The sequence below is a fragment of the Actinomadura sp. 9N407 genome, from assembly GCF_044326315.1.
GTDB lineage: Bacteria > Actinomycetota > Actinomycetes > Streptosporangiales > Streptosporangiaceae > Spirillospora.
Genome location: NZ_JBIRAW010000035.1, coordinates 1 through 108,096, shown reverse-complemented (window position 1 = coordinate 108,096; position 108,096 = coordinate 1). Strand labels below are relative to the sequence as shown.

Here is a 108,096-nt window from a genome sequence, read left to right as displayed (position 1 = left end):
TTCCTGTTCCCCGCGACACTCACCCTGGTCTCCACGAAGTTCGCCGAGGGACGCGAGCGCAACCGGGCGTTCGCGGTGTGGGGCACGGCGGGCGCGGCGCGCGGCTCAGACGTCGGGGGGTGGTGGCAGGGCGCGGCACAGCGCGTCGAGCGCCGGCCGGAAGCGGTGCTCGGGCGGTGTGGCGTACCCCACGACCAGCCCGTCCCGGTGGGGTTGGGGGCTGTCGGGGTGGCGGAACGTCGCCAGTCCGTCGAGGGCCACGCCCATCCAGGTGGCCGCCTTGACGGTGGACGCCTCGGTGCCCGGGGGCAGGCGCAGGACGGCGTGCAGCCCGGCCGCGATTCCGGTCACCGCGACGTGCGGGGCGCGTTCGGCCAGCGTCGCGACGAGCCGGTTGCGGCGGGCGCGATAGCGCTGCCGCATGCGGCGGATGTGCTTGTCGTAGTGCCCAGAGGCGATGAACTCCGCGAGCGCGAGCTGGTCGATGACGCCCGTCCACGCTTCGCGCAACCCCTTGGCCGCGAGCGCAAGGTCGACCAGGTGCGGCGGCAGGACCATCCAGCCGAGCCGGATCGCCGGGGACAGGCTCTTACTGACCGAGCCGATGTAGACCACGTGGTCGGGATCAAGCCCCTGAACGGCGCCCACCGGTTCCCGGTCGTAGCGGAACTCGCCGTCGTAGTCGTCCTCCAGCACCACACCGCCACGACCGCGCGCCCAGTCGACGGCCGCGGCACGGCGCGTCGGATGCAGCGGGCCGCCGGTCGGGAATTGATGAGCGGGAGTGAGCAGAGCAGCACGTGCCCCGCGCCGCGACGAGGTGCCAGGGCGCGACGCCAGTTCCTCGGTCCGCGCGCCCCGTTCATCCAGGCCCAGGGGGATCGTGCGCACTCCGGCGTCGGCCAGAACGCTGCGGTGGAAGGGCAGGCTGTACGGCTCGACAGCCAGCGGCCCAGACAGCACCCCGCCGCCGAACAACAGACGCAGCCCGTGCGCGAACCCGGCGCAGACAACGATCTGGTCTGGTGAAGCAGACACACCACGCGTCCGTGCGAGGTACTCGGCCAGCGCGCGCCGCAGTTCGGGACGCCCCTGAGGGTTGCCGGGGGCGAAGGCGTCATGTGGTGCGGCGGTCACCGCGCGGCGAACGGCCGCGGCCCACGCGGCGCGCGGAAAGGACGTCGCATCCGGCTGCCCCTGCCCCAGGTCGTGGGCGGCGCCGTCCCCACGGCCAGGGGCTTTCCTGGGAACACGTCGCGGCTTGGCAACGACGCGCTCAGCGACCCGGGTGCCGGAACCCTGCCGGGCTGTCAGCCAACCTTCGGCGACCAACTCGGCATACGCGTCCGCGACCGTGTTGCGTGCGACCCCCAGATCCACGGCGAGCGAGCGGTACGGCGGCAGCCGGGTCCCCGGCGCGAGCCGCCCACTGCGCACCGCCTCCCGCAGCGCCGCCGCCACCGCCGCCCGGCGAGGCCCTGTGGGCGATAGCTCAAGATGCAGGTCAGAGCCCGCCTCATGGGCAAAATTGACCCGGGAATCCGGCACCCGAATGCCCCCTTTGATCGGTCTCTCGGGTCCCTAGGCTAACCGCATGACCAACGCCCCCGAGATCTTCCACCCCTCCCGCGTCGACTTCGCCGTTTCCGCGCCGCGCGCGTTCAAAGCCCTCATCGGCTTCGACGCCGCCGCCCGCGACGGGCTGGACCCAGCCCTGGTCGAACTGGTCCAGATCCGCGCGTCCCAGCTCAACGGCTGTGCGTACTGCCTCCACCTGCACACCGCTGACGCACGGAAGGCGGGCGAGAACCAGGAACGCCTGCACATGATCCAGGTGTGGCAGGACGCGACGCACTTCTTCACCCCCGACGAGCAGGCGGCGCTGGCCCTGACCGAAGCCATCACACAGATCACCGACGGCGTCCCCGACGATGTCTACCGGCGTGCCACCGACCACTTCGACGACACCGAACTGGCCCAGCTCATCGCGGTGATCCTGACGATCAACACCTGGAACCGCATCGCCGTCACGACCACCAAGACCCCAGGCACCGACGAACGCCGCTGAGCCGTCGCAGCCCCGGCAACCCCCACCACCAGGCGACACCGGAAACGCCATGCAGCACAGAACGGACGTGCCCAGGCGGGGAGAGGCGTGACACGGAATAGAAACAAGCCAAATTCCGCCACCAGCACCTCGCCAGGGTCACCGCAGACGCTGGCCCAGGCGCCCGACGCCGCACCCGCTGACCTGCGGCTACCTCAGGCGTGGCCCCTTTCTGAGGAAACTCAGACCAGCATGCCTGCGGCAACAAAAGGTGCTGGTCATGGGCTATGACGCTGCGGGGTCGGCGATGTGTCCACTCCGGATGAATGTGGTCAGGGGAGAGGTCCATGAGCATGCCCACATCGCGTTCCTCGAAGGCTCGGAGGCATACGTTCCCGAATGACGGAGCGGCGGTCGGCATCACAAGCTGGGCAAGACTCACACAAACAATTTCCCCGCACCTGGATCGCCGCTCCTTAACGGCGCCCCATGGGGTGCCCTTGCCGACGACTCCTGGTCTGCGCTCGGGGAACCAAGGGTCCCTGCGCTCCCCAGCCATATGAGGCCCAAGAGAGCAGTGCACTTTGAACTGTACCGAGCGATGCACGTTCAGATGTACGTCGACATGAGCAGCCGGAAGAGGCGGCTGGCGGGTTGCCCGTCGCCGTGTCTGCTCCAGAACTCTGGACGGGTCCGACCGAGCGCGGCAGTGGTCACCGAGGCCTGAACCGGGCCCTGGTGGAGACCCGGACGTTCCCCGGCGGCGTACTCCTGACCAGGTACGAGGCTAGGCGCTGAGTACCGGTCCTCGACGCAGCGCCCGTTCCACGGCACGGGAACGGTCGGCGCGGATCTCGTCGTGGTGGTCGGCCGCCCAACCGATCAGCTGCATGACGATCTCGTTCAGGCCGCCGTCCAGCGGGGCGAGCGCGTACTCGACGCGCGGTGGCACCTCGGCGTAGGCGGTACGGCTGCACGAAACCGCGACCACCCCGAGGCCGTCTTCAACGCCTGACCGGCCGACTCACCCCGTACTTGTGCTCCAGAGCGCCCGCCCCGACATCCCAGGATCTCCGGACTGGTTCCGAGTTCCGGTACCCAGCCGCGTTCACCGATGAGCGGCCAGTACTGCCGCGAGGCCTTCTTGTAGATCCTTGACGAAATACTCGGGTACCTCCAGCGACGGGAAATGTCCCCCGGCTTCGGGCGTCCTCCATCGGACGATCTGCCGGTACCGCTCCTGTGCCCACGGGCGCGGACACTTCTCGACGTCGCGGGGATACATGGTGAGTGCTGACGGGACGTCGACCCGAAGTTCGGGGTCCAGCGAGTTGTGGCTTTCGTAGTAGATGCGGGCCGCCGATGCGCCGGTCCGCGTCAGCCAATACAGGGTGACGTCGTCAAGGAGGCGGTCTCTGGAGATCGTCTCGAACGGGCTGTCGTCGGTATCTGTCCACTCGGCGAACTTGTCCAGGATCCAGGCGAGAAGCCCGACCGGTGAGTCGACGAGTGAGTAGCCGATGGTCTGCGGTCGGGTCGCCTGCAGCTTCGCGTACGCCGCGCGGTGGTGCCAGAAATCGCGGGTTTCCTCGGTCCACGTGCGCTCGACCGCCGTCAGCCCGTCCGTTGTCAACCCGGGTGGCGCCTCCGCGAACGTCGTGTGGATGCCGAGAACGTGCGCCGGGAACCTGCCGCCGAGAACCGTGGTGATATTACCTCCCCAGTCGCCGCCGTGGGCCGCGAATTTGCTGTAGCCGAGTCTTCCCATCAGTTCCACCCATGCGGCCGCGATCTTTTCGGTTCCCCATCCGGTGGTGGCCGGCCTGTCGCTGTAACCAAAGCCTGGTAGCGATGGAACCACGACATGGAACGCCGGCGCGTCCGCATCTTTCGGATCCGCCAACTCGTCCACTACATCGATGAACCGGGCAATGCTGTCCGGCCAGCCGTGCGTCAAGATCAGGGGAGTGGCATCCGCCCGCGCGGAACGGCGGTGCAGGAAGTGGATTCCCAGACCGTCAATGGTCGTGCGGAACTGGCCGATACCGTTAAGGCGCTCCTCGAACGACCGCCAGTTGTAACCGGTGCGCCAGTAGTTCACGACATCGACGAGGTCGGCGAGAGGAACGCCCTGTTCCCATCGGCGAGGGTCAGGTGCGGCGCGATGGACCGTCTCGGCTTCCGGGAGCCGCGCCGCGGTCAGCCGCGCGCGCAGATCGTCGAGGTCGGCGTCGGTCGCGTGGGCTTCGAATGCTTGCACGTCGCTGCTTGGACGCTGTGCGGGCATGAGACCTCCTGGTCATCGTGGAACCGGTCTGGAACCGGCTAAGACGGTTCTAGCATGTCCGATTTCAGTGTGCAACCTGCTAAGCTGGTTCCATGCGGACCCGGTTGCCTGACTTTCGTCTCGGTAACGTGCTGGCGACCAGCTTCACGGCGACTCTGACGGAGCGTTGTGGCGACGCTGTGGAGCGCATTCCCACGCCGCAGCGACTCGTCGACTGGCTGGCAGTGAACGGCCTGGCCGTGGAGTCCTGCACCGCCGCCCAGCTCGAACTCGCTCGGGAACTGAGAGAATCGATTCACGCCGCCGCGACAGCGGCCGCGATCCGAGACGCTCTCCCTGCGCCTGCTATCCAAATCATCAATGACTGCAGCATCCAGGGGCGGGCCGCGGCTATCCTGACGCCCGAGGGCGATCGTCAATGGCGTCTTAGTCCGGCTTCCTGCGTAGAAGATGCCCTTAGCGTGATCGCCGCCGACGCGATCAGCGTCATCGCAGGTGAACGAGACGGAAAATTGGCCTTGTGTGCATCGCCGACCTGCCGAGCCGCCTTCTTCGATACCAGTCAAAGTCGCACCCGCAAATGGTGTGACATGAACACGTGCGGTAACCGTCAGAAGAAGGCGCGCTTCAACGCCAATCAGCGCAAGAACGAGACTGCCGCACGGACGGGTGTCATCTGATCTGGCTTGCCGCTGGGCGCGTCCGAGGTGGGTTCGAGCGGACTTCTCCGCCACGACCGGGGAGCGCTTGTCGTTCGGGTCGGTCGGTCGGCGGGAACGCCGCCGACGTCTCGCGGACGGCGGCCTGGAGGTCGAACAACCCGCCTGACCCGCTGCAGGACCAGGATGGCCCGGACGGTCAGTGGGCCGCGCCGAGTTCGATGACCAGGACTCCCGCGGCGATCAGGACGATGCCCAGGCCCATGACCTTGGTGAGCGCTTCCTTGAACAGCACGCGTGAGGCCAGCGCAGTCAGGGCGACGCCGAGGGCGGCCCAGATTCCGTAGGCGACGCCGAGCGCCATGCCGCCGCTCAGGGTGAGGGTGAGGAAGGCGAAAGCGACCAGGTAGCCCACACCCACGGCCGCGAACCAGGCCTTGTGCCCGCCGGGGCGGGCGGCCATGCGCAGGGACAGGGTGGCGGCGACTTCGGAGATGATCGCCCCGATCAGGCTGAGCCAGGTCATGACGGGTTTCCTTCCTGGGCGGGGCGGGCCTTGTGGCCGAGTTCCACGCACAGGACTCCGGCGATGACCAGGACGATGCCGATGCCCATGACGAGAGTGAGCGCGTCACCGAAGAAGACGGTGGCCAGGACGGCGGTCAGGGCGACGCCCACGGCGCCCCAGATGCCGTAGGCGACGCCGAGCGGCAGGCCGGCACGCAGGGCCAGGCCGAGGGAGGTGAACGAGCCGATGTAGCCGGCGGCCACCAGCACGTACCAGGCCGGGTGGTCCAGCGCGGCGCGCAGCGACAGCGTGCCGGTCACTTCGAGCAGGATCGCCACCAGCAGCGGCAGCCACTTCTTCATCAGGACGTCTCGTCTTTCATGAGGTGATCGGCGATCGCGAGTACACGAGCGCGGTCGGCTTCGGGGACGGGGAAGACACCCGTGGCGGCGGCCGTCCAGTAGCCGTCGGCGAGCAGCCGTGCGGCCGTCAGCCGGGCCCTGTCGGGCTCGGGCAGGCCGCCGGGCACGGTCAGCCACGGCTCGAACCGGCGCACCCAGGTATCGGTCAGGGCGTCGCGGTAGACGGCGTCGGAGAAGATCGCGAAGTCCGCTCGGTCGAACCGCTCCGTCAGGGCGACCTCGACGTAGGCGCGGATCCGCTGGTACGGCGAGGCGGACTCCAGGGGCCCGTCCAGGCGGGCGAGCAAAAGGAGTTCCCACCGCTCCGCGACGTACTCCACGACGCCGAGCATCAACGCCTCCTTGGTCGCGAAGTGGTACATCAGCCCGGGCTTGGTCAACCCGGCCTGCCGTGCGGCGGCGTCCAGGGTGATCGTGCCGCCGCCTTCGACGCGCAGCAGTTCCAGAGCGCCCTGCAGGATGCGTTCTCGCTTGTTGGTTCCCACGCCCCTAGCTTTACCATCCGGAAGGTAAAGTACCCAAAGGCTGGGCAAATCTCACCAAGGCGCCTCTCCGTCTCCCGGCGCCTGCGGCGGTGATGACGCCGGCATCGGCGATGAAGACCTGGATCTGACCCACTGCCCACAGAGCGAGAGTGGGCGTTCAGGAGGTACCGGCGCGTACGGCGGTCGTGGCCAGGGTGGTGTAGTTCATCGTGAAGCGGCCGCCCAGGGAGTCGATGGCGGCCCCGACCGCGTCCAGTATCTCGGCCACTTGGCCTGGACGGAGCCGGGTGAGGCCGCCGGTGGTGGGGAGCAGGTCCAGCCATTGGTCGCGCGTGTAGGACTGCTCCCAGTCGAATCGCCACTGCTCGGGATCGTTGAACCGCTCGGTCTCGCGGATCTGGTCGGCGACCTTGGCGTATGCCGCCCGGTAGAGGTCGTGCGGACGCTGGGCCGGTTGGCCGTTGAACGGGGAGTCGGGCGCCGCCCGCCGGAGGGCGGCGGCGAACGGCTCGGCCACCTCGGCGGGCGGCTCGTACACGTGCCCGAATATCGCCAGCCGTCCCCCCGGACGCAGCACATGTGCCGCCTTCACGGCGCCGGCGACCGGATCCACCCAGTGCCATGACTGGGCGGCGATGACCGCGTCGTACATCCGGCCGGCGGGCTGCCAGGCTTCGAAGGTCGCCACCTCGACCCGCAGGTCGCGGGCTCGCGCGACGTCGGCCATCCGCGCATCGGGCTCGATGCCGAGCACGGCGCAGCCGGCGGCCTGGAACCGGCGCGCTGCGATGCCGGTACCGCAGCCGACGTCGAGCACGTCGGGCCCGGGGCTCCCGGCGACGATCCGCGCCACCAGCGCCTCGGGGTAGCCGGGCCGGGCCTGGTCGTAGCGTTGCGCGTCCGCGCCGAACGACTCGGCCATCCGGCGGGCCCTGTGCGGCTCCGCCGGGGACGGTTCCGGTTGCTCTCGCGCTATTATGGGCATGTGCCCACCTTAATGGGCGCTCGCCCACTGGGCAACGGATGCCGGCGGGTCGACGCGAGAGGATCTGTGGATGCCGACTGGGGTGCACCTTCGCGATGCGCGGCAGCGGCTGTTCGACGCTGCCGAACGCGTGCTCCTGCGCGACGGGCCGAACGGGCTGACCAGCCGTGCCGTCACCGACGAGGCGGGCTGCGCCAAAGGCGTCCTGCACCGGCACTTCCCCGACTTCGACGCCTTCCTCACCGACCTGGTGCTCGACCGGGCCGCGCGGCTCGAGACGCAGGCGAGGGCACTGCGCGAGTCCGCCGGCACCGGCACGGTGGCCGGCAACCTCACCTGCGCGCTGACCACCGTGTTCGGACCGATTCCGGTGGCGATCATCCCGCTCATCACCTTCCGGGACGAGCTGCGCGCGCGGCTGCGGCGAGCCAGGCCCGGCGGCGGCATCGCGATCCTCGCCCAGGCCACGACCGCGATCTCCGCCTATCTGGCCGACGAGCGTGACCTGGGCCGCATCGCGGCCGATGCCGACATCGACTCGCTCACCCTGTCCCTGGTCGGCGGCGGGCATCTCCTGTTCGCGGACCGCGACCCCGGCCCGCCGGCCCCGGCGGTCGTCGGCAAGTTCGTGACCGCCGCCATCGCCGACGCCGTGCAACGACGACCGACCCAGGGCCCCTGAGCGTCGGCGAACGGTCTGATCCCTACATGCCCGGCCAAGGTGCATGCGGGGTCTGCCGCATGGCCGCGCCGGCGCCGGCGGGGTCGCGGGTGCGGCCCGCCGTCGAACCTCCGGGCCGCCCGCCGGCCGGAGAGTCAACGGCGGGCGGCCCGGTCGGGTGCGGTCAGGGAGCGAGCATGACCGTCTTGCCGGGCAGCCGCCCGGCGCCGGCGTCCTCGTGCACGGCGGCCAGTTCGGTCACCGGGCGATGGGCGGTGACGTGCAGCCGGATCTTGCCGGCGTCCACCTTGGCGACCAGCTCGGTCAGCTGGGCTCCGTCGCTGCGGACCCACAGGCCGGCGCAGCGCACCCCCCGGGCGGGGTCCTCGGGAATCGGGCCGGCCGTGCTGGCGCCGGCCCCGCCGTCGGCGACGTAGTCCGTCAGCTGCGCGAGCTCCTCCGGGGAGACGCGCACATGGTTCACCACGACCTGGAACCGGCCGCCCACGGCGGCCGGACCCGCGGCGAGGTCGAGGGGACCGATGACCCGGTCCGCACCGTAGCCGCGAAGGCGGTCGGCGTGCTGCGGCGCGTCCACCGCGGTCACGTGCGCTCCCGCGTCGACGGCGAGCTGCACCACGAGACTGCCCACCGCGCCCCCCGCCCCGTTCACCAGGACGGTCTGTCCCGGCTTCAGCTCGGCGAGCTCGAACACCGTCTGCCAGGCCGCCAGGCCGGTCAGCGGCAGCGCCGCGGCGTCGGCCAGTTCGGTGGACCGGGGCGCCGGGGCCAGGGACTCGGCCGGGACGAGCACGTACTCGGCGGCGCCGCCGGCGGAGTCGAGGGGCAGCATCGCCACGACCCGGTCGCCGGCCTTCAGGCCTGTCACGTCCGCGCCGAGTTCGGCGACGGTGCCCGCCAGGTCGATCCCCGGCACGTACGGGAGAGTGATCGGGAGCATCTCGGCCATGACACCGGCGCGGATGTGGTCGTCGACCGGGTTGAACGACGTGGCCGCCACCCGTACCAGCACCTGCCCGGCGCCGGGGACCGGACGGTCGACGTCCTCGTAGCGCAGGACCTCGCTGCCGCCGAACTCGTGAAAACGCATTGCCTTCATGGCATTCCTTCAGGGTGTAGTGATGTCGTCGCAAAGGGATGAGGCGATCAGGCGGGAAGGTGGAGCGCGTCCAGGCGCTCAGGTCAGTTGGACCGACCGGGTGGAGTTGCCCATCACCATGCGGTCGATGGCGCTCACGGCGCTGCCGGGGTCGTCGGCGGCGCCGACGGTGAGCAGCAGCGGGACGAAGTGCTCGGCCGTCGGATGGGCGACCGCGGCGCCGGGTGCCTTGGTGCGGTAGTCGGTGAGGGCGTCGGCGTCGCCCCGGGCGAGGGCGTCGACGGCCCATGCGTCGAAGGCCGTGGTGTCGGCGGCGAGCTCCGGCCGGTGGAAGACGGCGAAGCTGTGCGTCATGAAGCCCGAGCCGAGAACGAGGATGCCTTCTTCGCGCAGGGGCCGCAGGCGTGCCCCGAGCTCGAGCAGAGCACCCGGGTCGAGGCTGGGCATTGACAGCTGCACGACCGGGACGTCGGCCGCCGGATACATGGCCATGAGCGGGATGAAGGCGCCGTGGTCGAGGCCGCGGCCGGCGAACTCGTGCACCGGCGTTCTGCCCAGCAGGCCCGTGAGTCGCCGAGCCAGGTCGGTGGCGTCCGGGGTCGCGTAGGGCAGGGTCTTGTAGCGAGGGTCGAAGCCGCTGAAATCGTAGTAGAGCGGGGTGTCGGCCCCGGCTGCGGATATCGCGACCGGTGCCCGTTCCCAGTGGGCCGAGATGACGACGATGGCCCGGGGCTTGGGCATCGACCGGGCCCAGTCGAACAGGTCGCCGAGCCACTGCGGGTCGTCGAGGGTGAACGGCGCCCCGTGGCTGACGAACAGGCTGGGCAGCGGCCCGTCGGAGGGGGTCCACACCCGCTGCTCCCGCGCCTGTGGCAGGACCCGGGCAAGGAGGTCGTCATAGGCGGCGGCCGGTGTGCGCGACCGGAAGGGGGAAGCCGGGCCGTTCAGGGAGGCCAGGCCGCTCGTGGTGGTCATCCAGATCAACTCCTTAACTTGCCTAGGCAAGTATTTTTACTTGCCTAGGCAACTGAAAAGGTAGCCCATGAGACTTGCCTAGGCAAGTGACGCGAGTTGCCTGGGCAAGTATGATGAGGCTCATGGACACCCAGTCACCGTGGCTCGACGACGACCAGCAGGACCTGTGGCAGGCACTACTCACCGTCGTCATCGCCCTCCCCGCGGCCCTCGACCGCCAGCTGCAGCGAGACGCCGGCATCTCCAACTTCGAGTACGGGGTCCTGGCCCGGCTGTCCATGGCCGACGAGGCCACGATGCGGCTCAGCGACCTGGCCCGGGGCTGCGACAGCACCCAGCCGCGCATGACGAAGGTGATGGACCGCTTCGAGGCCCGCGACTGGGTCGCCCGCCGGCCCGACCCCGGCGACGGCCGGTACACCCTCGCCACCCTGACCGACGCCGGCCGGCGCAAGCTCGTCGAGAGCGCACCCGAACACGTCGCGCAGGTGAAGCGGCTCGTGTTCGATCCGCTCAGCGCCGCTCAGCGCCGCCACCTCGGGGCCGCACTCACTCGCATCGCCGCTACCGCACGCCGGGAACTCGAAGGAGGCTGAGCACCGAGCTCGAGCAGGGTCTTCCGCCAGCGGTGATCGGACCGGTCTCCTCGACGGCCTCGCGCAAGACCGCGCGCGTTCCGGTACCTCACCTGACCGGCGGGAGGCGCCGTCCGGGTTCATCGGCTGGCGTCGGGGCCGAGCGCCACGAGATGATCGCCCCATGGCCGATGTGGTCTTCTTCGATCTGGACGGCACCCTGGTCGATCATCGAAGCGCGGTCTGGGAAGCGATCGGACAGATCGTCCAGGCCTCGCCGAACGCGACGGCTCCACCGGAGGAACTGCTGACGTTGTGGTGGACGCTTGAGGGGCGCCACATGCGGGAGTACCTGGCCGGTCAGTGCTCCTTCGCCGAGCACCACCGGCGCAGGCTCCGTTCCTTCCTGCCGATGCTCGGCGAGCCGGTTCCGGAGAGTCCCCTCCTTCTGGACGCCTGGATCACCGAGCGCTACCTCACGGTGTTCGGGGAGTCCTGGCGGTGCTATCCCGATGTCCAGCCCTGCCTGGAAAACCTGAAACGGCTTCCTCGAGGACCGCGCCTGGCCGTTCTCACCAACGGGGACCCCGGGCAGCAGCGTGCCAAGCTCGCCCGTTTCGGCCTCCTGGACTACTTCGAAGCCGTCCTGACCCCGACCGAGCTCGGTGTGACCAAGCCCCTCGCCTACGCCACCGCCTGCCAGTGGATGCGGACGGATCCAGCGCAGGCGGTCAACGTGGGCGACATGCTGGAAAGCGACGTGAACGCGGCCGCCCTCGCCGGGCTCACCGGCATCTGGCTGGACCGCGGCGTCGACTTCGTCACCGGTGGACCGTCTCCGGCGGCGGACGGGACGGTGCTCCGCATCGAACGGCTCACCGACCTCCCCGGCCACCTGTCATGTACGAGCGCCTGACCGGCTCTCACGAACCCGCGTGCTTCGAGGCGGAGTATCCGTGCTCGGCGCCCGACGACGATCAGGTGGAGGCCGCTTACCGGCCGGTGACCCGGCCCGCCGGGCCCGGCGTTCACCGTCCCCTGCGCTTGTAGGTACGGATCGACAGCGGAACGAACACCACCAGCAGCGCGGCCGACCAGAGCAGGACGGCGGCCACCGGGTGCGCGAGCGGCCAGGCGACGTCACCGGACGGCACACCCGGATTGCCGAACAGCCCCCGGGTGGCGGCGGTGATCGCGCTCACCGGGTTCCAATCGGCCAGGAACCGCAACCACCCCGGCATACCGTCGGTCGGGACGAACGAGTTGGACAGCATCGTGAACGGCAGGAACAGCGGCACCATCTGGTCGGCGGCCTGCTCGTTCTTCACCACCAGGCCCACATAGACGCCCACCCAGCTCAGCGCGTACCGCAGCACGATCAGAAGCAGGAACGCCTCGGCGGCGGGGATCAGGCCGCGGTGCGGCTGCCATCCCACCAGCAGGCCCGCCCCCGCCATGACGGCCATCGACAGCACGCCGGCCAGCAGGTCGGCTCCGGTCTGCCCGAACGGCACCGCCGACCGCGCCATCGGCATGGAGCGGAACCGGTCCATCACGCCGCGGGAGGCGTCGGAGGCCACCCGCATCATGACCGACATGACCGCCGTGAAGGTCACCATCGAGAACAGGCCCGGCATGAGGTACTCGCGGTAGTCGCCGCCGCCCGGCACCTGGATCGCGCTGCCGAACACGTACCCGAACAGCACCACCATGATGGCCGGGAAGACCAGCATGCCGACGAGCTCGCCGGGCTCCTGCCGCACCCGTCCCAGCTCGCGGCCGACCAGGGTCAGCCCGTCGGTGAACGTCCAGCGCAGGCGGCCGCCCGTCGGCGGGTTCAGGGTGGTCATCAGAGGAGTTCCTTCCGGTCGGTGAGGCGCAGGAACACCTCGTCGAGAGTGGGGCGGCGCAGGCTGACGTCGGCCGCGGTGACCCCGGCGCGGTCGAGCTCGCGCACGATGTCGGCGAGCCGGTGACGGCCGGCGGGCAGGGCGACGCTGAGCCGGTCGGGGCCCGTCATCGTGGGATCGGCCCCGGCCATGGCGTTCAGCGCCGTCGCCGCCGGACGTATCGCGGCGGGGTCTTCGAGGACGACGTCGAGGCGGTCTCCGATCGTGGCCTTCAGCTCGTCGGGCGTGCCCGTGGCGATGACCCGCCCGTGGTCGATGACGGCGATGTCGTCGGCCAGCCGGTCGGCCTCGTCCAGGTACTGCGTGGTGAGCAGCACCGTGGTGCCGTCCGCCACCAGCCCGCGGACGCTGTCCCAGATCTCGCCGCGGCTGCGCGGGTCCAGGCCGGTGGTCGGCTCGTCCAGGAAGAGCACCTCCGGGCGCAGGATGAGGCTGGCGATCAGGTCGAGGCGGCGCCGCATGCCGCCGGAGTAGCCGGTGACCTGGCGGTCGGCGGCGTCCATCAGGCCGAAGCGTTCGAGCAGCTCGTCGGCCCGCCGGTGCGCCTCGCGCCGGGACAGGTGGTAGAGGCGCCCGAACATGCGCAGGTTGTCGCGGCCGGTGAGCTTCTCGTCCACGGCGGCGTACTGGCCCGCGAGCCCGATCCTGGCCCGCACATGGTCGGGCTCGCGGACGACGTCGTACCCGGCGATGCGGGCGTGCCCGGCATCGGGATCGGACAGGGTCGCCAGGACGCGCACCGCGGTCGTCTTGCCCGCGCCGTTCGGGCCGAGCACGCCGCAGACCGTTCCTCTCGGGACGCTCAGGTCCAGGCCCCGCAGCGCCTGGGTGTCGCCGAAGGACTTGTGCAGCCCCTCGGCGACCACGATCGGATCGGCCATCATGCCTCCACTGGGTATGTTGTACGCAGTTATAACGGTCAGGCTAAGTTACTGGGTACTATGTACGCAAGTGGGAGGTGGAACGGTGACCGACGCCGAGTACGTGAGCATCTGGATGCGGCCCGAGCGCCCGGCCCGCGGGCCGAAGCCGGCCTACAGCCGCGCGCAGATCACCGAGGCGGCGGTCCGGATCGCCGACGCCGAGGGGCTGGAGGCCGCCACCATGCGGCGGATCGCCGCCGAGATCGGCGCGGGCGCGATGTCGCTCTACCGGTACGTCCCGAGCCGCGACGACCTCATCGAACTCGTGGCCGACCGGCTGATGGGCGAGATCGACCTGGAGGGAGTGCCCTCCGGCGACTGGCGCGCGGATCTGGCGCACTACGCCGACGAGTGGCGGGCGATGTGGCTGCGGCATCCGTGGGCCACCACCGTGCACCGGTCGCTCCCCAGCTTCGGCCCCAACCAGCTGCGCGTGATCGAACGGGTGATGGGAGCCCTCGACGCCCACGTCCCCATCGACGACAACCTCAGCCTCATGGGCCTGCTGAACGGCTACGTCGAAAGCTCCGTCCGCGAGGAGGTCGGCTGGGCCGAGGAGGTCCGCCGCAGCGGGCTCACCGAGGCGGACTGGATGGCGCGCAGTTCCCCGTACGTGCACCGGCTGCTGGAGAGCGGGGAGTACCCGGTCTTCACCAAGATCGTGATGGAGGCGCGCGGGCCGCACCTGAGCCGCGACGACCAGTTCCGGTACGGGCTGGAGCGCGTCCTCGACTGCATCGCCGCGGCCATCCGGTCAGCGGTCGAGCCCCCGGTGGGGGCGCCCTGACGGCCTCCCCGGAGATGTCCTGGCAGGCCGACGGGCACCGGTGAGGGTAACGCGTACTTTTTCGTACGAGTTAGACTGGCGGCATGCCCACCGCAGCCGGTCCTCGCCGTCGCGCCGACGCCGAACGCAGCATCGCCCGCATCCTTTCCGCCGCCAGGGACAGCCTGAGCAGGGATCCCAACGCGAACATCGACGAGATCGCCAAGGCCGCCGGAGTGGGCCGGATGACCCTGTACGGCCACTTCCGCACCCGCGCGGAGCTGATCGAGGCGGCACTGGCGGACGCACTGGACGCCGGCGAGAAGGTGCTGTCAGCCGTCGATCTCACCGGGGACGCCCGAGAAGCCCTGACCAGGCTCCTCACGTCCAGTTGGTCCCTGGTGGCCGAATCCACGGCGCTGCTGACGGCGGCCCAGGGCGTCCTTCCCGCCGAGGACATCCGCCGGCTGCACGCCGAGCCCGCCGAACGGGTCGAGCAGCTCATCCGCCGCGGTCAGGACGAAGGCGTGTTCCGCACCGATCTGCCGATCACCTGGCTGGTCAACGTCGTCCACTACGTCCTGCAAGGCGCCGCGCAGGACAGCCGTGCCCACGGGGTGGAGGAAGAGGAAGCCGCCCGGATCGTCACCGCAACGGTCCAGTCGATCCTGACCCCGCCTTGCGGGGGTTGAGGCGTTCGGCGATCCGCAGGGCCGTCGGCGCCGTGGCCGATGAGGCGGCGTGGCCGCTGGTCCCGAGCCCCTACCGCGGCCCTGGAGGTCAGGAGCCGCGCGGGATGACCAGGCCGGATTCGTAGGCGAAGACGACGAGTTGGGCACGGTCGCGGGCGTGCAGCTTGGTCATGGCCCGGTTGACATGGGTCTTCGCGGTCAGCGGGCTGATCACCATGCGGCCGGCGATCTGGTCGTTGGACAGGCCCTGCGCGACCAGGGTCACGGCCTCGCGCTCGCGGTTGGTCAGGTCCTCGAGCCCCGTGCCGATGCCGGTGTCGAGCGGCTGGGTGACGTACCGGTCGATCAGCCGGCGGGTGATCGACGGGGCCAGCAGCGCGTCGCCGCGCGCGGCGACGCGTACGGAGTGGAGGAAGTCCTCCGGCTGGATGTCCTTGACGAGGAATCCGGCCGCGCCGGCGCGCAGCGCGTTGAAGACGTACTCGTCCAGGCCGTAGTTGGTCAGGATGACGACGTGCACCCCGGCCAGGGCCGGGTCCGCGGCGATGCGCCGGGTCGCCTCGATGCCGTCGACGACCGGCATCTGGACGTCGATGAGCGCGATGTCGGGCAGGTGTTCCCTGGCCAGGGCCAGGCCCTCGCTCCCGTCGGCGGCCTCGGCCACCACCTCGATGTCGTCCTCGATCTCCAGCAGCGCCCGGAACCCGCTGCGGATGAGCGGCTGGTCGTCGACCAGCAGGACACGGATCACGACGTCCGGTCCACGGGAAGTTCGGCCTGGACGGAGAAGCCGCCCTCGCCGCGCGGCGCCGCCTGCAGGCGGCCGCCGAGAGCGGTGACGCGTTCGCGCATCCCGAGCAGCCCGACGCCGGGCACCTGCGCGGTGTCCGGCGTGGCCTCGCCGTCGTCATCGACCTGGATGACCAGGGTGTCGGGACGGTAGTCGATCCGGACCGACGCCGTCGCGGCGCCGGCATGGCGGGCGATGTTGGTGAGCGACTCCTGAACGATCCGGTAGGCGGTCCGGTCCACCGCGGCCGGCACGTCATGCCGCCGTCCCTCGATCGTCAGCTTCGCGTCCAGGCCGGTCGTACGCGCCCGTTCCATCAGTTCCTGGACGTCGTCGAGCCCGTGCGGCGGGCTCTTGCCGTCGTCGCGGAGCGCCTCCAGGGTCGCGCGCAGTTCCCGGGCCGCCTCCCGCCCGGCCTCCCGGATCGCCAGCAGCGCCTCCGGTACCTGTTCACCCCGCCTGTTGGCCAGATGGACGGCGACCTCGGCCTGCACCTTGATGACGGAGATCTGATGGGTGAGCGAATCGTGCAGCTCCCGCGCGATGTGCAGCCGCTCCTCGTCGGCGCGGCGCCGCGCGGTCTCCTCGCGGGTGCGCTCGGCCTCGTCCGCCCGGCGCTCGGCCTGGCGCAGCGCCTCACCCGCCGCCCCGGCGGCGATCAGCCAGGCCAGCTGGAGGGCCTCCCGGGACTGCGTGAACGCCTCGTCCACGGACCACCCGTGGGGAGCGGCCAGGATCGCGAACGGAAGTGCGGCCAGCATGATCACCGTACCCGCGACCGTGATGACGCGGTGTCCGGCCCGTACCGCGGCGAACACGGCGAACAGAAACGCGAGGGCAGGCACCTCGAAACCCAGGGCCTGGTAGCCCAGCACGCACGACCCCGTCACGGCCAGCACGGTGACAGGAGCCCTGCGGTGCGCGGCCAGCGCCAGACCGCCGGCCATCAGCAACGCGTAGCCCAGCGGGTCGAGATGCGTGGGGGAGGGCTGCCCGGATAACCCGGTGACCAGCAGGATGGCCGCCACACCGGCGGCGATCGCCCAGTCTCTGACACCGATCCGTTCCCGGCTCATAGCGCGCACCCTAGCCCGGATGCCCGCGCGGGCGACTCCCGCGCACGAAGGACGACCCGCCTACCGCACACGCCGTACCTTCACGGTTCCTACTGCGCCCGCGGTAGGCGGCTACGGCATCGAGGGCAGCGCGAAGAGTCTGCGCCTGCACGACGACCGGCGGTGGGCCTGGCGGACATGCTCGGGTCACGTCGAATCGCTCGATGAGAAGGAGCACCCCATGCCAGTCCGTCACCTGTTCACCGCGGCCGCAGCAGTACCGCTCGGAGTCCTCGCGCTCGCCACACCGGCGGCCGCACACGTCTCGGCCCAGCCGGCCGCCGCCGGTGCCTACGCCATGAGTTCCGGACGACTCGGGTCCAGCGTGGCCGCGCTCGTGGCGCTGGCCGGCGTGGTCGCCGGTGGGCTGGCTCTGGTCCGCTCCAGCAGGAACGGAGCCATCGCCGCCCTGGTGGCGGGGCTGATCGGCATGGCCATCGGCGCGCTGGTCGTGGCCACCTCCGACGGAGGTCTCGGCACCGGCAACGGTCTGGGCGGAGCTTTCGTGGCCCTGCTGGTGGGTCTGGCGAGCGCGGTCATCGGCGGGCTGGCTCTGGCCCGCGCCCGCCGTACCGGCTGACCGCAGCGAATGCGAGGACGGTGCTGCCGTACGCGGCCGGAGCCTCACCGGCGCCGGGGAGGTGGCCCAGGTGTTCGCCTGGGCCGTCCTCCGTGGGGCGTCCCAAGCTCGCCGGCCCACATGACCGCAAGAGCGACCGCCTCCAACGAGCAGATGCCGAGGGTCCGGGGGTGAGGAATCCAGGAACAGCGGTTGGCGCTGAGAATGATCATTGTCTTGGCGCGGGGTGATCGTTTGGGCTGTTCCATTTGAGGATCCCCCACCGGAACACCAGCCGGCCGGGACGACGCCCCAGGTCGAGGTGTTCCGTAAGAGTGTTCGGCGAACCGTCCCGATGACGGGGCCCTATCCGGAACACTGGACGGCGTGAACGCCGCGGACTCCACGACCCCCGGGCACCGTCCGGGTCGGCTACGCCCGCTGCTCCACCGACGAGCAGGACATCGTCATCCAGATCGAGCAGCTGCTCGCGCTCGGCGTCCCGCAGGATCGGATCTACATCGACCGGGGCTTTTCCGGCACCACCCGCCGCAACCGCGGCGGCCTGGACCAGGCCCTGGCCGCGGTGTGGCCGGGCAGCGTGTTCACCGTGACCAAGTTCGACCGGTTCGCCCGCAACATGGCCGAAGCCAACCAGATCCTCACCGACCTGTCCGGTCGGGGCGTGCTGTTCGGGCTGGGCGGTTCAGTCCACGACTGGAACGACCCGTTCGGCCGGCTGTTCCTGCAGACCCTGGCGATGGTCGCCGAGTTCGAGGCGAACCTGAGGAACCTGCGCACCCGTGAGGGCATGGCGCTGGCCAAAAGGAACGGCAAGCTCAAGGGCAAGCAGCCCAAACTGCCCGAACCGGCCCGGCGGTCCATCCGGCGCCGGTATGCCGAGGGCGAGGTGTCCCTGGCGGACCTGGCCACCGAGTACAGCGTCGGTCGTTCCACCATTCATCGCATCGTCCACCGCGCCACCCCCGACAACGAAACCCCCGCACCCTGACGACGGGCCAGCGGTCCCAGCCGCATCGGAGCGCTGGATTGCGGTAACTCCGGCCGCGTCGGGCCGCTACGCCACTGGCCGTTCCGGCAATCAAGCCTCGCTAACTAGCGATGGGGCTCCGTGGTGCCGTTCGATGGCCGCCTCCAGGCCGCCGATGACGATCTGCATACCGGCGTGGAATTCGGCCTCGGCGTCGCTCGTCTCCACGGCCCGCGCTACCTCGATCAGATGGGAAAACCGCTCGGGCGGAAGGCCGGCGACCCGTCCGGTGACCACCTCCGCGTCCTCGCCGCGAGCCCGTGCGAGCGGTCCAGCGAGCTCCGCCTGCGCGAGGCCGATGATGAGGCCCTGCACCACGCGGAAGGCCACCAGGAGGTCGGTTCCTGACCGGCCGCTGCCGGCGAGTGCCTTCAGCAGGGCCTCGGCCGGCCTGAGCGTGCCGGTGTCGAGACTGCGCCTGGTGAGGATCAAGGGGATGGTGCCGGGGTGGGCGCGCACGGCCCGCCACATCGCTTCGGCGATCACGCGGACTCGCAGCCGCCAGTCGTCCGAGGGTTCCTCGGTCCAGCTCACCTGGGACATCACGGCCTCGGTGACGAGTTCTTCGAGCCCCTCACGGCCATCGATGTAGTTGTAGATCGTCATCGGGCCGGTGCCCAGCAGGCCGGCGAGGCTGCGCATGGTGAGCGCGTCCAGTCCCTCCCGGTCCACGAGGTCGAGCGCGGCGGTCTGCAACTGCTCACGCGTGAACTTCCGGGGTGCGGGCATGGCTCTCCTTCTTGATTACGTACGAGGTACGTGTTTAACTTCCCGCTGTACACGTACAACGTACTTGAACGGAGCGTCATGACGACACGTATCTCCTTCACCTCCGGAGGCGATGAGGTCGCGGCCTGGCTGACCGTCCCGGAACGGCCTGGCCCGCATCCCGTCGTCGTTCTAGTGCACGGCGGCGGAGCGACCCACGAGATGATGCTCGACCAGTACGAGAAGTGGTTCAGCGCGGCGGGCCTGGCGGTGCTGGCGTTCGATTTCCGCCATCTGGGCGAGTCCGGCGGCCTGCCACGCCAGATCGTCAGCCCGCGCCGGTACGCCCAGGACATCGACGCGGCGCTGGCGTTCGCCCGTACCCACGCGGAACTCGACCCCGGCCGGATCGCGCTGTGGGGGACCTCGTTCGGCGCCAGCCACGTGGTCGCCGCAGCCGCCCGTCACCCAGAACTCGCGGCAGCGGTCGTCCAGTGCCCCGTCCTCAACGGCCGGGCCATCGCCACCAGGGCCGGGCTGCGCCATCTGGCCCGCTTCACCGTCCCGATCACCTCCGACCTGCTCCGGGCCGTGCTCCGCCGGCCGCGACGGTACGTCCAGTTCGTCGGCCGACCCGGAGAACTGGCCTTCGTCAACCAGCCGGGCGCCGTGGAGGGCTGGGAGTCGGTCTGCCCGCCCGGCTACCGGTTCGACAACCGCGTGGCAGCCGCCGCCGGGCTGGAGATGCTGTTCTACAACGCCTCGGCCCGCGCGACCCGGATCCGGTGCCCGCTGCTGGTGTGCCAGAGCGACCGCGAGAACCTCATCGATCCCGCGATCGCGGTCAAGGTCGCCGCCGCCGCACCCCGCGGCGTCCTCAAGCACTACGACGCTGACCACTTCACCGTGTACCACCCGCCGCTGGTCGAACGGATCGTCGGCGACCAGATCGCGTTCCTCACCATGCACCTCAAGGTGGGGTCGTGACCGGGGAACGCGTGGGCGACCTCCTGCGCGCGGCGGCCACCGAGGAACGAACGGGCTGGTCGGCAGGGGAACGGCGGATCTCGTACGCGGAGATGGACCAGCGGTCCGACCGCATCGCGACCGGCCTGCTGCGGCTGGGCGTACGGCACGGCGACCGCATCGCCCTCAATGACTTCACCACGCCCGGCTGGCTGGCGGTCTATTTCGGCGCCGCCAAGATCGGGGCGGTCGTGGTGGGCCTGAGCGTGCGCTATCGCGACAGCGAGATCGCGCACATCCTGGGCGACTCGGGCGCCCGCTCGGTCTTCACCGTTCCCTCGGCCGGTGACGTCGATTTCCTCGGCATCCTGGCCAGGGCCCGCGGGGCCCTTCCGCAGCTCCGGGAGGTCGTGTCCATCGGTACGGGCGGTGACCGTACCCTCGCCGACCTCGAAGCCGTCCCACCGGACGCGGCGCGCCTGGCCGCAGCCGGGGCGCTGGTCGCACCGGACGACCCCGTCATGATCATCTATACGTCCGGGACGACCGGACGGCCCAAGGGCGCGACACTGACGCACCGCGGCCAGCTCGCGGCGGCCACCGCCCAGGCACGGCACATGCGGCTGGGACCCGGCGATGTGCTGCCCATCACCGTTCCGCTCAACCATGTCAGCGGCATCACCTGCTGCGTACTGGCCGCCCTGACCGCCCGAGCCCGGACGGTACTGCTCCCGGCCTTCTCCCCCAGCGCCGCCCTCGAACTCCTCAAGACGAGCGGCCTCACCGTCTGGGTCGGCGTGCCGACGATGCACACCCTGCTGCTGGAGACACCCGGCATCGACACGGCCGATACGTCCGGAGTCCGCCTGGTCGTCACCGGCGGGGCCAATGCCGAGCCGGCGCTACTCCGGCGGCTGACCCGGGCCTTTCCGAACGCGACCGTGATGAACCTCTACGGCCTGAGCGAGACGTCCGGAGCCGTGGTGATGACGCCATGGGACAGCGACCCGGAGAGCACCGTACGGTCGATCGGACGGCCACTGCCCGGAGTCCAAGCCAAGATCGTCAACACCGACGGCTCGGACGCGGACCCCGGTACGACCGGTGAGCTGCTGGTACGGACGCCATCGGTCATGGCCGGCTACCACGGCCTAACCGCCGAGACGGCCCGTACGGTCAGCGGGGACGGCTGGCTGCACACCGGCGACATGGCCCGCATCGACGACGGTCTCCTCACCCTGCGCGGCCGCCGGCAGGAGATGTTCGTCCAGGGCGGGTTCAACGTCTACCCCATCGAGGTCGAGAACGTCCTGGCCGCGCACCCCGAGGTCGTCATGGCGGCCGGCATCGGCGTACCCGACCCCGTCCTCGGCGAGATCGGCCGCTACTACGCGGTACTCGTCCCCGGCGCGCGGACCACTCCGCAGGACCTCAAGGACCACTGCGCCGCGTCCATCGCCGACTACAAGGTGCCCAAGCAGATCGTCATCCGCACCGACCTTCCGCTGACCCCCGCCGGCAAGGTCCAGAAGGACCGCCTCCGCACTGAAGGAGCACGATGACCCACGCAGCGCTCGACATGTTCGCCCGCGCGATCCACTTCCACCAGGACGGGCTCGCACGCGACGAGGAACTCAGGATGACCGAGGACCTCGGCGGCTGGCAGCTGGCCACGTTCCACGTGGAGACCGACGCAGACGTGCACGCCGATCACTGGGAGATGCACCCCGCCGCCGAGGAAGCGGTCTGCTGCCTGACCGGCGCCATGCGCATCTACCTGCGCCCGGAACGACCGGACGCCGACGAGGACATGGTCAGGCTGACGTCCGGCACCTGCTTCATCGTTCCGCGCGGCCGCTGGCACCGCATCGAACTGGACGAGCCGACCGACCTGATGTCGGTGACGTTGCGCCAGGGCTCCCTCCTGGAACACCGCGTCCCCTGATCCAGGCCACCTCCGCAGCGCGGCCCTTCAGGAAGGCCTTCCGACCAGCGCGGCCAGCGGGACGAGCCCCACCGCCTCCGGGACCTGGATGACAACGCCGGTCGTCCGGAAAGTCCGGTGGCCTGTTTCTCTCCCGACTACTGTCCATGTCCTCGTGCGACCGCTTCGGCACGGTCTCACCTGGCAAGCTGCGGCGGCACCGCTGAAGCCACGCACCAAGAGCCGTGAACACAGAAAGGGTCCCCTCCGGCTTGAGGCTCCAACTCTTCCCAGGGGTGGGGCCCTTGGTCCCGCTGGTGGGGACCGAACGGACCGCCGGACCGCAGCCACTCGCCCACGATCACGACACCGTCCTGACCTGCTCGGCCCTCCCTGCAACCTGACCGGGCCAGACAGACTCTGGAGCCTGAAGCGGAGCGGCAGCGCGGATTGCAGCGGGTGAAGACGCTGCCGCCCCGCTTCCATCGCCGGGGGCTGCGGTCAGGCCGCTCCCTCCTCGTCGTCTGGGCCGTCGGCGGGCGAGCGCAGCGGCCGGAGCCCCTGGCGGGGGCAGACGAGGTGATGGCGTAGCGGCCCAGGCAGTTGAGGTGGGCGTGGCCGAGGGGCGACAGGCGGGCCACATCCTCGTCGGTCACCCCGGCGCCCTCACTGGAGGTCCAGCTCGCCGCGCGCAGGTAGTCGACGATCGCCGACAGGTACGTGGAGTTCCACAACACTACGGCGTTGACGACCAGGCCGAGCGCGGCGAGCTGATCCTCCTGGCCCTCCCGGTAGGGCTGGCGGATCCTCCCTCCGCCGCCGTGGCAGATCTTGCGGGCGAGTCGCTGCCGCGACTCCCTGAACGCTGAGCTGACGGCCCAAGGTGCGCCGGTAGGTGTTGTCGATCGGATCCAGCACCGACAGCAGGTGCAGGGTCTTGTCGATCCGGCCATACTCACCGAATGCCCGCCCCAGCGGCGTCGGATGGCCATTGCGGGCGAACATGCGCAGCAGGTTGTAGGCGCGGACCTGGTTGGTGACCAGCGACCCGGCGACCCGGCGACCCGGCGCATATCCGGCCACTGCTCGGCGATCTTTCTCAGATTGATCTTCTGCCGGGCGATCGCCTCCAGCAGCCCGTAGTCACTCGCCCTGTCGCTGCTGGGGTGGGGCAGGTCGGCGCGCCAGAACCGCTGGTCGCCGAGATCAGCGAAGCGGGGCGCGAACCGGTACCCGAGCAGGGAGAAGATCCCGAACACCATGTCGCTGTCGCTGGTCTGGTCGGTGGTGACCATCTCGGGTTTGGGGCCCGGCATCCAAGTTGATCAGACAATCCAGGATGTACAGGGAGTCACGCGGGGTGCCCGGCACCACCATCTGCCCGATCCCGGCGATCTGGTCGTTGACCGCGTTCAGCCAGGTGATCCCCCGCTTGTAGCCGAAGTACTTGGGTGAGGGACCCGCGTTGATGGTGCGGACCGGGACCACGAACCGCAGCCCGTCCACCGACGCCAGCATCCCACCACCCCACGCCGACACGACCGGCACGCCGGCCTGCGCCTCGATCAGCACCGCGTTCGCCGCAGCGTGGGTCTCCGCACGCACGTAATTCTGGTCGACGTGCGACAGCCGGCCCCGCGTCAGCGCCGGCTCATTCGGCTTGATCACCGGAGGGAGGCCGACGTTGCACGCCTCGCTCACCAGCAGCGCCACCAGTGAGATGGGCAGGTCGTCCATCCGGGTGGAGATGTCGGCCAGGTGGGTGTAGGCGTCCAGGAACCCGGTCCACTCATGGACTTCCAGCAGCAGCTCGGGCAGGTCGACGCGGGGCAGCATCGCCTGACACACCGCCCGCAGCTCCTTGAGCGTGTCCGACTCGCCCAGCGCTCCCAGCGGCTCCACAACCAGCCGCGCCCGCCCCGGCTGGGCCGAAGCGCCAGGCGAGACGACCACCTTCACCAGGGACTCATCGCCCGCCTCCTCCAGGCGGGCGGCCATCTGCTTCCGCGCCACGTCCAGCGCCACGGCCTTGCTGCTCAAGTGCTGCTCGACCGGGTCGGTCAGCGACAGCGACGCCAGCACATCCTCGGCCACGGCCTCCCACGCGGGACCAGCAAGCAGATGGGTTCGCGGGTCGCCCCATCGCAACGACGGCGCGGCGAACACGTCCCGCACCTGCAGGGCACGGAACAGGTGCTCCAGCACGCACACCACGTACGCGTCACGATCCACGGCCCCCTCCAGTAGATCCCGGTTGTCATAGACCGCGCGCTTCCACGCCCGGCCCACAAGAAAGTAGGAGCGACCCACCGGTAACCAGCCCACAGCGATCGACACGTTACAAAGCGAACGTTCCGACCGCCCACAACCCTCCAAGATCATTCTCAGCGCCAACCGCTGTTCCTGGATTCCTCCCCCCCAGGGTCAGCCAGTAGATGTGCCCGTGGCCGTTTCGGTACATCAGCAGGAAGACGGCACCGCCGCAGAAGGCGCCCAGGGCTTCGCCGGGAGATCACCCGGCACCGTCCGGCCATGATCGCCCCTGGCCCCGCCGTCCGCAATGGCCGGAGGCCCGCGGCGGCGAGGGAACGTTTCAGGAGCTCTGCAGGTCCGCGATCGTCTTCCGCAGGCGGGCCTCGCGCCCGGCCGGGGTCCTGGTCTTCAGCAGCGGCAGGATCAGCCGGTAGCGGCCGGTCTTGTCGAGCGCCTCGAAGCGGGCGGCGGCCTCGGGGGCGGCCGCCAGCGCTTCGGCCAGGTCGGGCGGGACGGTCGCGTTGCGCTGGGCGGCGTAGGCCGCCTCCCAGCGGCCGTCGGCCTGGGCCGCGGCGACCTCCGCCAGCCCGGGCGGGCGCATGCGCCCGGCGGCGGTCAGCGCCTCCACGCGTTCGACGTTCTCCCGCGACCAGGGGCTGGTCTTGCGGCGGCGCGAGTACCGCTGCAGGAAGAAGTCCTTGTCATGGGATTTGCGCTGGCTGTCGATCCAGCCGTAGCAGAGCGCGACCTCCAGCGCCTGCTCGATCCTGAGGGCGGCGACGGCCGATCCCTTCTTGCCGATCTTCAGCCAGACGCCGTCCTCGTCCTCGTGGTGCTCGGCCAGCCACGACTCCCACTGCGCGGCGTCCGCGAAATGCATCATTGGGCCAGTATCTCCAGGTCGTACGAGTCGCGCACGCCGGAGGGGCGAGGGGCGGGCCGGGACGGCGGGCCGCCGGCTGGCATGATCAAGATATGGCGCGCACGTTCGATGACCTGGTGGCGGAGGCCGGATCGGTTTCGGTCGAGGGCTGGGACTTCTCCTGGCTCGATGGGCGGGCCACCGAGGAGCGTCCCTCCTGGGGCTACCAGCGGCTGATGAGCGAACGGCTCGCTCGCGCGTCGGCGGCGTTGGACGTCCAGACCGGCGGGGGAGAGGTCCTGGCCGAGGCCACCAGGTTCCCGCCGGCGATGGCGGCCACCGAGTCCTGGCCGCCTAACGCCGCCAAGGCGACCCGGCTCCTGCATCCGCGGGGCGCGGTGGTCGTGGCGAGCCCGGACGAGCCGCCGCTGCCGTTCGCCGACGCGGCGTTCGACCTGGTGACCAGCCGGCACCCCGCGAGCGTGTGGTGGGACGAGATCGCCCGCGTGCTCGCGCCCGGCGGGACCTACTTCGCCCAGCATGTCGGCCCGGCGACCGCGTTCGAGCTCGTCGAGTTCTTCCTCGGTCCCCAGCCGGAGGAGATCCGGCGCAGGCGCCACCCCGATGACGAGACCCGCGAAGCCGAGGCCGCCGGCCTGCAGGTCGTCGATGTACGGTCCGAACGGCTGCGGATGGAGTTCTTCGACATCGGCGCGGTCGTCTACTTCCTGAGCAAGGTGGTCTGGACGGTTCCCGGCTTCACCGTCGAGGCCTACCGCGACCGGCTGCGCGATCTGCACGAGCGGATCCGCGAGGACGGGACGTTCGTCGCCCACTCGTCCCGCTTCTTGATCGAGGCGCGCAAGAGCGGCTGAACCTGGTGTCCACCGATCGGTGGACACCAGGTTCAGCCGGTCGAGGCTGTCTGCGGCCACGGCTCGGCGACCAGCCTTAACGGCATGACGAACCTTCCTGTACGCATGGCCCGGTGGAGTGCCGGGCATCCCTGGCGGGCGATCGCCGCATGGTTCCTGTTCGTGGCGCTGTGCCTGGGTATCGGGATCGGGGTCGGCGGTAACCCCGCCGTCTCGGCGGACTACCGGCTCGGTGAGGCCGGGTGGGCGGAGGCGATGGCGGCCGAGGGCGGGCTGCAGCAGAAGCCCATGGAACGGGTGCTCATCTCCGCCGCGCACGGTACGGGACGCCTGGACCAGGCGGCGGTCGGCGAGGCGGCCCGCGACATCACCGAACGGATGCGGGGACTGGCCGAGGTCGAGTCAGTCGCGGCACCGGTACGTTCGGCCGGCGGCACGGCGGTACGGGTCGATGTGACCATGCGGGGTCCCGAACTCGACGGCAAGGAGCACGTCGAACCGCTGCTCGCGCAGACCGCCCAGGTGCAGGCGGCCCATCCCGGGCTGAGGGTGGCGGAGACCGGCGGTCCCTCGATCGGCAAGGGGGTCGGGGAACTGCGCGACAGCGATCTGGCGCGGACCGAGATGATCGCGCTGCCGGTCACGCTGATCACGCTGCTGCTGATCTTCGGTTCGATCGCGCTGGCCGTCGTGCCGCTGCTGCTGGCGCTCTCCTCGATCGTCGCCGCCGTCGGCCTGTCGATGCTGGCCTCGCACGCCTTCCCTGACGCGGGTGTGGGAACGAACGTGATCCTTTTGATCGGGCTGGCCGTCGGTGTCGACTACACGCTGTTCTACCTCAAGCGCGAGCGGGAGGAACGGGCCCGTTCCGCGGGCCGCCTCTCCTCGCGGGCCCTGGTGGAGCTGGCCGCCGCCACCTCGGGACGGGCCGTCGTCCTGTCCGGGCTCGCGGTCGCCGTTTCGAGCGCGACGCTGTACCTGGCCGGCGACGTCATCTTCTCCTCGATCGCCACCGGCGCGATCCTGGTCTCCCTGGTCGCGGTGCTCAGCTCGCTGACCGTCCTGCCGGCCCTGCTGGTCAAGCTCGGGGAACGGGCCGAACACCGCGCCGCCCGAAAGGCCGCTCGCGGCGTGGCCGCACGGACGCGGCGCCAGAGCACCGGCGGCGGCCGGATCACCACGACCCTGCTGCGCACGACCAGCAGGCGCCCCGCCATCACGCTGGGCGTCGCGACGCTCGTCATGCTCGCCCTCGCCGCCCCGCTCCTCGGGCTCGACCTGACCGACATGGGGCGCGAGACGCACCCGCGCGACATCCCCGCCATGCGGACCTACGACCGGCTGAACGAGGCGTTCCCCGAGCTCAAGGCCATGCACCAGGTCGTCGTACGGGCCGCGCCCGACCGCGCGGGCGAGGTGACCGGCGCGCTGCGCGACCTGGCCGAACGAGCCAAGGCCGACCCGCGGCTCGCCGGCACGGCGGAGTTGCGCACCTCGCCGGACGGCCGGATCAGCATCCTGGAGCTGGCCGTACCGCACCATGTGAGCACCGACGCGGCGCGGTCGTCCCTGCGGGATCTGCGCGGCGACCATGTGGCCGCCACCGTGGGCGGCCTGGATGGCGTCGAGACGGCGGTGACGGGCGATGTCGCCCGCTACGCCGACTATCCCGAGCACCAGAAGGGCAAGCTGCCGCTCATCATCGGGGCGCTGCTTCTGGTGACCTTCGCCATGACGGTGTGGGCGTTCCGTTCGGTGGTCCTAGGGCTCGTCGGCGTGGTGCTGAACCTGCTGTCGGCGGGCGCCTCGCTGGGCCTGCTGGTCCTGGTCTTCCAGAACGGCTGGGCCGAGGGCCTGCTCGACTTCACCTCCACGGGCTCGATCGGGTCCCGGGTACCGCTCTTCCTGTTCGTGATCCTGTTCGGGCTGTCGATGGACTACCAGGTGTTCGTGATCAGCCGGATCAGGGAGGCGGCGCTGAACGGCGTGCCCACCCGCCAGGCAGTCCTGGACGGCATCGGCGGCTCGGCCGGCGTGGTGACCGGCGCCGCGTTCGTGATGGTGACGGTGTTCGCCAGCTTCGTCTCGCTCCACATCATGGAGATGAAGCAGATGGGCTTCGCACTGGCGGTGGCCGTGCTGCTGGACGCCGTCATCATCCGGATCATGATCCTTCCCTCGCTCATGCTGCTGCTCGGCGACCGCAGCTGGTGGCCGTCACGGGGCGTGCGCCGTGCGGCGGCCGCCGCCGGCGAGAGCCGTCGGCCCGCGCAAGTAGGCTGACCGGTATGGATCTTCGGCCGCAGTCCGGCGACCGGCTCCAGGCCGGGAGACTGCACCGGTCGTACGACGTCGTATGGGTCCTCCTCGGCCTCGGCCCCCCGGTCATCGCCGTGAGCGACCAGCCGGACGCGACCAAGTACGGGTCGCTGGCGCTGCTGGCCGTGCTCGCCCTCTGCTACGCGACCGTGCGGAAGGCGAGTCCGTACACGTTCCTGTGCGTGCTCGTCCTGGTGCTGGGGGCGATGTCGTACGAGCTCGGCGGCGGCGCGGCGATGTTCATCGTGTCGCTCCCGCACTTCTGGATCCTGGCCCGCAGCCCCCGGCACGCGATCGCCTTCAGCGGCGCCGCCGCCGCGTTCACCCTGGTGGGCGGTACGGTCCGGCGCGGCTGGGACGCGGAGTTCCTCACCGGCAATGTCGTCTCCACGCTCATCGGGTACGCGGCCGGCGTGCTGCTCGGGCTGTGGATGCACCGGGTGCTGGGGCAGCGCGACGAGCGCGCCCGCCGCCTCAGCGCCGAGCTGGAGACCACACGGCTCCGGCTGGCCGAGGCGTACCAGCGCCAGGGCGCCGCGGAGGAGCGCGAACGGCTCGCGCGGGAGATCCACGACACCCTCGCCCAGGGTTTCGCGTCCATCATCGTGCTGGCCGAGGCGTCCCGCGCCGGGATCGGCGACGATCCCGGCCGGAGCGCCCGGCAGCTGCTGTCGATCGAACGCACCGCGCGCGAGAACCTCGCCGAGGCGCGGGTGCTCGTCGGCGCCGCGCCCCAGAGCGGTGTCGCGGCCGGGTCGGTCGCCCGCACGCTGCGCCGCACGCTCGACCGCTTCACCGAGGACACCGGGCTGGCCGTCAACGCGGACCTGCCCGACATCGAGTGCGACCAGCAGACCCGGATCGCGCTGCTGCGCTGTACCCAGGAGTCGCTGGCCAACGTGCGCAAGCACGCCGCCGCCACGACGGTGGGCGTCGTCCTGGCGCGGCATCCGGACGGCGTCGAGCTGGAGATCACCGACGACGGCCGCGGCTTCGTGCCCGGGCCGTCCCAGGGCTTCGGGCTCGACGGCATGCGCAAGCGGCTGGCCGAGCTCGGCGGCGAGCTCACCGTCACCAGCTCCCTCGGCGACGGCACCCGCCTGCTCGCCGTGATCCCCACGAACGATCAGGTGTGACAGTGACCGAAGACAGACTCCGCGTCGTCGTGGTGGACGACCACACGGTGATGCGCGCCGGTGTCGTCGCCCTGCTGGCCTCCGAGCCGTCCATCGCGATCGTCGGCGAGGCGGGCGACGGCCGGGAGGCCGTCGAGCTCGTCGAACGCCTCGGTCCCGATGTGGCGCTGATCGACCTGCGGATGCCCGTGCTGGACGGCGTCGCGGCCACCACCGCGATCGTCGCGGGCCCGGCCAGGACCCGGGTGCTGATCCTGACGACCTACGACACCGATGCCGAGATCGAGCGCGCGGTCGAGGCCGGTGCCATCGGCTACCTGCTCAAGGACACCACGCGCGAGCAGCTCGTCGCCGCGATCCACGCGGCGGCCAGGGGCGAGACCGTGCTGGCGCCGCGCGTCGCCGAGCGGCTGGTGGCGCGGATGCGGCGCCCCGTCCAGGTCGCGCTGACCGCCCGCGAGATCGACGTGCTGAACGCGGTCGCCGACGGGCTGTCCAACGCCGACATCGGCAAGCGGCTGATCATCGCGGAGGCCACGGTGAAGACCCACCTGCTGCGGGTGTTCGCCAAGCTGGACGTCAGCGACCGCACGCACGCGGTCGTCGTCGCCTTCGAACGCGGCCTGCTGACCCGGCCGGACCGGTCAGCCTGACGGCGGGGACACCAGGCCCATCTCGTAGGTGATGATCACCAGATGGACGCGGTCGCGGGCGTCCAACTTGGCCAGCAGCCGGCTCACGTACGCCTTGACGGTCCCGACGCTGATCATGAGCCGGGCCGCGATCTCGTGGTTGGTCAGGCCGGTGCCGACCAGGACCAGCACCTCGCGCTCCCGGTCGGTGATCGCGTCCGGCGGCCGGCGCCAGGGGACCGGGGCCGGCTCGGGTCGCCGGGCGAACTGCTCGATCAGGCGGCGCGTGACGCCCGGCGCGATCAGGCCGTCACCGGCGGCGACCACCCGGATCGCCGCGAGGATGTCGGTCAGCGCCATGTCCTTGACCAGGAATCCGGAGGCGCCGGAACGCAGCGCCCCGTACACGTAGTCGTCATCGTCGAACGTGGTCAGCACGACCACGCGCGGGGGCTCGGGGTCGGCCGTGATGATCCGGGTGGCCTCGATGCCGTCCATGCCGGGCATCCGGATGTCCATCACCACGACGTCGGGACGCAGGTCCCGGGCCAGCCGGACGGCCTCGCTCCCGGTCCCGGCCTCACCGGCGACCTCGAGCTCGGGGTCGTCGGTGATGACCATGCGCAGGCCCGCCCGTACCAGCGGCTGGTCGTCGGCGAGCACGACCCGTACCGTCAACGCGACCCCACCGGCAGCCGGGCGGCGACGCGGAACCCGCCTTCGGGACGCGGCCCGGCGGTGAACTCGCCGTGCAGCAGGCCCACCCGCTCGCGCATCCCGACGATGCCGTAGCCCCCGCCGATGCCGGGCCCGCCGCGTCCGGAGTCCACGACCTCGATGGCCAGCTCGTCGTCGCGGTGCTCGATCGAGACCCGGCAGCGGCGCGTACCGGAGTGGCGGACCACGTTGGTCACCGCCTCCTGGACGATCCGGAACGCCGACAGGTCGATCTCGGCGGGAAGCGGGCACCGCCGCCCCTGCCATCGCACGTCGACCTGGACGCCGGCGGCCGTCGTCGTCGCGGCGAGCCGTTCGATGTCGGCCAGGCCCGGGGCCGGCGCGGTCGTGATCGGGTCGGCCTGGCGGAGCGCGCCGAGCATCCGGCGCAGGCCGGCCAGGGTCTCGCGGCCGGCGGTCTCGATGCTGCCCAGCGCCTCGCGCGCCGCCGCGGGCTGGGTGTCGATGACCATCTTGGCCGCACCGGCCTGGATCGCGATGATGCCGATGCTGTGCGCGACCGAGTCGTGCAGCTCGCGGGCGATACGGAGCCGTTCACCCATGACCGCCTGCGCGTGCATCACCTGGGCGTGGTCGCGGCTCTGCCGGGTCCAGCCGCCGGCCAGCCAGGCGATGACGGCGGTCAAGGCGACCGTCAGCTGCGTCGAGGTGCCGATGGGGAAACCGAGCAGCAGCCGCGTGGCCGCGTGCCCGGTCAGGACCGCCACGGCCATCGCCACGGCGATGACCGACATCCGGCGGGACCGGGTCGCCGCGATGTAGCCGAGCGCGACATCGGCCGCCAGGAACTGGGGGAACGTGATCTCGGTCGAGTTCAGCGCCATAGACGCGAACACCGACCCGGCCAGGAACAGGGCCAGCGCAGGCAGCGGCCGGCGGCCCAGCAGGACGCTGCCGGCCAGCGTCATGACGGTGGCCGCCGCCACGAGGGTCAGGGACGTGCCCGACAGCGCGACGAATCCCTCGGGACGGAACCGCGGCACCTCGCCCGGCAGCCGGAAGCTCACCACCAGCGCGTACGCAAGGGCCGCCACCCAGGCCAGGGCCGTCCATGTTCCGGGCGGCAGGCGTCTGAGCAGCGGAGCTTTCATACGGTGACCGTACCGGCCGGACCCGGCCGGCGCATTGGCCCACGGGCGTACGCCCATGGTACCCCCAGGACTGGACGGCGGTCCGATGTGGCGCCGGGGCGGCCTCCGGCACCGTTGGCCACGTGATCGAAGCCAGAGAACTGACCAAACGCTACGGCCGGACGACCGCCGTGAACGCGCTGAGTTTCACGGTGCGGCCCGGAGTCGTCACCGGGTTCCTCGGCCCGAACGGCGCCGGGAAGACCACCACGCTGCGGATGGCCCTCGGCCTGAACACGCCCACCGAGGGGAGCGTGACCATCGGCGGGCGCCCGTTCCGGGAGAGGCCGCGCGGGCTGCATGACGTCGGCGCGCTGCTCGACGCGGGCGACGTCCACAGCGGGCGCAGCGGGCTGGCGCACCTGTCCGCGCTGGCCAGAAGCAACGCCATCGCGCGCCGGCGGGTCACCGAACTGCTGGAGGAGGTGGGGCTGGCGAGCGCGGCGCGGCGCCGCATCGGCGGGTACTCGCTGGGGATGAAGCAGCGGCTCGGGATCGCCACCGCGCTGCTGGGCGACCCGCCCGTGCTGCTGTTCGACGAGCCGCTGAACGGGCTGGACCCCGAGGGCGTGCTGTGGGTCCGCGGGCTGTTCCACCGGCTGGCCGCCGAGGGCCGGACCGTCTTCGTCTCCAGCCACCTGATGACCGAGATGGAGCACACCGCCGACCAGCTGATCGTGATCGGCCGGGGCGAGCTGATCGCCGCCGAGTCCCTGACGGCGTTCGCCGCTCGCGGTACGCGGCAGAGCGTGACCGTCCGGACGTCCGATTCCGCCGCATTGGAGGCCATCGTGGTCGCCGCGGGCGGCGCGTTGGAGCCCGCGGCGGACGGGTCGTACACGGTCACCGGACTCACCGCGGACCGCGTCAGCGAGCTCGCCTTCGAGAGACACCTCCTGCTGCAGGAGGTCACCGCCCGGAGCTCGTCCCTGGAGCAGGCGTTCATGGAACTCACCGCCGGCAGCACCGAACACCGGTCAGGGGAATCCCGATGAGCACATCGACCCTGCCGGTGACCGAGACCCGCGTCCGGTTCGGCGACCTGCTCGCCGCCGAGTGGATCAAGCTGCGGTCGCTCCGCTCGACCTCCGCGGCGTTCGTGATCGGCGCGCTGGTCTCCATCGGGATCTGCGCGAACTCCGCCCGATCCAACGTCCACCTCATCAAGGGCAGCTCGAACCCCGATCAGCGCACCGCGATCGACCCGATGAACGCGGCGTTCGTCCCCGAGGCGTTCCAGATCCTCATGGTCGTCGCCGCCGCCGTGGGCGCCGCCACGCTGTTCGGTGAGTACGGCAGCGGAATGATCCGCACGACGTTCGCGGCCGTCCCGGCCCGCCGCTCGGTGGTCGCGGCCAAGGTGGCCGTGGTGGTGGCGGTGACGCTGGCGTACGGAACGATCGTCGGCGCGATGTCGTTCGGCGTGACCCAGGCGATCTACGACCAGGTGAGCATCGGCCTGCCGTTCGGTGCCCCCGGCACGCTGCGGGCCATCGCGGGATCGGCCCTGCTCGCTCCGCTGTCCGCCGTGGTCGGGATGACCCTGGCCGCCCTGATCCGGCACTCCGCCGGCACCATCGTCGCGATCGTCGGCGTGCTCGTCCTGCTGCCGCGCCTGTTCACGGGCGATACGTACCGCTGGGTGAAGGAGATCGGCAACGCGATGCCGTTCAGCGCCTGGACCGCCCTGGTGGAGAATCCGGCGCGGAGCCTGTCGCCCGAGGGGGCCGATGGGCCGATGCGCTGGGTGAGCAAGTACCCCGTGACGATCACCGAGGCCTGGATCGTCTTCACGGCCTGGGCGATCGTCGCGGTGGCCGTCGCCGTGACCGCCGTCCACCGCCGCGACGTCTGAGCGCGCCGGGAAAGATCCGCCGAGAAAAGTCGCGGCGGGATGTCGAGAACCGGCGCGCCGCTCCGTCCCTGGGGTGAACGCGGCCACAATGGCCGTACCGCACCGAGGAGAACATGATGGCCAAGTACCTGCTGCTCAAGCACTACCGGGGCGCGCCGGCATCGGTCAACGACGTGCCGATGGACCAGTGGACGCCGGAGGAGGTCACCGCCCACGTGCAGTACATGCGGGACTTCGCGGCTCGGCTCGAGGGCACCGGCGAGTTCGTCGACAGCCAGGCGCTGTCCCCGGAGGGCACGTTCGTCCGCTACGACGGCGAGGGGCGGCCGCCGGTCACCGACGGCCCGTTCGCGGAGACCAAGGACCTGATCGCCGGCTGGATGGTGATCGACGTCGAGACCTACGAGCGGGCGGTCGAGCTGGCCGGCGAGCTGTCGGCGGCTCCGGGCGCGGGCGGGAGGCCGATCCACGAGTGGCTCGAGGTGCGCCCGTTCTACGGCGCGCCCGCGACCATCACGGAGTGACGCACGGTGAACGAGGCCCTGCTGCGCACCCTCACCCCCACCGTGATCGGGATCCTCGTCCGCCGCGGAGCCGACTTCGCGGCGGCCGAGGACGCCGTCCAGGACGCCCTGGTCGAGGCCGTGCGCGCGTGGCGGGACGACCCGCCGCGCGATCCCAAGGGCTGGCTGCTCACCGTGGCCTGGCGCAAGTTCCTCGACGCCGCCCGCGCCGACACCTCCCGGCGGAACCGCGAGGTACGCGTCGAGGTCGAGCCCTCGCCCGGTCCGGGGGAGGCGGTGGACGACACGCTCCGGCTGTACTTCCTGTGCGCGCACCCGTCCCTGACACCGGCCTCGGCCGTCGCGCTCACGCTGCGCGCGGTCGGCGGCCTGACCACGTGGCAGATCGCGCAGGCCTACCTCGTCCCGGAGGCGACCATGGCTCAGCGGATCAGCAGGGCCAAGCGGACCGTCTCGGGCGTCCGGTTCAGCGAGCCCGGTGACGTCGCCACGGTGCTGCGCGTGCTCTACCTGGTCTTCAACGAGGGGTACTCCGGCGACGTCGACCTCGCCGCCGAGGCGATCCGGCTCACTCGCCGGCTGGCGGCCGAGATCGACAATGAGGAGGTCGCGGGCCTGCTCGCGCTCATGCTGCTGCACCACGCCCGGCGCCCGGCACGGACCGGTCCCGGCGGCAGGCTGGTGCCCCTCGCCGAGCAGGACCGCGGCCTGTGGAACACCCGCCTGATCGCCGAGGGCGTCGAGGTGCTCCAGGCGGCCCTCGGCCGCGACCGCCTGGGCGAGTTCCAGGCCCAGGCCGCCATCGCCGCGCTCCACGCCGACGCCCAGGCGGCCGAGGAGACCGACTGGGTGCAGATCGTCGAGTGGTACGACGAACTGGTGCGCCTCACCGGCAACCCGGTGGCCCGCCTCAACCGGGCCGTCGCGGTCGGCGAGGCCGACGGCCCCCGGGCCGGCCTGGCCGCCCTGGCCGGACTCGACCCCGCCCTGCCCCGCCACACCGCCGTCAAGGCGTACCTGCACGAGCGTGACGGCGACCCGGTGACCGCGGCACGGCTCTACGCCGAAGCCGCCGAATCGGCGCCCAGCCTCCCCGAACGCGAACACCTCACACGACAGGCCGCACGGCTCAACGAACGGCTGCACGGTTGAGCGGAAGGCGGCGGACCCATCGGCCGGCGCGAGAAACGATGATCGGCACGCCCTTCCCGGACACCATCGGCAGGGAGGTCAGCCGGCCGGGAACCGGGATACCCAGCGGCGCTGCCAGGGCGTCTCGACCGCGCGGTGATGGTGGTGCTCGCGCGTCCAGGCGACGGCTCCGGCCGGGTCGTGCCCGGCGAGGACGGCCAGGCAGGCGATGACCGTGCCGGTACGGCCGACGCCGCCCCCGCAGGCGACCTCGGCGGACTCGCCGGCCCGCGCCCGCTCGTACAGCGCGCGGATGTGCCGGACGGCCTGGTCCCGGTCGCGGGGGAGCAGGAAGTCGGGCCAGTCGATCCACTCATGCGGCCAGGAAAGGGCGCCGGCGTGGCGGCTTCGCAGGCGGCTCGACCCCAGGTAGAGGCCGAAGTCGGGCGCCGGGCCCTCGGGCGGCGGGCGGCGCAGTCCGCGGCCGCGGATCCAGGTGCCGTCGGGAAGGCGGAGGGCGTCCCGCAGCGGCGGGCGGCTCGCAGGGCCGTGCTCCGCACCGGTCTCGGGGGCGCTCACCGGGTCACGCTCCGCCGGCGGGCGCGGTGGTTGGCGACGTTGACGCGGTTGCCGCACAGGTCGGGCATGCAGTAGCGGCGGCGTCCGGCCTTGCTCGTGTCGACGAACACGCCGCGGCAGTCAGGGGCGGCGCAGGGGCGGAAGCGCTCGTGGCCCAGCGCCCGTACGGCGCCGAGAAGGCCCGTACCGATGAACGCGGCCAGCTCCTCGGCGAGCGGCGCGCCTGCGGCGGTCGGGACGTACCACTGCCACCGGCCACCGGAATCACGGTGCAGGACCGGGCCGAGGGCGGCGCGGCCGAGCAGCACGGTCGCGCCCGCTACGGCCTGGTCCTCGGTCTCGGTCTCCACGACGCCGCGCACCTCCCGGCGAAGCAGCTGCACGTCGAACAGGTCCTCACCCGTCAGGGGCCGCCCATGGGCCATGGCGTCGAGCCGGATGCCGTGCCCGGCCAGAAAGAGCGCCAGCGCGTCCGGATCCGGAAGGGCCTCGCCCGTGGCGGCGCGCACGGTCGGCGAGGTGTTGACCAGCTCGGTCGCCACGGCCGCTCCCGCGGCGTAATCGTTGATAGGTATCCGCATCCATTACTTCTATCACAGTAACTGTTGATAGAAATTTATGGGCCTTACCCTGGTGTCCGCTCGGCAGGCACGTCCGGAGGCCGGCTCGTAACGCTCAGCGCCGCCCGTTCCCGGTCGATCTCGGTGAACCCGCCACCGGCGAACCCGTAATTGGAGTACGTGCCGCCGCGTTGCACGCGTGCGAACACGGCCTGGCCCAGGTCACCCCCGACGCCGTCGAAGACCACGTTCACGCCGGCGATCTGATCGATCCAGCCGGGCATGGTGTAGTCGACCACCAGGTCGGCGCCGAGTTCCTTGACGACTTTGAGCTTGTGGGCGCCGCGGGCGGCGCCGATGACGCGGGCTCCGGCGGCGGCGGCGAGCTGTACCAGCCCGCTACCGAGGCCACCGGCGGCCGGCTGCACCAGCACGGTCATGCCGGGCTGCACGTCGACCCGGTCGAAGACGGACAGCGCCCCGGCACCGTCGTGCAGCAACGCCATCGCCTCCCACGTCCCCACGCCGTCCGGAATCGGGATCACGTTCTCCAGTGCGGTGGTGACCCGCTCGGCGTAGCCGCCGTCCTCGACGTCGGCGAGGACCCGCCGACCGACCCACTCCCGATCGGCGCCCTCGCCGACCGCGCTGACCTGCCCGGCCGCGCCGACCCCAGGCACGTACGGGGGCTGTGCCGGGAAGATCTCAGCGGCCTGCCCGCTGCGGACCACCGTGTCGATCGACAGCACCCCGGCGACCTCGACGTCGACCACGACCTGGCCCGGCCCGGGGCCTCCTCCGGAACGGTCACGCTCCGCAGGACCTCCGGACCGCCGAACTCCGCGCGGCTCTCGATGCCGACTGCGGCCGGCGTGGCGGGCCCCGACGGCACGAACGCGAGGCGGTCTTCCTCCTTCGTCGGCGTCCTCCGCACTCGTCTGCCATCGCAGAATCCGCGAACGAACTCCAAGCCGAACGCGGATCAGGATGCCAGCACTGACTTATATAAGTGGGGACTGGTATGATTCTGAATCGTGCACGCGTTCGACATCCTCGGCGACCCGGTGCGCCGGCGCATTCTGGAGCTGCTCGCCGACGGCGAGCAGACCTCTGGCGCGATCACGGACGTGATCCGGGCCGAGTTCGGACTCTCCCAGCCGGGTGTCTCACAGCATCTGCGCGTGCTGCGTGACAGCGGGTTCGCGTCGGTGCGGGCTGAGGGCGCTCGCCGGTTCTACGCCGTCGAGTCCGCGCCGCTGAGCGAGGTTGACGCGTGGTTGGACCGGTTTCGCCGGTTGTGGGAACAACGCCTCGACGCTCTGGGAACCGAGCTGGCCCGGGGCAGGCGTGCAGCTCGGACTCCGGCTGGTGGGGAGCCCGCACGACCGGCCGAGTCCGGCACCGATGCGGATAAGACCGATCCGTCAGCGAAGGGAACATGACATGAAAGACATATTGGACGAACTGGCCGCCGCGCACCGGGCAATGGGCAAGGGCAGCGTGCCCGCCGGCGAGGCGTACACCATCGAGGTGCGGCGTCGATACGAAGCGCAGATCGAGGACGTCTGGGACGCCGTTACCAGCCCCGAGCGGCTGCGCCGCTGGTTGAAACCGGTCACCGGGGATCTGCGGCTTGGCGGGAAGTTCGAGTTGGACGGTGGTGAGCACGGCGAGATCCTCCGGTGCGAGCCGCCACGTCTGCTGAAGGTGTCCTGGCTCTACGGGCCGGAGGCCGACGCTTGGCCCGGCACGAGCGAGGTGGAAGTGCGCTTGGTCCCGGGCCCGGCCGGCGACACCGAACTGCAGCTGATCCACGCAGCGGTCGTCGAGGAACCTCTCTTCCCGACCTACGGCCCCGGTGCCGGCGGCGTCGGCTGGGACCTGGCCCTCCTCGCCCTGGCCTGGCTGTTGGCCGGTGGCGACACCACCGGCCATGAGGGGGTCCAGAAGTCGCCCGAAGGGCGCGAGTTCATCCGGCGCAGTGCCGCGGCATGGGGCGAGGCTCACCTGGCCGCCGGTGGTGAACCCGAGCACGTCGCGGCCGCGGTCGAGGCCACCACCAGGTTCTACGCACCCGACCCGACCTGACTTCCCCGCTGCGGTGGGCTGACCGGCATCCCTGGCGCGCAACCCCCGACGAGCATGGTCAATCGCGAGCCGGATGCTCGGACCTCTCCGTTGAGGAGCAGGACGAGCAGCGCAGCAACATGTTGTCCCACACCTGGAAAGAATGCGCGATGAAGTACACCAACTCGATCGAGATCGCCCTGCCGCGGGAGCGGGTGGCCCAACTGCTCGCCGACCCGGCACACCTACCGAAGTGGCTGCGGGGCTTGGTGCTGCACGAGCCGGTGGACGGGATGCACGGGCAGTTCGGTACCAAGTCGCGGGTCGTGATGCAGTCGGGGCGGCGCAGGTTCGAGTGCACCGAGACGATCACACGCCGTGATCCGGCAGACCTGCGCGGCATCCCGAAGGGCAGCGTCGTCCACTTCGACCGCGAGATCGCCGGCGCGGGCATGTGGAGCCTCGTGCGCGATCGGCTGACCGAGGCCGCTCCGGAGACGACGCTGTGGGAGCAAGAGAGCGAATACCGGTTCAGCGGCCTGCTGATGCGGCTGGTGGGGCTGGTGATGCCCGGCTCCTTCCACAAGCAGTCGCAGCAGCACATGCAGGATTTCAAGGCGTTCGCCGAACAGGGGAAGGACGTCCGTGAAGCGAGGAACTGATCTGCCGCGAGTAGTACGTGGACGTGCGGCCGATCGCCGGTTCCGCCGCCGAACCGGACCTCTGAGCCACGCCGCCATGCCCGGCGGGGGCATCGAGGACCTGCTGCGCCGGCCGGCGCAGCAGATCCTCGGCGCGGTCGTGCGGCGGACTAGCGGAGCCGCCGGAGCTTGAGCGTGTTGTCGGTGCGGTGGCCCGGCTGCCCGTCCGGGCCGGTCTGGACGCGCTCGTGCTCCTCGCTGCGCAGGACCTCCCACTGGCCTTCGGGGAGTTCCAGGGACAGCAGGACCTCGTCGGTCGTGGGGAAGTGCATGTCATGGTGCTCGTGGTCCCACGACGGCCCGCTCGCGTGCCCGACGATCAGGAGCACGCCGCCGGGCGCGACGGCCGCTGCGGCGGCCCGCAGGATCTTCTCGCGCGGCATCTCCCCGGGCGTGTGCAGGAACTGCGCGGAGACCAGGTCCCATTCGCCCTCGGGGAAGGACTCGCCCAGGTCGTGCCGCCGCCACTCGATCAGGGCGTCGACGTCCGCGTCCCGCGCGTGCCCGGCGGCCCGGTCCAGGGCGACGCCGGAGATGTCGGTACCGGTGACCCGCCAGCCCTGCTGCGCCAGCCAGATCGCGTCGGCGCCCTCACCCGAACCCAGGTCCAGGGCCCGGCCCGGCGTCATGCCGGTGACCTCGCGTACCAGGGCGTCGTTGGGCTTGCCGCTCCACATCTGCTCGCTCTCGCTGTAGCGGGAGTCCCAGAACTCTTGGCCCGCCTGGTCGTCTTCATGCATCGGTGTTCCCTCCTTGGCCGTCACACGTGCATGCTGCGTCCCTACCCGCCGTCCTGGCAAACTTTGTTGCCAGGACGGCAAATGCCCCGGTTCGCCCGGCTATGAGCCGGCCGCCCCGGTGGCCCCTGGACGGGACGGGCCCTGGGTCCCGATCACCACGCAGGCGTCCCATTCCTCCGAGGTGACCACGCGCGGGGCCAGTCCGTCGCGGGCGACGATCTCGACGGCATCGGGGATCTGGCGGCGGCTCGCCTCGAACAGCAGGTGCCCGCCCGGCGCCAGCCACGCGGGCGCCTCGGCGGTCACGCGGCGCAGCACTTCCAGTCCGTCCGCGCCGCCGTCCAGGGCGACCCGCGCCTCGTGCTCGCGGGCCTCCGGCGGGAGCAGTCCGACCTCCCCGGTGGGCACGTACGGGACGTTGGCGAGCAGCACGGCGACGCGGCCCCGGAGCGAGGTCGGCAGCGGATCGAACAGGTCGCCCTCGTACACCCGGCCACCGGCGGGCATGTTGCGGAGGGCGCAGCGTACGGCGGCGGGGTCGATGTCGGCGGCGTGCAGTTCGATGCCGGGGCGGGCGTCGGCCAGCGCCGCGCCGAGCGCGCCCGAGCCGCAGCACAGGTCGACCACGACCGCTCGCGGGGGTACGAGGCCGATGGCCTGCTCGATGAGGAACTCGGTCCGCCGCCGGGGGACGAAGACGCCGGGGCCGACGGCCATCCGCAGCCCGCGGAATTCGGCCCAGCCGATGACGTGTTCGAGGGGGAGGCCGGCGGCCCGGCGGCCGATCATCGCGGTGAGTTCGCCGGGCGTGCGGGCCGCGGCGGTGAGCAGCCGCGCCTCGTCCTCGGCGAAGACGCAGCCGGCCGAGCGGAGCGTGCCGACGATGGTGGAGAAGGAATCAGGCATGGGGACCTTTCAGGATGCCGTGGCGGGCGCTCCCTGGGTCACCTGCGACACCGACGGGAGGAGAGCACCCGGTCTGCTGCAGCGGTAATGGGTCTCACCTCCTCGTCCGGTACGACGCGAACACTAGCAGGGCACCCTGGCCGTTTGCCGATGCGGCAACAAGGTTTGTCAATCCGTGCATCGCCGGCGCATCCTCTCGGTCGGAGGTGCATCGCAATGGGCGAGAGCAAGGACTATGACGTGGTGATCGTGGGCGGCGGCGCCGCCGGGCTGAGCGGGGCGCTGGCGCTCGCACGGGCGCGGCGCTCGGTGCTGGTGGTGGACGCGGGACGGCCGCGCAACGCCCCGGCGGCCCACGCGCACAACTACCTGGGGCTGGACGGCGTAGCGCCGCAGGACCTGCTGGCCGCGGGCCGCGCCGATGTGACCGGCTACGGCGGGGAGATCGTGTCAGGCCGCGTCGTCTCCGCGCGGCGCAGGCAGGACGGCCGGTTCGACGTGCTGTCGGAGGACGGGACCGTGTACGGCGCGCGCCGGCTGCTGATCACCACCGGGCTGGTGGACGAGCTGCCGCAGCTGCCCGGGATGGCCGAGCTGTGGGGACGGGACGTGCTGCACTGCCCGTACTGCCATGGCTGGGAGGTACGCGACCAGGCGATCGGCATCCTGGCCGGCAGCCCGATGGCGGTTCACCAGGCGCTGCTGTGGAGCCAGTGGAGCAAGGACGTGACCCTGTTCCTGCACACCGCGGCCGAGCCGTCCGAGGAGCAGTACGAGGAGCTGGCCGCCCGCGGCGTGTCCGTCGTGGACGGTGAGGTGGAGGCGCTGGAGATCGAGGACGGCCGGCTCGCCGGCGTGCGGCTGGCGGGCGGCAAGGTGATCGCGCGGCAGGCGCTCGCGGTCGCCCCCCGCTTCACCGCCGTCACCGACGTGCTGGCGACCCTGGGCCTGAAGTCGGAGGACACGGAGGTGAACGGAGCCGTCATCGGCTCGTCCGTACCGTCCGACCCCACCGGCGCGACCACCGTGCCGGGGGTGTGGGTGGCGGGCAACGTCACCGACATCATGGCCCAGCTCATCACCTCGGCCGCCGACGGCCTGCGCGCCGGGGCCACCATCAACTTCGACCTGATCAACGAGGAGGTGCGCCGGGCCGTCGAGGTCAGAGCCGCGTGAGCACGCGAGCCCGCCACCCTGGACCTGCCGGCTCAGGGTGGCGGGCGGCGCGATCGAGCCGGGGAACACCGACGCCTCAGGCGTGGCCGCCGACGGTGACCTTGCCGATGGTCATCTCCGGCTCGGCCTCCAGGATCTCGCCGACCCGCTCCACTTGGGCGTCCAGGTCCGCGAGCTGCCCCGGCGAGAGTGTGACCAGCGGCTCCACCGTGACGGTGAGCCTGCGGCCGGAACGGCGCTGGTGCCACAGCCCCGCGACGACCCCGTCCACCAGCAGCACCTGGAAGTTGGCGGGCAGGACCCGGTCGGCGGCCTCGCCGGGGTAGAGGATCTGGGGCGGCTGGTTGCCGACCCGGTAGGCGTAGGTGTCGAAGTAGGGCAGCAGCCGTACGCCTCGCGGCGGGTCGGACGGGACGGCGGTGTCCCCGGCCGTCACCCACTCCACCGAGCCTTCGACGTCGACCTGCTCCAGCTCGCCGGCCATCGAGGCGAACACCTCGTTCGCCCACGTCACCGGCGCGTTCAGCCAGTGCGCGAACCGCTTGGGCGTGGCGGGGCCGTAGGCGTTCAGGTACTGGTGGACCAGGCGGGGCAGCGCCTCGGCGGCGTCCATCGGCTCGAGGTCGGGCAGCCACCGGTGCGGGTTGGTGTAGGTGACCTTCCGGCCCCGGTTGGGTGCGGAGCACATCACGCCCCGGATCCCGGCCTCGTGCAGGGCCTGCCGCCATCGGGGCCACATGCCCTGGAACGCGGGCATCACCATCTCGGCGGCCCATGGCCCGGTCCGCACGCGGACCGCGTCGTCGAGCTCGTCGATGGTCAGTTCGGCGTCGCGCAGGGCGTCCCCGATCGCCTCGACGACCTCGTCGGTCTGCTCCGGCGTCATCCGCAGTCCGGGCGCGGACTGGCCGGCCGGCGGCAGCGACGTCAGCGCGCCGATCCACATGCCCAGGTCACGGGCGGGCAGCACATGCACGGTGCCGCGCGGCCCGTGCGTCTTGACCAGGCTCCGGTCCTCCCACAGCGCCTTGCGTACGTCCACGCGCGTCGCGCCCTCGATCCGCTGCGCGATGCCCAGCTCGGCGGCCGTCAGCACCTGGGCGTGCACGCCGGCCATGGCGGCGACGATGTCGGAGGGCCGCGCCTCCTTGGACGGTACGGTCAGCGCGTGCCGCTCCAGGCGCCGCGCGCAGACCTCGTCCCAGTTCATCCGCTGCATAGCTGCTCCTCGTGCGGTGCCGTGGTGCGATGTGATCACTCTAGGAGCCGTCTAGGTCAGAATGTGTCCTCGACGTACGGCATCCTCGACGGTATGGGAGACACTCCGGCGCGGCTGCTGAACCTGCTGTCGCTCCTGCAGGCGCCGCGCGAATGGGCGGGCGGCGAGCTCGCCGAGCGGCTGCGGGTGAGCCCGCGGACGATCCGGCGCGACATCGACCGGCTGCGCGAGCTCGGCTATCCCGTCGAGGCGACGATGGGCCCGATGGGGGGCTACCGCCTGGTGGCCGGTACGGCGATGCCGCCGCTGCTGCTGGACGACGAGGAGGCGGTGGCGATCGCGGTGGGGCTGCGCACGGCGGCCGGCAACGCCGTCGAGGGGATCGGGGAGGCCTCGGTCCGGGCGCTGGCCAAGCTGGAGCAGGTGCTCCCGTCCCGGCTGCGCCGCCGGGTCGGCGCGCTGAACGCCGTGACCGTCCCGCTGTCGGGCGGGGCGGGCCCGAGCGTCGATCCTGAGGTCCTGTCCGCGATCGCGGCGGCGGCCGCCAACCGGGAGCGGCTGCGGTTCGCCTACGAGGCGGTGGACGGCACCGGGACGCGGCGCCTGGTGGAGCCGCATCGCCTCGTACCGGCCGGGCGGCGCTGGTACCTCGTCGCCCACGACGCCGACCGCGACGATTGGCGGATCTTCCGCGTGGACCGCGTGCGCGAGCCCTTCCCCACCGGGCAGCGGTTCGTACCGCGCGAACCTCCCGGGCAGGACGCGGCGGAGTTCGTGCGGGACAAGCTCCATTCACTGGCCCCCACCTATCAGGCCGTGGCGACGCTGCACCTTCCGGCCGACCAGGCCAGGGGCCGCCTGGGCGACCGTCCCGGCGAGATCGAGCCGATCGACGATCACAGCTGCCGGCTCAACGGCCACAGCGACACCCTGGAGTGGCTGGCCTTCCGGCTGATCATGCTGGGCTGCGCGTTCGAGGTGCACGGGCCGCCGGAGCTGATCGACTACCTGCGCGAGATGGGCGCCCGCGCCACCCGCGCCGCCGGCGGGCGGGGCTGAGCGCGGCGGCCGAAAGCACGGCTCACTCTTTACGGGGCCATAGCCGCAAAGTGGTCGTACGGGTATCTACTGGGAAGTACCCCCCGATCAACCTCTGGGGACCACCATGCACATCTCACGCCCCGCCCCCGATGTCGCCGCCCTGTCGGACGTCGTCCCTATCCCGGGCCTGGGATTCCTGCCCGTCAACGCCTACGTCCTGCACGCCAGGGAGCCGATGGTCATCGACACCGGGCTGCGCGCCTCGCGGCCGGAGTTCCTGCGGGAGCTGTGGTCGCTGGTCGATCCCGCGGACCTGCGCTGGATCTACCTGACCCACCCCGACCGCGACCACACCGGGAGCGTCTTCGACATCCTGGAGGCGGCTCCGGACGCGCGGCTGGTGACCACCTACCTCGGCATGGGCCTGCTGTCGCTCGACCGGCCCGTCCCGCCCGAGCGGGTGTTCCTGCTCAATCCCGGGCAGTCGCTGGACGTCGGCGACCGCCGGCTCACCGCCTTCCGGCCGCCGGTGTACGACAGCGCCGCCACGACGGGACTCGTCGACGAGCGCACCGGGACCTGCTTCAGCTCCGACTGCTTCGGCGCGCCGCTGACCAGCGCCGACCTCGGCCAGAGCGACGACATCGCGGCGATCCCGCACGATGATCTGGTCGCCGGCCAGCGGCTGTGGACCTCGGTCGACAGCCCGTGGGTCGCCCAGGTCGACCGGACGGCGTTCCATGCCTCGCTGGAACCGCTGCGGCGGCTCGACCCGCCGACGGTGCTCAGCTCGCACCTGCCACCGGCGCACCGCACGGCGGAGGCCCTGCTGGACACCCTCGCGAGCGCCCCGGACACCGCGCCCTACATCGGGCCCGACCAGCTGGCGCTGCAGGCGATGCTCAAGGAGATGGAACCCGCCCCCGCCTGACACCCGCCGCTCACGCCTGGGGGCGGATGCCGTTCTCGAACGTGCGGATCACGGTGGCGGTGACGCCGTGCCGGGGGAGCAGTCCCTTGTCGGCGTCCTCCACCCCGGTGAACACCAGTGCCCAGAGCGTGTGCTGGATCCACGCGGCGCTGACCTCGGCGTCGAACACGCCCTCGGCCTGGCCTCGCTCGATGAGGCGCAGCACAGGGTCGTCGTCGTAGTCCTCGTCCCCTTCGCAGGGCTCGGGACCGTACTCCTTCAGCACGCGCGGATCGCCCCACAGGAACATGATCCGGTCGCCGGCCTCCACCATGGCCGCGACCAGCCGCCGCATTCCCTCCAGTGGCGGGCCGTCGCCGATCGCCGCGCCCTCCACCGAGCGCCCGATCGCCTCCAGGGAGTCCTCGACGACCGCCCTCATCAGCTCGTCGCGGTCGGGAAAGTAGCGGTGCAGGGTGCTGCGCCCCACGTCGGCGGCCTCGGCGATCTCCGCCAGCGTCGCGCCGTGCCGGCGGGCCAGCAGCGAGGCGGCGGCGCTGAGGATGGCGCGGCGGGTGCGGCCGCGCACCCCTGATTCGGGTGTCTCGGTCGTGCTCATCGCAGAAAAAGTATCACTTGACAACCATGATGGATCTTGTAACTCTCTCTTTGGGACGCTAATGTCCCAAAAATACAAGCGAGTATCCAACTATGGAAGGGATGTGCTCCTTTGAGTTCGACGGCATCGGCGGTCGTCGCCGAGGGGGTGCGCAAGCGGTTCGGTGCGACCGCCGCGCTCGACGGCTTCGACCTGGAGGTACGCGAGGGAACGGTCTGCGGGCTGCTCGGCCCCAACGGCGCGGGCAAGACCACCGCCGTCCGGATCCTGAGCACGCTGCTGCGGGCCGACGCGGGACGGGTCTCGGTGGCCGGATTCGACGTGGCCCGCCAGGGCGCGCGGGTACGGCGCAAGATCGGGCTGGCCGGGCAGCATCCGGCGGTGGACGAGATCCTCACCGGCCGCGAGAACCTGGAGATGTGGGCGCGGCTCTACCACCTGCGCGGCGTGGCGGCCCGGCGCAGGGCCGATGAGCTGCTGGAAAGGTTCGGGCTCGGCGACGCGGCGGGCAAGCGCGTCAAGCACTACTCCGGCGGCATGCGGCGCCGGCTCGACCTGGCCGCGAGCTTCATCCTCGCCCCGCGCGTGCTGTTCCTGGACGAGCCCACGACCGGCCTGGACCCGCGCGGCCGCAACGAGGTGTGGGAGGCCGTCCGCGCCCTGGTCACCGGCGGTACGACGGTGCTGCTCACCACGCAGTACCTGGACGAGGCCGACCGGCTGGCGCACCAGATCGCGGTGCTCGACTCCGGCCGCGTGATCGCCGACGGTCCCCCCGAGCGGCTCAAGTCCGCGATCGGCGGCGACCGGATCGATCTGGTGCTGCGCGATCCGGCGGACCTGCCGGAGGCGGTACGGACCGTCGCGCGGATCGCGGAGGCCGAGCCGGAGACCGACCCGGAGACCCGGCGGATCAGCGCCCCCGTCCGGGACCGCATCGGGGCGCTCACCGAGATCATGCGGGCGCTCACCGACGCGGGCGCCGAGGTCGAGGACGTGGCGCTGCGCCGCCCGACGCTGGACGAGGTGTTCCTGCGGCTCACCGGCCACCGTGCCGCAGAGGCGGACGACGCCGGTGCCGCGACCGATTCCCCGGCCGTGCCGGAGGTGGTCGCATGACGGCGCCCGCCGTACCGGCCGTCCCCTCGGGCCCGCTGGGCCGGCTGGGCTGGGCGTGGCTGGACGGCTGGACCGTCGCCCGCCGCGAGCTGATCCACTGGGTGCGCAATCCCGGGGTGATCGCCTACCAGCTGCTCTGGCCGATCATGCTGGTGCTGATGTTCGGGTTCGTGTTCGGCAGCGCGATGCTGGTCGAGGGCGGCGGGGACTACCGCGAGTTCCTGCTGCCGGGGCTGTTCGGCCAGACGATGATGTTCGGGATCGCGACGACGATCACGATGGTGTCCACCGACGCCGCCCGGGGCATCACCGACCGGTTCCGGTCGATGCCGATGTCGCCGTCGGCGGTGGTGCTCGGGCGCAGCCTGTCCGACATGGTCACCTCCGTCCTGGAGCTGGCGATCCTGATCACCTGCGGGCTGGCCGTCGGCTGGGGCTTCCACCAGGGGCCCGTCCGCGCGCTGGCGGCGGTGGGGCTGCTCCTGCTGCTGCGGTTCGCGCTGGTCTGGGCGGGCATCATGGTCGGCCTGATGGTCGGGCCCGAGGCCGCGGCGGTGGCGTGGGCGCCGCTGTTCCCGCTGACGATGGTCGCCAACACGTTCGTCTCGCCGGACCAGATGCCCGGCTGGCTCGGCGCGATCGCCGCCTGGAACCCGCTGTCGGCGACCGTCGCCGCCTGCCGGGAGCTGTTCGGCAACCCCGGCGTCGGTGGCGAGTCCTGGGCGGCGCAGCATCCGATCCTGCTGGCCGTGGTGTGGCCGGTGGCGATCGTGGCGGTGTTCCTGCCGCTGTCGGTGCGCCGCTACCGGCGCCTCAGCAACTGACCCGGCCGGGGTGAACGTGCCTGGCCGGCGGGGGCGTCGAGGCTCCCCGCCGGCCAGGGCCTGGTCAGACGCCGAACGGCGGCGCGTACCGGATCGTCCCGGACGGGACGGGCCCGGAGTCGTCGAGAACGAGCGCCATCAACGCCTCGTCGGGGACCTCGAACGACACCCCGATCCCCATTCGCGAGGCCGGGACGAACCCGAACCTGGGGTAGTACTCGGGATGCCCGAGCACGACCACCAGCGGCTCGCCCCGCTCCTGGGCCGCCTGGAGCACCGCCCGTGTGACCGCCGCGCCCGCACCCTGCCTCTGGTACGCGGGCAGGACGGAGACGGGGGCCAGCGCGAGGGCGTCCGAGCCGCCGATATGGCAGCGGGTCAGCAGCGCGTGACCGGCGAGCTCACCGTCGGGCGTCTCGGCCACCCACGACAGGCCCGGCAGCCAGGCCGGGCCGGTGCGCAGGGCGTCGACGAGGTCGGCCTCCCCGGCCGTCGGGAACGCGGCCAGCACGATCCGGCGCACGGCCGCGACGTCCTGCCCGGTCTCGGGCCTGGTCTTCCAGACGTTCATGCCGGCGCTCATCGCTTCTTCCCGTCGATCTTGTACTTCTGCCGCAGCGATCTGCTGATCTCCTTGTACCGGTTCTCCTGCTGGGCGCGCAGCCGCGCGTCGCCGCGCGCGGCGATCCACTCGTTCTCCCGGACCAGTTTGCGGTAGCTGTCCAGCCGCCGCCGCGGCAGGGTTCGTTCCTCGATCGCGGCGAGCACGGCGCAGCCGGGTTCGCTCTGGTGGGCGCAGTCGGCGAAGCGGCAGTCCGCCGCCAGCCCCTCCACGTCCGCGAAGGCCTGCTGGAGCCCCTCGGCGGCGTCGAAGAGCCCGACGCCGCGCAGCCCGGGCGTGTCGATGAGCACGCCGCCGCCCGGCAGCGGGAGCAGCTCGCGGCGCACGGTGGTGTGCCGGCCCTTGCCGTCGGCGTCGCGTACGGCGTTGGTGGCGAGCACCTCGGCGCCCAGCAGCGCGTTGCCGAGGGTGGACTTGCCGGCCCCCGACACGCCGATGAGGACCACCGTGCCGGTGAGCACGGCGGCGGCGATGTCGACGCCGTCCCCGGTGGCGGCGCTGCACGAGACGATCTCGACGCCGGGCGCGGCCAGGGCGACCTCGGCCTCCTCGGCGGCGGGGTCGGCGCACTGATCGGACTTGGTCAGCACGATCACCGGCCGGGCGCCGCTCTCCCAGGCCAGCGCGAGCAGCCGCTCGATCCGGCCCAGGTCGACCGGCCCGGCGAGCGAGACGGCGATCGCGACGGTGTCGACGTTGGCGGCCAGGACCTGCCCGCGGGAGTCGCGGGAGGCCGAGGACCGCACGATGGCGGTACGGCGGGGGAGCAGGGCGGCGATCGCCGGATGCTCCCCGATCCGCAGCGCCGCCCAGTCCCCCGTGCAGGGGCCCTGCACCGGGTCGGACGAGGCCACGGGAGTGGTGTCGGCCCGAACCGGGCCGGCTTCGGTGACGGTGTCGCACTGACCGCGGTCGACGGCGGCGACGCGTGCGGGGACGAGCCCCTGTTCACGATATGGAGCGAAGTCCTGCTCCAGGCCCTCGTCCCAGCCATAGGGGATCAGGGCCTGCGAAATGATGGAAGTCAACGGTGTGGAAACCCTTGTGTGAAGGGGCCCTGGCGACGACCCGGCACCGGACGTCGTGAACGCCGGCCGGCGTCATGCGCGCCGGTAAGGGGTCAGCCGAGGGCCCGGGACATGAGGATGGCCCGAGTGCTGCGCGCAGCAGCGATCACCGCGACGGCCATACATCTCACCTCCCTGGCAAGCTCCACGAGTACTCCGCCCGCGAGACTACCCGTGGCGTTCTCCTCCTCGCCACTTCTTTAACGGAGATCACCCGTCCGGGGGAACCGGCCCGTCCTCACCGGGGAGGCTCCGCGCGCCCCGTACGCGAAGGATCGTCCTCATGGTGACGATGACGACACGCCTGCGGACCGGCCCGGATCTGTGGGCGAGGATCGGTGTTCCCTGGTTGATCGCGTACGGGGCGCTGCAGGCCTACTGGGCGCTCGGGCACCGCCCCGCGGACCTGTCCCCCGTCGGCGGGGACCTGGTCGCCTTCACCGGCTGGGGCGCCGTCGCCCTGTGCGCGGCGGGCGCCGTCGTCCTGGCCGCGCTGATGACCGTACGGGCCACGGGGGCGGCCAGGTGGGTGCTGCTGCCGGCGGCGTGGGCGGTGGCTGTCGGGCTGGTCGCGTCCGGAGCGCTCCTGCTGCTGGACGTGATCGGCGCGATCCTGCCGGGCCTGGGCATCGAATTCTTCCCCCTCGGCGCACTGAGCAAGGCCGGATGCGTCGGCGGAGGCGTGCTGACCGGCCTGGCGGCGCTGTCGTACCAGCGCCGCACGCGGGCCGGATGCGCCGAGTGCGGGCGGGCGGCGACCGCGCCCGGGCCGCTGGACCGGACGCCGGCCTGGGCCTATGCCGCCGCGTACGCGTCCGTCGCGGGCTGCGTGGTCCGGGTGCTCGCGCAGGCGGCCGTCGGTTTCGAGAAGTCGCCGCTGAGTTCGGGCGCCTCGGCGCTGCTGTTCGAGATCGGGTTCGTGCTGGGCGGCAGCCTCCTGCCACTGTCGCTGGTCCACTCCTGGGGGCGGGTCTGGCCGCGCTGGATCCCGGGCCTGTCCGGCCGGGACGTCCCGCGCCGGCTGGTGCTGTGGCCCGCGGCCGGGATCTCGGCCGGGCTGATCGTCTACTTCGGGCTGATGCTGCTCCAGATGATCGCCGAGCGGCTGCAGGGCCGGAACCCGTTCCCTCCGTCGGGCGGACTGGAACTGCCGGAGGTGTTCTTCTGGTTCGCCGTTCCGGCCTATCTGGCCTGGGGGATCGGGATGGCGGTCGCGGCGGCCGGCTACGCCCGGCTGACCCGGGCCGGCTGCGCCCGCTGCGGCCGGTGAACGAAGATCGAAAGGGCTGGCGGCCGATATCGCCGGTTATGGTGATGTCAGGAGACTGGACATCGTTGGGGGCGTGGCCGTGGACGAGCAGGTGGACAAGGCGGGCGAGCCCGCGGCGGCGGTACCGGCCGGCCGGGACGCCGAGCGCACCCCGCCGCCGGCGCCGCTCGACCAGGCGGCGGCCGAGCGCGTCGAGGAGCTGTGGAAGGGCCTGGCGCCCGCCGCGGCGGAGGCGGCGCGGCTGGCGGCGGGCGTGAGCGAGCCCGTCCGGCAGGCCGCCAGGGACGCCGCCTCCCGCGCGGCGGGCACGATCGTGGACCAGCTGGCCGGGACCCCCGCGATGCGGGTGATCGAGCAGGCCGTCCGCGACGCGGCGGTCAAGGCCGCGAGCGGCGTCGCCGAGCGGGCCGTCGCCGAGGCGCGCGCCGCGGCCGGGGCCCATCCGGTCACCGGTGCCGCGTTCGAGGCCACCACCGCCGCGATGACCATCGCCGGGCAGGCCGCCTCGCACCCGATGGCGGCCGCCGCGGCCCGGATGGCCGCCCGGCACCCGTTCACCCGCGCCGCCACCGCCACCGCCCGGGACATGGCGGGCCGCACGGTGAGCGCCCCGGCCGTCCAGGCCGCCTCCAAGATCGTCGTGGACACGGCGCTGGACACGGTGACCGACGTCGCGGTGGACGTGACCATGGAGGTGGCGGGCGACCTGGTGTTCCGCGTGGTCCGCGACACCGCCCGTGACACGGCCCGCGACCTGGCCGTCTCCGTCGGCGGGCGGGCCCGCGACGCCGCCGCGCAGTCGCCGCTGACCGCGGCCGCCGCCGAGATGGCCACCGAGTTCACCGTCCGCGCCGCCGGCAGCGAGACCGTGCGCGGCACGGTCCGCTCGGCCGGTGAGCTGCTGGCCGCGGCCGCCGGCAGCGCCGTCGCCCGCACCGCGCGGGAGCTGGCCGTACGCGCCGCGACCACCGCGATCCAGGCGGTGATGGCCGAGCTGATGCGCGAGGCGCTCAAGCTCGCGATGCGCGAGACGGTCCGCGACCTGATGTTCGCCGTGGCCCGCGACGTGGTCATCGACGTCACCAAGACCACCTGGACGGCCGCGACCCGTCCCGTTCCCGAGGCTCCGGCGGGCCCGACCGTGCGGGTCCGGGCCGAGCCCGCGGGGCCGGCCGGCTCCGAGCGGTCGGCATCATGAGAACTTCCTGAGAGTTCGGCCTGGACCGCCCCTGTCGGCATGACCGCACGTCAGGGGTGGTTACGTTGGGTCCATGGAGCCTGGAACGCCGCCGTCGGCGGCGCGGATCCTCGTCGTGGACGACGAGCCGGCGGTACGGGAGTCGCTGACCAGCAGCCTGGAGTTCGAGGGCTACCGGGTCGGCGCGGCGGCCGACGGGGCGCTGGCGCTGGCGAGCGTCGCGCGGGAGGCCCCCGACCTGGTCGTCCTGGACGTGCTCATGCCGCGGATGGACGGCCTGACCGCCTGCCGGCGGCTGCGCGCCCAGGGCGCCACCATGCCGGTGCTGATGCTGACCGCGCGGGACATGGTCGGCGACCGCGTCAGCGGGCTGGACGCCGGCGCCGACGACTACCTGGCCAAGCCGTTCGAGCTGGACGAGCTGCTGGCGCGGATCCGCGCGCTGCTGCGCCGCAGCGCGATGGCCGCTCCCGCCGGGGCCGGGCAGGGCGGGATCCTGTCGTTCGACGACCTGCGGATGGACACCGCGGCCCGCGAGGTCACCCGGGCCGGGACACCGCTGGAGCTGACCCGTACCGAATACATGCTGCTGGAGCTGTTCCTGCTGCATCCGCGCCAGGTCCTGACCCGCGAGCAGATCCTGGAGACGGTGTGGGGATTCGACTTCGAGCCCGCCTCCAACTCCCTGGACGTGTACGTGATGTACCTGCGCCGCAAGACCGAGGCCGGCGGGCTGCCCCGGCTGGTGCACACCGTCCGCGGCGTCGGCTACGTGCTGCGGTCGGCGTCGTGAGCGGGCGGCCGTGATGAGGGGGCCGGTCTCGTGATCCGGCGGCTGTCGCTGCGCGGCCGGCTGTCGCTGCTCACCGCGCTGGCGGTGGCCGTGGCGGTGGCGGCGTGCGCGGTGGCGAGCTGGTTCCTGGTCCGCGGCCAGCTCTACCAGGAGCTCGACCGGCGGCTCGCCGCGGTCGGCGGCCTGCCCGGGCCACTGCCGGGCAAGGGCCCTCCAGGGGATCCCGCACCGCGCGACTCGCGCCGTTCCTGGGAGTTCACCGACGCGCTGGAGGACTGCAGCCCCACCGCCACGACCACCGGTGCCCGGCTGCGGCCGCCCGGCCCGTACGAGATCATGCAGCTGGTGAACGCTCGGGGCGGCCCCTGCACGGTGCCCAACGCCGGTTCGCTCACCGTGGCCGGCGCCGACGCCCAGGTGGCCAGGGGCGAGCGGGAGTCCGCCGTACGGGACGGCACCGGCGTCACCGCCGACGGCGAGCGGATCGACGTCCGGGTGCGCACCCAGCGGTTCATGGCGGCCGACGGCACCAGCGGGGCGGTGTCGTTCGCGCTCGGCCTGGACCAGGTCGAGGAGCCGCTGGGCGATCTGGCGCTGGCACTGGCGGCGGTCGCGGCGCTGGGCGTGCTGGCCGCCGCCGGGACCGGGCTGATGATCGCGCGGGCGTCGCTGCGCCCGGTGGACGAGCTGACCGCCGTGACCGAGCACATCGCGCGGACCGAGGACCTCACCACCCGGATCCCGGCCGAGGGCGCCGACGAGATCGCCCGGCTGAGCCGCTCGTTCAACACCATGACCGCCGCGCTGGCCGCCTCCCGCGACCACCAGCAGCAGCTCATCGCCGACGCCGGGCACGAGCTGCGCACCCCGCTGACCAGCCTGCGCACCAACATCGACCTGCTGCTGCGGGCGGAGGCGGCCGGCCGCGAGCTGCCCGCCGAGGCCCGCCACAACCTGCTGGTCAGCGTCAAGGCGCAGATGCTGGAGCTGTCCAGCCTGGTCGGTGACCTGCTCGAGCTGGCCCGTCCCGAGGACGCCGAGCCCGCCCGCGAGACCGTCGCGCTGCACGAGGTCGCCGGGCGCGCGGTGGAACGCGCCGGCCTGCGCGGCCTCGGGCTGCGCATCGAGACCGACATCCGGCCCTGGTACGTGACCGGCGACCCGGCGTCGCTGGAGCGCGCCGTGGTGAACCTGCTGGACAACGCGGTGAAGTTCAGCCCGCCCGGCGGCGTCGTCCAGGTACGGCTGGCCGACGGCGAGCTCAGCGTGCGCGACCACGGCCCCGGCATCCCCGGCGAGGACCTGCCGCACGTGTTCGAGCGGTTCTGGCGCTCCCCGTCGGCGCGCAGCCTGCCCGGCTCCGGCCTGGGACTGTCGATCGTGGCCCGCGCCGTCACCGAGGGCGGCGGGAAGGTCAGGCTCGATCCCGCCGAGGGCGGCGGCACCCTGGCCCGGATGTGGCTCCCCGGAACGCCCGAGCGCGGAGACTGAGAGCACCGCGGCGCCTTTCTCATCCGGGGTTAAGGTTCGGCTCAGGCCGCTCCCACACCCGGCGGCCACGGTGGTCGCATGAGTCAATCGATCACCGATACGGCGGCTCCCGCCGGGGTGCGGCCGCGCCGGGCGGACAACGGCGGCAGGCGGTCCCTGGTCGAGGTGGTCGTCCCCGTCTTCAACGAGGAACGCGTGCTCGCGGCCAGCGTGGGGCGACTGCACCGCCATCTGAGCGAGACGTTCCCGTACCCGTTCCGGATCACCATCGCCGACAACGCCAGCACCGACGGCACCTGGCCCATCGCCGAAGAACTCGCGGCCGGGACCGCGCACGTCCGCGCCGTCCGGCTGGCCGAGAAGGGGCGGGGCCGGGCACTGCGGTACGTGTGGGGGCACAGCGACGCCGACGTGGTCGCGTACATGGACGTGGACCTGTCCACCGACCTGGACGCGTTCCTGCCGCTGGTGGCACCGCTGATCTCCGGGCACAGCGATCTGGCGATCGGCAGCCGGCTGTCGCGCGGCTCGGCGGTGGTGCGCGGCCCCAAGCGCGAGCTGATCTCCCGCTGCTACAACCTGCTGCTGCGCACCACGCTGGCGGCCCGGTTCTCCGACGCCCAGTGCGGCTTCAAGGCGGCCCGTACCGAGATCGTGCAGGCGCTGCTGCCCTCGGTCGAGGACGAGGCGTGGTTCTTCGACACCGAACTGCTGCTGCTGGCCGAGCGCAACGGGCTGCGCATCCACGAGATCCCGGTCGACTGGGTCGACGACCCCGACAGCCGGGTGGACGTCCTGCACACCGCGCTGGACGACCTCAAGGGCATGGCGCGGGTCGGGCGGCGGATGGTGACCGGCGCGTTCCGTGCCCCGGTCGGCGGCCGTCCCCGTCCCGAGCTGCCCACCGGGATGGCGCGGCAGCTTCCCGCGTTCGCCGTCATCGGCGTCCTCAGCACGCTGGCGCAGCTGGCGCTGTTCGTGCTGCTGCGCACGGTCATGGGGCCGCTGTGGGCGAACGCGCTGTCGCTGGTCATCACCACGATCGGCAACACCGCCGCCAACCGCCGCTTCACGTTCGGCGTGACCGGACCCGAACGGGCGTTCCGGCAGCAGTTGGAGGGCGGGCTGGCGTTCCTGCTCGGCCTGGCGCTGAGCACGGGCGGGCTCGCGCTGCTGCACGCCACCGTGCCCGGTGCGTCCCGCGGGGTCGAGGTCCTCGCGCTGGTCAGCGCCAACGGCGTGGCGACACTGATCCGCTTCCTGCTGATGCGGGCCTGGATCTTCCACCCGCGCCGGCTGGGCCGCCGCGCGGCCCCGGCGGCCGCCGTCGAGCACCGAGCGGCCGCCGTCGAGGACGAGGCGGCCGGGGAGCGTGTGCGATGACGATCACCGACACGATCACGAACGGTCCCGGCCGCACCGAGCGGCACGCCGGCCCGGCGGGCGCGGGCGGGCGGCTGCGGCGGCTGGCGCTGGGCGGCCCGGACGACCCGCGCTGGGCCAGGCCCGCGCTGTGGGCGGTCCTCGCGCTGGCCTTCGCGCTGTACGCGTGGAACCTCACGGCGGGCGGCCACGCCAACTCCTACTACTCGGCGGCGGTCAGGAGCGGGACCGAGAGCTGGAAGGCGTTCTTCTTCGGCTCGCTGGACGCCGGGTCGTTCATCACCGTCGACAAGCCGCCGATGTCGCTGTGGGCGATGGGGCTGTTCGCCCGGGTCCTGGGTTTCGGTACCTGGAGCCTGCTGCTGCCGCAGGCGCTGGCCGGGGTCGCCTCCGTCGCGGTCCTGCACGCCACCGTACGGCGCGCGTCCGGGCATCCGGCGGCGCTGATCGCGGCCGGGGTGCTGGCGCTGACGCCGATCACCGTCGCGATCAACCGCGACAACAACCCCGACACGCTGCTGGTCCTGCTGCTGGTCCTGGCGGCCTGGGCGTGCCAGCGGGCCATCGAGTCAGGGCGGACGCGCTGGCTGCTGCTCGCGGCGTTCTTCGTCGGCTGCGGGTTCAACACCAAGATGCTGCAGGCGTTCCTGGTGGTGCCCGCGCTGGCGCTGGCGTACCTGATCGCGGCCAGGCCCGGCGTGCTGCGCCGGTTCGCGCATCTGCTGGCGGCCGGTGCGGCGATGGCGGTGTCGAGCCTGTGGTGGATGGCCGTGGTCGACCTGACCCCGGCGGAGAACCGTCCGTTCATCGGGGGGAGCACCGACGGCACCGTGTGGGATCTGGTCATCGGCTACAACGGCATGGGCCGGGTCCTGGGCGAAGGCGGCGGCGGTCGCGGGGGCGGCGGCGGGCCTGGTGGCGGCTTCGGCGGTGAGGCCGGCGCGGGCCGGCTGTTCAACGACATCCTGGGCGGCCAGATCTCCTGGCTGCTGCCGTTCGCGGTCCTCGCGGCGCTGGCCGGGCTCGTCCTGCTGTGGAAGCGCCCGCGTACCGACCTGGCGCGCGCCGGGCTGGTGCTGTGGGGCGGCTGGCTGGCGGTGCACTACGTGGTCTTCAGCTTCGCCGAGGGCACGTTCCACCCGTACTACTCCACGGCGATGGGCCCGGCGATCGGTGCCCTCACCGGCGCGGGCGCGGTGCTGCTGTACGGCGCGTACCGGCGTTCCCTCGCCTGGGCCTGGGTGCTCCCGCTGGGGGTCGCGGTCACGGGCGCGTGGTCTTTCGTGCTGCTGGCCCGTACATCGGACTGGAACCCGTGGCTGCGCTGGGCCGTCGCCGCGATGACCGTCCTGGCGGTGCTCGGCCTGGTGGCCGGGCGGCTGCTGCGCGGTCACGGGCGCCGTCTGGTCGTCGCGGGCCTGGCGCTGACGGTGCTCGCCGGTCTGGCGGGGCCCGCCGCGTACGCGGCGTCGGCCGCCTCGTCCCAGGTGAACGCCACCAATCCGCTAGCGGGCCCGTCCTCCGGGCAGGGCTTCGGCGGTCCCGGCGGCCGTCCCGGTGCCATGCCGGGTGGAGCGCCCGGCCGGACGGCCGGTGGTGGAATGCCCGGCGGCCCGCCGCCCAGCGGCCAGGCCCCCGGCGGCCAGACGCCCGATGGCCAGGCGCAGAACGGTCAGGCACAGGGCGGTCAGGCACAGGGCGGCCGGGGCCGGGACGGACAGCGTCCCGGCGGTGGCTTCGGCGGCGGTGGTCCTGGCGGCCAGGTGAACGGGCAGATGACCGACTACCTGGTGAAGAACCGCGGCGGTGCGCGCTGGCTGGTGGCGGTGAGCAGTGCCCAGCAGGCGTCCTCGATGATCCTGGAGACCGGCGAGCCGGTCATCGCCATGGGCGGCTTCACCGGGCAGGACCCGGCCATGACCGTGGACAAGCTCCAGCGGTACGTCCAGAGCGGGCAGCTGCGCTACATCCTCATCGGCGAGGGACGCGGCGGGCCCGGCGGCGGTGGCTCGTCCGAGGTGACCGCGTGGGTGCAGAAGAACGGCACCCTGGTCGACGCGAGCGCGTACGGCGGTTCCTCGGCCTCGTCCTCCTCAAGCGACGCCCAGCTCTACGAGCTGGGCTAAGGAATTCGATGACAACGACTCTGACCGAGGAGGCCCCGTCCGCGCAGGGTGGACGGGCCGCCTCCGGCCCGCTGCGCCGTCTGCTGCGCGGACCCGACGACGATCCGCGGTGGGCGCGGCCGGCGCTGCTGGTCCTGCTGGCGGGTACCGCCGTCCTGTACGTGTGGGGGCTGGGGGCGTCCGGCTGGGCGAACTCGTTCTACTCGGCCGCCGTGCAGGCGGGCGCGACGAGCTGGAAGGCGTTCTTCTTCGGCTCCTCCGACGCGGCGAACGCCATCACGGTGGACAAGGCGCCGGGAGCGTGGTCGCCCTCGCCGTTGAACTCGGCCAGTTCGAACTTGAAGTCGCCGTCGCCGCACACCGCCCGCATGATCTCTTCCATGCGTTCCAGGTGCGGGCCGGTGAACACCTCGTGCCGAACTTGGTCACGAAGACCAGATGCGCATGCAGTGCGAAAACGCAGTGTCTGCCTGTCCTGAAATCCCCATCTTCGGCCATAGACCATGGCTAGGCTCGTCGGGTGCAGCTGCGATATTCCTACCGCCTCTGCCCGACTCGCGGCCAGGGTCAGGCGTTGGCGCGGGCGTTCGGGTGTGCGCGGGTGGTCTACAACGATGCTCTGCGGGTGAGGGAAACTGCCCGGGAGGCCGGGTTGCCGTTCCCGAAGGCCGCTGAGTTGTCGGCGGCGCTGACGGAGGCGAAGCGGACGCCTGAGCGGGTGTGGCTGGGTGAGGTGTCGGCGGTGGTGCTGCAGCAGTCGCTGCGGGATCTGGAGGCGGCCTACCGGGCGTTCTTCGACGGCCTGGCCGGTAGACGCCCGAAGGTGGGGGCGCCGCGGTACAAGTCCCGCAAGGATGCCCGGCAGTCGATCCGGTTCACCGCTAACGCTCGCTGGTGCATCACCGATGGTGGGAAACTGGCGCTGCCCAAGGTCGGGGAGGTCAGGGTGCGGTGGTCGCGGCGGTTGCCGTGCACGCCGTCCAGCGTGACGGTGATCAAGGATGCGGCGGGCCGGTACTTCTGCTCGTTCGTGGTGCAGACCACTGAGGTGCCCGACCCGCCCGCCACCACCGCCGAGGTGGGTATCGATCTGGGCTTGACACATTTCGCGGTCACCAGCGACGGGCGCAAGGTCACCTCCCCGAGGTTTCTGCGCCGCGCCGAGAAGAAACTGAAGAAAGCGCAGCAGGCGCTGTCGCGTAAGCAGGAGGGGTCGGCCAACCGCGGCAAGGCACGCGCCCGGGTCGCCCGTGCGCACGCCCAGGTCGCCGACGCGCGCCGCGAGTTCCATCACCAGTTGTCGACCATGCTGGTCCGCGAGAACCAAGCGGTCTATGTGGAGACGCTGAGCGTGAAGGGGCTGGCGCGGACCCGGCTGGCCAAGTCGGTGCACGATGCGGGCTGGTCGGCGTTCACCGGGATGCTGGAGTACAAGGCCGCCCGCTACGGTCGGACCTTCGCGCGGGTGGACCGCGCGTTCCCCTCCTCGCAACTCTGCTCGCACTGCGGGTACCGCGACGGCCCCAAAGCCTTGCACATCCGCCAGTGGTCCTGCGGGCAGTGCGGAGCTGAGCATGATCGGGATGTCAACGCCGCCCGCAACATCCTGCACGAGGGACGCCGCATCACCACGTGATTGTCTCCGGTCGCCGCTGGACGGAAATCCCCGGGCGTTCGGGGAAGGCGGAGACCTTAAACGCCTGTGGAGGGCAGGTAAGACCCCCGACTTCGGTCAGGGGCACAGCCCACTGAAGCAGGAAGCCACGGAAGTGCCCTCGCCCACCACGGGCGCGGTACAGACCGAATCCCCGGCCTTTCAGGCCTGGGAGCGCGTCAAATGCAGGGGATCTTCCACGACTACACGGTGGCACTGGCCCGGCCGGTCGCGGAGCTGACCGGGCTGGGGTCGGCCTGCTGTGGGAGCGGCGCCGCAGCCTGGCCGCGGCCTGGGTGCAGGAAACCACCCCGCGACCACGCTCTATGACCTGACCAGGAGCGGCGGCGGGTCCTGATCCATGGCGCGCCCCGCGCCGTGATCTACTCGGAGGGAGTGCTCGACGAGCGAGCGAAAGGGGCGCGACCATGGCCGATCTGCTCGATGACGCCGCCATCACCGGCCGGCTCAAGGAACTGCCGAACTGGACGCGCGACGGGATGCGCATCCACCGCAAGCTGAAGGCGCCGTCCTTCATGGCCGGGATCGAGCTGGTGGACGAGGTCGCGCGGGCGGCCGAGGAGGCCGACCACCATCCCGACATCGACATCCGGTGGCGGACGGTGGCCTTCGTGCTGTCGACCCACAGTGCGGGCGGCCTGACGAGCAAGGACTTCGATCTGGCCGCGCGGATCGACGCGGCCGCCGCCCGGCACGGCGCCGAGTAGCCGGGCGGCCCCGCTCTCCGCCGGCCCGGCTAGCGGGTACGGCGGCGGAACAGCACGCCCGACATGACGATCGACAGCGTGAGGATCCCGGCGCACCAGGCCAGCGCGACCCAGGGCCGGGTGCCGACGGGCTGGCCGAGCAGCAGGCCGCGTACGGTCTCGATGACCGGTGTGGCGGGCTGGTTGAGGGCGAAGCCGTGCAGCCAGCCGGGCATCGTGTCGACGGGGACGAAGGCGCTGCTGGGGTAGGGCAGGAACAGCACGAAGAAGGTGAAGCCGCTGGCGGCCTCGGGGGTGCGGGCGAGCAGGCCGACGGCGGCCGACAGCGCCGACATGGCGATGATGAACGCGATCAGCACGCCCGCCGTGGCGAGCCAGCCGGCGAGGCCGGCGCCGGGGCGGAAGCCGATGAGGAACGCGACGGCGAAGACGGCGGTGACCGAGCCGAGGTTGCGCAGCGTGCTGGCGGTGACGTGGCCCGACAGCAGGGCCCGGCCGCCGATGTCCATGGAGCGGAACCGGTCGACGACGCCCTTGCCGAGGTCGTCGGCGACGATGACGGCCGTCATGGACGCCCCGTACGAGGCGCAGATGATCAGGACGCCGGGCACGGCGTAGGTGACGTAGGCGGAGGTGCCGGTGTCGATGGCGCCGCCGAACAGGTAGACGAACAGCAGCATCAGCATCACCGGCAGCAGCAGCGTGATCAGCAGCGCGTCCAGGTTGCGGAACGTCAGGCGCAGACTGCGGCCGGCCATGACGGGCCAGACGGCGAGGTCAGACAACGGTGGCCTGCCTTTCGTGGGACGCGGCCTGGCCGGTGAGGGCCAGGAACACGTCGTCGAGGGTGGTCTCGTTCACCGCGAACCGCAGGACGCCGGAGCGGCCGGGGTCGATCTCGTCCAGCAGCGCCCGTACCTCGGGGGCGGTTCCGCCGGTGGTGACGCCCAGGGTGAGCCGGACGGGGTCGCGGTGGGCGACGCGGGTTCCGAGGGCGCGCTCCAGGGCCTCGTAGGCGCCCGGGCCGGTGGCGACGAGGTCCAGGCGGCGTCCGGGGATGCGGTCCTTGAGCTGCTGGGCGGTGCCTTCGGCGACGATGCGGCCGGCGTCCAGCAGGGCGATGCGGTCGGCGAGCCGGTCGGCCTCCTCCAGGTACTGGGTGGTGAGCAGGACGGTCACGCCCTGGTCGGTCAGGCCGGTGACCACGTCCCACATGGCGCGCCTGCTGCGCGGGTCGAGGCCGGTGGTGGGCTCGTCCAGGAAGATCACCGAGGGGTCGCCGACCAGGCCGGCGGCCAGGTCGAGCCGGCGGCGCATCCCGCCGGAGTAGGTGGCGACGCGGCGGCCGCGGGCCTCGACGAGGTCGAAGCGCTCCAGGAGCTCGCTCGCGCGGGCGCGGGCCCGCGCGCGGGGGAGCCTGCGGAGGCGTCCCATCATGCGCAGGTTCTCCTCGCCGGTCTGGAGTTCGTCGACCGTGGCGTGCTGGCCGGTGAGGCTGATGGCCTTGCGGACCTGGCGGCGCTGCCGTACGACGTCGAACCCGGCGACGCGGGCGGTGCCGGCGTCGGGGGGCGTGAGCGTGGCCAGGATCCGCACGGTCGTGGTCTTGCCCGCGCCGTTGGGGCCCAGCAGGGCGAACACGCCGCCCTGGGGGACCTGGACGTCGACGCCTTCCAGGACCGTGACCCGCCCGTATGACTTGTGCAGGCCGGTCGCGTCGATGACCGGTTCGTCGCTCATGGAGGTCCTCTCTGCTTATGACGTACGCTCTACTGTGTATGGTCTACACGGTACTGCGTAGGGTATACACAAAGCAGGTGGAGCGGTCAACCCGGAGAGGCCATGGACGAGCGGAACGAGAGCGGGCTGCCGGAGAGCGTCGAGCTGGCGTGGGGCCTGCGGGAGCGGCCGGGCAAGGGCCCCAAGCGCACGCTGACGCTGAAGGGCATCGTCGAGGCCGCCGTCCGGGTCGGCGCCGGCGAGGGCCTGGACGCGGTGTCGATGAGCCGGGTCGCGGCCGAGGCCGGCGCGTCGGCGATGGCGCTGTACCGCTATGTCCCGTCCAAGAACGACCTGCTCGCACTCGTCCTGGACGAGGTGCTGGGGATGCCGCCCGCCCTGCCCGAGGCCGGGTGGCGGGAGTCGCTGCGGGCCTACGCCGTGGCACTGCGCGAGGCGCTGCGCGAGCACCCGTGGGCCCTGCGCATCCCGATCAACGGCCCGCCGATCATGCCCAACAACGTGGCGTGGATGGAGGCCGGGATGGCCTGCATGCGAGGCACGGGCCTGGACGGGGGGACCCGGCTGTCGGTGCTGACCCTGCTGACCGGCTACGTCAGGCACACCGCCACCCTGATCGACGATCTGGGGCGGGCGCTGCGGGCGGCCGGTACCTCCGAGCAGCAGGTCTCGGTCGACTACGGGGCCATGCTGGCCGCCGCCACCCGGGGCCGGCACTTCCCCGAACTGCACGGGATCCTCGAGGAGGGGATCTTCGATGATCCCGGCGACAGCACCCCCGAGGACGAGTTCGTCTTCGGGCTGGACTGCATGCTCGACGGCCTGGAGGCCCTCGTACGCCGCGGCGGCCACCCCCCGGCGGTCTAGCAGGGCCGAGCGCCGGGGCGGGTGGTCGTCCGGGGTGCCGGGAGGCCCGGGGCGAGGGAGATCGGGGTGGGGCCTCCCGGCGTTCCGGCCGCGGTTTCAGCCGGGTCTGCGGGCGGTGTCCCCGGTGTCCTCGGTCTCCCTGGTGTCCTCGGTGTCCTCGGGACGGGTGGCCGGTTCGTCGTCGTCGTGGTGGCGGTCGCGCCAGATGATGACGGCGATGACGGCGGCGACGATGAAGGTGGGGACGAAGAACGGGATGGCGCTGACGATCGGGTGGGTGGCCAGGATCCCGTCCACGGCAGGGCTCATGTCGTGACCTTCTCCGTCGTCTCGGTGGCGGCGGCGGAGGTCTCGCGGGGCAGCAGCCGGGAGACGCGTGCCGTACCCCAGCCCAGGGCGAGGATGAGGGCGAGGGTGCACAGCAGCACCACCGAGGAGGAGGCCAGCCACAGCCAGCCGGGCACGCCGGTCTTGAGTTCGCGCTGCAGGATGAGCTTCTCGCTCTGGACGGAGCGGGTGAAGTTCGCGGGGGCGGCCAGTTCGGGGGCGCCGATGGCGGCGTCGGCGGGCATGTAGATCGGGACGCCGGCGAGCGAGCGGCCGTCGTGCAGGCGGATCAGGGTCTTCCAGTCGCCGTGCAGGGGCATGGGGGCGCTGGTGCGGTAGACGCCGTCGCCCTCCCTGATCAGGGGTTCGACGTGCAGGCCCTGGCCCTGCCAGCCGGTGATGGCGATCCAGGCGGGGTCGTCGAGGGCCGTGGCGGGGTCGAAGGTGATCCGGGCGTGCGCGGTACGGTGCGCGGCGTCGCCCTGGACGCCGGTGAGCGCGACGGTGGCGCGCACGTCCTGGGGGACGGTGATGAGCAGCCCGTTGGCCACGGCCGCGGCGACGCCGGCGATCGCCACGGCGAAGGCGGTGCGGGCCACGGCGGGACGGGGCAGGCGGCCCTCCAGTCCCTCGGCGAGCAGGGCGCCGCACAGGCCGCCGGCGACGCCGCCGGCCACCGCCATGATCATGCCTTCGGCGAGGATGTCGCCGGTCCAGGGGAGCCGGAACGCGGCCTGCGACCAGGCGTACTCGGCGCCGAACCCGGCGGTGCCGATCAGCACGCCGGAGACCGCGCCGAGCGCGAGCGGGCGGCGGGCCAGCGCCAGCGCGGCGATCTCGACGCACAGCGCCTCGGCGAAGTAGAGCGGGACCGAGGCCCACAGCTCGCCGATCACCTCGGGGCCGACCAGGAGTGAGACGCCGCCGCGGACCAGCATGTAGAACGTGACCGCGAAGACCGCGCCGCCGCGGCCGACCCACAGGCGGGCGGCGACCAGCGCGCAGCCGGCGGCCAGGGCGATCAGCAGCGGCTGGTGCACCAGCCGGAACTGGGGGACGCCGAAGTCGTACTCGGCCTGGAACACCGACAGGCCGATCAGCAGGCCGCCCGCGTGCATGCCGCGCCGCACGTAGGAGACCAGGGCGGACGGCCGGTCGCCGGCGGGGCCCGTCCAGGCGCGGCGGCCCTCGCGCTCCAGGATCATCATGGCGATCAGCGAGAGGCCGGCGCCGCCGATGAGCATCAGGTGGGTGGGGCCCCACAGCGTGACGTCCTGGCCGAAGATGCGGTGCCAGACGTCGTCGAGGGGGAAGCCGAGCAGGGCGTAGAAGCCGGCGCCGGCCAGCAGGACGCCGCCGGTGGGGGCGTACCAGTCGCGGGTGATCCGGACGGCGGCGCGGCCGGGGTGCTCGCCCTTGGGCAGGGCCATCGCCAGCACGCCGGCGGTGAAGATGCCGAACAGCCCGATGAGGATCGGGTAGTGCGCGATGTTGGCCAGCGGCCCCTCGTCACGGCCGTGCGAGATGTGCAGGGAGATGTCCCAGTACATCCCGAGCAGGGCGGTGAGCAGGGACAGCAGCGACAGCGTGGTGGGCAGGGCGGCCCAGCCGGGCAGGCCGCGGCCCGGTCCGCGTTCGGCCAGCGCGGCCAGCCGGGTGAGCAGGGTGATCCGGCCGGTGCGGTGCCCCCAGCCCAGGACGAGCACCACGGCGGTCAGCAGGGCCGCCCCGCCCGAGGCGATGATGATCTGGTCCAGTGCCGCGCCGCCCGCCGGCTTGGCCTCCTGCTCCAGGGACTGGACGGGTTGCGCGGCGAGCCACAGCGCGGCGCCGTGGCCGCTGCTCGTCATCGGATCCCACACGGATGCTCCTATTGCCGTCAAATCGGGGTACAAACTCCGCCCCGGCCGGAGTATGTCATTTTCTAATGTGTCATTGTCTAGTGTCACGTTCTGTGGTGTCGGACACCACGCGGGAAGGAGAACCATGCGACGGACCCTGGTGGCGGCGGTGGCCGCGGGAACGCTGGTGGTGGCCGGATGCGGCGAGCCGGCGGCCCCCGGCCCCTCCGCCACGCCCTCGGCATCGGGCGGGACCTCCTCGGCCTCGCCCGATCCCGACGGGACCGACATCCAGGTCACCGTCCGGAAGGGCAAGGTCGGCACACCGTCCGGGCGGGTCAAGGTGCGCCAGGGCGGCACCGTACGGATCACCGTCACCAGCGACACCGCCGACGAGCTGCACGTGCACGGCTACGACCGCACGCTCGCACTGGAGCCCGGCAAGAAGGCCACGCTGGGGCTGGTCGCCGACACCCCGGGCGTGTTCGAGGTCGAGCTGCACCACTCCGGCGCCCGCGTGCTCGAACTGCAGGTGAGCTGAGCGGTGCAGGTCCTGGCACACGGGCTCGGCGGGCGCACCGACCTGCCGCTGGACGCCGTCGCCGCCATCGTCGGTGGCGGGACGGCCGTGGCGGCCTCGTTCCTGGCGCTGACGGTGGCCTGGAAACGGCCGCGCCTGCGCCCGGACGGCGGCCGCCCGCTGCCCGCCGGCCTGGCCCGATTCCTGGACTCCTCGGCCTTGACGGCCGCGGCGCGGGCACTGGCGCTGGTCGCGGCGGTCCTGGTGGTGGTGATCGCGTTCTTCGGGCCGCCCGGCGACAAGGCGAACCTGGCGCCCTGGGCGCTGTACGTGACGTTCTGGGTCGGGCTCGTGCCGGCGAGCGTCCTGCTGGGGCCGGTCTGGCGGCGCGTCAACCCGCTCCGTACCGTGCACGCCGCCCTCGCCCGCCTCACCGGAACCGGCGCGCAAGGGCACCGGCCCCTGCCGGACCGGCTCGGGTACTGGCCGGCGGCGGGATGGCTGACCGCGTTCGTGTGGCTGGAGCTGGTGGCCCCCGACCGTTCCGATCCCCGCCTGGTCGGCGTGCTCATCCTGGCGTACGGGCTGGTCAACGTGGGGATGGCGCTGGTGTACGGGCGCGAGTGGTTCACGCGCGGGGACGGCTTCGAGGCGTACTCCAGCCTGCTGGCCCGGCTGTGCCCGCTGGGCCGCCGCGACGACGGCGTCCTGGTGCTGCGCACGCCGCTGACCGGGATCATGCGGGGCGCCGCCGAGCCGGGGCTGGTCGCGGCCGCGTGCGTGCTCATCGGCTCGACCGGCTTCGACGGCATCACGCGCACCACGTTCTGGCGCGACAGCGTCGATCCTGCGAGCCTGCTCGCCGGCACCCTGGGCCTGGCCGGCTGCATCGCGGCCGTCGCCGTCCTGTACGTGGCCGCGACCCGGGCCAGTGCCGCGCTGACGGGCGAGGACCCGCGCCAGGTCCCGGGGAGGTTCGCCGCCACGCTGCTGCCCATCGCGCTCGGCTACACCCTCGCGCACTACTTCTCGTTCCTGGTGCTGGAGGGGCAGATGACGTTCATCCTGGCCAGCGACCCGTTCGGTACGGGCCTGAACCTGCTGGGATCGACCGGCAACCGCGTCGACCACGACCTGGCGGGGCCGACGCTGACCGCGCAGGTCCAGGTGAACGCGATCGTGCTGGGCCACATCGCGGCCACCATCGCCGCGCACGACCTGGCCCTGCGCACCCAGCCGCCGGGCCGGACCCTGCGTGGCCAGCTCCCGATCGCGGCGGTCATGGTCGTCCTGACGTGCGCGGGCCTGTTCGCGCTGCTGAGCGGCTGACCGTCAGCCGCGGCCGGCGGCCTTCCCGGGCCGTTCGGCCCCGGTCCCGGTCTCCGGCTCCTCGCCGGTCTCCCGCTGCTGTGCGGTCTCGGGCTCGCCGGCCTTCACGGCCTTCTCCGCCTTCTCCGCCTCCTTGGCGGCGGCGCGTTCGGCGGCCTTCTGGCGCTGCTTCTTCCGGCGTTCGTGCTCCTGTACGGCGAGGCCGACGGCGGCCAGGATCGGGCCCCAGTACTTGGCGGTTTGCACGATCGCCTGGAGCCAGCCGGGGAGGGTGACGTCGGGCAGGTCGGGCAGCGGGATCGAGGGCAGGTCGATGTCGGGCCAGGGGATCCGGGGCCGCGGGATGCCGGGCAGGTCGATGTCGGGCAGGTCGATGTGCGGTTTGGGGATCTTGATGAGGGCGGCGATGCCCAGCAGCGGGAGCAGCACCCGGGCGGCGGCCAGGGCGACGTGCCGCGAGGCGTACAGCCGGGGGTGGCGGCGGGCCAGCCGCTCGCGGCGGGCGGCGCGGCTGCCCTCGGGCGGGGTGAACCAGGTCTCGCCGGACTTGTCGATCAGCTCCTTGAGGTCCTTGGCGTCCTTGATGTCGGCTTCGGTTCGGGCCGGGACCAGCGCGCAGTTGCTCAGCTCACCGCGCCAGTCCCAGGTGGCCCGTACCGTGAGGTCCTCGTGGGTGAGCTTGGCCTTCTTGCTCGAGGTGGCCTTGGTGGCCACCAGGTCGCCGTCGACGTACAGCCGCAGTTCGCGGCCGCCGCCGGTCAGGCGCGGCGGCGGGGCGTCGGCTTCGAGCAGCCGGCCGTCGTGTTCGAGCGTCCAGCGTCCCTGGGCGGTGCCGGCCATCGGTTCGGTCCCCCTGCTGATGGTGCGTGCCTTTCTCCCAGCATGGACGGAGGCGGCCGGGCACGGCATCAGCCCAAAAGCGATGGCCGATAGACCAAAGTTCACCGCGGCCGGGCCGCAAGGAGGACGGGAACGGTCCTGGATCGCGGCGATACTGGCAGGGTGAGCGATACCTCGGCGCGGCTGCTGCGGCTGCTGTCGCTGTTGCAGACCCGGCGCGAGTGGAGCGGCCCTGAGCTGGCGGAACGACTGGAGGTCACGGTCCGTACCGTGCGCCGCGATGTCGGGCGGCTGCGCGGCCTGGGCTATCCGGTGCACGCCGAGCTGGGGACCGCCGGCGGGTACCGGCTGGAGGCGGGGACGGCGATGCCGCCGCTGCTGCTCGACGATGAGGAGGCGGTGGCGATCGCGCTGGGCCTGCGCGGCGCGGCGGCCGGCGGCGGGGTGCAGGGGATCGAGGAGTCGTCGGTGCGGGCGCTGGCCAAGCTGGAGCAGGTGCTGCCCGGCCGGCTGCGGCGGCGGGTGAACGCGGTGCACACCGCGACGATGCCGATCGCGGGGCCGCCGGCGGGGCCGAGCGTGGCGCCCGGGACGCTGACCGTCCTGGCGGCGGCGTGCCGGGACCGCGAGCGGCTGCGGTTCGCCTACCGCGCCAAGGACGACTCGTACAGCCGCCGCCTGGTGGAGCCCTACGGCCTGGTGTCGGCGGGGCGCCGCTGGTACCTGGTCGCCTGGGACACCGATCGCGGGGACTGGCGGACGTTCCGCGTGGACCGGCTGGCAGATCCGCTGGCGACGGGGGTGCGGTCGGCGCCGCGCGAGCTGCCGGCCGAGGACGCCGCCGCGTTCGTCAAGCGGTCGCTGGCGGCCTCGCGGCCCGCCGCGCGGGCGGTGCTGACGGTGCACGCGCCGGCGTCGGTGCTGGCCGACCGGTTCCGGGTGACGGAGGCGGAGGTGGAGCCGGTGGACGAGCGCACCTGCACGCTGCGCACCTCGGCCGACTCCCTGGAGTGGACGGCGCTGCGGATCGCGTTCCTGGAGCTGGAGTTCACCGTACGGGAGCCGCCCGAGCTGGCCGCGCGCCTGCGGGACCTCGGGACGCGGCTGGTGCGCGCCGCCGGCGAGGAATCGTGAATCCTTCCGCGCGTACCTGACAGGAGGTGACAGGTACAGGCGGCAGGATGGCCACTGCCGATCAGGCACACCACACACGCATACACAGCAGGAGCGTTCCATGCCGGCCATCGCCGAGTTCATCGCCGTCAACATCGACTGCGCGCAGCCGCCCGCGCTCGCGACGTTCTACAGCGGGCTGACGGGCGGGGAGGTCACCTACACCAGTGACGAGTACGCCTCGGTGACCCTGCCCGGCGGCGTGAACGTGTTCTTCCAGGGGGTCGCCGACCACCGCCCGCCGCAGTGGCCGGGCGCGGACCGGCCGCAGCAGTACCACCTGGACTTCTATGTCGAGGACCTGGACAAGGCCGAGGCGGCGGCGTGCGAGGCCGGGGCCGGGGTGCCGGAGTTCCAGCCCGGCGGCGAGCGGTGGCGGGTGCTCACCGACCCGGCGGGGCACCCGTTCTGCCTCTGCCTGCGCGCCTGATGATCAGGCGGTCCGGTACGGGGCCAGCAGCCGGTCCAGGTCCTCGCGCAGGCCCTGGACCAGGTCGCCGTCCCCGTCCAGGGCCCACAGGATCAGCACGCCGTTGTAGGTGATCTGAACCGCGCGGGCCAGCGCGGCGGTGTCGGTGCCGGCGGTGAGGGCGCCGGCCGCGATGGCCTGCTCCAGCAGTCCGGCGATCTCGCGGCCGACGGTGCGGGCGTGCGCGGCGGCGGGCTCGCGGAACTCGGGGTCGGCCAGGTCCAGCTGCAGGAAGGCCAGGTTGTTGGCCATCTCCTCGGGGGTCCGGACCGCCGCGGCCATGCCGGCCAGCGCGGCCTTCATCGCCTCCAGCGGCCCGGCGCCCCCGGCGTGCTCGGCGCGGGCGCGCTGGAAGTGCAGGCGGGCGCCGGGCTCGGCCTGGCGGGCCAGTGCCAGCAGGAGGCCGCGCTTGGACCCGAACCGCTGGACGAGGGTCGCGGGGGCCAGCCCGGCCTCCCGGGCGACGGCGCTCAGGGTGAGCCGGGCGGGGCCGAGGCCGCCCAGCGCGCGGGCGGCGGCGTGCAGGATGGCCTCGTCGCTGGTGGTTCGCGGGCGCGCCACGGTCCCCTCTCCGATGTTCGTGAACGGCTGTTCGGTAACTGTGCCGGCGCGCCCGCCCCCTGATCACCGGAGGGCCCGGCATGGTTCCCCTGGAATGTGGCATGTGTTACAAACAGGCTGTTACAGCCGGGCGCAAGGAGGCACCATGACTGTTACGCGACGTCAGATCCTGGCCGGAGGCGGTGCGGCCGGCGCCGGGATCGCCTTCGCCGGGGCGGTGGACCAGCTGTTCGCCGGCAGCGCCGCGGCGGCCCAGGTGGGCGGCACCGCGGGCTACGGGCCGCTGGTCCCCGACCCGGACGGGATCCTGGACCTCCCGCGCGGCTTCCGGTACCGGATCCTGTCGCGCGAGGGCGAGCCGATGCGCTCGGGCGAGGGGCCGGTGCCCAGCAACCACGACGGCATGGCCGCGTTCGGCGGCCGGGGCGGCCGGGTCCGGCTGGTGCGCAACCACGAGAACCGCCCCGACGTCGAGATCCGCGTCCCGGCGGTCAAGGGCCTGACCTACGACCCCGAGGGCAAGGGCGGCTGCACCGTCCTGGAGGTCGGCCGCGACGGCCGCGTCCGCACCGAGCGGGTCGGCATCGCCGGCACGGCGGTCAACTGCGCGGGCGGCCCCACGCCCTGGAACACCTGGCTGACCTGCGAGGAGAACGAGGACAAGGCCGGCACCAACGGCTACACCAAGGACCACGGCTTCGTCTTCGAGGTCGACCCGTCCCGCCGCCTGGATCCCGTGCCGCTGACGGCGATGGGGCGCTTCCAGCACGAGGCGGTGGCGATCGACCCGCGCGACGGCGCGGTGTACGAGACCGAGGACGCCTTCGACGCCCCGTTCGGGCTGTTCTACCGCTTCCTGCCGCGCAGGCCACGCGGCGGTGCCGGCAGCCTGCGCGCCGGCGGCCGCCTGGAGGCGATGCGCGTGCCGGGCGTGCCCGACCTGGCCGCCGTCCAGGAGCCGGGCGCCTCGTTCGGCGACGTGCAGTGGGTGCGCGTGCCCGATCCGCTGGCCAAGGAGACGCCCATCCGCCTGCAGGACTTCGGGCCGGGCGGCGTCACCCACGGGCAGAAGCTCGAAGGCTGCTACTGGGGCGCCGACCGCGTCTACTTCGTGACCAGCTTCGCGCGCAAGAGCGAGGGCTCGCAGGCCGACCACTTCGGCCAGGTGTGGTCCTACGAGCCGCGCGCGCGCCGCCTCACGCTGGTCGTGGTGTTCGGCCCCGGCACCGATGTGAACACCCCGGGGGAGTCGCCCGACAACATCGCGCTGGCGCCGCAGGGCGGGCTGATGGTGTGCGAGGACGGCGGCGGCGCGCAGTTCGTGTACGGCGTCACCCGCGGCCGGAAGGTGTACACGCTGGCCCGCAACCGGCAGAACATCGGCACCGAGCAGGAGCCGGAGTGGGGCGAGTTCGCCGGGGTGACGTTCTCCCCGGACGCCGGCACGATGTTCCTCAACGTCTACGACCCGGGCACGACGTTCGCCATCACCGGCCCCTGGAACCGCCGGTAATCCTTTGTGCCGCGGGCGGCGGGCGGCGATGATCGGGGCATGGGCGATATCTCGATCACGCGGGCACGGCGGGAGTTCACCGCGCGGGTGGCGTACCTCAACACCGCCACCTACGGGCTGCCGCCGCGCGCGGCGCACGAGGCGATGCTGGCGGCCGAGCGGGACCGGGCGGCGGGGCTGCTGAGGATGCCGGAGCTGGACGAGGCGGTGGCGCGCTGCCGGGCGGCGTTCGGGCGGCTGGCAGGGCTGCCGGCCGAGCGGATCGCGGTCGGCCCGCAGGTGTCGTACTTCGTCGGCCTGGTGGCGGCGTCGCTGCCGGCGGGCACGACCGTGCTGGTGGCCGACGGCGACTTCACCTCGCTGCTGTTCCCGTTCCTGGCCCGCCCCGACCTGGTGGTGCGGTCGGTGCCGCTGGAGCGGATCGCCGAGGCCGTCGACGGCGGCGTCGGGCTGGTGGCGGTGTCGGCGGTGCAGTCGGCCGACGGCCGGATCGCGCCGATGCGGGACCTGATCGCCGCCGCCCGCGGGCACGGGGCCCGGGTGCTGCTGGACAGCACGCAGGCGACGGGCTGGCTGCCGCTGCCGGCCGCCGAGGTCGACTTCCTGGTGTGCGGCGGCTACAAGTGGCTGCTGGGCCCGCGCGGCACGTGCTTCCTGGCGGGCACGGAGGAGGCGCTGGCGACGCTGCCGGCGGTCGGCGCCGGCTGGTACGCCGGCGCCGACGTCTGGGACTCGGTGTACGGGGCGCCGCTGCGGCTGGCCTCCGACGCGCGCCGGCTGGACCTGTCGCCGGCGTGGCAGTGCTGGGTGGGTCACGCCCCGGCCCTGGAACTGCTGGCCCGGGTGGGGGTCGAGCCGGTCCACGCGCACAACGTGGCGCTGGCCGGGCGGTTCCGGGAGGGCCTGGGGCTGCCGCCGGGCGATTCGGCGATCGTGTCGCTGGCGGTACGGGAGGGCACGGCCGAGCGGCTGGCCGAGGGCGGGGTGGTCGCCTCGGTCCGGGCCGGGCGGCTGCGCTGCGCGTTCCATCTGAGCACCAGCGAGGACGACGTGGACCGCGCGGTGAAGCTGCTGTCGGGCGACCTGGTGCCCGGAGCGGCGCAGGGCTGACGCCCGGGCCCGGGCGGGCCCGGGCGCGGGCCCGGCCGGTGGAGGTGTCAGCCGGGCGGCCAGGTGATGACGGTGTGCCCCCAGGTCAGCCCGGCGCCGAACCCGGCGAGCAGGACCAGCTCGCCGGGTTCGATGCCGCGCGTGCGGACGGCGTGGTCGAGCGCGTAGGGCAGGCTGGCGGCGCCGATGTTGCCGACGTCGTGCCCGGCGATGACCAGCTGCGCCGGGTCCAGTCCCGCCTCGGGCGCCAGCGAGGCGACCAGGCGGGGGTTGGGCTGGTGCGGGACGACCAGGGCCAGGTCGGACGGCTTGACGCCGGCGATCTCGGTGGCCTCGGCGACCAGCCGGGGGAAGACGGCGGTGATGAAGTCGCGCACGGCCCGGCCGTCCATCCGGATGGTGTGGCCGCCTGCGGCCAGGCTGGCGGGCCCGGCCGGGATCCGGCTGCCGCCGGCGGGGATGAGCACGTCGCCGGCGCGCGAGCCGTCCGAGCCCAGGGTGAGCGTCCCGATCCCGTACGGGGCGGGGACGGCCCCGACGACGGCGGCCGCGGCGCCGTCCCCGAAAAGCGCGCGGGTGCCGCGGTCACCGGGGTCCAGGAACTTGGAGTAGACCTCGACCCCGATGACCAGGGCGTAGGGCGATCCGCCGCGCTGGGTGGCCAGCCAGCCCACGGCGGCCTGCAGCCCGTACACGAACCCGGTGCAGGCGGCGGCGACGTCGAACGCGGCCGCGTTCCAGGCGCCCAGCGCCGCCTGGACGCGGCAGGCGGTGGAGGGGCCGAGCTCGTCGGGCGTGGAGGTGCCCAGCACGATCAGCCCGATGTCCTCGGGCCGCAGCCCGCCGGCGTCCATCGCGCGGCGCGCGGCGCCGGCCGCCAGATCCGAGGCGGCCTCGCCGGCGGCGGCCACGTGCCGGCGGCGGATCCCGGTGCGCCGCTCGATCCACTCCGGTTCCAGGCCCATCGCGCGCGACAGGTCCTCGCTGGAGACCTGTTCGGCGGGCAGGAACGATCCAGTACCGCGGATCGCCCAGCTCTGCTGCTCCGTGCTCGGACGAACTTCGTACGGCCGACCGGACATGCCAGTCCCTCCTGACCCCTCAGCCGCCTGACCTGGGCGGTCCACCCGGGGAACGGCCCGCCCCCCTGCGGACGGTTGTCAGGCCGATCCATTGCGTGAATAATCCCATTCCACAACTTTTGGAGCGTATTTGGCGGTTCGGCGCGCGCTTTATCGGCACGGCAAAGAGAGTCTCCCTTCGAGGTAAGGAGAGCCGCGTGGCCCTCTCTTTCGGCTGGACACCCGAGCTCAAACCCGACGACGTCTGCGCCCTGCTGTTCCCGGGCACCGGCTCCGCCGGACCCCCCGACCTGCGGACCCTGGCCGCCCGCGACCCCGCCGCCGCCTGCGCGGTCGACGACGTCCTGGACGCCGTCCAGGAAGGCCTCCCGCGCCCGCCGGACTGGCCCTCGATGCGCGCCGTCCTGCTGGAGGACCCCAACCGCTACCGCGCCGCCTCCCGCGTCCCCGGAGTGGCGCAACTGGCCGCCTACACCGCCTCGGTGGCCGTCGACCGCTCGCTGCGCGCCTGCGGCCTGACACCCGGCTTCGCCGTCGGGCAGAGCTTCGGCGAGATCGCCGCGCTGGTCTGCGCGGGCGCCTTCAGCGTCACCGACGGCGCCCGGATGGCCCGCAGCCTGGTCGAGGTCCTCACCCGCCGCGGCGCCGGCGGCGGCCTGGGCCTGCTGGAGACCGGCGAGGACGGCGCCCGCGCCCTCATCGACCGCGCCGGCACCGGCGGCCAGGTCGTGGTCGCCTGCCTCAACGCCCCCTCGGTCACCGTCGTCAGCGGCCCCGGCGGCCCCCTGGAACAGGTCCTGGACACCGCCCGCGGCCAGGGCGTGCGCGCCGTACGCCTCGCCGTCCCCTACCTGTCGCACCATCCGGCCATGGCCGGCGCCGACCAGGAGTGGTACGGCCTCATCCGCGCCTTCCCCCAGCGCCCCCTGAGGATCACCGTGCACTCGCCGGTGCGCGGCCGCGCCTACACCGACGACGACGACCTGCACCGCGCGCTGGCCGACTGCATCGTCAAGCCGGTCCGGCTGCCCGGCACGCTGCGCGCCGTGCACGCCGCCGGCGCGTCGGTGTTCGTCGAGGCCGGGGCGGGCGACGCGCTGTGCCAGTGCGCCCGCCTGACCGTCCCGGCGGCGGCGACCCTGGTGCCGCTGCGCGACCGCCCGCGCCGTACCGCCGCCACGGCCGTGCACCCCGGCGCCGCGGACGCCTGCGCGGCCGACGCCACGACCCCGGCCGCCGAGCCTCCGGCACCCGCACCGGCCGCCGACCCCGGCTCCTGAGGCCGCCCGAGTCCCGGCACGCCCCGTTCCCCGCGCCCGACCCCCCGACCGTGACAGGAGCGCCTCGATGGGTACCGGCACGACCCCCCTCTTCCCCCCACCGGATCCGGACCTGCTGGCGTTCGTCCGCGGGCCCCGGCTCACCGCCAAGACGCGCGCGCTGCTGGCCGAGGCGGTACCCGGCGCGTTCTTCACCCAGCCCGACGGCCTCACCCCGCGCCGGCGCCAGGCCCTGACCTACCAGCGGCTGCGCGCGGCCGGCCGCGCGGCACCGCCCGCCGCCGAACTGCTGGAGGACCCGCCGGCGCTGTGCGCACTGCTGGAACGTGCCGCGATCGCCGACCCGGCGCTGTTCCACGTGATGATGCTGCACTACACCCTCGCGCTGGGCCCGATCCTGCGGTTCGGCGCCGACCAGCAGGGCCCCCGGCAGGCCCGCGAGGCCCTGGAGTCGATGGACTCCTTCGGCACGCTGCTGATGACCGAGGTGGGCCGCAGCAACAGCCACCTGTCGCCCCGTACCGTCGCCCGCCACGACCCCGGCACCGGCGGGTTCGTGCTGAGCACCCCCGACGCGCAGGCCGCGAAATTCCCCACCAACACCGCCCACCCCGACGTCCCCAAGACCGCCGCCGTCTACGCCACCCTCGTCCACGGCGGCGCCGAACGCGGCGTGTTCGTGTTCGTGGCGCCGCTGCGCGGGCCCGGCGGCACCCCGCCCGACGGCGTGTCGATCATCGCGGCGCCCGACACCAGCGGCCTGCAGGTCGACTACGCGGCGGTACGGCTGGACGGGCTGGCGCTGCCCTACGAGGCGTGGCTGCGCGACGGCGCCCGGATCGGCGCCGACGGCTCGTTCCACGATCCCGCGGGCGGGCCGGCGCAGCGGCTGACGCGCTCGATGGGCATCGCCCCGGCGGTGTGGCGGTCGGTGATCTCGGTGTCGGCGGCGATCACGCGCGCGTCGGCGCATCTGCTGCTGGCGCATTCGGCGGGGCGCACCACGCTGGGCCGGCTGGCGCCGCGCCGTCCGCTGACCGACTACCGCAACCAGCGCGAGGCGGTGCTGGGCGCGCTGGCCTCGGCGTACGCGCTGACGGCCGTGGCCGGGCAGGTCAAGGCGGCCAGGACCGGCGCCGACGGGCCTGCGCCGGCCGGCGGCCCGAGCACGGCGTGGGCGCCGTGGTCGGCGGTGGACCGCGACCTGGCGCTGCTGAAGGCGGCCGCGACCGCCGAGGCGCAGGACACGGTGTCGATGTGCCGGGTGCACGCGGGCGCGCCGGGGTTCACCGCCACCGACCGCCTCAACGCCTACCGCGGCCTGGCCCACGCCTACATGAACGCCGGCGGCGACAACGAGCTGATCCTGTTCGACACCGCGCGGGCGATGGCCGACCTGGACCGCTACGAGCCGCCGGTGGTGGAGCCCGAGCCGCCGGGCGGCGGGGACCCGCTGGAGCCGCGCGAGTGGGTGCGGATGGCGGCCGCCTGCGAGACGCGGATGCGCGACCGCCTGGCCGCGCGGGTGCGGGAGGCACGCGCCGGCGGGGCCGGCGACTTCGAGGCCTGGAACGCCAACCTGGTGGCGGCGGCCCGTACCGCGCAGGCGTGCGCGGACCGGATGGTGCTGGAGATCTGCGCGGGCGCGGCCGCGTCGGGACCGCCGCTGCTGCGCCCGCTGCTGGCCCTGTACGCGCTGGGGTGGATGGACCGCCGCTCGGGGCGGCTGCTGAACGAGGGGGTGCTGGCGCCGGGGGCGCTGGAGCGGGTGTGGGACCTGCGCGGCCGGGTAGGCGAGGAGCTGGCGCCCAGGGCCGCGGAGCTGGCCGCCGCGCTGGACATCCCGCCCGAGGTGATGCCGCCGGTGTCGTTCGTGCCGGGCCTGTGAAGGCCGCCGCGGGCCTGCGAAGGCCCCGGACGGCGGGGCCGCGGGGGAGGCGGCGGGCGCGGGAGGTCCCGTACGGTGAGCGGAGGCGGATTTGGTGCGCCGTGTAGCGGAACCGGCGGTGGGAACCGGTGCGGGTTGACTACCGTTCTCGTTACAGGCCGTGCGGGTGACAGGCGTCCGTGCGGAGTCGATACGGAGGTAGACACAGTGGGAGTCAGTCTGAGCAAGGGCGGCAACGTCTCGTTGACGAAGGAGGCTCCCGGGCTGACCGCGGTCCTGGTGGGCCTGGGCTGGGACGTGCGGACCACGACCGGCAGCGACTTCGACCTGGACGCCAGCGCCCTGGTGTGCTCGCAGGAGAACAAGGTGCTGTCGGACAAGCACTTCGTGTTCTTCAACAACCTCAAGAGCCCCGACGGTTCGGTGGAGCACACCGGTGACAACCTCACCGGTGAGGGCGAGGGCGACGACGAGCAGATGAAGGTGAACCTGGCGACCGTTCCGGCGGAGGTCGCCAAGATCGTGTTCCCGGTGTCGATCTACGACGCCGACAACCGCCAGCAGAGCTTCGGCCAGGTCCGCAACGCCTTCATCCGGATCGTCAACCAGGCCGACAACGCCGAGATCGCGCGCTACGACCTGACCGAGGACGCCTCGACCGAGACCGCGATGGTGTTCGGCGAGCTCTACCGGCACGGCACGGAGTGGAAGTTCCGCGCGGTCGGCCAGGGCTACGCCTCGGGCCTTTCGGGCATCGCGTCGGACTTCGGCGTCAACGTCTGAGCAGGACCGCCCGGGAGGGCGCGGGGCCGCCTGCCCCGCGCCCTCCTCGCGTTCCCGGCCCCGCTTCCCCCAGGGCCCTGCCGGGGGCGCCGGGTCAGCCGAGGAGTTCCTCACGCAGCCGGGTCTTCAGGAGCTTGCCGCCGGGGTTGCGCGGCAGGTCCTGGTCGCGGAACCACACGTGCGCGGGCACCTTGAACGCGGCGATGCGCTCACCCAGGAACGCGCGCAGCTCGCCGCTGGTGAGGGCCGCGCCGGGCCGCAGCCGCACGACGGCGCCGACCTCCTCGCCCAGCACCTCGTGCGGGACGCCGATGACGCCGCAGTCGGCGACGGCGGGATGCTCGTACAGGGCGGCCTCGACCTCGGCGCAGTAGATGTTCTCGCCGCCGCGGATCAGCATGTCCTTGGCGCGGTCGACGATGTACACGAAGCCGTCGTCGTCGACGCGGGCCAGGTCGCCGCTGTGGAACCAGCCGCCGGCGAACGCCGCCGCGGTCTCGGCGGGCCTGCCCCAGTACCCCTTGATGACGTTGGGGCCCTTGATGAGCAGCTCGCCGACCTGCCCGTTCGGCAGCTCCTCGCCGCCGGGGCCGACGACCTTGACGTCGCAGACCGCCACCGGCGGGCCGACGCTGTCGGGGTGCTCCAGGTAGTTGGCGCCGCTGTTGTAGGTGGTGACCGAGGAGGTCTCGGTGAGGCCGTAGCCGTTGCCCGGGGTACGGGCGGGCAGCCGCTCCTTGATCTTGTCGACGAGGGTCGGCGGGGCGGGCGCGCCGCCGAAGCTGACGCCGGTGAGGCTGGAGGTGTCGTAGTCGCCGAACTTCGGCGAGGTCAGCACCTGCCAGGCCATGGTCGGGACACCGCCGAACCCGGTGACGCCCTCGCGCTCGATGAGCGCCAGCGCCTGGTCGACGTCCCACTTGTACATCAGCGCGACGGTGCCGCCGTTCAGCGCGCTGGAGACCAGCACCGAGTGGCAGCCGGTGGCGTGGAAGAACGGGACGCTGAGCAGGGTGACGCGGCGCTGGGGGGCCATCAGCTCCGACAGCTCCGCGCCGCCGCGGACCGCGGCCGAGGCCAGCCCGTAGGCGAGGCTGATCGGGTTGGTGGTGATGTTGCGGTGGCTGCCCAGCGCGCCCTTGGGACGGCCGGTGGTCCCGGAGGTGTAGAAGATCGTCGCGTCGTCCTCGGGCCCGACGTCGACGGCGGGCGGCTCGGCGTCCGGGTCGACCTCGCCCAGCACCTCCTCGTAGGCCCGCGCCCCGGCCGGCAGCGCCCCGCCGGCGCGGACGACGACGGCGGGCACGCCCAGGCGCGGCAGCGCGCCGGCGAGGCGCTCGGCGCGCTGGGCGTCGGCGATGAGGACCTTGGCTCCGCTGTCGGTCAGGCCGTACTCCAGCTCGGCGGCGCTCCACCAGGCGTTGAGGGGGACGGCGACGGCACCGGCCAGGGCGGTGCCGAAGAACGCCACCGACCATTCGGGGAAGTTGCGCATGGCGATGGCGACGCGGTCGCCCTTGGCGACGCCGTAGCCGTCGACGAGGCGGCGGGCGAACGTGACGGCGTGCGCGTAGTGCTCGGCGAAGGTGAGGCGCTCGTCCTCGTACACCAGGAAGTCGGCGTCGCCGTGCCCGCGCGAGGCCTCCAGCACCTCGCGCAGGGTCGGCGGCGCGCTCTTCCACACGCGGGTCCGGACGCCGCGGACGTCGATCTCGTCCATCTCGAACGGCCCGCCCGCGGCCGTCAGCGCGGCGCGGACCTCGGCGATGCTCTTCAACACGTACCTCCGTCACCGAATGCGATTCTAAGATTGAGGCGAATCTACGGTTCGTCTCACCGGCGGGTCAACGCCCCCGGCCCGCCGCTCTCGCGCGTCCCGTGCCCGGGCGGCCCCGGCGGGCTGCGAGAATGGGCCCATGACCGAGCGCAAGCCGATCGAGTACTGGCTGTCGGACATGGACGGGGTACTGGTCCATGAGGGGCAGCCGATCCCCGGCGCCGACGAGTTCATCCGGCGGCTGACGGCCTCCGGCAAACGCTTCCTCATCCTGACCAACAACTCCATCTACACCCGGCGCGACCTGGCGGCCCGGCTGGCCTCCATCGGCCTGGACGTGCCGGTCGAGGCGATCTGGACCTCGGCGCTGGCGACCGCGCAGTTCCTGGCCGACCAGCGGCCCGAGGGCTCGGCGTACGTCATCGGCGAGGCGGGCCTGACCACCGCGCTGCACGAGTCCGGGTACGTGCTGACCGACCTGGAGCCCGACTACGTGGTGCTGGGGGAGACCCGCACCTACAGCTTCTCCCAGATCACCCGGGCGATCCGGCTGATCGAGCGGGGCGCGCGGTTCATCGCCACCAACCCCGACCCGATCGGGCCCTCGGCCGAGGGCTCGCTGCCGGCCTGCGGCGCGGTCGCCGCGATGATCACCAAGGCGACCGGTGTCGACCCCTACTTCGTCGGCAAGCCCAACCCGCTGATGATGCGCACCGCGCTGAACCGGGTCGGCGGGCACAGCGAGTGCACCGCGATGATCGGCGACCGGATGGACACCGACATCGTGGCGGGCGTGGAGGCGGGCCTGGAGACGATCCTGGTGCTGACGGGGGTGACCCGCAAGGAGGAGGTGGGGCGGTTCCCGTTCAGCCCCACGCACGTGCTGCCCTCCATCGCCGACGTCCTGCCCATGATCGCGGAACGTTCCGAAGACTGACCCGCCCCGCTCCCGCCCCTGCCGGGAGCCGGCGCCGGTTTTGGCGCGATGTGGGGGAGGGCACGCCGAAATCCGCGGTCCCCGGCCGCCCCCAGGGCCCTGGCTACGATGCGCGAAGCTCATCAAGTGATCTTCGGACGCGTCGCGACGGGGGGCGTGCATGCAGGAACTCAAGGACAGGCCTGCCCGCGCGCCCGGCGCGCCACCGGCACCGCGCCACCGTCGGCGCGGGCGGCGGCCCTGGCCGGCGGCGGCGGGCGCGGCACTGGCGGTGGCCTCGGCGGGGCTGGTGACCTGGACGGTCGCCGCGCCGCATCCCCGGCCTGACGCCGCGGCGACGGGCGTGGCCGCCCCGGCCGCGGCCACACCTCAGGCCGAGCGCCCGCACGCGCCGGTGGCCGGCGGGCGGCCGCAGCCGCCACTGGTGACGGTGCCGCGCTCGGCCGGCGGCCGGTACGGCGTCGTCACCGAGCCGGCCGACCCGCCCCGGGGGCCGGGCGAGGTGGTCCGCTACCTGGTGGAGGTGGAGCGGGGCCTGCCGTTCTCGCCGGCGGGGTTCGCCGCCGCGGTGCACCGGGTGCTGAACGATCCGCGCGGCTGGGGCCGCGGCGCGACGATGCGGTTCACGCGGGTGGCGCGCGGGCCGGTGCGGTTCCGGGTGTCGCTGTCGAGCCCGGCGATGACCGACCGCATGTGCCGCCCCCTGATCACCCGCGGCCGGGTGTCGTGCCATGCCGGCGGCCGCTCGGTCATCAACGCGCGCCGGTGGGGCCAGGGCGCCCCACCCTACGGCCGCGACCTGGCCGGATACCGCGAGTACCTGATCAACCACGAGGTCGGGCACGCGCTGGGGCACGGCCACCGGGTGTGCCCGGGGCCGGGGCGGCCGGCGCCGGTGATGGTCCAGCAGACCAAGTCGCTGTACGGATGCCGCGCCAACCCGTGGCCCTACCCGCGCGGCTGACCCGCGCCCCTGCCACGGTGCGAGCCGTCAGGCGAGCGCCGTGGGCCGGGACTTTGAGACACAGCCTAGACTCGGGCCACAACCATGCGCACGATCCAAGGCAGCGTCTCCTACGAACTCGAGGCCCGCAGGTCCCGGTTCGTGTGCACGCTCGCCCGCGTCCATGACCAGGCCGAGGCGGTGGAGTTCATCGCCGGGCACCGCCGCGCGCACCGCGACGCCACCCACAACTGCACCGCCTACGTGCTCGGCGAGCACGGCGAGATCACCCGCAGCGGCGACGACGGCGAGCCCTCCTCGACGGCCGGGATCCCGATGCTGGAGGTGCTGGTGCACCGCGGGCTGACCGACGTCGCGGCGGTGGTGACCCGCTACTTCGGCGGGACCAAGCTCGGCGCCGGCGGCCTGGTGCGCGCCTACTCGCAGGCGGTGGCCGGGGCCGTGGACGCGGCCCGGCTGGTGGAGCGGCGGCCGGTGGTGACGGTGACCGTGGCGGTCGAGCACGCGCTGGCGGGCCGGTTCCTGGCGGACCTGCACGGCGCCGGGCACCTGCCGTCCGATGTCCGCTACGCCGGCGCGGTCGAGGCGGACGTGCCGGTGCCGGTGCCCGGCCTGGAGAGGTTCGAGGCGTGGGCGGCGGGGGTGACGGCCGGCCGCGCGCACGTGCGCCGCGGCGCGGCCGGCCACATCGAGGTCCCCGTCACCGACCATCCGCCCCCTGACTATGGATGATCCGCCCCCGCACGGCCCGCGCCCGGCCTCATGCGGTGGGGGCCGGAGCGGGGCGGCAGTGCAGGCAGGGCCGGTACCCGGCGGCTTGGGCGTCGGCGGCGGTACGGAACCCGTGCCGGTGCGCGGGGGTGATGCGGCGCGCGTCGGCGCAGGTGGGGTGGCAGAACACGCCGGTGGTGTCGCTGCCCAGGTAGTGCACGCCCCGGCGGGCCAGCGCGGCCAGCCGTTCCAGGTCGACGTTCTCGGCGCGCAGCAGGCGCTCCTTGGCCGGTGCGCCGAACACGTACTGGCCGATGGCGCCGTCGGAGCGGGTGACGCGGTGGCAGGGGATCAGCAGCGGTACGGGGTTGCGGCCCAGGGCCGACCCGGCGGCGCGGACGGCCTTGGGGTTGCCGGCCTGGCGGGCGACCCAGGCGTAGGGGCGGGTCTGGCCGCAGGGGATGGTGGCGGTCGCGCGCAGCACGGCGGCCTCGAAGTCGCTGAGGCCGCGCAGGTCCAGCCGCAGCCCGCCGGCCCGCCCGGTGCGCAGCGCGGGCTCGAGCCCGGCCGGGGCGCGGGTGGCCGGCAGCAGCGGCCGCGCGAACCGTTCCCGCCAGGCGGCGGTGAAGGCCCGCTCGTCCATGCCGGCGCGCAGGAACGCCACGCCCTGGTCGGTGAACGCCACGTGCACGTCCTCCAGGGGGCCGGGGACGGCGATCCGGCGGGCGGCGACGCGGTCCAGCAGGGTGGGCGGGGCGTCGGCGGCCAGGGCGGCCAGGGCCTCCTCCAGCCCGGCGTCGTCGGTGAAGTCGTGACCGAAGTCGGGGCCCGTGGTGGGGCCGGTGTCGTGGTCGGTGTTCATGGGGTGCCCCCTTGCGTGGAGTGCAGCGTGCGCAGCCGGGCCAGGCCCCGGGAGATGTGCGATTTGACGGTGCCCTCGGGCAGTTTCAGCACGGCGGCGATCTCGGTGATGGGCAGATCGGCGACGTGCCGCAGGACCACGGCGGCCCGCTGGGCGTCGCTGAGCCGGGCCAGCAGCCCGGCCAGCTCACGGCCCGTCTCGTGCCGGGCGGCGGCGGACTCCACGCCCTCGGCGGGATCGGGCGGGTCGGGCGCGTCCTCCAGCGGGCCGGGCGGCGGGCGCCGCGCGGCCGACCGCAGGGTGTTGCGCCAGTGGTTCATCAGGATCGTCAGCAGCCAGGCGCGGGGCTTGAGGGCGGCCAGCCGCTCGGGCCCGTACCCGCACAGGGCCCGGTAGGCGCGCAGGAACGCCTCGGCCGACAGGTCCTCGGCCTCGGCCCACCGCCCCGACAGCCGCAGCGCGGTGGAGAACACCGTGCCGCGGTAGGCCTCGTACAGGGCCGCGAAGCCGTCGTCGAGGTCGCCGGCCAGCGCGGTCACCACCGCGGCGGCGACCGGATCGGCCTCGTCCTGCTCGCCGTGCCCGGCCTGCTCCGGTGCGGCATCCTGCCGCACGGGGTCGTGCTGTACGGCGTCGAGCCGTACGGGGCCGTGTATCTCGTCCGTCACCGTCACATCCAGTCGAACACCGCCGCGCCCGGCCCGGTTGCAGCGGCCCCCCTCAAGCCGGGTGGGGCCGGCCGCGGCTAGCCGAGCCAGCCGGGACGGATCATGCCGGTCTCGTAGGCCAGGACCACCAGCTGGGCGCGGTCGCGGGCGCCGAGCTTGGACAGGATGCGGCTGACGTGGGTCTTGGCCGTGGCCGGCGACAGCACCAGCCGCCCGGCGATCTCGTCGTTGGACAGCCCCTCGGCGACCAGCTCCAGCACCTCGCGCTCGCGGTCGGTGAGCGCGTTCAGCTCCACCGCCGGCGGCGGCGCGGTGATCCGGGAGGCGAACTCGGCGATCAGCCGGCGGGTCACGGTCGGCGCCAGCAGCGCGTCGCCGCGCGCCACCACCCGCACCCCGTGGATCAGCTCGGTCGGCTCGGTGTCCTTGACCAGGAACCCGCTGGCGCCCGCCTTGATCGCGCCGTAGACGTAGTCGTCCAGATCGAACGTCGTCAAGATCACCACCTTGACGCCGTCCAGCCGGGGGTCGGTGACGATCCGCCGGGTGGCCTCCAGGCCGTCCAGGACCGGCATCCGGATGTCCATCAGCACCACGTCGGGGCGCATCTGGTCGGCCAGCCGCACCGCCGCCTCGCCGTCCCCGGCCTCGGCGACGATCTCGATGTCGTCCTCGCCCTCCAGGATCGACCGGAACCCGGCCCGCACCAGCGTCTGGTCATCGGCCAGCACCACCCGGATCACGTGTTCTCCTCCGCTCGCCCTGCTCGCCGCACCCGTTCCCCCGCCCCGTCTCCCGCGACCGGCAGCCGCGCCCGCACCCGGAACCCGCCCCCGGGCGAGGGACCGGCCGTGAGCGTGCCGCCGACCGCCGCGGCACGCTCACGCATGCCGCGCAGCCCGTTGCCGCGCTCCAATGCCGCCGGATCCGCCGCCGGATCGGCCGCGCCGGTCCCGTCGTCGTCGATCTGCACGATCACCGCACCCTCACCGCCGTCGTCGCCGGTGAACCGTATCGCGACGGTGACCGCCGCCGCTCCCGCGTGCCGCACGGCGTTGGTCAACGCCTCCTGCACGATCCGGTACCCCGCCAGCGCGGCCGGCGGCGCCAGCAACCCGCCCAGCGCCGCATCGGTCAACCCGCCCGTACGGCGCACCGGGAGCCCGGCGGCGCGGGCGCGATCCAGCAGCTCCTCCAGCCGCTCCAGCGACGGGGCGGGCTCCACCGGCCCGCCCGTGCCGCCGCCCTCGCCGGCGGCGTCCGGCCCGCCCGCGCCGCCACCGGCGTCGTGGGGCTCGTCGACCTGCCGCAGCACGCCCAGGACCCCCCGCAGCTCCCGCAGCGTCTGCTTGCTGGCCTGCTTGATCGCCTCCAGCGACGCGTAGGCCCGCTCGGGATCGTCGCGGCGGTGCAGCGCGGCACCGGCCTGCACGTTGATCAGGGAGATCTGGTGCGCCAGCACGTCGTGCAGCTCGCGGGCGATCCGCAGCCGCTCCTCCACCGCGCGGCGCCGGGCCTCCTGCTCACGGTCGCGCTCGGCCTCGGCGGCGCGCAGCTCGGCCGCCGCCAGCAGCGCCCGCCGGGTCCGCACGTAGTGCCCGGCCGCGACCGTGCCCAGCAGCATCACACTGAGCCCGGCGACACCCTCGGCGTCCACGAACGCGCTGGGATTCCACGTCCGGGCCGATCCGCGCACCGCGCCGACGACCACGAACCCGGCGTTGATCACGATGACCGCGCCCAGCGCCACCCACAGCCGCGACTCGACCGCGGTGGTGAACAGCGCCACCAGGAACACCAGCGCGATCGGCCCGTCGGGAAAACCCAGCGGGTAGTACAGCGGCGTGACCAGCGTCGCCACCGCCAGCACCGCCGGCGGATGCCGCCGCCGCAGCGCCAGCGCCGCCGACACCACCGCGATCAGCGCCACCCCGCCCGGCCACAGCGCCCGGTCCTGGGGTTGCGCCGCCAGCGCCGAGGTGGCGACGGTGAGCAGGAACACCACGGCCGCCAGCACGATGTCGCCGGCCAGTCCCCGCGGCAGGCGGAGCACTCGGATCGCAGTCACGCGACAACCGTAATCCAGCCGCCGCCCGCCGCCGGCCGCGCTGCCCCCCGGGGGAGCGGCCCCCTGACTTTCGTCAGTACCGGGACCGTCCCGCGGACTTGTACCGTGACCAGGGTGAACGGCGTGAACCTCCCCGACGTGCGGCCGGCCCTGTGGCAGGTCCTGGCCAGGCCCACCCGCCGCGCGGTGGTCACCGACGCGCTGATCTGGGCCGCACTGGCGGTCCCGGTGGCGGCCGGGATGGTCTCCCACGACATCGACGGCGGCTGGTGGACGCAGGCCGCCGGGCTGGTCCTGCTGGGCGCCGCGCTGGCGGTGGGCCGGGCCTGGCCGCTGGTCCCGATGCCGATCGCCGTCGTGCTGCTGCTGGTGCACGGCAACTTCGCGTTCGCGCTGCCGGTCACCGCCTACCTCACCGGCCTGCGGACGATCCGCGCCCGCCCGGTGCTGTGGGCGTTCACGGCCGTGTTCGTGGGCGGCACCACGCTCAACATCATCCGCGGCATCGACATCACCTCCTGGTTCCCCCTGACGATCTGGCTCGTCCTGCTGGGCGTCCTGCCCTGGCTGATCGGCCGCTACTGGCGGCAGTACCAGGAACTGCTGCACGCCGGCTGGGAACGCGCCGACCGCCTGGAACGCGAGCAGCGCATCGTCGCCGAGCGCGAGCGGCTGCGCGAGCGCGCCCGCATCGCCCAGGACATGCACGACTCCCTGGGCCACGAACTGGCCCTGATCGCCGTACGCGCCGGAGCCCTGCAGGTCGCGCCCGGCCTGGACGAGCGGCACCGCGCGGCGGCCGCCGAGCTGCGCGGGGGAGCGGCCGAGGCCACCGAGCATCTGCGCGCCATCATCGGGGTCCTGCGCGAAGGCACCGCCGCCGGCACGGGACTGGACGCCGGCCCCGGCCACCCCGCCGGCCACGGCATCGCCGACCTGGTCGAGCGCGCCCACGCCTCGGGCATCCCCGTCCGCCTCGAAGGCGACCCCGCACCCGAAACCGCCCACGGCCCCGGGCAGGCGCCGATGGTCGCGGCCGCCGCGTACCGGGTGGTGCAGGAGGCCCTGACGAACGCGGCCAAGCACGCCCCCGGGGCACCGGTGACGGTCCGCGTCGACCGCGGCGGCGACGCCCTGGTGGTGACCGTGGCCAACCAGGCCCCCGCCGCCGGCCCGCCCCTGCTGCCCGCGGCCGGCGCGCCGGGCGGGCTCGGACTGGAGGGCCTGGCCGAACGCGTCCGCCTGGCGGGCGGGACCCTGGCCACCGGCCCGGCCCCCGGCGGCGGATTCCAGGTCACCGCTCGCCTGCCCGCCACCGACCCCGACCGCGGATTCGCCCCCGCCGCGCCACCGCCCGCCCCCGACGCCCAGGCGCCGTCGGAGTCGGCGCGCCGCCTGGCCAGCGAGCGCCGCCAGGTCCGCCGCGGACTGGTCACCGCCATCGCCGTCCCCGCCGCGCTGGTATCGGTCCTGTCGGCGGTGATGCTGGGCTACTACGTGTACTCCACGATGAACTCGGTCCTGCCCCCCTCGGCCTACGCGGCGCTGCAGCCGGGCCAGGACCGCGCCTCCGTCGAACGCCGGCTGCCCCCGATGCAGCTGATCAACTCCGAGTCCCGCTACGCCGACCATCCCGAACCGCCCGGCACCAGCTGCCTCTACTACCGGCCCGACCGCAACGTCCTCGGACTGAGCCGGATCTACCGGCTGTGCTTCGCCGGCGACCGCCTGGCCCGCAAGGACGTCCTGCGGCCCGCCGACGCCGTCGCCGACGGCACCGACGGCACCGAACCCGGCGGCCGCACCGACGGAACGGACGCCCCGTGACGGCACCCCCAAGCGGCACACCGGCCCACGCACGCACCGAAGACGATGAGGGAGCACCACGAGTGATCCGGGTCCTGCTCGCCGACGACGAGGCGATGATCCGCGCCGGGGTCCGCGCGATCCTGTCGGCCGACCCCGGCATCGAGGTGATCGCCGAGGCCGGCGACGGCCGCCAGGCGGTCGAGCTGACCCAGCGCCACCGCCCCGACGTGGCGCTGCTCGACATCCGGATGCCCCGCATGGACGGCCTCGCCGCCGCCGCAGAGATCACCCGGACGGCGCCGCGGACGGCGGTGGTCATGCTCACCACCTTCGGCGAGGACGACTACATCGCCCGCGCCCTCTCGGAGGGCGCGAGCGGCTTCCTGCTCAAGTCCGGCGACCCGCACGAGCTCATCGCCGGCGTCCGCGCCGTCGCCGACGGCGCCGCCTACCTCTCGCCCAGGGTCGCGCACCGCGTCATCACCGAACTGTCGGGCGGCCGGATGTCGCACGGCGCCGCCGCCCGCCGCCGCACCGCCGCCCTCACCCCCCGCGAACGGGAGGTCCTGGCCCTGGTCGGCGCCGGGATGTCCAACGCCGAGATCGCCCGGCGGCTGCACGTCGTCGAGGGAACGGTGAAGGCCTACGTCAGCGCCATCCTGACCCGCCTGCAGGTCCGCAACCGCGTCCAGGCGGCCATCATCGCCTACGAGGCCGGCCTGATCCCCGACTCCTGACCCGCCGAGCCCGGGGGAGCGGGGCAGGGGGTCAGCCGCGCGGGCCCCGGGAGTAGGGCGCCCCCGCCATCACGTCAGGGCTGGTGACGTCCGCCGGGGCCTGCGCCGGGGGGAGCCCCACCCGCCGCCCCTCCGGACCCGCGACCACCGCCGGCGACCCCAGCAGCACCGCCCCGAACGCCACACCCCGCAGGCCCGTCACCAGCGGCGCCACCAACCGCGCAGCCAGCAGCACCACCAGCGGCGCCACCACCACCCCGATCACGAACCCGGCCGCCACGTCATGCGGGTAGTGCACCCCCACGAACACCCGCGAGAACGCCATCAGCACCGCCAGCGGCAGCACCAGCGGCGCCATCGCCCGCCAGGCCACCACGATCACCGCCGCCGACGCCGCCGCGATCGTGGCGTGGTTGCTGGGGAACGACCAGTCACCGGGGGACGGGCACGCCGCGATGTTCATCGCCCCCGCCACCGCCCGGCACGGCCGCTCCTCCTCCAGGAACGTCTTGGCCACCTCGCTGACCAGGTAGGCGGCCACCACCGCCACCGGCGCCAGCAGCGCCAGGCTCATCGCACGCGCCTGCGCCCCCCGGGCCCGCCACCAGCCCGCCAGGAACAGCGCGGCGAACAGCAGCAGACCCGCGTCCGTGCCGATCTCGGCCACCGGATGGACCCACGACGGCGTCGAATGCGCGAACTCGGTCACGGCGCGGTACCAGTCGGCGCTGAAGCCTGGCGCTTGCATGCTCTCCCTCACGGTCGAGACGGCCCGTACACGAGATGAGATCCCGCGCCGGACCGCCTTTGTTCACCCTACGTTCACGAATCCGTCAAGAATGTCACGTCCGCGACATTCACCGCCCCGACATCGGCACACCCGCACCGGCCGTTTCACCGCCGACCGCCTCCGGCTCCGCGCCGCCGACCGCGTTCTCACCGTTCCCGCCCTGCGCCGGCACCCCCACCGCCGGCGCCGCGTCCCCGCGCCGCGCCCGCCCCCGCAGATAACGCACCGCCTCCACGACCGCGGTCAGCGCCAGCGCCATCCCGATCCCCAGCGCCACACCCTTGATCGGGTCCTCCTCGAACGCCTTGCCACCCACATAGCCCAGCGTCGCCCCGTACACCGCCCAGCTCACCGCCGCCACCGCCGCGAACATCGAGAACGACCGCAGCCGGTACCCCACCGCCCCCATCGTCAGCGTCACCGCCGTACGGCCGCCCGGCACGTACCGCGCCACGATCAAGATCAGCCCGCCCCGCTCCCGCATCGTCCGCCGCGCCCACAGCCACGCCCCGTGCCGCCGCGTCCCCGGCCGCAGCCGCGCCTCCAGCCGCCCACTCGACCTGCGCCCCACCAGATACGACACGTGATCGCCCACGAACGCCCCGAGCGCCGCCAGCACCATCACCAGCGCCAGGTCCGGCTCACCCGTCGCCGCGTACACCCCACCGGTGATCACCATGCTCTCGCTCGGCACCACCGGGAAGAACCCGTCGATCACCGCGACCGCGAACAGCGCCACGTAGAACCACGGCGACGTCACGGCCGTGTGCACAAGATCCAGCAATCCGTCCATGCCACGACGTTAGAAAACGATCACCACGGCGCGCATCACGCGAACGGCCCCCACCACCCCCTACTTCCGTCAGGGGCGGACCCGCCCGCACTGCCTCCTGCGAACGATGTACGCCGGTTTCGTCATACCGGAGGACCAGTCGCCGCCCCCGCGGCCCGCATGCTGGAACCACCACTCACACCGGGAGCCGCCATGCGACCAGACCCAGCCACCCACCACCCCACCACCCCGCGACCGGCCGCCCTGCGAGCCGCCGACACCGACCGCGACACCACCATCGAACGCCTCGCCGACGCCCTGGCCGACGGCGCCCTCGACCTCACCGAATACGAGCACCGCCTCGACCAGGCCACCACCGCCACCACCGTGGAACGGCTCGAGCGGCTCACCGCCGACCTGCCCGTCTCCCGCGCCGCCCTGGCCGAGCAGGCCGCCGCCCGCGCCGAGGACGGCCGGCGCCAGTGGCGCAACGAATGGGGCTACTGGGCCGGCGGCGCGGGCATCATGACCACCATCTGGGCCGTCGGCTGCATCCGCGACTCCGACTGGGACTTCTACTGGCCGCTGGCCCCCCTGGCCATCTGGGCCGCCATCCTGGTCTCCTACGCCATCTGGCCCGAACGCGACTGACCCGCCGTCCCCGCCCGCCGCAGGCCCACCAGGCGGAAAACCGCTGGCCACACCCCCGCCCCTTCCACCACACTGACCCAACTGTGGGAACACTGCACATCTTCGACATGGACGGCACCCTCCTCACCGGCAGCACCGCCAACCTGGAGGTCGCCCGGCGGCTCGGCACCCTCCCCGAACTGCACGCCCTGGAAGCACGCTTCGCCGCCGGCGAACTCGACACCCGGGGCTTCTCGGCCACCATCCACCGGCTGTGGCGCCACCTCACCCCCGCCGACGTCGCCGCCGCCTACGCCGCCGGGCCCTGGCTCAACGGCATCCCCGACGTCTGCGCCGACATCCGCGCCCGCGGCGAGCACTCCGCCGTCATCACCATGTCACCCGACTTCTTCGCCCGGCACCTGCTGGACCTGGGCTTCGACGAGGTCATCGCCTCCCGCTTCCCGCCGCCGCCGTTCACCGCCCCCCTCGACCCCGCCGGCATCCTCACCCCCGCCGACAAGGTCCACATCACCGAACGGCTCCGCACCCGCCACCACCTGCCCCTGGACCGCTGCGTCGGCTACGGCGACTCCCGCTCCGACGGCCCCCTGTTCCGCCACCTCACCCACACCGTCGCCGTCAACGCCGACCACCACCTCGCCGACCTCGCCGCCGTCGACTACCGCGGCGACGACCTCACCGAGGCCTACCGCCTGGGACGCTCGCTCCTGCCGGACACCACCCGCCCCCTGCCGCCATGATGGACTCCCCACCCCGCGAAGGCAGGACGCCCACATGGCCCGTACCGACACCACGGCCGGCACCACCCCCGCCACCGGCACCCCCGCGCCGTACCTGCGCTGGCTGGCCGCCACCGCCGTCGCCTACGCCCTGACCCACCACATCGGCTTCGGCATGGCCTGGCTCGGCTCCATCGGCGAGACACGCTGGGCCGACTGGATCGACATACTCACCCCCTACGCCGTCCTGCTGCCCGCCGCCGCGGCCCTGCGGGCCGGGGGAGCGGGCCCGCGCACCTGGGCCCTCTACCTGGCCGGCGCCATCACCTACGTCGAAGGCCACGGCATCCACCTGGCGGCCAACTCCGTCGGCAACGTCGCCCCCAGCGACCTCGTCCACCTCTGGGACGAGTACGTCGGCCACTACCTGTGGTACGGCGGCCTCGCCCTTGTGTTCGCCGCCCTCGCGCTCACCCTGGCCCGCAGTCCCGCCGCCTCCGGCCCCTGGCCGATCGTCCTGGCGCTGCTGACCGGCCTCACCTTCACCACCAACGCCCTCGAAGGCCAGTTCGCCCTGCCCGCGATCGCCCTCGCCGCCGCGTTCACCGCCTGGGGCTGGATCACCCGCCACCACCTGGGCCGCCTGCTGGCCATCGCGTTCGCGCCCGCACTGCTCGCGCTGATCGTGTACGGGATCTGGCACCAGGGCTTCCCCGAACCCACCGAACTCGGCTGGATCTGACCGGCCGCACCGGCCGCACCGGCCTCACCGGTCTCGCCTGGCGATGATCCGCCGCGCCCGGGCGAGGCCGGCCGCCGGTTCGGCACGCGTCAGGGCTCCTCCGCGCCCAGCAGCGGATGCACCCGCATCGCCGCCTCCAGCTCACCGGGCAGCTCGTCGCGGTAGCGGCCCAGCGTCGACAGATCCGAATGCCCCAGCACCCGCCGCACCGCGTCCATGTCCGTCGCCGCCGCCAGCAGATGCGTCGCCGTCGTATGCCGCAGGCCATGCGGCGTCACACCCCGCCGGTGCTCGGGATCCACCCGCGCCAGAACCCGGTCGATCACCCCCTGCACGTCACCGCGCGCCAGCCGCCGGCCCCGCCACGACAGCAGCAGCGCCTTCGGCTCGCGCCCCTTGTCCAGCAGCCGCCGCCCGTCGGCCAGGTAGGCCTCCAGCACCCGGGTGACCGCCCGGGGGAGCGGCACGTCCCTGGTCCGCCCGCCCTTGCCGAAGATCCGCCAGTACCGCACGCCCGCGTTGACGTAGAAGTCCTCCACATCGGCGCGCGTCAGCTCCGACACCCGCGGCCCCACCGCCGCCAGCAGCAGCACGATCAGCGCGTCCCGCAGCTCGGTCCGCTGATCGGCCCGCCGCGCCGGATCGGCCGGCGCCGACACCATCGACCGCGCCGCGCCCAGCAGCCCGTCGGCCTGCTCGGTGGTGAGCGCGCGCCGCTGCGACCGCAGCCCGCCGCGGTCCTTGGGCCGCAGCGTCACCGCCCGCATCGGATCCAGCTGCACCCAGCCCGTGATCGTCGCGTACCGGAAGAACGCCGACAGCGACCGCCGGAACCGCGCCTGCGACGCCGCGCTCTGCCGCGCCGCCGCACGCGGACCGCCCGCGCCGGGGGAGGGGGAGGGGGAGCGGCGGCGCCCGTCGGGCTTGTGCGCGAACTTCAGCAGCACCTCGTCGACGTCGGCGCCGCTGAGATCGTCCAGCACCCGCTCGGGCCCGGCCAGCTCCGCGAACGTCAGCACGTCGCGCGCGTACACTTCGGCGGTGCCGGGGGCCAGCGCCCCGGTGGCCGACTTCGCGCGGATCATCCGCGTGTAGCGGTCGGTGGTGTCGCCGACGGTCAGGCGCTGGACATCGATGGGACGCACGGTGCGGACGTTACCGCCCGGCTCCGACAGAACGCGCGCCGTCAGCTCGGTCCCGACGGAGAAGTAACCAAACCAGACAGAATCCTACTTCTGTCTGGTTTGGTTACTTATGCGAACTTTGTCCGACTCGGGTCGGACATCACCGGCATCCCGCCCTCAGGGGAGCTCCGCCACGTGACCCGCGAACCGTTCGTCCACCTGCTCGGGCGTGAGGCCGAAATCCGCCAGCGCGTACCGGTGCGCCGGACGCCCCGCACCCGTGGCGCTCTCATCGCGCAGCCGCGCCATCGCCGCCCGCGCCTCGTCACCGAACGGCAACCCGAAATGGCCGTACACCGACCCCACGGTGCCGATCGGGTCACGCACGAAGTCGTCGTACTGCACATCGAAGAACCGCGCCGGATCGTGCCGGGCCCGCTGGGCGTCGAACAGCTCCAGCCCCCGGCCCCACAGCTCCAGCTGGTCACGCCCGATCGTCTCGCCCGTGAACACCTCCGACCACCCCGAGGTCGCGTGCGCCGCGAGACTGCACATCGACGCCATCGCCGTACTCGGCGCCCGGTGCGTCTGCACGATCAGCGCGTCCGGATACACCTCCAGCAGCGCGTCCAGGGCGAACAGGTGACTGGGGTTCTTCAGCACCCACCGCCGCCCCGGATCGTTCAGGCCGATCAGCTGCAGGTTCCGGCGGTGCCTGCGGTACGCCGCCGTCCAGTCCTGCCCGGCCAGCCACGCCGAGTACCCCGGCAGGTGCGCCAGGCACTCGAACGAGATCGACCGCATCGACTGGCGCAGCAGCTGCCAGCATTCCTCCACCATCGCGGCCGAGATGTAGTGCACCCCCATGAACTCGGGGTTGTCGATGTGATGGCGCCGGTACCCGGCCTCGATCGCCTGGAACACCGGGTCGTCGTCCCAGCCGGCGCGCGGCGGCCGCGGCTGCGGCACCTCGGCCAGCCACACCTCCAGCCCCTGGTGGGCCGGGTCGGCGGTGAGCAGCCGGTGCAGCGCCGTGGTGCCCGTACGCGGCAGTCCCGTGACGAAGATGGGCCGCTCGACACCGGCCCCGGCGTGCTCGGGGAAACTCTGCCACGCCGCCTGCGACACCAGCCGTGCCGCCAGCGCGCCGCGCACGAGCGAGCGCTGCGCCTTGTTGCCCAGCGGGGTGAGCCCTGCCTCACCGGCCAGCGACTCCAGCAGCACGCCGAGCCCGTCCAGGTACGGGTCGTCGTCGCCGCCGAAGTCGGCCAAGCCGGTGATCTTGCTGGCCGAGGCGTGCAGATCCTCGACCGTCCCGACGCTGTCGCGCCCTGGGGTCATCGGTGCGGGTCCTTCCTGATCGGTGCGCACCGGTACCGGTGCCGGTCCGGGTGACGCCGCCTGCCTAGTGGTGCCATTCGCCGGCGTTGACGTCCAGGCACTGCCCGGTGACCGCGCGGGCCAGCGGCGAGAGCATGAACACCACGGCGTCGGCGACCTCGTCGGGTTCGGGCAGCCGGCGCAGGTCGGTGGTGGCGGCCATCTCCTCGTACACCTGCCGTGCCGGTACGCCGCGTTCGGCGGCCAGGTGGCCGAAGTACCACTTGAGGTTGTCGGCCCAGATGTAGCCGGGGGCGACGGTGTTGACCCGCACGCCGCGCGGCCCCAGTTCGGTCGCCAGGCTCTGCGTCATCGCCAGCAGGCTCGCCTTGGCCATCTTGTAGGCGCCGAAGGTGCGCCGGGAGTGCCGCAGCACCGCCGAGTTGATCATCACGACGGAGCCGGCGTGCTCGGCGATCGCGGGGGTCAGCAGCCGGGTCAGGCGCAGCGCGGACAGCACGTTGGTCTCCAGCCCGGCGCGTACCTTCTCCAGGTCGACCGTCATCAGGTCGGTCAGCGGCGGGATCGCGAAGGCGTTGTTGACCAGTCCGTCGACGCGCCCGAGCTCGCTCAGGGCGGTGTCGGCCAGCCGCGCGCAGGCGGCGTCGTCGGTGATGTCGGTCGGCACGGTGACCGCGCGGCGGCCGAGGGCCTCGACGTCCTTGGCCACTTCGGCCAGGCGGCTCTCGGTGCGCGCGGCCAGCACCACGTCGGCGCCGGCAGCGGCGCAGCGCAGCGCGAGGCCGCGGCCGAGTCCGGGGCCGACGCCGGAGATGACGATGACCTGGCCGGTGAGCAGTCCGGCGGCCATCAGCCGAGCATCCGCTGGGCGACGGCGGTCTGGCGGTCGGTGATGCGGGCGGCCCATTCGGCGGGGGTGACGCGCTGGCCGTCGTGGAAGGGCAGCCGCCGGGGCAGGTCGTCGAACGCGACGATCTCGGCCTGGGGGCCGTCGGCGGGGGTGAGGGCGCGGTTGAGGTGCTGCCAGCGGAACTGCAGGTAGCCGCGGTCGTGGCCGGTGCGTTCGATCCAGTTGGCCAGGCCGGGGTCGCGTTCGCTGACGATGTAGCGGATCATGCCGTCCTCGTCGGCGCGTGCCTGGTCGGCGGTGAGGCTGGTCTGGTGGTTGATGTAGTCCAGCGACACGTACCACATGCTGCCGAGCTGGAAGCCCTGGTACGGGGCGTCGGCGCGGTCGGCGGCGGGGACGGTGATGATCATGGCCTGGTCGTCGTCGAGGTCGTAGTGGCCGACGGAGGAGTACTGGGTGGCCAGCCCGCCGGGGGTGGGGCGGGGTTCGGTCAGGGTGTTGACCGGCAGTTGCAGGTAGTGCCATTCGGGGAAGGCGAGGAAGGTGCGCAGGCGGCCCAGCAGCATCCGGCCTGCGACGTCGTAGCGGCGGGCCATGCGGTCGGCGGTGATGGGGGGCGGGGCGGTGCCGAGGGTGTCGGCGCGGTGGATGCGGATCTCGCCGGGCCGTTCGTTCCGCCAGTCGCTGAAGACCTCGCGGACGATGAGCATGGCCGAGCCGGGGCCGAGGGGGACGTAGCCGGGTTCGGCGTCGGGGCGGGGCGGGCCGAACCGCAGCCGGAAGGTGCCGTCGGCGGCGATGTCGAGGTCGCGGTCGTCGAAGGCGGTGAGGCTGTCGGGTGACTGGGTCGGGGAGTAGTCGCCGTTGAGGACCTGGAAGCTGAGGTCGGCGGTGGTGCCGCGGCGTCCGGTGACGACGTATTCGGCGTCGTCGCGGATGTAGGCGTGGAAGTAGAGGGTGTCGGGGTTGTCCAGGCCGAGTTTGGTGTAGGGGCCGGTGGAGGAGGCGAAGAAGGGGTGGTCGTGCTGGTAGGCGGCGACCATGTGCAGTGAGGCCTTGATGCTGCCGGCGAGGTAGTCCAGGCCTTCGGCCAGGTCCTGCTCGGTCTTGACGTGGGGTGCGGTGCGGATGATGTGTTCGGCTTCGGCGATCGCCTCGGTGAACGGGCGCGTGGCGGCGGCCGTGGCGTCGGCGGCGGAAGGGGCGGTCTGGTGCGGGGCTGGGTCGGTGGCCACCGGTCTCCCTGGGATCGTCGGTCGGGGCGGGCTGAGGGCTGGGCTGGTGAATCGGGTCTGCCGGGCCGGTACGTGCTGGATCGGAGAGTAGAACGCGTTCTAGGTAGCGTCAATGCCGGGTGCCGGCGGCAGGCCGGCGGTGAACTTGAGGCTGGGGACGTCGGCCAGCGACATCGTGTACTCGTAGGTGCGCCGGTGGCCGGTGTGCTCGACCCGCCACAGGCCGTCGCCGCCGCGCCGGTAGACGTCGCGGTAGAACGCGGCGCCGTGGATGAGCAGCTTGTGCTCGGGGAGGATGACGGTGTCCTCCAGGGCCCAGATGCCGGTCGCGCGGTCGCCGTCGATGTCGATCTCGGAGCTTCCGGCGGTGTGCGTGGTGATCGTCCCGGGCCCGAGGTTGGTGCGCATGTAGTCGACGATGGCGGTGCGTCCGGCCAGCCGCAGCTGCTTGCCGATGACGGGGGTGTCGTACTCGGCGACGGCGTCGTCGGTGAAGACGCCGCCGAAGTCGTCCCAGAGCTTGAGGTCCACGCAGCGCAGGTAGCGGTGCTTGAGCCGGCGGATCTCTTCGAGCGCGATCAGGTCCATGCGGCCAGCCTGCTCGCCCGCACGCCGGTTTGGCAAGAACAGGTTCTATTTTGTGCCGTGCGACGGGAAGTCGGACGGCCGCGCCCGTACCGGAGCCACGCGCCGCAGTGCCGTCCGCCCAGCCCCGCACCGCCATGTCCGTTCCCGCACCTGAAGTCCCGCGACAACCGCCCGTTTCGCCCCGCTCTCGGCGGGTTCCCAAGATGGTCGATAATAAACATTATGTTAAGTAGGGGCGATCGGAGATGGTTCGGCCGGCGACAAGGGACGGACGCCCCTGCCCCCGCCGGTCAAGTGCCGGCTCCGTCAGGAGGCCGACGACCTCGTCGCCCGCGCCATAGAGCGGCTCGTCTAGTTCTCGGCGCGAGGCGGGGGCGTGTTCGGTGGGCCACTCCCCTTCGGTGGGCCACTCCCCTGGTTCGGCGCCTGAGGCGCGGGCCGGTGGTGGGCGTGGTGGTGATCGCTAGGCTCGGGGGATGCTGACTCATGAGCGGGAGATCACCGAGGCGGTCGACCTGTGCCTGCCGGACGGGCGGCTGAATCCCGAGGCGGTGGGCTGGACGAGGCGGCCGCTGCACCGGTCGAATCTGCGCGGGTGGGGCCGGGTGAAGCGGTGGGAGTACTGGGGTGTGGTGACGCCGCGTCATGTGGTGGGGCTGGTGGCGTCGTCGCTGGACTACGCGGGTGTGCACGGGGTGTACGTGCTGGATCGCGAGTCGGGTGAGGAGATCGGCCGGGACGCGGTGGTGCCGCTGGCGCGTGGTGCGGTGATGCCCGATCGCGGCGGTGCGGGGACGGCGGAGGCGCGGGGCGGCGGGGTGGCGGTCGGGGTGCGTCAGGGTCCGGGCGGCTCGAGGCTGCGGGCGGTGGCGCCCGGGGTGGACATCGATCTGGTGGTGCCGCTGCCGGAGGGGCATGAGTCGCTGGGTGTGGTGATCCCGTGGGGTGCGAACCGTTTCCAGTACACGGTGAAGGATGTGGGGCGTCCGGTGCGGGGCCGGTTGCGGCTGCCGTCGGGGGTGCACGAGGTGAGTGAGGACGACTCGTTCGCGGTCCTGGATCACGGGCGCGGGAAGTGGCCGTACCGGATGACGTGGAACTGGGCGGCCGGCAGCGGTGAGGGGCGGGCGCTGCAGCTGGGTGGCAAGTGGACTTCCGGTACGGGGATGACGGAGAACGCGTTGTTCGTGGACGGGCGGCTGCACAAGATCGGTGAGGAGCTGGAGTGGTCCTATGACCGGGCCGACTGGCTGCGGCCGTGGCGGATCCGGGGGGTGCGGGTGCAGGTGGAGTTCCGTCCGTTCCACGAGAAGGTGGCGCGGACGGAGCTGGGTGTGGTGGGGTCCGAGACGCATCAGTGCTTCGGGTACTTCAGCGGGCGGGCTCAGGCCGACGACGGCAGGTGGGTGGATCTGGACGGCCTGGTGGGGTGGGCCGAGGAGGCGCGTCAGCGCTGGTGAGGCGACCCGCGGGCGGGCGGCTCGAGGCGGAGCCGCGCGTTGACGGCGCGGACGAGGCCGGCGGGTAGTTTCAGCACCTCGCGGTCGTAGGTGAGCAGGCCGTTGAGTTCGTCTTCGACGTCGGACAGCTGGGTGTAGACGGTGGCGCTGAGCCCGCGCGGGATCGCGGGGACGATCTGCTGGGCGTGCAGGCGGGTGAAGGCGGCGCCGAGGCGGGCGGCGGTCGCGTGGCGTTTGTAGCCGAAGTCCTTGTCGTTGTGGGTGTGACCGTCGACGCGGTGGTTGTATCCGCCGTATTCGGACAGCACGAGGACGCGTGCGTCGCCGCGTCGCCGCCGGGGCAGGCGGAAGCGGCGGAAGTAGACGTGCAGGCTGCGCAGGTCGCCGGCGCCCTGGTCGTGCCAGCCGCTGGCGTGGTCGATGGTGCGGGTGGGGTCGAGTGCGGCGATCTCGGCGGTGACGGCGGCGGCGTCGAACTGGCCCCAGCCTTCGTTGAACGGGACCCAGACGGCGATGCTGACGATGTTGCGCAGGTGCTCGATGGTCTCGCGGGTCTCGGCGAGGAATCGTGCGCGTCCGGCGGCGTCGGCGCGGCCGAACCAGCGGTGGTGGCGGTCGTTCAGGCGCAGGGGTGTGACGGCGGGGGCGGTGATGACCAGGGGGTGGTAGGGGCCGCCGCCGTTGACCATGTCCTGCCAGACCAGGATGCCGAGGCGGTCGCAGTGGTGGTACCAGCGCAGCGGCTCGATCTTGATGTGCTTGCGGAGCATGGTGAAGCCGAGCCGTTTCATCGTGGCGATGTCGTGGATCATGGCTTCGTCGGAGGGGGCGGTGTACATGCCGTCGGGCCAGTAGCCCTGGTCGAGGATGCCGGCGTGGAAGTAGGGGCGGCCGTTGAGGTGCAGGCGCGGGACGCCGTCGTGGTCGGGTCCGGTGGTGTAGGAGCGCATGCCGAAGTAGCCGCGGACGTGGTCGGTGCCGAGGGTGGCGGTGACGTCGTACAGGTGGGGGTCTTCGGGGGTCCACAGGCGGGCGCCGGGCAGCGGGAGGCGTACGGGGCGGCCGGGGACGGCGTCGGTTTCGGCGATGATGTGGCCGCCGTCGTGGACGGCGATGCGCGCGGGTCCTCCCCCGGTGCCGGCGTGGACGGTGATGTCGACGCTGGAGTCGTCCAGGCGGGGGGTGAGGGTGAGGCGGGTGATGTGGGTGGCGGGGACGCATTCGGCCCAGACGGTCTGCCAGATGCCCGATTGGGGGGTGTACCAGATGCCGCCGCGGTCGAGTTTCTGCTTGCCGCGTGCGTGCTGGCCGGTGTCGGTGTCGTCCTGGACCTGGACGGTGAGGGTGTTGGGGCCGGGGCGCAGGGCGTGGGTGATGTCGAGGGTGAAGGGCAGGTAGCCGCCGGTGTGGCCGCCGACGGCGGTGCCGTTGAGGTGGACGCTGCAGGTCTGGTCGACGGCGCCGAAGTGCAGCAGCACGCGGGCGCCGGGGTCGCCGGCGGGGCGGAAGCCGTCGGGGAGGGTGAGGGTGCGGCGGTAGGAGAGCGTCTGGTGTGGCAGGAGCGTGCGGCCGACGCCCGACAGCGGCGATTCGGGCGAGAACGGCACGATGATGTCGCCGTCGTAGGTGCCGTTCTCCCCCGGCGGGTCCTGGCCGGGCCCGGTGATGGCGTACTCCCAGCGGCCGTTGAGGTTGAGGTGGCTGTCGCGGGCCAGTTGGGGGCGCGGGTGTTCGGGCAGGACGTCGTCGGGGTCGAGCGCGGCGCCCCAGCGGGTGAGCAGGCCGGGCGGCTGGCCGGGGGTCACCGGGCGGGTCATGGGGTGTTCTCCTTGGCGGGGGTGGCGCGGCGCAGCGCCAGGACCGGGACGATGATGAGGGTGAGGACGGCGGCGGCCGCGAGGAAGACCGCGGGTGTGGGGACCTGTTTGAGGACGCCGAGTTCCTCGTAGTACTGGTCGGCGCCCTTGATGACGGTGGCGCCGAGGTACGGGCCGATGATCATGGGGATGAGGATGGCGAAGACCATCCGCAGTCCCTGGACGTGCCCGGCGCGGCCGGGCGGGGTGTGGTCGCGGACCAGGGCGCCGACGGGGGCCAGGACGAGCATGAATCCGGTCATCAGGACCAGGCCGGCGGCGATGACGGGCAGGGTGTCGCGGGCCAGCGGCATCAGCAGCAGCCCGGTGCCGTACACGGCGATGGCGGGCGGCAGGAACGCGACCTTGCCGATGCGGTCGATGAGGGGGCCGCAGGCGACGGTGACGGCGGAGGCGCCGGTGAGGACGACGGCCAGGATGAGGGCGTAGCCGTCGATGTCGAGGTAGCGCTGCAGGTAGATGATCAGGTAGGGCAGGAAGACCTGGGTGGAGACGCCCCATACGCACCAGGCGCCCAGGGCGAGGTACAGGGGCGGGTTGGCGCGCATGGCGCCGGGGCGCAGGCCGTGGACCAGGGAGCGCAGGTAGGGCTCGCTCGGGCGGTGCGGGGCGGGCCGGTCGCGGACGAAGATCCAGGCGAGGGTTCCGGCGGCGGTGATGATGACGCCGATGATGACGAAGAACGCGGGCCAGTGGCCGGCGCGGGTGAGGGCGTCGAAGCCGCCGAAGACGATCAGCATCGCCATCAGCGGCATGATCGCCAGTACCGATTCGACGCGGCCGCGGTTGGCGGGGACGGTGCTGTCGGTGACCCAGGCCTGGAAGGCGGCGTCGTTGGCGCCGGCGCCCAGGAACGACATGAGGCAGTCCAGGGTGATGACGAGGATGACGGCGAGCAGGACGGCGTCGGCCGCGGGGGCGAGGGTGGCGGCGGTGTCGACGGTGATGAGGCCGAACGCGGCGGTGGCCAGGCCCCAGGCGAGGTAGCCGCCGGCGATGAAGGCGCGGCGGCGGCCGAGGCGGTCCGACAGGGCGCCGATGGTGAGGGTGGCGGCGGTGGCGGCGATCGCGCTGGCGGCGACCATGGCGGCGATGACGTCGGGGTCGTCGCTGATGGTGTCGTGGACGAACACGTTGAGGTACATGTTCTCCACCGTCCAGGCGAGCTGGCCGGCGAGTCCGAGCATGATCAGCATCGTCCAGAGCCGGCGCCCGAGTGGAACGGCGTTCTCGGTGGTCACAGCGGAGAACAGTACAATGATCACTTACCGGGCGGGCGTGGCCGTTCCCGCTGGACGGACGACCGCTCCCCTCCCCCGCGCCGGTGACCCGGGAAAAGGTCTCGGGTCGCGGCGGGGTGCTGTGGTAGCTTCCGAAATATGACCTGGCGACATTGACGCTCATCGGCGTCCCATGGTGAATCGGGGCTGGCGCGCAGGCTGTACGCCTCCGCGTTCCTCGAGGATTTCGTGCTGCTGTACCCGGTGTACGCGCTGCTGTTCGCCGACACCGGGCTGTCACCCGCAGCGGTCTCTTCCCTGTTCGTCATCTGGTCGGTCACCGCGATCGTGTTCGAGGTGCCCTCGGGTGTGTGGGCCGACGTCTTCTCGCGGCGCCGCCTGCTGACCCTCGGGCCGCTGCTGTCGGGTGCCGGTTTCGGGTTGTGGACGCTGTTCCCCTCCTACGCGATGTTCGCGGCGGGTTTCGTGCTGTGGGGCCTGGGGTCGTCGCTGCGTTCGGGGACGTTGCAGGCGCTGGTGTACGAGGAGTTGCGCCGCGTGGGCGCGGGCGCCTCGTACGCGCGGCTGTCCGGGCGGGCGCAGGCGGTGGGGACGACGGCGGTGCTGGTGGCCACGGCCGCGGCGGCGCCGGTGATGGCGGCGGGCGGCTACCGGGCGCTGGGTGCGGCGAGTGTGGCGGTGTGCGTGCTGAACGCGGCGGTGTCGTGGTCGCTTCCCGAGCACCGCGGCGCCCCCTCCCCCGGCGGCGAGAACACCCCCGACGCCGACGAGGAGGAGGACGAAGAGGACGAGCCGTCGTTGCGGCGGGTGCTGAGCGAGGGCTGGGCGCAGGTCCGCGACGTTCCGCGGGTGCGGGGGGCACTGGTGCTGTCGGTGGTGCTCATGGGCGTGACGGCGCTGGACGAGTACGTGCCGTACCTGGCGGCCTCGACGGGTGTCGCGGCGGCGGCGGTACCGCTGCTGGTGCTGGTGGTCAGCGCCGGTGACACGGTGGGCGGCTGGCTGGCGGGCCGGGGCGTGCGGTGGCTGGCCCCCGCGCTGGCGGTCGCGGGGGCCGGCCTGGCGGCGGGCTCGCTGATCGGTTCGGTCGCGGGCCGTGCGGAGGGGCTGCTGCTGGTGGGGGCGGCGTTCGGGATCTTCCAGTGGGCGATGGTCGCGGCGGACGCGCGGCTGCAGGAGCGGATCACCGACCGGTCGCGGGCGACGGTGACGTCGCTGGCGGGGTGGGGTTCGGAGGTGCTGGCCGTGGCGATCTTCGCCGGGTACGGGGCGGGTTCGGTGTGGGCGGGGCCCGGGGTGCTGTTCGCGGTGGCGGGCGTGCCGTACCTGATGGTGGCGCTGGTGCTGGGGTGGTCGGCGCGCCGCGAGTCCGGCCGTACCACCACCGACCCGGCGGACTCCTCGCGCACGGTGGATACATCCGTGGTCGGACCTGAGGAGTGACCCCCGCAGGCGGCGTCTGCCCCGGCCGTCCGCCGCCCAGGCCCCCAGGGCGCGACCGCCCGGCGCTGACGCCGCCTCGCCGCCTACATCCCGCGATGTAGGCGGCGGGGCGGGTCTGCGCGAAAGGTGCAGGGCGGGTGCATGCTCGTGCCGGATCCGCCGGCGGGTGTGCCGGCTCCAGGATCGTCGGTGGTGACGATCCAAGGGGTTGAGGTGGCGTGATGGACGATCCGCTGATGCTGGCACGGCTGCAGTTCGCGTTGACGGCGGGTTCGCATTTCCTGTTCGTGGCGCTGACGCTGGGGCTGGCGACGCTGGTGGCGCTGATGCAGACGCGGGCGACGTGGTCGGGCAGCGCGGTGCATGCGCGGATGACGCGGTTCTGGGGCCAGCTGTATGTGATCAACTATGCGGTCGGGATCGTCACGGGGCTGGTGATGGAGTTCCAGTTCGGGATGAACTGGGGCGGGACGGCGGAGCTGACCGGCGGGGTGTTCGGGGCGCCGCTGGCGATGGAGACGGTGGCGGCGTTCTTCGTCGAGTCGACGTTCCTGGGCCTGTGGATCTTCGGGTGGGACCGGCTGAACCGGTGGGTGCATCTGGCGCTGATCTGGGTGGTGACGTTCACCGCGTACCTGTCGGCGTACTTCATTCTGGTCGCCAACGGCTGGATGCAGCGCCCCGTCGGGTACGAGATGCGCGACGGCACCGCGCATCTGACGGATCTGGGGGCGCTGCTGACCAATCCGGCGGCGGTGCTGGCGTTCTTCCATGTGCTGTTCGGGGGGCTGCTGACGGCCGGGTTCTTCCTGGCCGGGGTGAGCGCGTACCACCTGTTCCGGCGGACGGCGCAGGTGGAGTTCTTCCGCCGTTCGATGCGGATCGGGCTGGCGGCGGTGGTGGCGTCGGTGTTCCCGGTGGTGGTGTTCGGCGGTGTGCAGTTCGCCTACCTGCAGCCGACCAAGCGCCCCGGATCGCCGGAGGGGCAGGCGGCCGAGGCCGATCTCATCGCGCGGTTCGGGCCGGGTGACTACACCCCGCCGTGGCCGGCGTCGGCCGGTGAGGCGCTGATGATGCTGGCATGGGTGCTGATGCTGGCCGTGGCGGCGGTCGCGCTGGTGAAGCTGCCGTTCGGGCGGTGGCTGGTGCGGGGCCGGATCTTCCATGTGGTGCTGATGGCGGCGGTGCCGCTGCCGTACGTGGCGATGCTGTCGGGCTGGGTGTTCCGTGAGGTGGGGCGGCAGCCGTGGGTGGTGTACGGGCTGCTGAAGACCCAGGACGCGCTGTCGGATGTGAGCGCGGGGTGGGTGGCGGTGTCGTTCACGGCGTTCACGGGCCTGTTCGCGGTGCTGATCGCGGTGAACGCGTGGCTGCTGGTACGGCATGCGCGGCGCGGCCCGGACGAGGTCCGCCTGGGCGCCGATCCCCGGACGGGCCCGGCGCCGGCGGAGCCGATGCTGACCCCCACGTACTAGTCCGAACCGGCGATCCCCCTTTTTCTCTTCTCTTGTCTGGAGCGTTGTGATGGAGATGCTCGCGGTGGTGTTGCTGGCGGTGTTCACCGCCGGGTATCTGGTGCTGGCCGGCGGTGACATCGGGGTGGGGATGCTGCTGCCGTGGCTGGGGCGCGGGCAGGACGAGCGCCGCGTGGTGATCGCGGCGTTCGCGCCGTTCTTCCTGGCCAACGAGGTGTGGCTGGTGGCGGTGGCGGGGATCATGGCCGGCGCGTTCCCCGCTTTGGAGCACGGGCTGCTGGAGGGCCTGTTCCCGCTGTTCGTGGCGCTGCTGATGGCGTGGATCGTGCGGGACATGGGGCTGTGGCTGCGGGGCCGCGTGGACGCGCCGGCGTGGCGGGGCGGCTGCGACGCGGCGATCGTGGCGGGCAGCTGGGGGCTGGCGCTGGTGTGGGCGTCGCTGCTGGGCACGATCCTGGCCGGCGGCGCCACCGAGGGCCTGAACGCCGGCAGTGTCCTGGGGCTGCCGCTGGCGGCGGTGTTCGCGCTGCACGGCGCGGGTTTCGCGCGGCTGCGGTGCACGGGCGCGGTGCTGGCGCGGGCGCGGCGGATCCCGGCGTCGTACGCGGTGACGGCGGTGGCGCTGGCGGGCCTGGCCGTGGCGGCCGGGGCGCGGCTGCCGCTGGTGGATTCGGCGGCGCCGGGGGCGGGGCTGGCGGTGACGGCGGTGATGACCGCCGCGCTGCTGCCGCTGCTGCTGGCCGCGCAGGCGCTGGTGTGGTGGACGTTCCGGGGGCGCGTGGATTCGCCCTCCTACCTGTAGGGGCGGGCGTGAAAAGTACTGAGCGGCGTCTGCTGGGCCTGCTGCCGCGCCGGGTGCTGGTGGTGCTGGGCGTGGTGACGGTGGCGCAGGGCGTGCTGCTGGTGGCGGGGGCGTGGCTGCTGGCGCGGGCGATCGCGGGCCTGGACACCGGGCCGCTGCCGGCGCTGGCGGGTGTGGTGGCGGCGCGGGCGGTGCTGGCGTGGGCGGCGGAGGTGGTCGCGGGCCGTTCGGCGGCGGCGGTCAAGCACCGCCTGCGGGAGGCGCTCCTGGCCGCCCCCTCCTCCGCTGCCGGGCAGGCGGCCGGTGGGGACGGCGGTGGCGGGGCCGCGGGACGGGTGACGCTGGTGACCCGGGGCCTGGACGCCGTCGGCCCCTTCTACACCGGGTACGTGCCGCAGCTGCTGGCGGCGTGCGTGGTCCCGGTGCTGGTGCTGGCGTGCCTGGCCGCAGCGGACTGGGCGTCGGCGCTGGTGGTGGCGGTGACGGTTCCGCTGGTGCCGGTGTTCGGCGCGCTGGTGGGGATGCGGACGGCGGAGCTGACGGGGCGGCAGTGGGGGCTGCTGCACCGGCTCGGCGGGCATTTCGGGGACGTGCTGGCGGGCCTGCCGACGCTGCGGGCGTTCGGGCGCGCCGGGCACCAGTCGCGGGTGGTGCGGGAACTGGCCGCCGAGCACCGCCGCGCGACGGTCGCGGCGCTGCGGGTGGCGTTCCTGTCGGCGCTGGTGCTGGAACTGGTGTGCGCGCTGTCGGTGGCGCTGGTGGCGGTGCCGGTGGGGCTGCGGCTGCTGGGCGGGGAGATGGCGCTGGCGACGGGCCTGCTGGTGCTGATCCTGACACCGGAGGTGTACCTGCCGCTGCGGGCGCTGGGGACCCGCTTCCATGCCAGCGCCGAGGGCGTGGCGGCGGCCGAGCGCGCGTTCGCGGTGATCGACGCCCCGGCCCCCGTGCCCGCCGCGGTCACGGCACGCCCGGCGCCCGCCGGCGGGGCACCGGAGATCGTCCTGGAGGACGTCACCGTCCGCTACCCCGGGGCCGAGCGGCCCGCGCTGGAGGGGGTGTCGCTGCGGGTGGCGCCCGGTGAGCGGGTCGCGGTGACGGGCCGTTCCGGTGCGGGAAAGTCGACGCTGCTGCTGGTCCTGGCGGGACTGTGCCCGGTGGAGTCGGGCCGCGTGCTGGTCGACGGCGTGGACCTGCGCGACCTTGACCTGCGGGAATGGCGGGAACGGCTGGGATGGGTACCGCAGCGGCCGCACCTGTTCGCCGCGTCGGTGGCCGACAACATCCGCCTCGGCGCACCGGACGCCGGCGATGAACAGGTGGAGGCGGCCGCGCGGGCGGCGCAGGCCGACGCGTTCGTCCGGGAGCTTCCCGCCGGGTACGGCACGGTGCTGGGCGAGCGCGGCGCGGGCCTGTCGGCGGGGCAGCGGCAGCGGCTGGCGATCGCCCGCGCGTACGTGACGGGGGCGCCGGTGATGCTGCTGGACGAGCCGACGGCGCGGCTGGACCTGCTCAGCGAGCGGCTGCTGGTGCAGGCGGCGCAGACCCTGCTGCAGGGCCGTACGGCGCTGATCGTGGCGCATCGCCCGGCGCTGCTGGCGTTGGCGGGGCGGGTGGTGCGGCTGGAGGAGGGCCGGGTCACCGCCGACGATCCCGCCCCGGCGACGCGGACGCGAACAGTGACGGGGACGGGTGCGAGGACACAGGCGGGAACGGGGACGGCGGCGTGAGCGGGATGTGGGGCGCGGTGCGCCCGTACGGGGTGCGGCTGGCCGCGGCGGGGCTGGCGGGGATCGCCGCCGAACTGTGCGGGCTGGGGCTGATCGCGGCGGCGGCGTGGCTGATCGCGCGGGCGGCGCAGCAGCCGCCGGTGGCGGCGCTGTCGCTGGCGATCGTGGCGGTGCGCGCCTGCGCCGTCGGCAAGGGCGGACTGCGGTACCTGGAACGGCTGGCCGGGCACGATGTGGCGCTGCGGGCGCTGGCGGAGCTGCGCGGCCGGGTGTTCGACGCCCTCGCCCGGACCCCCGCGGGGCGGCTGCGTGAGGGGGACGCGCTGACCCGGATGGTCGCCGACGTCGACGCCGTTCAGGATCTGCTGCTGCGGTGCCTGCTGCCGGCGGTCGCGGCGGTGGTGTGCGGCGCGGCGGGGCTGGTGGTGTGCGCGGTGGCGGTCCCGGACGCGGCGCCGGTGCTGGCGGCAGGGCTCGCGGTGGCGGCGCTGGTGCTGGCGCCCGGCGCCGCGGTGCTGAGCGGGCGGGCGGCGGCGCGCGCGGCGGTGGCGCGGGAACGGCTGGCGGTACGGTCCCTGGACGTGCTGGAGGGCGCCGGTGATCTGGCGGTGTTCGGCGCGGCGGGCCGGTTCGCCGAGGCGGCCGGGGCGCAGTCGCGGCGGCTGGCGGGCGCCGAGCGCGCCGCCGCGCGGGTCACGGCGCTGGTGAGCGGCGCCGGGTTCGCGGTGCAGGGCCTGACGTGCGCGGCGGTGGCGTGGGCGGCGATCGGCGCCGGCGCGGACGGGGTGCGGGTGGCGGTGGCGGCGCTGACCGCGCTGATCGCGGTGGAGGCGGCGCTGCCGCTGGTGTCGGCGGCGCAGCGGCTGCGTGAGGTGCTGCCGGCGTCGCGGCGGGTCGCGGTGGTGCTGGCCACCGCCGGGCCGCCGCGCCCGCGCGTGCCCGTGGCGCTGCCGCCGGGGCCGCTGAGCGTGCAGCTGCTCGGCGTGCGCGTCACCTACCCCTCCCCCGGCCCCGGGGGGGGCCG

General features: G+C 72.8%; 107 protein-coding genes and 3 pseudogenes. 61 read left to right on the top strand and 49 right to left on the bottom strand.

Going from position 1 to position 108,096, the window contains the following annotated elements:
• Positions 1-105: 105 nt before the first annotated feature.
• Entirely contained in the window at positions 106-1,548 is a 1,443-nt protein-coding gene (locus ACH34Q_RS38700) for a PLP-dependent aminotransferase family protein (RefSeq protein ID WP_395988155.1), read from the bottom strand.
• Between the two features lie 46 nt (positions 1,549-1,594).
• Here ACH34Q_RS38700 and ACH34Q_RS38695 point away from each other — a divergent pair, with 46 nt between their 5' ends.
• On the top strand, positions 1,595-2,068 hold the full coding sequence (locus tag ACH34Q_RS38695; protein ID WP_395988154.1) for a carboxymuconolactone decarboxylase family protein: 474 nt from the start codon (positions 1,595-1,597) through the stop codon (positions 2,066-2,068).
• A 766-nt stretch (positions 2,069-2,834) separates the two neighbouring features.
• On the opposite strand, the gene ACH34Q_RS38690 is transcribed toward ACH34Q_RS38695, so the two are convergent.
• Positions 2,835-3,038, bottom strand: coding sequence for a winged helix-turn-helix transcriptional regulator (locus ACH34Q_RS38690; RefSeq protein ID WP_395988153.1), 204 nt, complete (start codon positions 3,036-3,038; stop codon positions 2,835-2,837).
• 117 nt (positions 3,039-3,155) lie between these two features.
• Positions 3,156-4,334: an epoxide hydrolase family protein gene (locus tag ACH34Q_RS38685; protein WP_395988152.1), complete on the bottom strand. Its 1,179-nt coding sequence runs from the start codon at positions 4,332-4,334 to the stop codon at positions 3,156-3,158.
• Positions 4,335-4,426: 92 nt separating this feature from the next.
• Here ACH34Q_RS38685 and ACH34Q_RS38680 point away from each other — a divergent pair, with 92 nt between their 5' ends.
• Complete coding sequence (locus tag ACH34Q_RS38680; RefSeq protein ID WP_395988151.1) at positions 4,427-5,014, top strand: CGNR zinc finger domain-containing protein; 588 nt, start codon at positions 4,427-4,429, stop codon at positions 5,012-5,014.
• 178 nt (positions 5,015-5,192) lie between these two features.
• Here ACH34Q_RS38680 and ACH34Q_RS38675 read toward each other — a convergent pair whose 3' ends face one another.
• The 4 genes from ACH34Q_RS38675 to ACH34Q_RS38660 all read right to left on the bottom strand — a co-directional run bounded on the left by ACH34Q_RS38675 (position 5,193) and on the right by ACH34Q_RS38660 (position 7,330).
• A complete protein-coding gene (locus ACH34Q_RS38675) occupies positions 5,193-5,519 on the bottom strand; it encodes a DMT family transporter (protein WP_395988150.1) in 327 nt (108 codons plus the stop codon).
• A complete protein-coding gene (locus tag ACH34Q_RS38670) occupies positions 5,516-5,863 on the bottom strand; it encodes a DMT family transporter (protein ID WP_395988149.1) in 348 nt (115 codons plus the stop codon). Before ACH34Q_RS38670 ends, ACH34Q_RS38675 begins: the two co-directional genes overlap by 4 nt.
• Positions 5,863-6,408 carry a TetR/AcrR family transcriptional regulator gene (locus tag ACH34Q_RS38665; RefSeq protein WP_395988148.1) on the bottom strand — a complete coding sequence of 182 codons (546 nt, stop codon included), beginning with the start codon at positions 6,406-6,408 and terminating at the stop codon, positions 5,863-5,865. Before ACH34Q_RS38665 ends, ACH34Q_RS38670 begins: the two co-directional genes overlap by 1 nt.
• A gap of 157 nt (positions 6,409-6,565) precedes the next feature.
• Positions 6,566-7,330 (bottom strand): class I SAM-dependent methyltransferase, encoded by a 765-nt coding sequence (locus tag ACH34Q_RS38660; RefSeq protein ID WP_395988147.1) that lies wholly within the window; start codon positions 7,328-7,330, stop codon positions 6,566-6,568.
• A 133-nt stretch (positions 7,331-7,463) separates the two neighbouring features.
• On the opposite strand from ACH34Q_RS38660, the gene ACH34Q_RS38655 reads away from it, so the two are divergent.
• A complete protein-coding gene (locus ACH34Q_RS38655) occupies positions 7,464-8,075 on the top strand; it encodes a TetR/AcrR family transcriptional regulator (RefSeq protein ID WP_395988146.1) in 612 nt (203 codons plus the stop codon).
• Between the two features lie 163 nt (positions 8,076-8,238).
• On the opposite strand, the gene ACH34Q_RS38650 is transcribed toward ACH34Q_RS38655, so the two are convergent.
• Both ACH34Q_RS38650 and ACH34Q_RS38645 read right to left on the bottom strand, forming a co-directional pair.
• A complete protein-coding gene (locus tag ACH34Q_RS38650; protein ID WP_395988145.1) occupies positions 8,239-9,174 on the bottom strand; it encodes an NADP-dependent oxidoreductase in 936 nt (311 codons plus the stop codon).
• A gap of 78 nt (positions 9,175-9,252) precedes the next feature.
• Entirely contained in the window at positions 9,253-10,149 is an 897-nt protein-coding gene (locus ACH34Q_RS38645) for a DODA-type extradiol aromatic ring-opening family dioxygenase (protein ID WP_395988144.1), read from the bottom strand.
• Between the two features lie 122 nt (positions 10,150-10,271).
• On the opposite strand from ACH34Q_RS38645, the gene ACH34Q_RS38640 reads away from it, so the two are divergent.
• Both ACH34Q_RS38640 and ACH34Q_RS38635 read left to right on the top strand, forming a co-directional pair.
• Positions 10,272-10,745 carry a MarR family winged helix-turn-helix transcriptional regulator gene (locus ACH34Q_RS38640; RefSeq protein WP_395988143.1) on the top strand — a complete coding sequence of 158 codons (474 nt, stop codon included), beginning with the start codon at positions 10,272-10,274 and terminating at the stop codon, positions 10,743-10,745.
• Between the two features lie 163 nt (positions 10,746-10,908).
• On the top strand, positions 10,909-11,640 hold the full coding sequence (locus tag ACH34Q_RS38635; protein ID WP_395988142.1) for an HAD family hydrolase: 732 nt from the start codon (positions 10,909-10,911) through the stop codon (positions 11,638-11,640).
• 112 nt (positions 11,641-11,752) lie between these two features.
• Here ACH34Q_RS38635 and ACH34Q_RS38630 read toward each other — a convergent pair whose 3' ends face one another.
• Both ACH34Q_RS38630 and ACH34Q_RS38625 read right to left on the bottom strand, forming a co-directional pair.
• A complete protein-coding gene (locus ACH34Q_RS38630; RefSeq protein ID WP_395988141.1) occupies positions 11,753-12,574 on the bottom strand; it encodes an ABC transporter permease in 822 nt (273 codons plus the stop codon).
• Positions 12,574-13,515 (bottom strand): ATP-binding cassette domain-containing protein, encoded by a 942-nt coding sequence (locus ACH34Q_RS38625; protein ID WP_395988140.1) that lies wholly within the window; start codon positions 13,513-13,515, stop codon positions 12,574-12,576. The genes ACH34Q_RS38630 and ACH34Q_RS38625 overlap by 1 nt, the downstream gene beginning before the upstream one ends.
• Before the next feature lie 85 nt (positions 13,516-13,600).
• Here ACH34Q_RS38625 and ACH34Q_RS38620 point away from each other — a divergent pair, with 85 nt between their 5' ends.
• Both ACH34Q_RS38620 and ACH34Q_RS38615 read left to right on the top strand, forming a co-directional pair.
• Complete coding sequence (locus tag ACH34Q_RS38620) at positions 13,601-14,344, top strand: TetR/AcrR family transcriptional regulator (protein WP_395988139.1); 744 nt, start codon at positions 13,601-13,603, stop codon at positions 14,342-14,344.
• Between the two features lie 83 nt (positions 14,345-14,427).
• A complete protein-coding gene (locus tag ACH34Q_RS38615) occupies positions 14,428-15,015 on the top strand; it encodes a TetR/AcrR family transcriptional regulator (protein ID WP_395988138.1) in 588 nt (195 codons plus the stop codon).
• Positions 15,016-15,103: 88 nt separating this feature from the next.
• On the opposite strand, the gene ACH34Q_RS38610 is transcribed toward ACH34Q_RS38615, so the two are convergent.
• Together ACH34Q_RS38610 and ACH34Q_RS38605 are read right to left on the bottom strand one after the other, a co-directional pair.
• Positions 15,104-15,766 carry a response regulator gene (locus ACH34Q_RS38610; protein WP_395988137.1) on the bottom strand — a complete coding sequence of 221 codons (663 nt, stop codon included), beginning with the start codon at positions 15,764-15,766 and terminating at the stop codon, positions 15,104-15,106.
• Positions 15,763-16,881 (bottom strand): sensor histidine kinase, encoded by a 1,119-nt coding sequence (locus ACH34Q_RS38605; RefSeq protein ID WP_395988136.1) that lies wholly within the window; start codon positions 16,879-16,881, stop codon positions 15,763-15,765. The genes ACH34Q_RS38610 and ACH34Q_RS38605 overlap by 4 nt, the downstream gene beginning before the upstream one ends.
• A gap of 220 nt (positions 16,882-17,101) precedes the next feature.
• On the opposite strand from ACH34Q_RS38605, the gene ACH34Q_RS38600 reads away from it, so the two are divergent.
• From ACH34Q_RS38600 to ACH34Q_RS38590, 3 genes and pseudogenes are all read left to right on the top strand, one after another.
• The gene (locus tag ACH34Q_RS38600; protein ID WP_395988135.1) at positions 17,102-17,500 is read left to right on the top strand and encodes a DUF6223 family protein; all 399 of its coding nucleotides are present in this window, start codon (positions 17,102-17,104) and stop codon (positions 17,498-17,500) included.
• A 418-nt stretch (positions 17,501-17,918) separates the two neighbouring features.
• Positions 17,919-18,305: pseudogene (locus ACH34Q_RS38595) on the top strand (recombinase family protein); the annotation flags it as partial.
• Positions 18,291-18,491, top strand: a complete 201-nt coding sequence (locus tag ACH34Q_RS38590) for a sigma factor-like helix-turn-helix DNA-binding protein (RefSeq protein WP_395988159.1) — start codon at positions 18,291-18,293, stop codon at positions 18,489-18,491. The pseudogene ACH34Q_RS38595 and the gene ACH34Q_RS38590, both read left to right, overlap by 15 nt.
• A gap of 90 nt (positions 18,492-18,581) precedes the next feature.
• Here the strand turns inward: ACH34Q_RS38590 and ACH34Q_RS38585 are convergent, their stop codons facing one another.
• Positions 18,582-19,259, bottom strand: a complete 678-nt coding sequence (locus tag ACH34Q_RS38585; RefSeq protein WP_395988134.1) for a TetR/AcrR family transcriptional regulator C-terminal domain-containing protein — start codon at positions 19,257-19,259, stop codon at positions 18,582-18,584.
• A 78-nt stretch (positions 19,260-19,337) separates the two neighbouring features.
• Here ACH34Q_RS38585 and ACH34Q_RS38580 point away from each other — a divergent pair, with 78 nt between their 5' ends.
• From ACH34Q_RS38580 to ACH34Q_RS38570, 3 genes are read left to right on the top strand one after another with little or no spacing between them, the layout of a single operon-like run.
• Entirely contained in the window at positions 19,338-20,225 is an 888-nt protein-coding gene (locus ACH34Q_RS38580; RefSeq protein ID WP_395988133.1) for an alpha/beta hydrolase, read from the top strand.
• Positions 20,222-21,766, top strand: coding sequence for a class I adenylate-forming enzyme family protein (locus ACH34Q_RS38575; RefSeq protein ID WP_395988132.1), 1,545 nt, complete (start codon positions 20,222-20,224; stop codon positions 21,764-21,766). The genes ACH34Q_RS38580 and ACH34Q_RS38575 overlap by 4 nt, the downstream gene beginning before the upstream one ends.
• Positions 21,763-22,149 (top strand): cupin, encoded by a 387-nt coding sequence (locus ACH34Q_RS38570; RefSeq protein WP_395988131.1) that lies wholly within the window; start codon positions 21,763-21,765, stop codon positions 22,147-22,149. The genes ACH34Q_RS38575 and ACH34Q_RS38570 overlap by 4 nt, the downstream gene beginning before the upstream one ends.
• A gap of 480 nt (positions 22,150-22,629) precedes the next feature.
• Here the strand turns inward: ACH34Q_RS38570 and ACH34Q_RS38565 are convergent.
• Both ACH34Q_RS38565 and ACH34Q_RS38560 read right to left on the bottom strand, forming a co-directional pair.
• Positions 22,630-24,420, bottom strand: a pseudogene (locus ACH34Q_RS38565) (Tn3 family transposase); the annotation flags it as partial.
• A gap of 301 nt (positions 24,421-24,721) precedes the next feature.
• Complete coding sequence (locus ACH34Q_RS38560) at positions 24,722-25,264, bottom strand: YdeI family protein (protein ID WP_395988130.1); 543 nt, start codon at positions 25,262-25,264, stop codon at positions 24,722-24,724.
• Between the two features lie 92 nt (positions 25,265-25,356).
• Between ACH34Q_RS38560 and ACH34Q_RS38555 the strand changes: the two genes are divergently transcribed.
• From ACH34Q_RS38555 to ACH34Q_RS38540, 4 genes are all read left to right on the top strand, one after another.
• Positions 25,357-26,118, top strand: a complete 762-nt coding sequence (locus ACH34Q_RS38555; RefSeq protein WP_395988129.1) for a class I SAM-dependent methyltransferase — start codon at positions 25,357-25,359, stop codon at positions 26,116-26,118.
• An 84-nt stretch (positions 26,119-26,202) separates the two neighbouring features.
• A complete protein-coding gene (locus ACH34Q_RS38550) occupies positions 26,203-28,401 on the top strand; it encodes an MMPL family transporter (protein ID WP_395988128.1) in 2,199 nt (732 codons plus the stop codon).
• Between the two features lie 5 nt (positions 28,402-28,406).
• Entirely contained in the window at positions 28,407-29,573 is a 1,167-nt protein-coding gene (locus tag ACH34Q_RS38545) for a sensor histidine kinase (RefSeq protein WP_395988127.1), read from the top strand.
• Positions 29,574-29,575: 2 nt separating this feature from the next.
• Entirely contained in the window at positions 29,576-30,226 is a 651-nt protein-coding gene (locus tag ACH34Q_RS38540) for a response regulator (RefSeq protein WP_395988126.1), read from the top strand.
• Here ACH34Q_RS38540 and ACH34Q_RS38535 read toward each other — a convergent pair.
• The gene (locus ACH34Q_RS38535; RefSeq protein ID WP_395988125.1) at positions 30,218-30,883 is read right to left on the bottom strand and encodes a response regulator; all 666 of its coding nucleotides are present in this window, start codon (positions 30,881-30,883) and stop codon (positions 30,218-30,220) included. The genes ACH34Q_RS38540 and ACH34Q_RS38535 overlap by 9 nt on opposite strands.
• Positions 30,880-32,034 carry a sensor histidine kinase gene (locus ACH34Q_RS38530; protein ID WP_395988124.1) on the bottom strand — a complete coding sequence of 385 codons (1,155 nt, stop codon included), beginning with the start codon at positions 32,032-32,034 and terminating at the stop codon, positions 30,880-30,882. The genes ACH34Q_RS38535 and ACH34Q_RS38530 overlap by 4 nt, the downstream gene beginning before the upstream one ends.
• Positions 32,035-32,156: 122 nt before the next feature.
• Here ACH34Q_RS38530 and ACH34Q_RS38525 point away from each other — a divergent pair, with 122 nt between their 5' ends.
• The 4 genes from ACH34Q_RS38525 to ACH34Q_RS38510 all read left to right on the top strand — a co-directional run bounded on the left by ACH34Q_RS38525 (position 32,157) and on the right by ACH34Q_RS38510 (position 35,604).
• Positions 32,157-33,068 carry an ABC transporter ATP-binding protein gene (locus ACH34Q_RS38525; protein WP_395988123.1) on the top strand — a complete coding sequence of 304 codons (912 nt, stop codon included), beginning with the start codon at positions 32,157-32,159 and terminating at the stop codon, positions 33,066-33,068.
• Positions 33,065-33,928, top strand: coding sequence for a hypothetical protein (locus ACH34Q_RS38520; protein WP_395988122.1), 864 nt, complete (start codon positions 33,065-33,067; stop codon positions 33,926-33,928). The genes ACH34Q_RS38525 and ACH34Q_RS38520 overlap by 4 nt, the downstream gene beginning before the upstream one ends.
• Positions 33,929-34,044: 116 nt before the next feature.
• A complete protein-coding gene (locus tag ACH34Q_RS38515) occupies positions 34,045-34,452 on the top strand; it encodes a YciI family protein (RefSeq protein ID WP_395988158.1) in 408 nt (135 codons plus the stop codon).
• Positions 34,453-34,458: 6 nt separating this feature from the next.
• A complete protein-coding gene (locus ACH34Q_RS38510) occupies positions 34,459-35,604 on the top strand; it encodes an RNA polymerase sigma factor (RefSeq protein ID WP_395988121.1) in 1,146 nt (381 codons plus the stop codon).
• Positions 35,605-35,682: 78 nt separating this feature from the next.
• Here ACH34Q_RS38510 and ACH34Q_RS38505 read toward each other — a convergent pair whose 3' ends face one another.
• From ACH34Q_RS38505 to ACH34Q_RS38495, 3 genes are all read right to left on the bottom strand, one after another.
• Positions 35,683-36,162, bottom strand: coding sequence for a protein-tyrosine phosphatase family protein (locus ACH34Q_RS38505; RefSeq protein WP_395988120.1), 480 nt, complete (start codon positions 36,160-36,162; stop codon positions 35,683-35,685).
• Positions 36,159-36,704: a CGNR zinc finger domain-containing protein gene (locus tag ACH34Q_RS38500; protein ID WP_395988119.1), complete on the bottom strand. Its 546-nt coding sequence runs from the start codon at positions 36,702-36,704 to the stop codon at positions 36,159-36,161. The genes ACH34Q_RS38505 and ACH34Q_RS38500 overlap by 4 nt, the downstream gene beginning before the upstream one ends.
• Positions 36,705-36,787: 83 nt before the next feature.
• The gene (locus ACH34Q_RS38495) at positions 36,788-37,672 is read right to left on the bottom strand and encodes a zinc-binding dehydrogenase (protein ID WP_395988157.1); all 885 of its coding nucleotides are present in this window, start codon (positions 37,670-37,672) and stop codon (positions 36,788-36,790) included.
• Positions 37,673-37,756: 84 nt separating this feature from the next.
• Between ACH34Q_RS38495 and ACH34Q_RS38490 the strand changes: the two genes are divergently transcribed.
• The 3 genes from ACH34Q_RS38490 (at position 37,757) to ACH34Q_RS38480 (ending at position 39,451) form a co-directional block, all read left to right on the top strand.
• A complete protein-coding gene (locus ACH34Q_RS38490) occupies positions 37,757-38,164 on the top strand; it encodes an ArsR/SmtB family transcription factor (RefSeq protein ID WP_395988118.1) in 408 nt (135 codons plus the stop codon).
• A 1-nt stretch (position 38,165) separates the two neighbouring features.
• Positions 38,166-38,810 (top strand): SRPBCC domain-containing protein, encoded by a 645-nt coding sequence (locus ACH34Q_RS38485; RefSeq protein WP_395988117.1) that lies wholly within the window; start codon positions 38,166-38,168, stop codon positions 38,808-38,810.
• A 149-nt stretch (positions 38,811-38,959) separates the two neighbouring features.
• Entirely contained in the window at positions 38,960-39,451 is a 492-nt protein-coding gene (locus tag ACH34Q_RS38480) for an SRPBCC family protein (RefSeq protein WP_395988116.1), read from the top strand.
• 149 nt (positions 39,452-39,600) lie between these two features.
• On the opposite strand, the gene ACH34Q_RS38475 is transcribed toward ACH34Q_RS38480, so the two are convergent.
• A complete protein-coding gene (locus ACH34Q_RS38475; RefSeq protein ID WP_395988115.1) occupies positions 39,601-40,230 on the bottom strand; it encodes a class I SAM-dependent methyltransferase in 630 nt (209 codons plus the stop codon).
• Between the two features lie 99 nt (positions 40,231-40,329).
• A complete protein-coding gene (locus tag ACH34Q_RS38470) occupies positions 40,330-41,136 on the bottom strand; it encodes a putative protein N(5)-glutamine methyltransferase (RefSeq protein ID WP_395988114.1) in 807 nt (268 codons plus the stop codon).
• Between the two features lie 216 nt (positions 41,137-41,352).
• On the opposite strand from ACH34Q_RS38470, the gene ACH34Q_RS38465 reads away from it, so the two are divergent.
• Positions 41,353-42,312: an NAD(P)/FAD-dependent oxidoreductase gene (locus ACH34Q_RS38465; RefSeq protein ID WP_395988112.1), complete on the top strand. Its 960-nt coding sequence runs from the start codon at positions 41,353-41,355 to the stop codon at positions 42,310-42,312.
• A gap of 76 nt (positions 42,313-42,388) precedes the next feature.
• On the opposite strand, the gene ACH34Q_RS38460 is transcribed toward ACH34Q_RS38465, so the two are convergent.
• Positions 42,389-43,531 carry a winged helix DNA-binding domain-containing protein gene (locus ACH34Q_RS38460; RefSeq protein WP_395988111.1) on the bottom strand — a complete coding sequence of 381 codons (1,143 nt, stop codon included), beginning with the start codon at positions 43,529-43,531 and terminating at the stop codon, positions 42,389-42,391.
• 93 nt (positions 43,532-43,624) lie between these two features.
• On the opposite strand from ACH34Q_RS38460, the gene ACH34Q_RS38455 reads away from it, so the two are divergent.
• Both ACH34Q_RS38455 and ACH34Q_RS38450 read left to right on the top strand, forming a co-directional pair.
• Complete coding sequence (locus tag ACH34Q_RS38455; protein WP_395988110.1) at positions 43,625-44,590, top strand: helix-turn-helix transcriptional regulator; 966 nt, start codon at positions 43,625-43,627, stop codon at positions 44,588-44,590.
• 106 nt (positions 44,591-44,696) lie between these two features.
• Positions 44,697-45,503: an MBL fold metallo-hydrolase gene (locus ACH34Q_RS38450; protein WP_395988109.1), complete on the top strand. Its 807-nt coding sequence runs from the start codon at positions 44,697-44,699 to the stop codon at positions 45,501-45,503.
• 10 nt (positions 45,504-45,513) lie between these two features.
• Here the strand turns inward: ACH34Q_RS38450 and ACH34Q_RS38445 are convergent, their stop codons facing one another.
• Complete coding sequence (locus ACH34Q_RS38445; RefSeq protein WP_395988108.1) at positions 45,514-46,101, bottom strand: TetR/AcrR family transcriptional regulator; 588 nt, start codon at positions 46,099-46,101, stop codon at positions 45,514-45,516.
• A gap of 111 nt (positions 46,102-46,212) precedes the next feature.
• Between ACH34Q_RS38445 and ACH34Q_RS38440 the strand changes: the two genes are divergently transcribed.
• Complete coding sequence (locus tag ACH34Q_RS38440) at positions 46,213-47,220, top strand: ATP-binding cassette domain-containing protein (RefSeq protein WP_395988107.1); 1,008 nt, start codon at positions 46,213-46,215, stop codon at positions 47,218-47,220.
• Positions 47,217-48,044 (top strand): ABC transporter permease, encoded by an 828-nt coding sequence (locus ACH34Q_RS38435; protein WP_395988106.1) that lies wholly within the window; start codon positions 47,217-47,219, stop codon positions 48,042-48,044. Before ACH34Q_RS38440 ends, ACH34Q_RS38435 begins: the two co-directional genes overlap by 4 nt.
• A gap of 64 nt (positions 48,045-48,108) precedes the next feature.
• Here the strand turns inward: ACH34Q_RS38435 and ACH34Q_RS38430 are convergent, their stop codons facing one another.
• Positions 48,109-48,615, bottom strand: coding sequence for a GNAT family N-acetyltransferase (locus tag ACH34Q_RS38430; RefSeq protein WP_395988105.1), 507 nt, complete (start codon positions 48,613-48,615; stop codon positions 48,109-48,111).
• An 8-nt stretch (positions 48,616-48,623) separates the two neighbouring features.
• Positions 48,624-49,694 (bottom strand): ribosome small subunit-dependent GTPase A, encoded by a 1,071-nt coding sequence (rsgA, locus tag ACH34Q_RS38425; protein ID WP_395988104.1) that lies wholly within the window; start codon positions 49,692-49,694, stop codon positions 48,624-48,626.
• 322 nt (positions 49,695-50,016) lie between these two features.
• Here rsgA and ACH34Q_RS38420 point away from each other — a divergent pair, with 322 nt between their 5' ends.
• The 6 genes from ACH34Q_RS38420 (at position 50,017) to ACH34Q_RS38395 (ending at position 57,994) form a co-directional block, all read left to right on the top strand.
• The gene (locus ACH34Q_RS38420; RefSeq protein WP_395988103.1) at positions 50,017-51,003 is read left to right on the top strand and encodes a hypothetical protein; all 987 of its coding nucleotides are present in this window, start codon (positions 50,017-50,019) and stop codon (positions 51,001-51,003) included.
• Between the two features lie 73 nt (positions 51,004-51,076).
• Positions 51,077-52,201: a hypothetical protein gene (locus tag ACH34Q_RS38415; RefSeq protein ID WP_395988102.1), complete on the top strand. Its 1,125-nt coding sequence runs from the start codon at positions 51,077-51,079 to the stop codon at positions 52,199-52,201.
• Positions 52,202-52,274: 73 nt separating this feature from the next.
• On the top strand, positions 52,275-52,994 hold the full coding sequence (locus ACH34Q_RS38410) for a response regulator transcription factor (protein WP_395988101.1): 720 nt from the start codon (positions 52,275-52,277) through the stop codon (positions 52,992-52,994).
• A 30-nt stretch (positions 52,995-53,024) separates the two neighbouring features.
• Entirely contained in the window at positions 53,025-54,485 is a 1,461-nt protein-coding gene (locus ACH34Q_RS38405) for an ATP-binding protein (RefSeq protein WP_395988100.1), read from the top strand.
• A 78-nt stretch (positions 54,486-54,563) separates the two neighbouring features.
• Positions 54,564-55,868: a glycosyltransferase gene (locus tag ACH34Q_RS38400; protein WP_395988099.1), complete on the top strand. Its 1,305-nt coding sequence runs from the start codon at positions 54,564-54,566 to the stop codon at positions 55,866-55,868.
• Positions 55,865-57,994 (top strand): ArnT family glycosyltransferase, encoded by a 2,130-nt coding sequence (locus ACH34Q_RS38395; RefSeq protein ID WP_395988098.1) that lies wholly within the window; start codon positions 55,865-55,867, stop codon positions 57,992-57,994. Before ACH34Q_RS38400 ends, ACH34Q_RS38395 begins: the two co-directional genes overlap by 4 nt.
• Positions 57,995-58,193: 199 nt before the next feature.
• Here ACH34Q_RS38395 and ACH34Q_RS38390 read toward each other — a convergent pair whose 3' ends face one another.
• On the bottom strand, positions 58,194-58,376 hold the full coding sequence (locus ACH34Q_RS38390; protein WP_395988097.1) for a hypothetical protein: 183 nt from the start codon (positions 58,374-58,376) through the stop codon (positions 58,194-58,196).
• A 138-nt stretch (positions 58,377-58,514) separates the two neighbouring features.
• Between ACH34Q_RS38390 and ACH34Q_RS38385 the strand changes: the two genes are divergently transcribed.
• Both ACH34Q_RS38385 and ACH34Q_RS38380 read left to right on the top strand, forming a co-directional pair.
• Positions 58,515-59,630 carry an RNA-guided endonuclease InsQ/TnpB family protein gene (locus ACH34Q_RS38385; RefSeq protein ID WP_395988096.1) on the top strand — a complete coding sequence of 372 codons (1,116 nt, stop codon included), beginning with the start codon at positions 58,515-58,517 and terminating at the stop codon, positions 59,628-59,630.
• A gap of 446 nt (positions 59,631-60,076) precedes the next feature.
• Positions 60,077-60,376, top strand: coding sequence for a 4a-hydroxytetrahydrobiopterin dehydratase (locus tag ACH34Q_RS38380; RefSeq protein ID WP_395988095.1), 300 nt, complete (start codon positions 60,077-60,079; stop codon positions 60,374-60,376).
• Between the two features lie 29 nt (positions 60,377-60,405).
• Here ACH34Q_RS38380 and ACH34Q_RS38375 read toward each other — a convergent pair whose 3' ends face one another.
• Entirely contained in the window at positions 60,406-61,134 is a 729-nt protein-coding gene (locus ACH34Q_RS38375; RefSeq protein ID WP_395988094.1) for an ABC transporter permease, read from the bottom strand.
• A gap of 19 nt (positions 61,135-61,153) precedes the next feature.
• On the bottom strand, positions 61,154-62,116 hold the full coding sequence (locus ACH34Q_RS38370) for an ATP-binding cassette domain-containing protein (protein ID WP_395988093.1): 963 nt from the start codon (positions 62,114-62,116) through the stop codon (positions 61,154-61,156).
• 102 nt (positions 62,117-62,218) lie between these two features.
• Between ACH34Q_RS38370 and ACH34Q_RS38365 the strand changes: the two genes are divergently transcribed.
• Positions 62,219-62,983, top strand: coding sequence for a TetR/AcrR family transcriptional regulator (locus tag ACH34Q_RS38365; protein ID WP_395988092.1), 765 nt, complete (start codon positions 62,219-62,221; stop codon positions 62,981-62,983).
• 96 nt (positions 62,984-63,079) lie between these two features.
• On the opposite strand, the gene ACH34Q_RS38360 is transcribed toward ACH34Q_RS38365, so the two are convergent.
• Both ACH34Q_RS38360 and ACH34Q_RS38355 read right to left on the bottom strand, forming a co-directional pair.
• Positions 63,080-63,292 carry a hypothetical protein gene (locus ACH34Q_RS38360; protein ID WP_395988091.1) on the bottom strand — a complete coding sequence of 71 codons (213 nt, stop codon included), beginning with the start codon at positions 63,290-63,292 and terminating at the stop codon, positions 63,080-63,082.
• Positions 63,289-65,172, bottom strand: coding sequence for a hypothetical protein (locus ACH34Q_RS38355; protein ID WP_395988090.1), 1,884 nt, complete (start codon positions 65,170-65,172; stop codon positions 63,289-63,291). Before ACH34Q_RS38355 ends, ACH34Q_RS38360 begins: the two co-directional genes overlap by 4 nt.
• Before the next feature lie 124 nt (positions 65,173-65,296).
• Here ACH34Q_RS38355 and ACH34Q_RS38350 point away from each other — a divergent pair, with 124 nt between their 5' ends.
• The gene (locus ACH34Q_RS38350; protein WP_395988089.1) at positions 65,297-65,692 is read left to right on the top strand and encodes a hypothetical protein; all 396 of its coding nucleotides are present in this window, start codon (positions 65,297-65,299) and stop codon (positions 65,690-65,692) included.
• Between the two features lie 3 nt (positions 65,693-65,695).
• Complete coding sequence (locus ACH34Q_RS38345; protein ID WP_395988088.1) at positions 65,696-67,000, top strand: hypothetical protein; 1,305 nt, start codon at positions 65,696-65,698, stop codon at positions 66,998-67,000.
• A 3-nt stretch (positions 67,001-67,003) separates the two neighbouring features.
• Here the strand turns inward: ACH34Q_RS38345 and ACH34Q_RS38340 are convergent, their stop codons facing one another.
• A complete protein-coding gene (locus tag ACH34Q_RS38340) occupies positions 67,004-67,840 on the bottom strand; it encodes a hypothetical protein (protein ID WP_395988087.1) in 837 nt (278 codons plus the stop codon).
• Between the two features lie 162 nt (positions 67,841-68,002).
• On the opposite strand from ACH34Q_RS38340, the gene ACH34Q_RS38335 reads away from it, so the two are divergent.
• On the top strand, positions 68,003-68,974 hold the full coding sequence (locus ACH34Q_RS38335) for a helix-turn-helix transcriptional regulator (RefSeq protein ID WP_395988086.1): 972 nt from the start codon (positions 68,003-68,005) through the stop codon (positions 68,972-68,974).
• Positions 68,975-69,074: 100 nt separating this feature from the next.
• Positions 69,075-69,443, top strand: coding sequence for a VOC family protein (locus ACH34Q_RS38330; RefSeq protein ID WP_395988085.1), 369 nt, complete (start codon positions 69,075-69,077; stop codon positions 69,441-69,443).
• A 3-nt stretch (positions 69,444-69,446) separates the two neighbouring features.
• Here the strand turns inward: ACH34Q_RS38330 and ACH34Q_RS38325 are convergent, their stop codons facing one another.
• On the bottom strand, positions 69,447-70,043 hold the full coding sequence (locus tag ACH34Q_RS38325) for a TetR/AcrR family transcriptional regulator (RefSeq protein ID WP_395988084.1): 597 nt from the start codon (positions 70,041-70,043) through the stop codon (positions 69,447-69,449).
• 145 nt (positions 70,044-70,188) lie between these two features.
• On the opposite strand from ACH34Q_RS38325, the gene ACH34Q_RS38320 reads away from it, so the two are divergent.
• Together ACH34Q_RS38320 and ACH34Q_RS38315 are read left to right on the top strand one after the other, a co-directional pair.
• Complete coding sequence (locus ACH34Q_RS38320; protein WP_395988083.1) at positions 70,189-71,556, top strand: alkaline phosphatase PhoX; 1,368 nt, start codon at positions 70,189-70,191, stop codon at positions 71,554-71,556.
• A gap of 39 nt (positions 71,557-71,595) precedes the next feature.
• A complete protein-coding gene (locus ACH34Q_RS38315; protein ID WP_395988082.1) occupies positions 71,596-72,666 on the top strand; it encodes an aminotransferase class V-fold PLP-dependent enzyme in 1,071 nt (356 codons plus the stop codon).
• A gap of 47 nt (positions 72,667-72,713) precedes the next feature.
• On the opposite strand, the gene ACH34Q_RS38310 is transcribed toward ACH34Q_RS38315, so the two are convergent.
• Positions 72,714-73,748: a 3-oxoacyl-ACP synthase III family protein gene (locus tag ACH34Q_RS38310; RefSeq protein ID WP_395988081.1), complete on the bottom strand. Its 1,035-nt coding sequence runs from the start codon at positions 73,746-73,748 to the stop codon at positions 72,714-72,716.
• Between the two features lie 197 nt (positions 73,749-73,945).
• Here ACH34Q_RS38310 and ACH34Q_RS38305 point away from each other — a divergent pair, with 197 nt between their 5' ends.
• The 3 genes from ACH34Q_RS38305 to ACH34Q_RS38295 all read left to right on the top strand — a co-directional run bounded on the left by ACH34Q_RS38305 (position 73,946) and on the right by ACH34Q_RS38295 (position 77,699).
• A complete protein-coding gene (locus ACH34Q_RS38305; RefSeq protein ID WP_395988080.1) occupies positions 73,946-75,028 on the top strand; it encodes an ACP S-malonyltransferase in 1,083 nt (360 codons plus the stop codon).
• Between the two features lie 67 nt (positions 75,029-75,095).
• The gene (locus tag ACH34Q_RS38300) at positions 75,096-76,916 is read left to right on the top strand and encodes an acyl-CoA dehydrogenase (protein WP_395988079.1); all 1,821 of its coding nucleotides are present in this window, start codon (positions 75,096-75,098) and stop codon (positions 76,914-76,916) included.
• 207 nt (positions 76,917-77,123) lie between these two features.
• Positions 77,124-77,699 carry a TerD family protein gene (locus ACH34Q_RS38295; RefSeq protein WP_395988078.1) on the top strand — a complete coding sequence of 192 codons (576 nt, stop codon included), beginning with the start codon at positions 77,124-77,126 and terminating at the stop codon, positions 77,697-77,699.
• Positions 77,700-77,793: 94 nt separating this feature from the next.
• Here ACH34Q_RS38295 and ACH34Q_RS38290 read toward each other — a convergent pair whose 3' ends face one another.
• The gene (locus ACH34Q_RS38290) at positions 77,794-79,479 is read right to left on the bottom strand and encodes a class I adenylate-forming enzyme family protein (protein ID WP_395988077.1); all 1,686 of its coding nucleotides are present in this window, start codon (positions 79,477-79,479) and stop codon (positions 77,794-77,796) included.
• A 136-nt stretch (positions 79,480-79,615) separates the two neighbouring features.
• Here ACH34Q_RS38290 and ACH34Q_RS38285 point away from each other — a divergent pair, with 136 nt between their 5' ends.
• From ACH34Q_RS38285 to ACH34Q_RS38275, 3 genes are all read left to right on the top strand, one after another.
• Complete coding sequence (locus ACH34Q_RS38285) at positions 79,616-80,413, top strand: HAD-IIA family hydrolase (protein WP_395988076.1); 798 nt, start codon at positions 79,616-79,618, stop codon at positions 80,411-80,413.
• Between the two features lie 160 nt (positions 80,414-80,573).
• Entirely contained in the window at positions 80,574-81,377 is an 804-nt protein-coding gene (locus ACH34Q_RS38280) for a DUF3152 domain-containing protein (protein WP_395988075.1), read from the top strand.
• Between the two features lie 84 nt (positions 81,378-81,461).
• Positions 81,462-82,109 (top strand): IMPACT family protein, encoded by a 648-nt coding sequence (locus ACH34Q_RS38275; protein ID WP_395988074.1) that lies wholly within the window; start codon positions 81,462-81,464, stop codon positions 82,107-82,109.
• Between the two features lie 28 nt (positions 82,110-82,137).
• Here ACH34Q_RS38275 and ACH34Q_RS38270 read toward each other — a convergent pair whose 3' ends face one another.
• The 4 genes from ACH34Q_RS38270 to ACH34Q_RS38255 form a co-directional block, all read right to left on the bottom strand.
• A complete protein-coding gene (locus ACH34Q_RS38270) occupies positions 82,138-82,950 on the bottom strand; it encodes a methylated-DNA--[protein]-cysteine S-methyltransferase (RefSeq protein WP_395988073.1) in 813 nt (270 codons plus the stop codon).
• The gene (locus tag ACH34Q_RS38265) at positions 82,947-83,618 is read right to left on the bottom strand and encodes an RNA polymerase sigma factor (protein WP_395988072.1); all 672 of its coding nucleotides are present in this window, start codon (positions 83,616-83,618) and stop codon (positions 82,947-82,949) included. The genes ACH34Q_RS38270 and ACH34Q_RS38265 overlap by 4 nt, the downstream gene beginning before the upstream one ends.
• Positions 83,619-83,695: 77 nt before the next feature.
• Positions 83,696-84,361: a response regulator gene (locus tag ACH34Q_RS38260; protein ID WP_395988071.1), complete on the bottom strand. Its 666-nt coding sequence runs from the start codon at positions 84,359-84,361 to the stop codon at positions 83,696-83,698.
• Positions 84,358-85,686, bottom strand: a complete 1,329-nt coding sequence (locus ACH34Q_RS38255) for a sensor histidine kinase (protein WP_395988070.1) — start codon at positions 85,684-85,686, stop codon at positions 84,358-84,360. Before ACH34Q_RS38255 ends, ACH34Q_RS38260 begins: the two co-directional genes overlap by 4 nt.
• A 114-nt stretch (positions 85,687-85,800) precedes the next feature.
• Here ACH34Q_RS38255 and ACH34Q_RS38250 point away from each other — a divergent pair, with 114 nt between their 5' ends.
• Both ACH34Q_RS38250 and ACH34Q_RS38245 read left to right on the top strand, forming a co-directional pair.
• A complete protein-coding gene (locus tag ACH34Q_RS38250; protein ID WP_395988069.1) occupies positions 85,801-87,513 on the top strand; it encodes a sensor histidine kinase in 1,713 nt (570 codons plus the stop codon).
• Positions 87,514-87,575: 62 nt separating this feature from the next.
• On the top strand, positions 87,576-88,232 hold the full coding sequence (locus ACH34Q_RS38245) for a response regulator (protein WP_395988068.1): 657 nt from the start codon (positions 87,576-87,578) through the stop codon (positions 88,230-88,232).
• A 31-nt stretch (positions 88,233-88,263) separates the two neighbouring features.
• On the opposite strand, the gene ACH34Q_RS38240 is transcribed toward ACH34Q_RS38245, so the two are convergent.
• Positions 88,264-88,980 (bottom strand): phosphatase PAP2 family protein, encoded by a 717-nt coding sequence (locus ACH34Q_RS38240; RefSeq protein ID WP_395988067.1) that lies wholly within the window; start codon positions 88,978-88,980, stop codon positions 88,264-88,266.
• Between the two features lie 109 nt (positions 88,981-89,089).
• A complete protein-coding gene (locus ACH34Q_RS38235; protein ID WP_395988066.1) occupies positions 89,090-89,815 on the bottom strand; it encodes a DedA family protein in 726 nt (241 codons plus the stop codon).
• A 192-nt stretch (positions 89,816-90,007) separates the two neighbouring features.
• Here ACH34Q_RS38235 and ACH34Q_RS38230 point away from each other — a divergent pair, with 192 nt between their 5' ends.
• From ACH34Q_RS38230 to ACH34Q_RS38220, 3 genes are all read left to right on the top strand, one after another.
• Positions 90,008-90,445 carry a DUF1707 domain-containing protein gene (locus ACH34Q_RS38230; RefSeq protein ID WP_395988065.1) on the top strand — a complete coding sequence of 146 codons (438 nt, stop codon included), beginning with the start codon at positions 90,008-90,010 and terminating at the stop codon, positions 90,443-90,445.
• An 83-nt stretch (positions 90,446-90,528) separates the two neighbouring features.
• The gene (locus tag ACH34Q_RS38225) at positions 90,529-91,188 is read left to right on the top strand and encodes an HAD family hydrolase (RefSeq protein WP_395988064.1); all 660 of its coding nucleotides are present in this window, start codon (positions 90,529-90,531) and stop codon (positions 91,186-91,188) included.
• Between the two features lie 34 nt (positions 91,189-91,222).
• Positions 91,223-91,909 (top strand): hypothetical protein, encoded by a 687-nt coding sequence (locus ACH34Q_RS38220; RefSeq protein ID WP_395988063.1) that lies wholly within the window; start codon positions 91,223-91,225, stop codon positions 91,907-91,909.
• Between the two features lie 89 nt (positions 91,910-91,998).
• On the opposite strand, the gene ACH34Q_RS38215 is transcribed toward ACH34Q_RS38220, so the two are convergent.
• From ACH34Q_RS38215 to ACH34Q_RS38195, 5 genes are all read right to left on the bottom strand, one after another.
• Positions 91,999-93,054, bottom strand: a complete 1,056-nt coding sequence (locus ACH34Q_RS38215; RefSeq protein WP_395988062.1) for a tyrosine-type recombinase/integrase — start codon at positions 93,052-93,054, stop codon at positions 91,999-92,001.
• A gap of 156 nt (positions 93,055-93,210) precedes the next feature.
• Positions 93,211-94,374, bottom strand: a complete 1,164-nt coding sequence (locus tag ACH34Q_RS38210; protein WP_395988061.1) for a sulfotransferase family protein — start codon at positions 94,372-94,374, stop codon at positions 93,211-93,213.
• Between the two features lie 64 nt (positions 94,375-94,438).
• The gene (locus tag ACH34Q_RS38205; RefSeq protein ID WP_395988060.1) at positions 94,439-95,224 is read right to left on the bottom strand and encodes an SDR family oxidoreductase; all 786 of its coding nucleotides are present in this window, start codon (positions 95,222-95,224) and stop codon (positions 94,439-94,441) included.
• Positions 95,224-96,459: a hypothetical protein gene (locus tag ACH34Q_RS38200; protein ID WP_395988059.1), complete on the bottom strand. Its 1,236-nt coding sequence runs from the start codon at positions 96,457-96,459 to the stop codon at positions 95,224-95,226. The genes ACH34Q_RS38205 and ACH34Q_RS38200 overlap by 1 nt, the downstream gene beginning before the upstream one ends.
• A 99-nt stretch (positions 96,460-96,558) precedes the next feature.
• Entirely contained in the window at positions 96,559-97,047 is a 489-nt protein-coding gene (locus ACH34Q_RS38195; RefSeq protein WP_395988058.1) for a nuclear transport factor 2 family protein, read from the bottom strand.
• 476 nt (positions 97,048-97,523) lie between these two features.
• On the opposite strand from ACH34Q_RS38195, the gene ACH34Q_RS38190 reads away from it, so the two are divergent.
• Positions 97,524-98,507, top strand: a complete 984-nt coding sequence (locus tag ACH34Q_RS38190; RefSeq protein WP_395988057.1) for a DUF2804 domain-containing protein — start codon at positions 97,524-97,526, stop codon at positions 98,505-98,507.
• On the opposite strand, the gene ACH34Q_RS38185 is transcribed toward ACH34Q_RS38190, so the two are convergent.
• Together ACH34Q_RS38185 and ACH34Q_RS38180 are read right to left on the bottom strand one after the other, a co-directional pair.
• Positions 98,495-100,324, bottom strand: a complete 1,830-nt coding sequence (locus tag ACH34Q_RS38185) for a glycoside hydrolase family 2 protein (protein WP_395988056.1) — start codon at positions 100,322-100,324, stop codon at positions 98,495-98,497. The two genes, ACH34Q_RS38190 and ACH34Q_RS38185, sit on opposite strands and share 13 nt — an antisense overlap.
• The gene (locus ACH34Q_RS38180; protein ID WP_395988055.1) at positions 100,321-101,625 is read right to left on the bottom strand and encodes an MFS transporter; all 1,305 of its coding nucleotides are present in this window, start codon (positions 101,623-101,625) and stop codon (positions 100,321-100,323) included. The genes ACH34Q_RS38185 and ACH34Q_RS38180 overlap by 4 nt, the downstream gene beginning before the upstream one ends.
• Positions 101,626-101,853: 228 nt before the next feature.
• On the opposite strand from ACH34Q_RS38180, the gene ACH34Q_RS38175 reads away from it, so the two are divergent.
• The 5 genes and pseudogenes from ACH34Q_RS38175 to ACH34Q_RS38155 form a co-directional block, all read left to right on the top strand.
• Positions 101,854-103,068, top strand: a complete 1,215-nt coding sequence (locus ACH34Q_RS38175; RefSeq protein WP_395988054.1) for an MFS transporter — start codon at positions 101,854-101,856, stop codon at positions 103,066-103,068.
• Positions 103,069-103,349: 281 nt separating this feature from the next.
• Positions 103,350-104,543: a cytochrome ubiquinol oxidase subunit I gene (locus ACH34Q_RS38170; protein WP_395988156.1), complete on the top strand. Its 1,194-nt coding sequence runs from the start codon at positions 103,350-103,352 to the stop codon at positions 104,541-104,543.
• Positions 104,544-104,592: 49 nt separating this feature from the next.
• Entirely contained in the window at positions 104,593-105,345 is a 753-nt protein-coding gene (locus ACH34Q_RS38165) for a cytochrome d ubiquinol oxidase subunit II (protein WP_395988053.1), read from the top strand.
• Positions 105,346-105,353: 8 nt separating this feature from the next.
• Entirely contained in the window at positions 105,354-107,072 is a 1,719-nt protein-coding gene (gene cydD / locus ACH34Q_RS38160) for a thiol reductant ABC exporter subunit CydD (protein WP_395988052.1), read from the top strand.
• Positions 107,069-108,096 (top strand): annotated as a pseudogene (locus ACH34Q_RS38155) (thiol reductant ABC exporter subunit CydC); the annotation flags it as partial. The gene cydD and the pseudogene ACH34Q_RS38155, both read left to right, overlap by 4 nt.

What these genes read in the sequence shown, in the direction of transcription:
- ACH34Q_RS38640 (WP_395988143.1), top strand. Translation starts at nt 10,272, where the DNA reads ATGGACACCCAGTCACCGTGGCTCGACGACGACCAGCAGGACCTGTGG.
- ACH34Q_RS38190 (WP_395988057.1), top strand. Translation starts at nt 97,524, where the DNA reads ATGCTGACTCATGAGCGGGAGATCACCGAGGCGGTCGACCTGTGCCTG.
- ACH34Q_RS38550 (WP_395988128.1), top strand. Translation starts at nt 26,203, where the DNA reads ATGACGAACCTTCCTGTACGCATGGCCCGGTGGAGTGCCGGGCATCCC.
- ACH34Q_RS38670 (WP_395988149.1), bottom strand. Translation starts at nt 5,863, where the DNA reads ATGAAGAAGTGGCTGCCGCTGCTGGTGGCGATCCTGCTCGAAGTGACC.
- ACH34Q_RS38270 (WP_395988073.1), bottom strand. Translation starts at nt 82,950, where the DNA reads ATGAACACCGACCACGACACCGGCCCCACCACGGGCCCCGACTTCGGT.
- ACH34Q_RS38475 (WP_395988115.1), bottom strand. Translation starts at nt 40,230, where the DNA reads ATGCATGAAGACGACCAGGCGGGCCAAGAGTTCTGGGACTCCCGCTAC.
- ACH34Q_RS38485 (WP_395988117.1), top strand. Translation starts at nt 38,166, where the DNA reads ATGAAAGACATATTGGACGAACTGGCCGCCGCGCACCGGGCAATGGGC.
- ACH34Q_RS38625 (WP_395988140.1), bottom strand. Translation starts at nt 13,515, where the DNA reads ATGGCCGATCCGATCGTGGTCGCCGAGGGGCTGCACAAGTCCTTCGGC.
- ACH34Q_RS38470 (WP_395988114.1), bottom strand. Translation starts at nt 41,136, where the DNA reads ATGCCTGATTCCTTCTCCACCATCGTCGGCACGCTCCGCTCGGCCGGC.
- ACH34Q_RS38430 (WP_395988105.1), bottom strand. Translation starts at nt 48,615, where the DNA reads ATGAACGTCTGGAAGACCAGGCCCGAGACCGGGCAGGACGTCGCGGCC.
- ACH34Q_RS38210 (WP_395988061.1), bottom strand. Translation starts at nt 94,374, where the DNA reads ATGACCCCAGGGCGCGACAGCGTCGGGACGGTCGAGGATCTGCACGCC.
- ACH34Q_RS38465 (WP_395988112.1), top strand. Translation starts at nt 41,353, where the DNA reads ATGGGCGAGAGCAAGGACTATGACGTGGTGATCGTGGGCGGCGGCGCC.
- ACH34Q_RS38340 (WP_395988087.1), bottom strand. Translation starts at nt 67,840, where the DNA reads ATGGCCGGCACCGCCCAGGGACGCTGGACGCTCGAACACGACGGCCGG.
- ACH34Q_RS38360 (WP_395988091.1), bottom strand. Translation starts at nt 63,292, where the DNA reads ATGAGCCCTGCCGTGGACGGGATCCTGGCCACCCACCCGATCGTCAGC.
- ACH34Q_RS38330 (WP_395988085.1), top strand. Translation starts at nt 69,075, where the DNA reads ATGCCGGCCATCGCCGAGTTCATCGCCGTCAACATCGACTGCGCGCAG.
- ACH34Q_RS38230 (WP_395988065.1), top strand. Translation starts at nt 90,008, where the DNA reads ATGCGACCAGACCCAGCCACCCACCACCCCACCACCCCGCGACCGGCC.
- ACH34Q_RS38655 (WP_395988146.1), top strand. Translation starts at nt 7,464, where the DNA reads ATGCCGACTGGGGTGCACCTTCGCGATGCGCGGCAGCGGCTGTTCGAC.
- ACH34Q_RS38275 (WP_395988074.1), top strand. Translation starts at nt 81,462, where the DNA reads ATGCGCACGATCCAAGGCAGCGTCTCCTACGAACTCGAGGCCCGCAGG.
- ACH34Q_RS38680 (WP_395988151.1), top strand. Translation starts at nt 4,427, where the DNA reads ATGCGGACCCGGTTGCCTGACTTTCGTCTCGGTAACGTGCTGGCGACC.
- ACH34Q_RS38645 (WP_395988144.1), bottom strand. Translation starts at nt 10,149, where the DNA reads ATGACCACCACGAGCGGCCTGGCCTCCCTGAACGGCCCGGCTTCCCCC.
- ACH34Q_RS38195 (WP_395988058.1), bottom strand. Translation starts at nt 97,047, where the DNA reads ATGGACCTGATCGCGCTCGAAGAGATCCGCCGGCTCAAGCACCGCTAC.
- ACH34Q_RS38675 (WP_395988150.1), bottom strand. Translation starts at nt 5,519, where the DNA reads ATGACCTGGCTCAGCCTGATCGGGGCGATCATCTCCGAAGTCGCCGCC.
- ACH34Q_RS38420 (WP_395988103.1), top strand. Translation starts at nt 50,017, where the DNA reads ATGGTGACGATGACGACACGCCTGCGGACCGGCCCGGATCTGTGGGCG.
- ACH34Q_RS38660 (WP_395988147.1), bottom strand. Translation starts at nt 7,330, where the DNA reads ATGGCCGAGTCGTTCGGCGCGGACGCGCAACGCTACGACCAGGCCCGG.
- ACH34Q_RS38685 (WP_395988152.1), bottom strand. Translation starts at nt 4,334, where the DNA reads ATGCCCGCACAGCGTCCAAGCAGCGACGTGCAAGCATTCGAAGCCCAC.
- ACH34Q_RS38220 (WP_395988063.1), top strand. Translation starts at nt 91,223, where the DNA reads ATGGCCCGTACCGACACCACGGCCGGCACCACCCCCGCCACCGGCACC.
- ACH34Q_RS38365 (WP_395988092.1), top strand. Translation starts at nt 62,219, where the DNA reads ATGGACGAGCGGAACGAGAGCGGGCTGCCGGAGAGCGTCGAGCTGGCG.
- ACH34Q_RS38400 (WP_395988099.1), top strand. Translation starts at nt 54,564, where the DNA reads ATGAGTCAATCGATCACCGATACGGCGGCTCCCGCCGGGGTGCGGCCG.
- ACH34Q_RS38455 (WP_395988110.1), top strand. Translation starts at nt 43,625, where the DNA reads ATGGGAGACACTCCGGCGCGGCTGCTGAACCTGCTGTCGCTCCTGCAG.
- ACH34Q_RS38530 (WP_395988124.1), bottom strand. Translation starts at nt 32,034, where the DNA reads ATGAAAGCTCCGCTGCTCAGACGCCTGCCGCCCGGAACATGGACGGCC.
- ACH34Q_RS38560 (WP_395988130.1), bottom strand. Translation starts at nt 25,264, where the DNA reads ATGATGCATTTCGCGGACGCCGCGCAGTGGGAGTCGTGGCTGGCCGAG.
- ACH34Q_RS38695 (WP_395988154.1), top strand. Translation starts at nt 1,595, where the DNA reads ATGACCAACGCCCCCGAGATCTTCCACCCCTCCCGCGTCGACTTCGCC.
- ACH34Q_RS38315 (WP_395988082.1), top strand. Translation starts at nt 71,596, where the DNA reads ATGGGCGATATCTCGATCACGCGGGCACGGCGGGAGTTCACCGCGCGG.
- ACH34Q_RS38635 (WP_395988142.1), top strand. Translation starts at nt 10,909, where the DNA reads ATGGCCGATGTGGTCTTCTTCGATCTGGACGGCACCCTGGTCGATCAT.
- ACH34Q_RS38650 (WP_395988145.1), bottom strand. Translation starts at nt 9,174, where the DNA reads ATGAAGGCAATGCGTTTTCACGAGTTCGGCGGCAGCGAGGTCCTGCGC.
- ACH34Q_RS38375 (WP_395988094.1), bottom strand. Translation starts at nt 61,134, where the DNA reads ATGGCCGGCCGCAGTCTGCGCCTGACGTTCCGCAACCTGGACGCGCTG.
- ACH34Q_RS38350 (WP_395988089.1), top strand. Translation starts at nt 65,297, where the DNA reads ATGCGACGGACCCTGGTGGCGGCGGTGGCCGCGGGAACGCTGGTGGTG.
- ACH34Q_RS38630 (WP_395988141.1), bottom strand. Translation starts at nt 12,574, where the DNA reads ATGACCACCCTGAACCCGCCGACGGGCGGCCGCCTGCGCTGGACGTTC.
- ACH34Q_RS38600 (WP_395988135.1), top strand. Translation starts at nt 17,102, where the DNA reads ATGCCAGTCCGTCACCTGTTCACCGCGGCCGCAGCAGTACCGCTCGGA.
- ACH34Q_RS38370 (WP_395988093.1), bottom strand. Translation starts at nt 62,116, where the DNA reads ATGAGCGACGAACCGGTCATCGACGCGACCGGCCTGCACAAGTCATAC.
- ACH34Q_RS38450 (WP_395988109.1), top strand. Translation starts at nt 44,697, where the DNA reads ATGCACATCTCACGCCCCGCCCCCGATGTCGCCGCCCTGTCGGACGTC.
- ACH34Q_RS38410 (WP_395988101.1), top strand. Translation starts at nt 52,275, where the DNA reads ATGGAGCCTGGAACGCCGCCGTCGGCGGCGCGGATCCTCGTCGTGGAC.
- ACH34Q_RS38310 (WP_395988081.1), bottom strand. Translation starts at nt 73,748, where the DNA reads ATGTCCGGTCGGCCGTACGAAGTTCGTCCGAGCACGGAGCAGCAGAGC.
- ACH34Q_RS38300 (WP_395988079.1), top strand. Translation starts at nt 75,096, where the DNA reads ATGGGTACCGGCACGACCCCCCTCTTCCCCCCACCGGATCCGGACCTG.
- ACH34Q_RS38320 (WP_395988083.1), top strand. Translation starts at nt 70,189, where the DNA reads ATGACTGTTACGCGACGTCAGATCCTGGCCGGAGGCGGTGCGGCCGGC.
- ACH34Q_RS38235 (WP_395988066.1), bottom strand. Translation starts at nt 89,815, where the DNA reads ATGGACGGATTGCTGGATCTTGTGCACACGGCCGTGACGTCGCCGTGG.
- ACH34Q_RS38280 (WP_395988075.1), top strand. Translation starts at nt 80,574, where the DNA reads ATGCAGGAACTCAAGGACAGGCCTGCCCGCGCGCCCGGCGCGCCACCG.
- ACH34Q_RS38615 (WP_395988138.1), top strand. Translation starts at nt 14,428, where the DNA reads ATGCCCACCGCAGCCGGTCCTCGCCGTCGCGCCGACGCCGAACGCAGC.
- ACH34Q_RS38555 (WP_395988129.1), top strand. Translation starts at nt 25,357, where the DNA reads ATGGCGCGCACGTTCGATGACCTGGTGGCGGAGGCCGGATCGGTTTCG.
- ACH34Q_RS38185 (WP_395988056.1), bottom strand. Translation starts at nt 100,324, where the DNA reads ATGACCCGCCCGGTGACCCCCGGCCAGCCGCCCGGCCTGCTCACCCGC.
- ACH34Q_RS38380 (WP_395988095.1), top strand. Translation starts at nt 60,077, where the DNA reads ATGGCCGATCTGCTCGATGACGCCGCCATCACCGGCCGGCTCAAGGAA.
- ACH34Q_RS38435 (WP_395988106.1), top strand. Translation starts at nt 47,217, where the DNA reads ATGACGGCGCCCGCCGTACCGGCCGTCCCCTCGGGCCCGCTGGGCCGG.
- ACH34Q_RS38460 (WP_395988111.1), bottom strand. Translation starts at nt 43,531, where the DNA reads ATGCAGCGGATGAACTGGGACGAGGTCTGCGCGCGGCGCCTGGAGCGG.
- ACH34Q_RS38395 (WP_395988098.1), top strand. Translation starts at nt 55,865, where the DNA reads ATGACGATCACCGACACGATCACGAACGGTCCCGGCCGCACCGAGCGG.
- ACH34Q_RS38205 (WP_395988060.1), bottom strand. Translation starts at nt 95,224, where the DNA reads ATGGCCGCCGGACTGCTCACCGGCCAGGTCATCGTCATCTCCGGCGTC.
- ACH34Q_RS38585 (WP_395988134.1), bottom strand. Translation starts at nt 19,259, where the DNA reads ATGCCCGCACCCCGGAAGTTCACGCGTGAGCAGTTGCAGACCGCCGCG.
- ACH34Q_RS38240 (WP_395988067.1), bottom strand. Translation starts at nt 88,980, where the DNA reads ATGCAAGCGCCAGGCTTCAGCGCCGACTGGTACCGCGCCGTGACCGAG.
- ACH34Q_RS38165 (WP_395988053.1), top strand. Translation starts at nt 104,593, where the DNA reads ATGGAGATGCTCGCGGTGGTGTTGCTGGCGGTGTTCACCGCCGGGTAT.
- ACH34Q_RS38390 (WP_395988097.1), bottom strand. Translation starts at nt 58,376, where the DNA reads ATGGAAGAGATCATGCGGGCGGTGTGCGGCGACGGCGACTTCAAGTTC.
- ACH34Q_RS38515 (WP_395988158.1), top strand. Translation starts at nt 34,045, where the DNA reads ATGGCCAAGTACCTGCTGCTCAAGCACTACCGGGGCGCGCCGGCATCG.
- ACH34Q_RS38545 (WP_395988127.1), top strand. Translation starts at nt 28,407, where the DNA reads ATGGATCTTCGGCCGCAGTCCGGCGACCGGCTCCAGGCCGGGAGACTG.
- ACH34Q_RS38580 (WP_395988133.1), top strand. Translation starts at nt 19,338, where the DNA reads ATGACGACACGTATCTCCTTCACCTCCGGAGGCGATGAGGTCGCGGCC.
- ACH34Q_RS38445 (WP_395988108.1), bottom strand. Translation starts at nt 46,101, where the DNA reads ATGAGCACGACCGAGACACCCGAATCAGGGGTGCGCGGCCGCACCCGC.
- ACH34Q_RS38285 (WP_395988076.1), top strand. Translation starts at nt 79,616, where the DNA reads ATGACCGAGCGCAAGCCGATCGAGTACTGGCTGTCGGACATGGACGGG.
- ACH34Q_RS38480 (WP_395988116.1), top strand. Translation starts at nt 38,960, where the DNA reads ATGAAGTACACCAACTCGATCGAGATCGCCCTGCCGCGGGAGCGGGTG.
- ACH34Q_RS38590 (WP_395988159.1), top strand. Translation starts at nt 18,291, where the DNA reads ATGGCGCTGGCCAAAAGGAACGGCAAGCTCAAGGGCAAGCAGCCCAAA.
- ACH34Q_RS38570 (WP_395988131.1), top strand. Translation starts at nt 21,763, where the DNA reads ATGACCCACGCAGCGCTCGACATGTTCGCCCGCGCGATCCACTTCCAC.
- ACH34Q_RS38520 (WP_395988122.1), top strand. Translation starts at nt 33,065, where the DNA reads ATGAGCACATCGACCCTGCCGGTGACCGAGACCCGCGTCCGGTTCGGC.
- ACH34Q_RS38605 (WP_395988136.1), bottom strand. Translation starts at nt 16,881, where the DNA reads ATGAGCCGGGAACGGATCGGTGTCAGAGACTGGGCGATCGCCGCCGGT.